The following is a 114,644-nucleotide window of genomic DNA, read 5'->3' on the forward strand; positions in this document are numbered from 1 at the left end:
GACATGCACGTTCATTTCGGCGGCGGCCCGGACCTCGTCGAGGAGAACAAGGCGCTGCTGCCGCTCTATGTCGCTCACGGCATCACCACCATCCGCGACTGTTCGGGCGACCTTCCCGACCAGGTCCTGTCCTGGCGCGGCGAGATCGCCGGCGGCACCCTGTTCGGCCCCCGCCTGCTGACATCCGGCGCCAAGATCGAGGGGATCAAGCCGGTGTGGAAAGGCACGATCGAAGTCGGCAGCAAGGCCGATGTCGATGCGGCGCTGACCCGGCTGCAGGACCGGGACAAAGTCGACTTCGTGAAGATCACTGACAGCACGCTGGACCCGCAACTGTTCCTCTATGCCGTCTCGCAGGCCAAGGCGCGCGGGCTGCGAAGCTCCGGCCATATCCCGATGGCGCTGACCGTCGGCCAGGCGGTCGATGCCGGGATCAGCTCGATCGAACACATCGACTATGCCTACAAGGCCGGTGTGAAGGACGAAGCGGCGATCGCCGCCGATTTCGCCGCGGGCCGCATCGACCGTGCCGAGGCCAATCGCCGGCTCGACAGCGGGTTCGACACGGCGACGGCCATGGCCTCCTATCGCAACTTCGCGCAGAAGGGCGTCTTCGTCACGCCCACGCTGAACGGCAGCCGCATCCTCGCCTGGCTCGATGCCGACGATCACGCGCACGATTCCTATCTCGCCTATATCGGCCCGAAGCTGCGCAAGACCTACGAATGGCGCATCGAACGCGCCGCAAAGGCCGATGCTGCCGCGGTCGAGGCGCGCCATGCGCATTTCCAGCGCATGGCGGCGGTGCTGCCGCTGCTGGAGAAGGCGGGCGTCACCGTGATCGCGGGCACCGATGCGGGCTTCCTCAATTCCTTCAACTATCCCGGCATCGGCCTGCACGACGAACTGAGCCTCTTCGTGAAGGAAGGCCTCACCCCGGCGCAGGCCCTGTCCGCCGCGACCCGCGCCGGTCCCGCCTGGTTCGGCCTGCTGGGCCGCTATGGCGCCGTTGCCCCCGGCAAGGCGGCCGATCTCGTCCTGCTGGACCGCGATCCGCTGAAGGACATCGCCGCCACCCGCGCGATCCGCGCCGTCATCATGAACGGCAAGCTCTATGACCGCACGGCGCTGGACGGGATGCTGACGGATACGAAGAACAAGGTCGCGGCCTGGAACATCGCCGACAAGGCCGGAGCCACGCAATGATAGAGCAGCTCTTCACCGGCGCCCTGCTCCCGGACGGCAGCCTGGCCGACCTGGCGGTTTCGGGCGGCCGCTTCGTGGCAATCGGCCCCGACCTTGTCGCCGACGATACGGCCGGACGCGTGGATCTGGGCGGACACCTGGTGCTGCCGGGCTTCGTCGACGGCCATATCCACCTCGACAAGAGCTTCTTCGGCGAACCGTGGCAACCCCACCGCCCCGCCGCCAGCCTGCGCGAACGGCTCGCGGTGGAGAAAGCCATGCTCGCCGACGTGCGCCCTGCCGCGGTCCGCGCCGACGTGCTGATCGGCCAGGCCGCCAGCCTGGGCACCGTGGCGATGCGCAGCCATGTCGATGTCGATGCCACGACCGGGCTCTCGCATCTGCACGCGGTCATGGCCGCTCGTGAGAAATGGCGCGGCCAGATGGACATCGAACTGGTGGCCTTCCCGCAGGCAGGCATCGTCACTTGCCCCGGCACGGCCGACATTCTCGACGCCGCCATCCGCGAAGGCGCGGAAGTGGTGGGCGGGATCGATCCCGAAGGAATGGACGGCGATTCCGAAGCTCATCTCGGCATCGTCTTCGGCCTTGCCGAGCGGCGCGGTGCCAAGATCGACATCCACCTGCACGAGGCCGGACTGCCGGGCGTTGAGCAATTGCACCGCATTGCCGCGCGCACCCGCGCACTGGGTCTCGGCGGCCGGGTGACGGTGAGCCATGCCTATGCCCTGGGCGACGTGGAGCTTCCGGTGCTCGACACGATCGCCTGTGCCCTGGCCGACGCCGGGGTGGCGATCATGACCAACGCACCGGGAGATCGCGCCTTTCCGCCCATTCTGCGCCTGCACGAACATGGCGTGCGGGTCTTTGCCGGGAACGACAATATCCGCGACGCCTGGTGGCCCTACGGCAATGGCGACATGCTCCAGCGGGCGATGCTCATAGGCTATCGCTCGGGCTTCTACCGGGACGAGGATCTTGCCGTGGCACTGGCCATGGCGACGACCGAGGCCGCCGTCTCGCTCGGCCTCGAAGGCCGGGGCCTGCAAGTGGGCGCAGAGGCCAGCTTCGTGGCGCTTCCGGCCGTGAGTGCGGCGGCCGCCGTGGCCGCCCCGCCCTCGGAACGCCGGGTCTTCCGTCACGGCAAACCGCTCGGCGCGCCGATCCGATAAAGGAAAGCCCCGCAGCGTTCGGTACGCTGCGGGGCCTTTCGTGACCGCGTCGGTCCGGCTTACCAGGTGAAGCCGATGGTCCCCTGCACGGTGCGACGGTTGCCGTACCAGCACCAGCTGTAAGCCGCGAAGCAGCTGGTCAGGTACTTCTTGTCGAAGATATTGGTGGCGTTCAGGCCGATGGTCACGCCGCCGAGATCCGGATTCAGCTTGCCCAGATTGTACCGGAGCAGGCCGTCGAACACGGTGTAGGACGGGGTGTAGATCGTGGTCGTGCCATCGAGGCTGCCGGCATAGACCTTGTCGACATGGCGAACCCCGCCGCCGATCGAGAAGCCTTCCAGCGAACCGGACTTCGGCGCCCAGGCCAGGTTGGCCGAGATGCCGCCCTTGCCGACAGTCGCCAGGCCCTTGCCGACGTTGTCCGTATTGACGTCTTCGAGGACCTTCACGTTCTGGGTGCTGAAGGCAACCCGGAAGTTGAAGTCGTAGGGCAACGAGCCGCTGGCCTCCACCTCGACGCCGCGCGAGCGGACCTCGCCCGACTGGAACGCGGTGAACGTCACGGGATCGGAAACCACCACATTGGTCTGGTTGATCTGGAACCAGGCACCGGTCAGCAGGATATCGGTGCCGGGAACCTGGTACTTGGCGCCCGCCTCGATCTGCTTGCCGACCGAAGGCTTGGCCAGTTCGCCGCTTTCCAGCACCGAGGACTGCGGTTCGAACGAGGTGGAGTAAGTGACGTAAGGCGACAGGCCGAGTTCGGTCTTGTAGAGCGCCGCCGCACGCCAGGTGAACTTGCGGTTGGTCTGCACCGAGCCGTTCTGCTCAAGACGCGCCCAGTCCTGCCGGCCGCCGAGCGTCACGTCCAGATTACCCACCGAGATGCGGTCCTGCGCGTAGATGCCTTGCTGGCGCTGGCGGGTGGCGGTGGTGGTCGGGTCGATGAAATCGCCGTTGGTGTCGACGCCGGGGACCTCATAGGGGTTCGCGGGCGTCGCCATCGTGCCGTAAACGGGATTGTAGGCGTCGATCGTCGTGGCGGTGCCGAACTTGGCCAGCTCGGTCGAATGGGCAACCTGGCGGTCCACACCGAACAGGACCGAGTGGTGCACCGAACCCGTGGTGAACTCTCCGGAAAGCTGGTTGTCGTAAGTCCAGTTGTTGAGCTGCTCGTTCGTCGCATAGGACGCGCGGTTGTAGACCGTGCTGTCCGTTTCGACCGGCGTTCCCGAGGTATAGACGATACCCAGACGGGTCTTCACATACTGATAGCGCCCAGACGAGCGGAAGGCCCAGCCATTGCCGAAATCGTGGCGGAAGATGAAGGTACCCGCGGCCTGCTCGCGCTTGAAGAAGTCGTCCGGCTCGCCGCCGTAGAACTTGGTCGAGATCTTGCCGTTGGCGTTGTCGAACAGGGTACCGCTGGCCGGGAACACGCCGTAGTTGCCGTTGAACGGATCGTGCGAGTAGGCGCCGAGCACCGTGAACGTGGTCGAGGTACCGGCGCCCAGCGTCACGGCCCCGGAAACGGTTTCGCGGCGGCGCTTGCCGTAGCGCTGCTGGGCATCGGCCCCGTTGGCGCTGCCGTAGAGACGCCAGAGCACGGTTTCGCCCACTTTGCCGCCCACGTCGCCATCGATGCGGTAATTGCTGTAATTGCCGTAGGTGCCGGACACGGCGCCGTAGAAATCGCGGTTGATCGGCAGCTTGCTCTGCTCGTTGACGAAGCCGCCCGGGCTGGAAGAACCGTAGAGCGCCGATGCCGGGCCCTTCACCACTTCGATGCGGTCCAGGCGCGACATGTCCACTTGCGGCGTCGCATAGCCCGAGCCGCTGGAGAACATCTTCAGGCCGTCGAGATAGACCGGCGCATCGAAGCCGCGCAGCTTGAACTGGTCGTAGACCTCGGCCGAGGAACCACGCGTTTCCGGCGTGACGCCGGCCACATAGCGCAAGGCCTGGTTGAGGTTCTGGATGCCCAGCTCGGCAATCGTGGACGCGTCGATCACCGACACCGACTGCGGCGTTTCCGCCAGCGGAACATCGCTCTTCGTGCCCGAGGAGGCCACGGTTGCGGAACGGTCACCCTTGACGACGATGGTGTCGTCGGAATCGGCCGCCGCAGCCTGTGCGGCAGCAGGGAGGAGGGAAATGGCCACCATGCCGGTGGCTGCTCCCAGGAGAAGGCGGCCGCGGACCGTCGTTCGAAACATAAACTGCCTTTCGATATCGATAATGAGTCGCGATCGCGCCACTAGTGATAATGCGACTGGCTCGCAAGATTGCTGAGGGATTGCTGGTTGATTAAACAACCTGTCCGGTCTTTGTGTGGGATATGCGCCACAACCAGAAAGGTGCGATTTACGCCGAACGGGCCGCCCCGCGGCCTCGATCACGACCTGCTCGGTTTATGGTAGCGTTACCATCAAGCGTGACCTAAGCTCCCCCGCAAAGGGAGAGAACCATTGCTGAAATCCGTTCGCGCTGCATTCCTGCTCGCCGCCGGCGCCTTGCCTTTGCTGGCGTCCCCCATGACGGCAGCACGCGCGGCAGAACCGGATCGCGGCGCCCGCTTCGACAACTTTGCCTACCAGGGCCGCAGCCAGGACGCCGTGGAGCCCGGCCCGGGAGAATATCGTAACCCGATCCTTCCCGGCTACTATCCCGATCCTTCGGTGACGCGCGTGGGCGACACCTACTACCTCGTCAATTCCTCCTTCGCACACTATCCCGGACTGCCGGTCTTCACCTCGTCCGACCTCGTGAACTGGCGCCAGATCGGCAACGCCATCGACCGCCCGGATCAATTCGACTTCGCGGGCCTGCGAAGCTCGCGCGGGATGTTCGCCCCGGACATCTCCTGGCATGCGGGCACATTCTACCTGCTGGGCACTTGCGTCGATTGCGGCGGCAATTTCGTGATGACCGCGAAGGACGCCAAAGGCCCCTGGTCGGCCCCGGTCTGGCTGTCGTTCGAAGGTATCGATCCCTCGCTCTACTGGGAGGGCGACCGCGCCTTCATCGTCAACAACCGGGCGCCGAGCGGGACTGCGCTCTACGAAGGGCACCGCGCGATCTGGGTTCAGGAATTCGACTGGCACGCCGGCAAGATGGTCGGCGCAGCGACGCAGATCGTCAACGGAGGCGTGGACCTGGCACGCAAACCGGTCTGGATCGAAGGGCCGCACCTGCTCCGCCGCGATGGCCAATACTACCTCATCGCCGCGGAAGGCGGCACCGGGGAGCAGCACAGCGAAGTCGTCTTCCGCTCCCGCAGCGTGCGCGGGCCGTTCGTGCCCTGGTCCGGCAATCCCATTCTCAGCCAGAGGTCGCTCGATCCCGCGCGTGCCAACCCGGTCACTTCCGCCGGGCATGCCAAGCTCGTCGAAACGCAGGACGGCAAGTGGTGGGCAACGTTCCTCGCGACCCGGCCCTATGAAGGCGATTACTACAACATCGGCCGCGAGACATTCCTGCTCCCCGTCACCTGGCAGGATGGCTGGCCGCGTATCCTGCCGGCCGACAAGGCCATCCCGCTGGTCGCGGCTCGGCCGGACCTGCCCGCCGGCGCCGCCGCACCGGCTGCCTCGGGAGACTACAGCTACCGCGACACGTTCGACGGCGACCGGCTGGGCATGGCCTGGATCGGCCTGCGCACGCCCCGCGCGCCGATCTACAAGCTGGAAAACGGCTCGCTGGTGCTGGAAGGCGCGACGCCGCTGGGCGACCTCTCCGCCGCCCCCGCCTTTGTGGGCAGGCGGCAGCAGCACCATGACGCCGCCATATCGGTGGACTTGCGCTACGCGCCAGCCGCCGATGGCGACCGCGCGGGGCTGGCCGCCGTCCAGTCCGACAAGGCCTACCTGTTCTTCGGCCTTCTCCGCAAACAGGGCACGACCCGCGTCGCCCTTCTCGTGCGCGATGGCGATGCGCCCGAGCGTGAGATCGCTTCGCAGCCCTTCGCAGGCACCGGGCCGGTCACGCTCTTCCTCCACTTCAAAGGCGCCAGCGTGGACATCTCCTATGCCGCGGACGGGCAGCGCGCCACATTGGCGCAGAACGTCGACGTGCGCTTTCTCAGCACCAAATCGGCAGGCGGCTTCGTAGGTACGGTGGTCGGCCCCTATGCCTGGCAAGCGCGAGCCGCTGCGGCGCGCTAGCCGCGGGGGTCGTTGCGCACTATAGAGACCGGCTCATGGCCGTAACGCGCGAAATCCGATGCTCAACCTGACGACCCTGCAACTGTTCATTCGCGTTGCGGAGCTGGGGAGCCTGTCGCGGGCGGCCGACGAGGCGAACCTCGCCATCGGCGCGATCAGCCGCCGGCTCACCCAGCTGGAGCAGGACCTCGGCGTGCAACTGCTGGTCCGCAACGGGCGCGGCGTGACGCCGACGGCGGCGGGGAATGCCCTGCTGGCCCATGCCCAGCGCATCATGCGCGACATCGGGCTGGCGGTGTCCGACCTTTCCGACTACGCCAACGGTCTGAAAGGCAGCGTCGACATTCTCGCCTGCACTTCGGCGATCACCCAGTTCCTGCCCGCCGACCTCGCCGCTTTCGGCCATGCCAACGACAAGATCCGCCTCAACATCCAGGAGGTCTACTCCGCAGAGATCGTCGGCCGCCTTCGCGCCGGCGAAGCGCAAGTGGGCGTCATCATGGAAGAGCCGGGAACCGTGGGTCTCGATACCTGGAAATACCGATGCGACCGGCTCACCGTGGTCGCCCCGCCGCACTTGCTGTTCGGCACCCATTCGGTTCGCTTCCACGATCTGGCCGAGCACGAATTCGTGCAAATGGGCTACGATACCGCCAATACCCGCCTCCTCGCCCGTGCTGCCGACGAGCAGGGCTGGTCCTTCCGCCTGCGCGCGGCCGTAGACAGCTATGACGCGGTCTGCCGCATGATCCAGGCCGGCTTCGGCATCGGCGTCCTGCCCAGCGAAGCCGCCAAGAACTTCATCGTGCCGATGGGTCTCAAACTGGTGGAACTCGACGAGAACTGGGCCGAGCGCCAGATGCTGATCGCCGCCAACGGCGCCAGCCTGTCCGGCCCGGCGCGACTGCTGATCGACTTCCTGGTGGAACGCTCCGCCGGCCGCTGAAGGCCGACGTTTCGCAATGGCCAAAGCAAATGCGGACCGCACGCTATCGCGCGCGATCCGCATTCCCGGTCAGGTCGCTCCTCCTCCCCGACGCGGTTATGACTTACTTGTTGGCAAGTGCCGCCTGCGCCGCCGCCAGGCGTGCGATCGGCACGCGGTAGGGCGAGGCCGAGACGTAATCGAGGCCGGTCTTTTCGCAGAAAGCGATGGAGGCCGGATCGCCGCCATGTTCACCGCAGATGCCCAGCTTGATATCGGGGCGCGTTCTGCGGCCACGTTCCGCGGCCAGTTCGATCAGTTCGCCGACGCCGTCCACGTCGAGGCTGACGAAAGGATCGCGGGCGAAGATGCCCTTGTCGACATAATGCGTCAGGAAGCGGCTGGCATCGTCACGGCTGATGCCGATGGTCGTCTGGGTGAGATCGTTGGTGCCGAACGAGAAGAATTCGCCCAGCTCCGCGATCTCGCCCGCCTTGAGCGCAGCGCGCGGCAGCTCGATCATCGTGCCCACGAGGTAGTCCACGGTGGCGCCACGCTCGCTGAAGACTTCGGCCGCAACGCGGTCGACAATGGCCTTCATCAGCTCCAGCTCCTTGCGGGTGGCGACCAGCGGGATCATCACTTCGGGGATCGGCGCCTCGCCGGTGTTCTCCTTGACGATGAGCGCCGCCTCGAAGATCGCGCGGGCCTGCATCTCGTAGATTTCCGGATAGGTCACGCCGAGGCGGCAGCCACGATGGCCGAGCATCGGGTTGACCTCGTGCAGCTCCGCAGCGCGGCGCTTGAGCGTGTCTACGCTGACGCCGGCGGCACGCGCCACGTCTTCGAATTCCGCCTCGGCATGGGGCAGGAATTCGTGAAGCGGCGGATCGAGCAGGCGGATCGTTACCGGCAGACCGGCCATGACCGTGAAGATCTCAGCGAAGTCGTCACGCTGTTCGGGCAGCAGCTTGGCCAGCGCGGCGCGGCGCTCGGCCTCGCCCTCGGCCAGGATCATCTCGCGCACGGCAGTGATGCGGGCGGCATCGAAGAACATGTGTTCGGTGCGGCAGAGCCCGACACCCTCGGCGCCGAATTCGCGCGCGGTGCGGCAATCCAGCGGCGTTTCCGCATTGGCGCGGACCTTGAGACGGCGAACCTTGTCGGCCCATTCCATCAGCGTGCCGAAGTCACCGGCGAGTTCCGGCTGCACGGTGGCCACTTCGCCGGCCATGACTTCGCCGGTGGCGCCGTCGATGGTGACGGTGTCGCCTTCCTTCAGAACGCGCCCGTCGATGCGCATGGTGCGAGCGACATTGTCGATCTGCAGGCTGCCGGCGCCCGAGACGCAGGGGCGGCCCATGCCGCGCGCCACGACGGCGGCGTGGCTGGTCATGCCGCCGCGTGCGGTCAGGATACCGCGCGCGGCATGCATGCCGTGGATGTCCTCGGGGCTGGTTTCCACGCGGACAAGGATCACGGCCTTGCCCTGCTCGGCCAGCTTTTCGGCGGTATCGGCATCGAGCACGATCGCGCCCGAAGCCGCGCCCGGCGATGCAGGCAAGCCCTTGGTGAGCACGTCACGCGGCGCATCGGGATCGAGCGTGGGGTGAAGCAGCTGGTCGAGCGCGGCGGGATCGACGCGGGCGACGGCCTCTTCCTCGCTGATGAGACCTTCGCGCGCCATGTCGACCGCGATCTTCAGCGCGGCCTTGGCGGTGCGCTTGCCCGAGCGGGTCTGGAGCATCCAGAGCTTGCCCTGCTGCACCGTGAACTCGATGTCCTGCATGTCGCGGTAGTGCTTTTCCAGCACTTCGAACACACCGGCGAGTTCGCCATAAGTCTCGGGCATGGCCTCTTCCATCGAGGCGGCCCGGGCACCGGCACGCTCGCGGGCGTCCTTGGTGAGGTACTGCGGCGTGCGGATGCCGGCAACGACGTCCTCGCCCTGGGCATTGATGAGATATTCGCCGTAGTACGCATTCTCGCCGGTGGCGGGGTCACGGGTGAAGGCGACGCCGGTGGCCGAGGTTTCGCCCATGTTGCCGAAGACCATGGCCTGCACGTTGACGGCCGTACCCCATTCGCCGGGGATGGAGTTCAGGCGGCGATAGACCTTGGCGCGGTCCGACTGCCAGGAACCGAACACGGCGCCGATCGCACCCCAGAGCTGGTCGTGCACGTCCTGCGGGAAAGGCTTGTCCCAGAGCTTCTCGACGATAGCCTTGTATTCCGCGACCAGGATCTTCCAGTCGGCAGCGGTCATCTCGGTGTCGAGGTCGTAGCCGCGGTCTTCCTTCGCGATGTCCAGCGCTTCCTCGAAGGCACCGTGATCGAGTTCGAGCACGACGTCCGAATACATCTGGATGAAACGGCGATAGCTGTCCCAGGCGAAACGCTCGTCGCCCGAGGTCTGGGCAAGGCCTTCGACCGTCTGGTCATTGAGGCCGAGGTTGAGCACGGTATCCATCATGCCCGGCATCGAGATGCGCGCGCCCGAACGCACGGAGACCAGCAGCGGATCGGCGATGTTGCCGAAGGTCTTGCCGGTCACCTGCTGGATATGGGCAATGCCCTCTGCCACTTCGGCCTTCACGCTTTCGGGATAGACGCCGCCGTCCGTGTAGTAGCGCGTGCACATCTCGGTGGTGATGGTGAAGCCCGGGGGAACCGGCAGGCCGATCGCAGCCATGCCGTCCAGATTGGCGCCCTTGCCGCCGAGGAGGTTCTTGTCGCCCTTGCCACCATCGTCGACGCCGCCACCGAAGCGATAGACGTAGCGCGTTTCAGTCAAAGCCGTCATGGATCGAAATACCTCGTTGCTGCCAGGAGCGTTATCGTGCCCGAACCGGGATTCGGCACTTTGCTGCGATGCAACGGTGTAGATGACGGGATTTTTCCGCGACGACCATCGATAAATGGCAAAGCCGGATTTCACAATTTGTGAAATCCGGCTGCACTCGCGCGCTTCAGCGGGTCGGCCTGGTTTCCGGCATTCTGAGGAATACCGGCAAGGCTCCGATGGCCACGATCGCGATCATCACGCCCGGCACTGCCTGCCAGCCCGTTGCCTTGACCAGCAATTGCGCCACGAATGGCGCAAGCCCGCCGAAGATCGCCGTCGCGGCCGTGGCACCCAGGGCCAGCCCCGAAAGACGCCCCTCACCGGGGAACTGCTCCGCCGTCGCTACCGCCCCCACAGCGCTCACTGCCCCGCCCAGCGCCGCCAGCAACAGCGCGCCGATCAGCGCGGCGCCGTAGGATCCTTCTCCCATTGCGGCGAAGGAGGCGGCGGGCAGCAGCACTGCCAGCGCGCCCACGCCCAGCAACACCGGTCGGCGCCCGATCCGGTCGGACAGCGCGCCGATGAACGGCGTGACCAGAATGACGAGGAAGGCCGCCGCCGTGGACAGCCACAAGGCCTCGCTCTCCGCCATCACACCGGATTCGGTGACGAATGCCGGGACATAAGTGATGCCGACGTAATATGTGATCGATCCCAGCGCGGAGATGGCGAACCCGCGCCCGATCGCAGCGCGGTGGCGGGTAAGGACGAGGCGCAGCGGTCGTTCGGGCACCGTGCGGTGGACCAACTGCCGCTCGAACTCGGGGGATTCCTCCAGCGTTGCACGGGCCAGCAGCACGGCTCCGGCCAGGCCGGCGCCGAACAGGAAGGGTATGCGCCAGCCCCAGGCGTCGAGCGCGGCCGGAGCCAGCGCATTGACGACCAGCGCTGACACGCCCGCCGCCAGCAGGCCGCCGAGTTCGCTGGCGGCGGCCGCCGAGGACGTCACCAGACCCCGCCGCCGGCGGTGAGCGCCTTCCATCAGATAGGCGACGACGCCGGTATATTCGCCGCCGACCGAGAAGGCCATGACGCAGCGCAGGCCGAGCAGCAACCAGCCCGAAGCCGCGCCGATGCTGGCATAAGTCGGCATCGCGGCGGTGGCGAGCATGGCCGCCGTCATCAGTGCCATGGACAGCAGCATCATGCGCCTGCGTCCATAGCGATCTCCGACATGGCCGAAAACCGCCGCGCCCAGCGGCCGCATGAGATAGGCCACGGCGAACCCGCCGAGCGTGACCGAAAGCGATCCTTCGCCGCCGCCGAAGAACACGCGCGACAGCACGGTCGCCAGATAGAGGTAAAGCGTGAAATCGTACCACTCGACGATGGTCGAGAATGCGGCGATCACCATCGAGCGCCTCGAAAGAGGCCCGCGTTCCTGCCCGTCGCGACCAGCGTCGGCCTTCATCCGCCCGTGCGGCCCGCGTGATTCCTCTTTAACATGAACCGCATGATAGCCAGACGGCCTCGCTTGGCAATTCGCTTCCACGGGGCTGGACTTGGACCGGTTCATCATCGATGAAACCTCTGGTTCAATGCTCTTATCATGGACAGGATCGATATTCGATGCGCCTCGACAAGTTCGATCTCAACCTGCTGATCGCGCTGGAACTGCTGCTGGAGGAGCAGAACGTCACGCGGGCGGCGCAGCGCCTCAACCTGACACAGTCGGCCATGAGCGCGGCACTCGCGCGGCTGCGGCTGGCGCTCAACGACGAACTGCTGGTGCCGCATGGCCGGCGGATGGTGGCGACGCCCCATGCCCTGGCGCTGGCGCCGCAAGTCTCCGAAGCGGTCCGCAGCCTTCGCGCGCTCATATCCGGGGCGACGGCCTTCGATCCGGCCACGTCCGACCGACGCTTCGAAATCGCCGCTTCCGACTACATCGCCACGATCCTGCTCAGTCCCCTGCTGCCCCAGCTCAAGACAGAAGCCCCGAACGTGGCGATCAACGTCGTGTTGCCCACCCGCCAGACGAGCGCGCTGCTGGAAGACGGCAAGCTCGACTTCCAGCTCACGCCGGAACAGTTCCTCAGCGCCGACCACCCCAGCGAACTGCTGTTCGAGGAGCGCCACGTCGTGGTGGGCTGGTCGGGGAACCCCGTCTTTTCCGGCGAGATGACCGAAGAGGCCTTCCATTCTTGCGGCCATGTGGCGGTAAGGATCACCGGCGTCCCCTCGTTCGCGGAGCGGCACCTGCTGGCGGCCGATGACCGGCGGCGCATAGAAGTGACGGCGCCATCGTTCTCGCTGGTGCCATGGCTGCTGCCCGGCACGCACTTGCTGGCTTTGATGCATGAGCGGCTCGCCCGGCTCTTTGCACCCTTGTTACCGCTCGAAATCCGACCCGCGCCGATCGCCATGCCGCCGATGCGGGAGATGATCCAGTATCACGCGGCCCGGGCGAGCGATGCGGGCATGATCTGGTTCAAGGATCGCCTCATGGCCGCGGCTCGTCAGGATCACGGCGGTCAGGCGGGGTAGTCGGCGCTACGCCGTCCGGGGCGGCAGATGGCCTTTGCCTGCCGGAGCGCCTCGGCAGCCCCCTGCGCTGCAAGCCAGCGCGAGCGATCGGCCTGCGCATCGGGCAGCGCCCGGTGGGCGGGCGGCCCCGTCCGCGCCGGGTCTGTATCTGCAAGAATTGCCTTCACAGCCTCCCGGGATTCCTCCGGTGAAAACGCTTCTCCCAGCAGAGTGCCCAGTTCCCGCGCGATCATCTCGGACGTCTTGCCCAGCCGAAGCTGATGCTTGGGGAAACCCACGCTGCGCAGCAGGGCATTCAGCCACTTGGCATCCCAGGACGGCGCACTGGCGAAGAGGTCGTGGCCGGTCAGCACCTCCACCATGCGGAGCGCCACCCGGTCATGCGGCTCCCCCTCGCGCGCAAGCTGGCTTCGGGAGATACCGTGGATGGCCTCGGCCTCCTCGTCCCAGTCCGTCCAGTCCGGGTGCGGCTGGATCAGATGGCTTTCGCAGCGCCCGTCTTCGAACACCCAGGCCACCTCGATCGGATAGCTGCGCTTCGCCAGCGAAGACGCTTCGAAATCGAGGAATACGCGCATGCCCGCTCAGCACGCCCCCGCAGGAACGCGCCGAGCCGGACCTTCGGAGCCGAAAGCGTCAGGGACCACCAACGTAGGACCCTCTCTCCACGATCACTTCGCCTTCGTCCTCGCCGTCCCAATAGTGAGCGCGCTCTGCTCCCACGCGGATCAGCACGAGGCCGGGCGTATCGACGCCGTCCTTGAACCAGCGATCGAGATCCTTGGTCCAGTGCGCGGCGAACTGGGCCTTGTCGCGGATCAGTTCGCCCTTGCCCTCCACGGCAATGAAGAATGGCCGCATGCCCAGGATCCCGGCCTTGCCCTGGAAGTTCAGGCCGACGCGGGGATCGTCGGCGATCTCGGATACCATCGCGGTATCCTCGGTGGTGAAGAACCAAGAATCGCCGTCATATTCCACATCGCGGTTGTTGCTCATCGGCCGCGCGGCGATCGTGCCGCCGGGGCCGTGGGTGGAGAGCATCGTGAAATCTATGTCCTTCATCTTCTCGGCAAGGTCGCTGAGGGTCTTGCTGGTCATTGCAGTTCTCCCATGAGGTTGCCGAAATCAACCCGCGATGGGCATCGATGCTCCCGAGGGAAAGACCAAGCGGGCAGGAGCGTCGCCAGCCGGAACCTTGCGGCGCTGAGGGCGCTCAGCGGTCCAGCAGTTCGCGCACTTTCGCGGCCAGCGCCTGCATGGTGAACGGCTTGGAGAGCAGTTCCACACCCTCGCCCAGCCGCCCTTCATGCATGATCGCGTCGTGAGGGTAGCCCGAGGTGTAGAGAACGCCGAGACCGGGCACGATCTCGTGGGCGGACTGGGCCAGTTCGCTGCCCGACATGCGCGGCATCACCACGTCCGTCACCAGCAGGTCCACGGGTCGATCGCGCCCGCGCAGCAGGTCGAGCGCGGCAAAGCCGTCGGCCGCCTCCAGCACGCGGTAGCCAAGATCGCAGAGCGCGCCCACGGCGTAGCGGCGCACGTCATCATCGTCCTCTACCACCAGGATCGTCTCGGAAGGGCGGCCGAAATCCTCGGCGGCGGGATGGTAGGCCTGATCCTCTACTGCGCTTGCATCGCCGCGCGGAAGGTGAAGCACCACCCGCGTACCGCTGCCCGGCTCCGAGGCGATATCGATGCCGCCGCCCGACTGCTTGGCGAATCCATAGACCATCGACAGGCCCAGCCCCGTGCCCTTGCCCACGTCCTTGGTGGTGAAGAACGGATCGAAGACTTTCGCCAGCGTCGCCTCGTCCATGCCAACACCGTTGTCGACCACTTCGATGGCCACATAATCGCCGGCGGGCATGTCCCCGCCCGTGCCGGAATGGACCGCGTTGCGGGCGGTGATCCGCAGCGAACCGCCCTCGGGCATGGCGTCGCGCGCATTGACCGCCAGGTTCAGGATGGCATTTTCAAGCTGGTGAGGATCGGCCTCGATCATCCACACGCCGGAATTCGCATCGATGGCGATGGCGATGGCCTCGGTGATCGTGCGCGAGAGCAGGTCCGACATGCCCTCCAGCAAGTCGCGCACGTTCACCGCGCGCGGGTCCAGAGGCTGGCGGCGCGAGAAGGCGAGCAGGCGGTGGGTCAGTGCGGCGGCGCGCTCGGCCCCCTTCATCGCCTGTTCCAGCGAGCGCCGCACGCGCGGATCGGCCGAAGGCGCCACCCGGCGAGAGGCCATGTCGATGCTGCCGATGATGATCGTCAGGAGGTTGTTGAAGTCGTGGGCGATGCCGCCGGTAAGCTGACCGACGGCCTCCATCTTCTGCGCCTGGCGCAGGGCCTCTTCGGCATGCTGGCGTTCCGCGACTTCGGCGGCGACGCGCTGTTCCAGCGTTTCCGCCAGTTCGCGCAGCGTGGCTTCCTGCCGCTTGGCGTTGGTTACGTCGTATATGACGCCCAGCAAACGATAACCCGTGCCGTCCGCCTCATACTGCACTTCGCCGCGCCGGGCGATCCAGCGCAGTTCGCCGTCGTCGCCCCTGCGGATGAGGAACTCGCCCGCCAGCGTGTCCGGAAGGGCGCCCTGCACGCCTTCGGGGATCAGCGCCAGTTCACCTTCGCTGACGACCGAATTGATCGTTCGCAGCGGTAGCCGGTCCGCCGGGTGCAGGCCCAGCAACACGCAGAATTCGGTGGAGACGGACACGGTCGCAAAGCCGTCGTTATATTCGAAAGTGCCCACCCCGCCCGCACTCTGCGCGATGCGCAGGCGTTCTTCGGTACGCTTGCGCTCGGTAACGTCGACCAGCAGGCCGGTGAAGCGCAACGGCTCGTCATCGGCATCGAGATGGCATTGCCCGCGCCCGTGCATCCACAGGACCTTGCCCGCCGGCGTGACGACGCGGAACTCCTTGGAAAACAGCGAGGCCCCGGCCAGCATGCCCGCCACCGCGATGCGGATGCGCGGGCGGTCTTCGGGATGGATCGAGCGGAAGAACGTGGCGGTGGGGAAACCGTCCCGGATCTGGTCGGTGGGGAGGCCGTAAAGCTCGGCGAAGCTGGCATCGAGGAACAAGCGTTCCCCGGCGATGTCCCAGTCCCAGGACCCGCTGGCCCCGGCCGCCGCAAGAACCGCGCGCAATTGCTCGTCGTTCAGTGCGCTGCCCGCGGCGCGCGCCATCCCGTTTCCGCCCTTGCCATCACCGGCGCCGCCGCCCGGTCCCCCGTCCGTGTCAGGCATCGTCGCCCACGACGCTCGCGATGAATTCGTCCAGCAGTTCCTTCAGCGTCGCCAGCGAGGGGATGTCCATCAGCATGGCGATATAGCCCCTGATGTCGCGCATGCGCACGGCGAAGTCGATGTAGAGGAACAACACGAGCCCTTCCTCGGCGCCGGACTCGTCCACCTCGAACAGGGTGGCACCATTGCCGCGAAGCACTTCCGGGATCGTCATCGTCAACGAACGTTTCAGCATGTTCGCCATCGTCGCCAGGCAGGAATTGAGTATGACGTTGCCCGTTTCGGCCAGGGCCTCATGCTCCATCTCTACCACTTCCTCGGCGCTGAGTTCGCCGCCGGTAACGGCGCGCACCAGTTCGAGGCTGTTCGTCTCGGGAAAGATCAGGAGCGCGCGGCCCGAGAAAGGCCCGCTGAAATCCTGCCGTACTGCGATCAGCTCGGCCACTTCGCGCTCGCTGATGAGGCGCGCGGCGCGCCGGTGGCTTACCACTTCGATGGAAGGGACGGAGAGCAGAACCTGCTCGCCGATCATCTTGCGCAGGCTGGAGGCGGCACGGCTCACCCCGATATTGACGATTTCCGTCAGCGCATCGCGTTCAAGCTCGGTAAGGGCAACCTGCTCCGGAATCATGCCCGCGTGGTTCTCAGCTTGAGCGCGGCACCCGAAAGGAAGCCCGAAAGACCATCGCTGGTCACGGGCTTGGCGATGAATGCCGCACCCACTTCGCGGGCGCGGGCGATGATCTCGTCCTGGATGTTGGCGGTGATGATCGCAATCGGCATCTCGGGCCGCATAGCGCGCAACTCGGCCGCAAGTTCCAGCCCGTCCGTCTCGCTCATGTTGAAATCGATCAGCGAGACGTCGACCGTCTCGTTTTCGATCACTTCCAGCGCCTCCCGCGCGCTGCCGGCTTCCACTTTGCTCCACTCCGGCTGGAGCTGGGCCAGGGCCTTGGATGCCACGATCCGCGCAAGCTTGCTGTCATCCACGATCATCACGGTAACCGACACGGACTGCTCCTCAATTTCTGCTGCTCATGGTGCTGCCCGCGAGGGCGATTTTCCCGACCTATAGGGCGCGAACCTGAAGGCGGGTATAACTTTCATTACAAAGCCGGCGGTTGCGGTGCGGCAAAGGACAGGCGCTGAAGCAGGGGATCGGCAAAGTCCCCCTCGATCCGCCGGGCGAACAGCGCCAGCAATTGCAACACCGCGAAATGCGCGCCTTCCATGGCCGAGACGTCCACGACGCGCTGCGGATCGTCCTGCAGCGCCAAAAGCAGCGGCTCCGCATCCTCGACCGGGCAGGCCCCGACCAGACGCACGATATCGCTTTCCATGACGATGCTCATGACAGCAGCTCCGGCAGATCAAGCACGAGCAGCACCCCGCCATCGGCATCGACGGCAGTGCCGCCGATGGCCGGCATCGCGGCGAGCAATCCGGAGCGCTCGCGCACGGCGGCATCCATTCGCTCGCCCACGGCGTCTACGCGCAGCGCGATCCGCTCGCCTGCCGCTCCGGTCACCACCAGCCTCGCCGCTTCGCCCCCCGGCGTGTCCTCGTGGCCCAGCAGCGCCGCCAGCGACAAGACCGGCACCGTGCGGTCGCGGATCACGCAGGCGCGGCCATGTCCAAGCTCCTGGATCTCGGCAGGGTCGATGCGCCGCGTCTCGTGGATCTGGTCCATGCGCAGCCCATAGCGCTCGCCGGCGACACGCACCGTAATTAGGCGCGTCAGGATTGCCGTGAGGGGCAGGCGGATGGCTATATCGGTGCCCTGGCCGAGCGTGCTCTCCACCTCGATCGAGCCCTGCATCCGCTCGACCGCGCGCTGCACGGCGTCCATGCCCACCCCCCGGCCCGACACGTCGGTAACCACTTGCGAGGTGGAGAAGCCCGGCGCAAAAATCAGTCGCAGGGCCTGGCGATCCGTCAGTGCTGCCGCGGCCGCCTCGTCCAGGAGGCCGCGAGCCACCGCCGCCTGCCGGATTACCGCGGCATCGATGCCCTTGCCGTCGTCCGAAAGCGCGACCGCGAGATGGTCTCCGCTGCGCTGGAAGCTCAAGCGGACGGTCCCGGTGGCAGGCTTGCCGGCCTCCGCGCGTCGCTCGGCGCTTTCGAGGCCATGGTCGATGGCGTTACGCACGAGATGGAGCAGCGGCTCGAAGATGGCGTCCGCCACCTGCTTGTCCACTTCCGCCCCCTCGCCGGCCAGTTCGAACCGGACGTCCTTGCCGAGCGAGGCGGCCAGTTCGCGCGCCAGACGCGGCAGGCGGCGCAGGACGGGCTGCAACGGCACCCGGCGCACTTCGGCCACCGTCGAGGAAAGCCGCCCCAGCGCGCGTGACAGCTCGCCCTGAACGCGGCGCAGCTCGGCAGCCAGCGCGCGGTCCGTCACCGCCGCGCGCTCTGCCGTCGCCTCCAGGGCATTGAGCGCCACCGCGAGTTGGCCCACTTCGGCAGCGAGAACGTCGAGCCGCAAGGCCGAGACGCGCAGCATGCCGCCGCCCTCGCCCGGGTCGGCCGGGGCCGCTTCCGCCGCGCCGGGTTCGCTCTCGCCCTGGCGCAGCCGCACTACCTCGACCTGATCGGGCACCATGCGAAAGGCCGCGCGTACATCGTCCGGCTCGGCGCTGGAGAGTCCCAGCAGATGCATCGCGCAGCGAAACGGCTCGAACTGCGCGAGGTCCGGCGCGTCCGGCGCCGGTTGCAGTTCCATCGCCAGCAGGCCCGGCACCGCCCGCACGACGGTCAGGGGGTCTTCGCCGCGAAAGAAGCAATCCGGATCGGGCCTGTAGCGGAAGGCGGACATGGCACCGGCTCCATCCGCCGCGGCAGCGCTGCGGACAATCGGCGCGGTCCAGTCCGGCAGTTCGCCGGTCGTTTCCGGCGCCGCCGCCGGGTGTTCCGCTTCATCCAGCGAGGCCGCAAGCGCAAGGCTGCGCGTCTCGGCATCCGCCGGCAGCCGGCCGTCGCGTTCCACATCGTCGATCCAGCGGTCGACCTGGTCCACCGTTGCCACGAAGCCGTCGAAGTCTTCCGCCGTCAGCACCGCATCGCCGCGCCGGGCCTGATCCAGGCGCGTCTCGGCACGGTGCAGCAGGCGCTCGGCGGGCGCCATTTCGAACAGGGCCACCGAGCCCTTCAGGGTGTGGACCGCGCGGAACAGGCTGTCGAGCACGTCGCGGCGTTCGGGCTGGCGCGCCAGGGCCACCAGATCGCCTTGCGCCTGCGCCACGAGATCCCGTCCCTCGATCAGGAACTGTTCGAGCAATTCGTCCATCATGAGCGACGATAGACGATCGCGTCGTCAAGGCGAACGAGATTGAAGCGATCGTCGATCCGGGTCATCGATTCGCTGTGACCCAGGCAAAGATAGCCGCCCCGGCGCAGCGCGCCATGCAAGTTGTCCGCCGCCACCTGCCTGCCTGCCTCGTCGAAATAGATCAGGAGATTGCGGCAGAGGATCACGTCGAACTGGCCCTGTGCGGCCATGGAACTGGCGTCGATCAGATTGGCGTAGGCAAAATGCACGGATTCGCGCAAGTCCGCGATCAGGCGGTAGTGCCGCTCGTCCCGCTCGAAATAGGCCGCTCGCAGTTCTTCGGGCATGCGGGCCACGGCGCGCTCGCCATAGTCGCCCTCGCGCGCGGCGGCGAGCGCGGCGGTGTCGATGTCGGAGCCGACGATCTCGATGTTATAGGCATCCACCAGCGGCCAGAATTCGAGCAGCCAGATCGCGATGGAGTAGGCTTCCTCGCCCGTTGCGCAGGGCATCGACCAGATACGGATGCGGTCGCCGGGAATGCGCGTGCGCGCCAGTTCCGGCAGGATCGTATTGGCGAGCGCCGCGAACTGGTGTTCCTCGCGGAAGAAATAGGTCTCGTTGATGGTGACGGCATTGATCAGTTGCTGCCGTTCCTCCGCGTCGGTCAGGAGGCGGGTGAAATAGGCGCGCACATCGGGCGATCCGGTGCGCCGGATCCGATCCACCAGTCGGCGCTCGATATAATAGGTCTTTTTCGGGCCGAAAGTCATGCCGGTCCAGCCGCGCAGCAAGTCGCTGATGCGCGCGATATCGGCATTCTCGACGCCCGAACCCGGCGAAAGGCCCGTTCCGGTTTCCGTCATGCGCCGGCCCAGTCGAGCAACTGGCCGGCGATGCGGTCCATCGGCAATATCAGGTCGGCGCCGTCCAGCGCGACCAGCGCCCCCGGCATGCCCCAGACGACGGCGCTGTCGGCGTCCTGCGCGATCGCACGGCCACCCTCGCGCCGCATGCGCGCCATGGCCTGCGCCCCGTCGTTGCCCATGCCGGTGAGCAGTACCCCCACCAGGGCCTCGGCGCCCAGCACATCGCATGCGGACTCGACGAGCCGGTCCGTGCTCGGGTGCCAGGGCAGGTCGGCGCGGGCGGGCGCGGCCAGCACGAAGGCCTCTCCCCGGCGGCGTGACAGGATCACGTCGGCATCGCCGCGGCCGATATAGACATGCCCCGGCAGCAGCGGCACGGCGCCGGTCACTTCGCTGACGGTCAGCGCGCATTGCCGGTCGAGCCGGCGGGCGAGCGGCCCGGTGAAGCTGGCCGGCATGTGCTGCGCGATGACGATGGGCCAGGGAAAATCCGCCGGCAGCGGCTGCAGCAAGGCATCGAGCGCGGGCGGGCCGCCTGTCGAGGAACCGACGATCACCGCGGAAATGCCGTCCAGCGGCTCGGCGCCCGGCAGCTGGGCCGGTTCCCTCCCGACAAGCTGCGTCTCAGCGGCATGCCCGGCCCTCATCGCAGAAGCGCGCGCATGAGCCCTTGCCCGCAGGCGGTCGGCCAGACGCACGAAGCGCGGCAGGCGCGCAGACGCCGCCGCGCGCACTTTTTCCACGAGCGGGTCGGCGATCCGGTCGATCTCCAGCGAGATCGGCCCCTCGGGTTTGGCCACGAAATCGACCGCGCCCAGCGACAGCGCCTCCAGCGTCTCGTCGGCGCCCTCCTGCGTCAGTGCCGAGACCATGACGACCGGACAGGGCCGCTCCACCATGATCCGGTCGAGACAGGCGAGCCCATCCATCTGCGGCATGTGCACGTCCATCGTCACCACATCGGGCGCGAAAGTGGAGAGCATGGCCAGCGCCTCGGCGCCATCGCGCGCGACTGCGATCTCGAACCCGCCGTCCTCGCGGAAAAGCTGGACCAGCAGTTTGCGCATCAGCGCGGAATCGTCGACGATCAGCAGCCGGATCGCGGTCAACGCACCGCCTCCAGCAGATCGCGCCCGGCCGCGTCGATCAGGGTCAGGGGCGAGACCAGCAGGGCGATGCGCTCTCCCGCGCCGGCACCATCGGCCAGGCGCACATAACCCTCGAAGATCGCGTCCGCCTCGCCGCCGGCCTCCGGATGCTCGATGGCCGCGTTCGTCAGCCTGATGAGGCCGTCCACGCGTTCGACCAGCAGGCCGACGACATCCCCGCCCTGCCGCGCGAGCACGAGGCGCCTGCCCTCCCGTTCCGCCACCGATCCGCCGCCGAGCCGCATGGAAACGTCGATCACCGGCACTGCAGACCCGCGCACATTGACCATGCCTGATAGCCAGCCCGGCGCATCGGGAATGGCCGAGAGAACCGGCACCCGCGCCACCCCTTCCACGGAGCCGAGCGGCATCGCCAGCCGGTTTCCACCCGCTCGCAAGGCAAGGTAGGCGCTCTCCGCCTCCACAGCCGCCGGGATCACATCCGGCAAGTCGGGAAGCGCCTCCATCCCGGCCACCGCCTCGGCATCGAGCAAGTGTTCGGCATCGAGCACGGAAATCAGGCGCTCGCCCGAACCGGGACGGCAGATCGCCTGGATCGAGGTCTCCGCATCTCCGCGCAGCAGCACGCCCGGCACCGGCTCCAGGCGCCCATGCTCGACATGAACGACATTGCGCACCCGTTCCGTCACCAGCCCCACCCGGCCCGCGCCGACGCGCACGACCACGACCTGCTCGCGCGCGGCAGGGACTTCGGCCTCGAAACCCAGCAGGCGGGCCAGCGAGAACAGTGGCAAAAGGCTGCCGCGATGTTCGATGGCCCCCAGCGCCGTTGCCGCCGCTCCGGGAACGACGGCAAGATCGGCGGGCTTCGTCAGCACTTCCTGCACCTGATCGGCGGGCAAGGCGAAGCGCTGGCCGGCCAGATCCATGACCAGAAGTGCCAGGCGCTCGTCCCGAACCGCTTCGCCGCGCTCCGCATGCAGCGGTGCATGGCGCGCAGCGCGTCGCTCCGGAGCCGGGAAACTGGCCACGAGCAGCGCATCGAGGTCCAGGTTCTCGCCATCCCCTCCAGCGCTCAGGCCGAGCACGGCATCCACCGCCAGCGCCACCGGCCGGGCGCCGTCCAGCAGCAAGGCCCGCGCGGGCGCCCCTTCGCCGGCCCCATTCCTGGCATCCCCGAGCGCGAGAACGGGCAGGATGTGCCCCCGAAAGTTGCCAAGGCCCAGCAACCTGGCGGCACCGAACGGCACCGGGGTCAGTCGCGGCAGAGCCGAGATTTCGCGAACCAGGCGGGCAGGCAGGGCCATTCGCCGACCGCCCGCCACGAAATTGAGAACCGTATCTTCGCTTTCGGCCGCCGCCCGCGCGGACACGGACCGATCAGGCGCCGCGGTCGAGCGAAACGGCCAGCGCCGCGATGTCCTCGATCGCCGCCGCCAGTTCCTCCGCGCCTTGCGCCTGCTGGCGGGCGGCAGCGCTGGCCTGCCGGGCTGCGCCTGCGGCGAGTTCGGCGGCCGAGGCGATCTGGTCGCTGCCGCTGCGGATCTCGCGCACGGCGTGCAGGATCGCCTGCGCTCCGCCGAGAATGGCGGCATTTCCGCGCCCGGTCTCGGAAAGGTTTTCGGCCATGACGGAGAAACGCTCGATCATCGCGCGGTTCCGCCCGCCTTCGGTCTCAGCGGCGCCCACGATCTGGTCGAGATCGCTGCGTACGAGGGTCAAGTGGTCCTGGATGGCGCGCACCGCGTCCTTGACGTCTTGCGCATTGGCTGCCGCCTCTCGCGCAAGCTTGCGAATATCGCCGGTCACGGTCGAGAAACCGGCGCCGGCACTGCCCGCTCGGGTCGCTTCCACCGCGCCGTTGACCGCGAGCATGTTGGTCTGGAGCGCGACCAGGGCCAGCCCGTCGCCGATCTTCTCGATCCGGCGGCCGGTGTCGCCGATCGTGCCGAGCGACGACAGCACCGCGCGGGTTTCCTCGACACTTTCGGTGACGCCGGACACCAGGGCCATCACCTGGGTGCTGCCCTGCTCGGTCGTGGCGATCACTGCGGCGATGCCCGTGCTGGCCTCTTCCGCGCGTTCCTGCGCGGATATGGCCGCCTTTTCGATCTGCACCATCGCCGCGCTGGCCTGCAAGGTAGCCGCGCCCTGGATCTGTGCGCCGCGCGAAATCTGCTCGATGGCCACGAGGATCTCGCCCGCCGCGCCGGACAGTTCCTGCACGGTGGCCGAAAGCTCTTCGGCGGCCGCCGCGATCTGCTCGGCCGCGCCGCTTTCCTGGCCCTGCCCGGCGCTCTCTCCGCCGACTTCGCCCGAAAGCCGGTCTGCCAGCACTGCCAGCGTCTCGGCGGTCTGCTGGCTCTGCTCCAGCGAGGCCGCCTGCTGCTCCACGGCCTGCCGCGCTTCTGCTGCTGCCGCCGATTGCTCCTCGGCCGCGGCGGCGATCTGCTCCGCGCCCTTCTCCGCCTCGGTGGCGGCACCGTCGGCCTCCATGGCGGCCAGCGCGATATCCTGCGCGCCCTTCCCGAGCGAGGACAGCCGCCCGCGCGCCTCTTGAAGATCGTTCACCAGCGCCCGCCCGCCATTGGCCTGACCGATGGCAACCGTGGCGGCACGGCGGATGCGCTCGGCCACCTGGCGGATTTCGGAGACGATGCTGTCACCCAGACTGCGGATTTCCGCGGCGTTCCGCTCCGAATCGTCGGCCAGTTCCCGCACTTCGTCGGCGATGATCGCGAAGCCCCTTCCCGCCTCGTCGGCGCGCGCCGCCTCGATAGCCGCGTTGAGCGCCAGCATCCCGGTCTGCTCCGAAAGGTCCGCCACCGTGCCGCCGATCGCGATGATCGACGCGGCCGTGGCCTCCAGCTTCTCGACAAGCTGGACCGATCCCAGCTGCCGTTCGCCATTCAGGACGATCGCGGCAACCGAAGCGTCGATCTGCGTCGCCGCTTCGGCAAAGCCCGACTGCACCAGTTCGATGTGCCGCTGCGCAGCACCCGCGCGCTCGCTGGATTCGCGGAAATTGCCCCGCAGGCTGGCGATCAGCCCGAGCGATTCCTGGGCCGCACCTGCCGCTTCTTCGGCCGAGACGGAAATGTGATCGGCGGCCCGCTGGAGTTCTCCCGCAGCGCTTGCCGCCTCGGTAAGCCCGCTGGCGAGTTCCTGCGTCGCCTCGTCCAGCCGTTCCAGCACGGTGACCGCGCGCCGCCCTCCACGGGCCGATGCCGCGGTCGTGCGCGGCACCGGCTGCTGGGTGACCGGATCGGTGCCGGAGCCCGTGGGGGCCGTCTTGCGGGCGGCCAGCGCGGATTTCTTGACTAGGGGCATGGAAGACCTCTCAGATGACCCGGCAGCGGATGGGCCACTCGTGATCCTCCCGGCATATGCGCAAACCATGGCCGCCATCAAGCTCCCAGCACCCAAGCACAGGCGCGAAAGGAGCGGACGAACAGGAACGCCGACCCGGCGGCGGGCGTTGGCGGGGAATATCCGCGAGCAGGAGCGACAGCGCCATGACGAAGGAATTCAAGAAAGGCGACAAGGTGGAGTGGGACACCAGCCAGGGCGCGACACACGGCACTGTCCAGAAGAAGCAGACCACCGAAACGCATATCAAGCGCCACAAGGTCGCCGCCACGCCGGACGACCCGCAATATATCGTCAAGAGCGACAAGTCGGGCAAGAAAGCGGCGCATAAGCCCGAGGAACTGCGGCGCAAGTCCTGAAGCCGGGTCTGCGCGAGGCTGACTTGAGACGGACCCGGGAGCAATTCGCCGTGCAGAGGCGTTGTGCCGGGCAGGAGAAGGAGCCTGCCCGATGTCGCCCGCGACCCATATCATGACCACCGCCCGCCGCGAAATCCTCACCCGTCCGGTTCTTTCGCTCGTTCAGTCCGCGCTGCCCGCACTGTCCGCCACGGAGAACGAGGCGATCGACGCAGGCAATACCTGGTGGGACGCCGCGCTGTTCACCGGCAATCCGGACTGGGAGCAATTGCTGGCGATCCCGCCAGCCACGCTGACCGAAGAAGAACGCGCCTTCATGGACGGCCCGGTCGACAGGCTCTGCGCCATGATCGACGACTGGCGCATGACCTGGGAAACCCGCGACCTGCCGCCCGAAGCCTGGGACTTCCTGAAGCGCGAGAAGTTCTTCGGCATCATCATCCCCAAGGAACACGGCGGCCTTGGTTTTTCCAACTTCGCGCATAGCGAAATCGTGCGCAAGATCGCCACGCGCTCGGTCTCCACTGCAGTGACGGCCATGGTGCCCAATTCGCTTGGGCCGGGCGAACTGATCCTGCGCTTCGGCACGAAAGAGCAGCAGGAGCACTGGCTGCCCCGCCTGGCCGAAGGGCGCGAAGTGCCGGCCTTCGGGCTTACCAGCCCCGAGGCCGGGTCCGACGCCGCCGCGATGACCGATGAGGGCGTGATCTGCCGGGGCCAATGGAACGGCGAGGACGTGCTGGGCATCCGCCTCAACTGGCACAAGCGCTACATCACGCTGGGGCCGGTGGCGACCATTCTCGGCCTGGCTTTCAAGCTGCGTGATCCCGACCATCTGCTGGGCCATCAGGACGATATCGGCATCACAGTCGCGCTCGTGCCCACGGAGCTGCCGGGCGTGACCATCGGCCGCCGCCACATCCCCTCCATGCAAACGTTCCAGAACGGTCCCAACGAAGGGCATGACGTGTTCATCCCGCTGGAAAACGTGATCGGCGGGCCGGAGCGCGTCGGCCAGGGCTGGAAGATGCTGATGAGCGCGCTGGCGGCCGGGCGCGGGATCTCGCTGCCTTCGCTCTCGGCGGCAGCAGGCGCTTTCGCGGCCCATACCACCGGCGCTTATGCCCGCGTCCGCTCGCAATTCAATCTGCCGATCGGCAAGTTCGAAGGCATTCAGGAGCGCCTCGCCCGCATCGCCGGCAACGCCTATCTGCTGGACGGCGCGCGGCGGCTTACGTGCGCCGGGCTGGACCAGGGCAACCACCCGGCGGTGATTTCCTCGATCCTCAAGCTCCACGCCACCGAGCGGATGCGCGTCGTCATCAACGATGCCATGGATGTGCACGGCGGCAAGGCGATCATAGAAGGACCGCGCAACTACCTCGGCAGCCAGTACCGCGCCATTCCGGTGGGCATCACGGTGGAAGGCGCCAATATCCTCACCCGCAGCCTGATGGTCTTCGGACAAGGCGCGATCCGCTCGCACCCCTACCTGCTGGAGGAAATCCGCGCCGTGGGCGATGCCAATCGCGGCCGGGCGCTGGCGAATTTCGACCAGGTGCTGTGGAAGCACATCGGCCATGCGCTGAAGACGGCGATCCGCGCCTTCGTGCGCGGCTGGAGCGGCGGCAGGTTCGCCCCCGCGCCCAGGGCAGGCAAGGCCACGCGCTATTACCGGCAGATGAGCCGCTATGCCGCCGCTTTCGCTTTCGCTTCGGACATTTCGTTCCTGACGCTCGGCGGCGAACTCAAGCGGCGCGAACTGCTCTCGGGCCGCCTGGGTGACGTGCTTTCCGAACTCTACCTGCTGTCCGGCGCGCTCAAGCGCTGGGAAGACGAAGGCCGGCAGGACGAAGACCTGCCGCTGCTGGCCTGGTGCATGGAAAGCGGCTTCGCTACTATCGAGCAGCGCTTTGCCGAGATCATCGCCAACTTCCCGGCCCGTCCGGTCGGCTGGATGCTGCGCCTGTTCATCCAGCCGTTCGGCCGCCGTCGCAACGGCCCGTCGGACCGCACGATCCGCCAGTGCGCGGACATCCTGCTGGAACCCTGCGCCGCGCGCGACCGGCTGGTGGAGAACGTCTATATCGGGGGGGCGGACGAGGCCGTCGGCCGCCTGACCGACGCTTTCCAGCAAACCGTGGCGACCCAGCCCGTCCACGACCGCCTGCGCAAGGCACGCATCCGCGATCTGGACAAGGCGCACGAACAGGGCCTCATCACCGATGGGGAACTGGAGAGCTTGCGCGCCGCCGATGCGGCCGTGGCGGAAGTGATCGCGGTGGACGACTTTGCGGCCGAAGACCTCGACCAGTCCGGCCACGAAACGGCCACCCCGCGCATTGCCGAGCCCGCCGAATGAGCCGCCCGGTCTATATCGTCGACGGTGCCCGCACCCCTTTCCTGAAGGCGCGCGGCGGCCCCGGTCCCTTCACGCCGGTCGATCTGGCCGTGCAATGCGGGCGGCCGCTGCTGCTGCGCCAGCCGTTCACGCCGACGGCCTTCGATCAGGTGATCCTGGGCTGCGTGAACGTCATCGCGGACGAGGCCAACCCGGCCCGCGTCGCCGCCCTGCGCCTTGGCTGCGGCCCGCAGACCACTGCCTTCACCGTGCAGATCAACTGCGGCTCCGGCATGCAGGCGATGGACACGGCCTATCGCTACATCGCCGACGGCGGCAGCGACCTGATCCTGGCAGGCGGAGCCGAAGCCTTGAGCCATGCCCCGCTGGTGCTGCGGCAGGACGCGGTGGAATGGCTGGCGGAAATGCAGGGCAACAAGGCCGGCCCGCTCGGCGCGCTCAAGGCCGCAAGCCACTTCCGGCCCGATTTCCTCAAGCCCATCGTCGGCCTCGAACGCGGGCTGACCGACCCGATCACCGATCTCGGCATGGGGCAGACCGCCGAAGTGCTCGCCCACCTCTTCTCGATCTCGCGCGAGGCGGCGGATCGTTATGCGGTAGAGAGCCACAAGCGGCTGGCGAAGGCGCAGGCGGAAGGTTGGCTGAAAGGCGAACTCGAACCCGCCTTCGCCCGCGACGGCACCGTCCACGACCACGACGACGGCGTCCGGCCGGACAGCGAGCCTGCCAAGCTGGCCAAGCTCAAGCCCGTGTTCGAGCGGCCCTACGGCAAAGTCACGGCCGGCAACAGCTCGCAGATCACTGACGGCGCCTGCTGGACCATTCTCGCCTCGGAAGCGGCGGTGGAGCGCCATGGCCTCAAGCCCCGCGCGCGTATCGTCGACAGCCAGTGGTCGGCGCTCGATCCCTCGATCATGGGCCTCGGTCCGGTGCTAGCCTCTACCGCACTGCTGAAACGCAACGAACTCTCGCTGGACAGCATCGACCTCTGGGAACTGAACGAGGCTTTCGCTGCGCAAGTGCTGGCCTGCCTGGCCGCCTGGCAGGACGAGGGCTTCTGCCGTGAGGTGCTCGGTCTGGACGGCGCGGCGGGCACTATCGATCCCGGGCGCATCAATGTCGACGGCGGGGCGATCTCGCTCGGCCATCCGGTCGGTGCCAGCGGCGCGCGCATCGCGCTCCATCTGGTGCAGGCGATGGAGCGGCTGGGCAGCGGCCGGGGTATCGCCACCGAATGCATCGGCGGGGGCCAGGGCGGCGCCATGCTGATCGAACGCGCATGAAGGAGGCCGCGATGAACGATCCCGTATGGACTTATCTGGCCGACCGCGACCTGACGCTCGGCCCCGTTCCCCACGACCACCCGGAAAGCACCGAAGGCTTCACGCACTGGAGCTTTGCGCGCGATGCCGATGGCGTGGCCTGGGCCGTGATCGACCAGCAGGGCACGGGCACCAACACCCTGTCGCAAGCGGTCCTGGAGGAATTCTCCCGCATCCTCGACCTTGTCGAGCAGCGTGCGCCCAAGGCGCTCGTCATCCGGTCGGCCAAGCGGGACGGCTTCCTTGCAGGCGCGGACATCGCGGAATTTCGCGGCGTCACTGACGAAGGCGCAATCCGTGCGAGGATCGCGGCGGCGCACGAGGTGGTCGACCGGCTGGCCGCGCTGACGATACCGACAATCGCTGTCATGCACGGCTACGCCATGGGCGGCGGGCTGGAACTGGCCCTCGCCTGCACGCAGCGCATTGCCGTGGAGGGCACGCGCTTCGGCTTTCCCGAAGTGCAGATCGGCCTCCACCCCGGCCTTGGCGGCACCGCGCGCTTCACGCACTTGTGCGATCCGATCGAGGCGATGAGCGCCATGCTCACCGGCAAGTCGATCCATGACCGGCAGGCCAGGCGCATGGGGCTGGTCGATGCCGTGGTGCCCGAGCGCCATGTCGCCGCCGCCATCGCAGCCGCTGTCGGCGGCGATCTGGAGCAGGCGCGACAGGGTCTGGTAGAACGGCTGAAGGACAGCGCCCCGGCACGCCGCATCGCCGCCCGGCAGATGCGCGCGCAGGCCGAGGGCCGCGCGCCGTCTGCGCATTATCCCGCGCCCTATGCGCTGATCGATCTCTGGGAGGAGCATGGCGGCGACCTGAATGCCATGAAGCAGGCGGAAATCGGCTCCTTCGCCAAGCTGATGCTGACCGATACGGCGCAGAACCTGATCCGCGTGTTCTTCCTGAGGCAGAGGCTGAAGGAACTGGCCGGCAAGACTTCCGGCATAGCGCAAGTGCACGTCATCGGCGCGGGCGCAATGGGCGGGGACATTGCCGCGTGGTGCGCGTGGAAGGGCCTGCGCACCAGCCTGTCCGACGTGAAGCCCGAGCCGATCGGCAAGGCCATCGGCCGCGCGGCCGCGCTCTACGAGAAGATCGCACATGGCGACCGGCTCAAGATCCGCGACGCGCTGGACCGGCTGATCCCCGATCCCGAAGGCCACGGCGTGACGAGCGCCGATCTGGTCATCGAGGCCGCGCCGGAGAAGGCAGATCTCAAGCGCAAGCTCTACGCCGATGCCGAGCCGCGCATGAAGGACGGCGCCATTCTGGCCACCAACACCTCCTCGATCCCGCTGGCCGAACTGCGCGAAGGGCTCCAGCGCCCCGAACGGCTGGTCGGCATTCACTTCTTCAATCCGGTCTCGCGGCTGGATCTGGTGGAAGTGGTGACTCATGACGGCACCGATGCGGATGTCGCGGCACAGGCCCGCGCTTTCGTTGGTCGCATCGGCAAGCTGCCCGCGCCCGCGAAGAGCGCGCCGGGCTTCATCGTCAACCGGGTGCTGACGCCCTACCTGGTCGAAGCGCTGACCCTGATGGACGAGGGGCTCGCCCCCGAAGTCATCGACAAGGCGGCGACGGATTTCGGCATGCCGGTGGGTCCGCTGGAACTGGCCGATCAGGTGGGGCTCGACATCGGGCTGGCCGTTGCCGAGATGCTGAAGCGCGAACTCGACTGGCCGATGCCCGATGCCCCGCCATGGCTGAAGGAAAAGGTGGAAGCCGGCGACCTCGGCAAGAAGACCGGCAAGGGCATCTACGTCTGGCGAGACGGCAAGGCGGTGAAGGGCCACGGTGCACGGCACGGAAGCGCCGCAGCGCCCGAAACCGATCTGGCGGACCGCCTGATCCTGCCGATGCTCAACACCGCCGTCGCCGTGCTGCGCGAGGGCGTGAACGACGATCCCGACGTGATCGACGCGGCGATGATCTTCGGCACCGGCTTCGCGCCGTTCCGCGGCGGCCCGCTGCACTATGCCAAAGAACGCGGCGTGAGTGACGTGGTCGCGGCGCTCACCGAACTTGCCGCCAAGCATGGGCCGCGCTTCGAACCGGACGCGGGGTGGGACGCGCTGAAGTGACCGCATATCTCACCGATCCGGAAGAGATCGCGGATCGCATCATTGCCCATACCGGCGGGCGGATCGTGCTGGGCCTGCCGTTGGGGCTGGGCAAGTCTCCCCATGTCGCCAATGCCCTGTTCGATCGTGCCCGGGGCGATCCATCGATACGGCTCGTGATCTTCACCGCGCTGACGCTGGAACCGCCCGCGCTGGGGTCGGACCTCGAACGCCGCTTTCTTGAGCCGGTGTTCGCACGCACGATGGGTGGCTATCCCGAATTTGCGTATGCCGCCACCCAGCGGGCGGGCGACCTGCCGCCCAACATCGAGGTGAACGAATTCTTCTTCCAGGCGGGCAGCCGGCTCACCAACGCCGTGGCCCAGCGCAGCTACATTTCGGCCAACTACACCCATGCCGTGCGCTGCCTGCTCGATCAGGGCGTGAACGTGATCGCGCAGATCGTCGCCCGCCGGGAGGACCGCTTCAGCCTCAGCTGCAACAGCGACATGACGCTGGACCTGCTCCGCCATCGGGATGCGGGCAAGGCCGACTTCCTGCTGGTCGGTCAGGTCAACGACGAGCTGCCGTTCATGCCCGGCCCGGCAGACCTTCCCGCCGATGCTTTCGCCATGATCCTCGACAGTGCGGATACGCGGTTTCCCCTGTTCGGGCCGCCCAAGCAGCCGGTCAGCCCGGCGCAGCACGCGATCGGGGTCCATGTCGCCTCGCTGGTGGCGGATGGCGGCTCGCTGCAGATCGGCATCGGCGAGATCGGCGATGCCGTGGCCCATTCGCTGATCCTGCGCCAGCACCAGCCAGACCGTTTCCGCAGCGCCATCGATACCTTGCTCGTGGCCGGGCAAGTGCGCCCGCCCGTGGAGATGGGTGCCTTCGAGCACGGCCTCTATGCGCCCACCGAGATGTTGGTCGACGGCTTCGTCGAACTGATCCGGGCCGATATCGTCAAGCGCGAAGTCGACGGCGCCGTGCTGCACGGCGGTTTCTTCGTCGGTCCCCGCGCTTTCTATGCAGCGCTGCGCGACATGGACGAAGCCACGCGCGGCCTCATCCATATGCGCGAAATCTCCTGGGTCAACGCGCTTTACGGCGACGAAGCGGCCAAGCGGGCCGCCCGAGTCGACGCCCGCTTCGTCAACAGCGCGATGATGGTGACGCTGCTCGGCGCTACGGTTTCCGACGGGCTGGAGGACGGCCGCGTCGTCAGCGGCGTGGGCGGGCAATACAACTTCGTCGCGCAGGCCATGGAACTGGACGGCGCGCGCTCGATCATCACCCTGCCCGCCACCCGGCTGCACGACGGGTCGCTGCAATCCAACATCGTCTGGAGCTACGGCCATGAGACGATTCCCCGCCACTTGCGCGACGTGGTGGTCACCGAATACGGCGTGGCCGACCTTCGCGGCATGAGCGACGAGCGGGTGATCCAGCGCCTGATCGCCGTGGCCGACAGCCGGTTTCAGGACGAACTTCTGGAGGCAGCGCAAAGCGCCGGAAAAATCGGAGCGGATTGGCGCATCCCGCAGGAATGGCGGTCCAACCTTCCGCAGCGCATCGCCGACGCCCTGCCAAGGGACGACTTTCCCGCCTATCCCTTCGGCACCGATTTCACGCCGGTCGAGCAGCGGCTCGTGCCCGCGCTGCAGCATCTGTCCGAAACCGGCGGTCGCCCCGGCGCGCTGGCAGCCATCGCAGCGCGCGGACTTGCTCGCACCGCGCCGACGCGGGAGGAGGAGGAAGCGCTCGAACGCCTCGATCTGCAAGCCCCGTCAGGCCTGCGTTCGCGAACCTACCGCACCTTGGTACTCGGGGCCCTGCGATCCGTGGAATGAACCAGGCAGATCGGTCGGGCCGTTTTCAGGGCTTTGGTTTCGGCGCCGTGCCCTGGACCTCTGGAAAACATTCCCGAGCCAGGTTCTTCCACATCGGTTCCACCGCGTCCTTCCAGTCCCCGAAACCATAGAGAACCAGCGTGCCGTCGTGCCGCGCCTCGAAGGACATCAAGGGGCTCGTCGGCGTATCGGTTTCCTTGGCGACGCGAAAATTCACCTTCCTGCCGGTTTCCACCGACAGATTTTCACTGACGCCGACATCATCGAACTCGGTTTCCACGCAGGCGGCAACCTCACCGATGGGCCGGTCGGAGTGCGCCTTTATGAACGAAGAAGCCGGAGGCATCGCTGCCAGAAGCAAGATAGCGGCGGGAAACATGGCGCGCTGATACCACGAGTGGACAGATGACCCAAGTACCGGCCCTTCACGGAAGCGCCGGAAAAACCTGGTCAGGCTGTCAGGACTCGCTGCCGAAGAAGTGGTCGATCACGTCGCGTGCCAGACGGGAAGGCTTGAGTGTGACGGCATCGAGGCAGCACCAGCTGGACTTCACTTCGGCCAGCACTTCCTCACCGCGCTTGATGATCGTTTCGTAGAACGCCCGCGCACCCTGGACCTTTTCCAGGAGCACCGTGGCAATCACGTCGTCCCCCAGGAAAGTGGGTTTGCGGTAAGTGATCTCGTGCTTGAGCGCGACCCACAGATGTTGGCCCACCACTTCGGTAGGCGCAAAGGCGCGCCAATGGTCAAGGACAGCGTCCTGCACCCACTTGAGGTAGCTGGCGTTGTTCACATGGCCCATGAAGTCGATGTCGTTTGCATCGACACCAATGCGGAAGTCGTGGGGAATCGCGGTGCTCACAGGAAGACTCTAGCAGAAGTGCGGCGCGCGCAGCAGACAAATATCATCCGCTTCGGATAAGCCCGAAGCATTGCGGTATCACGACAGAACGGAAACGCCCCGTCGCACCACCGATGGCAATCGTGGTTTCGGGCCGTTTCCGCTTGGAAACGGCCCGAAACTCTCGGTTAAAACCTTTTGTCCGCTCGCGAACTAGAGCGCCTTGGCCATGTTCAGGTGCGCCGTCACCGTAGGCACCAGTTCCTTCGCGAAAGCCTTGAGAGGCGCGGAATCGCCGTTCGCCGCGTAGTCCTTCAGCTTGTCGAGGGTCATCTGATGCGCATCGACTTGCGCCGAGGCATAGGCCTTGTCGAAATCGGCCCCGGTGAGATTCTTCAGCGCATCGAGCTTCTGATCCTGCGCGTCGCTGAGGCCGGCGTCCGGCGTGATCGCGGGCGACAGCTTGTCAGCCACGCCCTTCAGCTTGGCGGTGGACTGGGTGTGCGCGTCGATCATCTTTTCGGCGAAACGCTTCACTGCGGCCGACTGGCCCTTGGCCATGGCCAGCTTGGACGTCTCGATCTCGAAGGCGTCGCTGCTGGCGGCGGCATTGGCGAAGGCCTGCGCAGGGGTCTGCGTGGCCGTGCCCATCGGCATGTCCGCCCCCGGAATGGCGCCGGGAACCACTTCCGTTGCCGGTGCCGTGGCCACGTCATTCGTGGCGGGAGCCTCCTTCTTGCAGGCCGTGAGAGCCAGTGCTGCGAACGAGACGGCGTATAGTACCCGGTGCTTCATGGTGATTTCCTCTTCCTCACTATGCTCCATCGTGAACCAACCAGTCCGCCGCGCGTTCCCGGACAGACTGCTCTCGGTCGCAAGGATCGCGGAGCGTCCCGGCAAGGCAGGAGCAAGACTATGGGAATGCTAGGAAATATCTTCGACAAGGTCTTCCATCGCAACAAGGCGAAAGCCGCCCCCGCGCCTACGCAAAACGCCCCTGCGGCACCCGCCCCCACGCAGGCCGCAGCCGCGCCCGAAGCGGCGGAACCCGTGGACGTCGGCGCGGTGCTTGAGGAAATGGCATCGATGAAGGCGGACCATGGCGGCAATTACCAGACCTCCATCGTCGACCTGCTGAAACTGCTGGATCTCGATTCCAGCCTCTCCGCGCGGAAGGAACTCGCAGACGAACTGGGCGTCCATGCCGCTGCAGACGGTTCGGCAGAACAGAATATCGCCCTCCATCGCGCCGTGATGGACAGCCTTGCCAAGAATGGCGGCATCGTGCCCGACAGCCTTCGCCAATAAGTATCAGACATCGGTAGGTATCAAATGAGGACCGAGCGTAAATCCTGAAAAGTAACCTCGGTTAATGCGCCCTGCCAAAGCGGCGCTATGAGCGCACCCCGGTGGGGTGAAGCCGCGGTCTCGCGGTTTCGGACAGGTCGGCAGCGTGCGGCGCCTAGCGCCCGTTGCCGGCCTGTCTCTTCATGTGGATCGAGCGTGCCGCACTTATAGCTCGCTTTCGCTGCCCGCGTCGCGAGCACGGCGGATCTCGTGAAGGGCCGAGGTCTGTTCCTTCTCTCCTTCCACCACCAGGTCAGGGCGGCCGGCAAGCTCGCCCGCAAGGCGCTTGGCGTACCCCTTCATCACTTTGGCGGCGCCTTTCACTTCCTTTTTCCTATCGGTCATGCCCAATCTCCTGATCGCGCGGTTCAACCGGGGTAGGGCGAGGCCTTCAGCAGACCTGCAAGGTGCGCCGCATTGCCTGCCACCATCCTTGCCGTCTTGGTGACTTTTTCAGGTGTCTTGTCCAAGTCCTTGAAATCGGTGGATCCCATTGCCTCACCTACCCAGTAACAGGCCGCGACAGCCGGGATCGTCCAGCCCACGTCGTTAAGAGACTGGAACAGCTGGGCCGACGAGAAATGGGCGCCGTCTTCGTTACCGACGATCGCTGCCACCGCGACTTTGCCGTAGCTGGGCATGCGGCCCTCGTCGTCGGTCTCGTCGAGAAAAGCATCCATCCGTTCGAGCACGCGCTTGGCGACGCTGCCGATCTGGCCCATCCAGATGGGGCCGCCGAACACCAGAATGTCGTGCGCCAGGATCTTTTCCCGCAGGCCGGGCCATTCGTCACCTTCGCCCTCGTTCGAGGTCACGCCGGGTAGCACGTTGAGCCCAGCCACCCGCACGGTCTCCGTGATCTCGACATCGGTTTCGGCAAAGGCCTTCGCGAAAACCGCGATCATCGCGTCCGTGGAGGAAGGCTCGGCTGGATCGGACTTCAGCGTGCAATTGATGGCCAGGGCTTTGAGTGTCACGGGCAGGCGTCCTTCTTCCGATACATGTTTGCAGAACCAACGCGGGACCCGGCGTTTGGTTCGAGCGCAGGGCGCCCTGCCGGCAAGACCGATTGAAAACGAAAGCTGGGAACGGGGCCGCCTGCTCGCGCCTTTCTTCTGTCGAAGGAGAAGGATCATGGCCGAGTACGAACCCGACGATTCCCGCAATGTCACCGGAACCGCCGGCACGCCCGACGGACGCTGGACCAACCACGATGGCAAGCCGCCCGAAGGCGTTCCCCAGAAGGATCCGGCCCGCGCCCGGGAAGCGGAGCTTCACCCCGACAAGGAAGACGAGCGTCTCAATCCGGGCGCCGATACCGAAACGACCGGCGGCGTGGGCGGAGCGCGGCGAGGCTCTCACGGCTGACCTTTCAGCCGCGGCACGCCGCAGCAACCATTTGTAACGCCGCGTTCGCCGCTTTCGCTCGAACCCGGCGGCCCCTGACGCGTTGCCCCCGAACGAGTCAGGGGAAATGTCGTCTTGCGAAAATCGATTGCCGCACCGTCCGTTACCTTAGCGTCCGTTACCATGGCGACGCTGGTGCTGGCGGGCTGCAACGGGCATCAGTCGGCGCTGGCGCCGTTCGGGCTGGAAGCGCGCTCCACGCTCTGGCTGACGGCGGTGCTGGCGGCGGGAGGCAGTGTCATCGCGCTCGGAATGGCCGCGATCTACTTCGTCGCGGCGCGGGCTCCGGAAGGAAAGCTCACTCACCAGAGCGGCATGCGTCTCGTCCTCTGGCTCGGCGCAGTGGTTCCGACCGTGGTGCTGACCGCGCTGCTGGTCTGGGCGCTTCCGGCCATGCGCCCCCTTCCCACCGGCGACAGCGATTTGCACATCCGCGTAGAGGGCGAACAGTTCTGGTGGCGCGTCGCTTACGCGCGGAGCGATGACAACGGCCCGGGCGGCCGGACGGAGCCGCTGCTGCTCTCCGCCAACGAAGTGCGCCTCCCGGTCGGCCGGACGGTCGTGTTCGAACTCACCGCCACGGACGTCATCCATAGTTTCTGGATCCCCGGCCTTGCCGGCAAGATGGACATGATCCCCGGCCGCACCAACCGGCTGGTCGTCAAGGCCGAGAAGCCCGGCACCTATCGCGGGGTCTGCGCCGAGTTCTGCGGCCTCAGCCATGCGCTGATGGCCTTCGACGTCATCGCCATGGAACCGGCCGCCTTCGATGCCTGGCTGACCGCCGCCCGCATACCCCCGCGCCGCACGCAAGACCGCGGCGCCGCGCTGTTCGCGCGCGAAGGCTGCGGAAGTTGCCACGCCCTCGCCGGCACATCGGCCCAGGCCCGCATCGGCCCCGATCTCACCCGGTTCGGCGAGCGCCTGACGCTTGGCGCCGGGATTCTCGAACCGACGGACGCCCATACCGCCGCCTTCATCCGCGATCCCCATCGCTTCAAACCGGGCGCTCGCATGCCCGCCTATACCCATCTCACGCAGGAGGAAGCCCTGGCCCTTGCCCGCTGGCTGAAGCAGACCAAGGCGGAGAACGCGCGATGAGCCTGCACGACCAGGACGATCCCGCCCTCCGCGCCGCGCAGGAACAACGCCTGCGTGAAGTCTGGGCGCCGCCCAAAGGCCTTTTCCTGCGCTGGACGGACACCAACAACAACCAGGTCGGCAACTGGTACGTGCTCACGGCCTTCGCCTTCATGCTCTTCGCAGGCGTGCTGGCGCTCATCATGCGCACGCAGCTCGCGGTGCCCGACAACGACCTGGTGGGGCCGGGCACGTTCAACCAGTTGTTCACCCTGCACGGCTCGGTGATGATGTTCCTTTTCGCCGTGCCGATGTTCGAGGCGGTATCGATCATTCTCCTGCCGCAATTGCTGGGCGCGCGGGACCTGCCCTTCCCCAGGCTTTCCGCCTTCGGCTATTGGTCCTTCCTGATCGGCGGCGTGTTCGTTTCGGGATCGATCTTCTTCGACGCCGCGCCGGACGGCGGCTGGTTCATGTATCCGCCGCTGACCACCCGAACCGACCTTTCCGGTCTCGGCGCCGATATCTGGATGCTGGGGCTTTCCTTCATCGAAGTGTCGTCGGTCGCCGCTGCGGTCGAGCTGATCGTGGGCGTGCTCAAGTGCCGTCCGCCGGGCATGCGGCTCAACCTCATGCCGCTCTATGCCTGGTACATCCTGGTGGTAGCGGTGATGATCCTCTTCGCCTTCCCGCCGCTGATCGCCGGGGATGTGCTGTTCGAGATGGAGCGCCTGCTGGACTGGCCCTTCTTCGATGCCTCGCGCGGGGGCGATCCGCTGCTGTGGCAGCACTTGTTCTGGATCTTCGGCCATCCGGAAGTCTACATCGTCTTCCTGCCCTCCATCGCGCTTTTCGCCATGCTGGTGCCCACGTTCGCGCGGCGCCACCTGCTGGGCTATCCCTGGATCGTGCTGGCGGCAGTGGGCACCGCGTTCCTCTCGTTCGGGCTATGGGTCCACCACATGTTCGCGACGGGCCTGCCGAAGATCAGCCTCGGCTTCTTCTCGGCGGCGTCCGAAGCGGTGGCGATCCCGACGGCGGTGCAGATCTTCGTCTTCATCGTCACCCTCTGGGCGGGCCGCGTGGTCTGGTCCACGCCGCTGCTCTACGCCACCGGAAGCCTCGCGATCTTCGTGATCGGCGGGCTGACCGGGGTGATGGTCGCGCTGGCCCCGTTCGACTGGCAGGCGCACGACACCTACTTCGTGGTGGCCCACCTGCACTACGTGCTGATCGGCGGCACGCTGATGCCGCTCTTCGCCGGGCTCTATTACTATTGGCCGCTGGTGACCGGCAAGAAACTGTCCGACCGGCTGGGACGCACGGCATTCTGGCTGATCTTCGTGGGTGCCAACCTGTGCTTCTTCCCGATGCATCTTTCGGGGCTGGAGGGCATGCCGCGCCGTGTGTTCACGTATCCGGCCGACCTTGGCCTCGGCGGGCTGAACATGGCCTCCACGATCGGCTCCTTCGTGATCGCCGTCGGGGTTGCGGTGATCGTGCTCGACTTGTGCCGCTCGCCCTGGCGCCAGATGGCCCCGCGCAATCCCTGGCAGGCCGGAACGCTGGAATGGCTGGCCCATCCGCAGGACGAGAACTGGGGCATCCGCTCGATCCCGCTGATCGAGAGCCGCTATCCGATCTGGGATCAGGAAGACTTCGTGCGCAAGGTGGACGAAGGCCGCTATTTCCTGCCCGATGCCGAGGAAGGCCGGCGCGAGACGATCATCACCTCGGTGCTGGACGCGCGCCCGGTCTCGGTCATCCGCCTGGGCGCTCCCAGCTGGAAACCCATGCTCACCGCCCTGGCGCTGGGCGGCGTGTTCATCCTGACCACTTATCATCTCTACTGGCTGGCGCTGGTTTCGGGCGTGGCGACGCTGGCCATGGTGCTCTGGTGGCTCTGGACCGGAACGGCGGAAATTCCCGAAAAGCCCAGCAAGCCGATCGGGCACGGCATGGAGCTGCCGCTCTACATCTCGGGCGGAGCCTCTCCGGGCTGGTGGGCCATGTTCATCACGATGATGGCGGACGCCACGGCCTTCTCCGGATTGCTGTTCGGCTACTTCTTCTTCTGGACCCGGCATGCCGACTTTCCGCCGCCCGACATGGCCGCGGCGCCCGGCATCTTCTGGCCGATGATCGCGCTGATGCTGGCTCTTGCGGGCTGGGTCGCCACGGTCGCCGCGCGCGAGATCCACGCGCGGGGTGGCATCGGTGCGGGCCGATTGCTGCTGCTGTTCGGGTTGGCCACCAGCCTGGCGGGTGTCCCGGCCGGACTGGCGGGGCCCTGGCTCTCCGGCATGGATCCCGCCACACACAGCTACCCAGCAATCGTCTGGACGCTGGCGATCTGGACCTGCCTTCATGCCGCCGTCGCGGCGATCATGCAGGCCTATGTTCTCGCGCGGAGCCTGGCAGGGCGGATGACCCCGCATCACGACGCGGATATTCGCAACGTCACCGTCTACATGCACTTCTTCGCGCTCACCGCCGCCTGCGCCTATGCCACCATCGGCCTGTTCCCGGAGGTGGCATGAGCGAAGACCCGCGCGGCGACCGCAGGAAATGGCACGAGCGGCTGCAAGTCACGCTCTGGACCCTGATCGTGCCGCCCACGGTCTGGGCGGCCCATTTCCTGTTTTCCTACCTCTGGGCGGCGATATCCTGCGCCAAGCAAGGCACCTTCGCCCGTTTCCCGACGCTGTTCGTGGCCGGGACGGTGCTGGCCCTGGCGGCCATCGCCCTGTCTGGCTGGATCGCCCACCGGCAGGTCCGCATGCCCGGCAGCCCGCCGCCGCACCAGGACGGGACCGACATCGACCGGCTGCGTTTTCTGGCGAAGGCAACCCTGCTGCTGGCCGGACTGAGCTTCGTGGGCGTGCTTTTCACCGCGCTGCCGGTGGTGTTCATCGGAGACTGCCGGTGAAGCGGGCCGCGCTCCTGACCGGGTTCCTGCTCGTGCCGCTGGGCCTTGCCTGCGCGCACTTCGGCATGACCGGCCACATGACCGCGCATATGATCGCCGTGGCCGTGGCCGCGCCGCTACTGGCATTCGGCCTGGCCGAAACCGCTCTCGATCCTGCGCGCCGCTGGCCCCGCCTGGTGACGCCGATGGCGATGATGCTGGTGGAACTGGTCGCCGTCTGGGCGTGGCACTTGCCCGCCGTGCGCCGCGCCGCCGACGCCGCACCCTGGCTGGGCGCCGCGGAATACGCCAGTTTCCTGGGCGCAGGACTGCTGCTCTGGAGCGCCGCGATCCACACCCCCCAGCGCGCAGCCGGAATCGGTGCGCTTCTGCTGACATCGATGCACATGACGCTGCTGGGGGTGCTCATCGGCCTCGCCCCGCGCCCGCTTTACGGCTCGGGAATGCCCGGAATGCACGACCACGGCGCGCCGTTCGGCCTTGACCCTCTGGCCGACCAGCAGCTTGGCGGGGTCGCCATGCTGGTGATCGGCGGGGCAAGCTACTTCCTCGGCGGCATTGCCCTTCTTGCGGGACTGCTGAGAGCCAAGCCGGAACCTTCGAAATGACCGTGAAACTGACCTGGAAACGCCTGATCCTGGCGCTGCTCACCCTCTTCGCGCTGGGCATGGGATTCGCCTGGTCCGGCCTGTTCCCCATCGCCGCTTCCTCGGGGCATTGGGCGATCACCGACTGGTTCCTCCACTGGACCATGCAGAACTCCGCGCGCACTTACAGCGCGTTCCAGACGCCGGAACGCGTGCGCGACGACCGGGCCCTCGTCAGCGCGGCGGGCCATTTCCGGCAGTCCTGCGCGGTGTGCCACGGGGCGCCCGGCATGCCGCCATCGCCGGTCATGCAGTCCGCCACGCCGCCCGCACCGGACCTTGCGCGCGTGGTGGGCGAATATGGCGACAAGGAGCTGTTCTGGATCGTCCGTCACGGGGTGAAATTCACCGGCATGCCCGCCTGGCCGGCCGGCGACCGACCGGACGAAGTGCGCCGCATGGTGGGCTTCCTGCGCCGCCTGCCGAACATGACCCCGGCCGAGTACGAGGCTCTCACCGCGCCTACTCCGGGCAGCAACGCTGCCCTTGCCGGCTGCACGGGTTGCCACGGAACCGACGGTCTGGGGCGCGGCCAGGCCGATATCCCGGTGATCGCCGGGCAGAAGGAAAGCTATCTCCTCGCCGCCCTGCGCGACTTCGCCTCCGGAAAGCGCCACGGTGCGGTCATGCAGGTTGCAGCATCGGGCCTCTCGGACGCGGAGTTACGCCAGGCCGCCCGCCATTACGCACGGCAACCGGGGCTGCGCGACCAATCCCTCCCCGCCGCCCATGCCATCGTTTCGGATGGACTGCCCGCGCAGCAATTGCCTGCCTGCACCACCTGCCACGCGCCCGGAAAGGCGGCGCCCGCCCTCGGCGGCCAACGGGCGGACTACCTCGCCGCCAGATTGCGGCAATGGCGGGGCGAGGAAACCGTGATCGACGCACACAAGCCGCGCGACCCGATGGCCGTCATCGCCCGGCGCATTCCCGAGGCGCAAATCGATCCTCTCGCCAAGGCCCTGTCCGGGGACGCGACGGCGCGCTGACTACCCGGGATTCCTCCGCGCAGGGCAGCCAGCGGCACGCCTCATGCGTTCCCGAAACCAACAGGCTCCACTGAAAGGCAAAATCGGCATGACCGAAAGCGGAAACGACCCCCGGGAAGACGTGCTGGATTTCTGGTTCCGCGAACTCTCTCCCAAAGACTGGTTCGAGACCGCCGAGGCCCTGGACCCCGCGGTGCGTGCCCGTTTCGGCGCGCTTCACGCCCAGGCCGCAGAAGGCGCGCTGGCGGACTGGGCCGAGACCCCGCTCGGCCGGCTGGCGCTGATACTCGTGCTCGACCAGTTCTCTCGCCATATCCATCGCGGCACGGCGCTGGCCTTTGCCAGCGATCCGGCGGCGCAGCACCTCGCCGTCGAGGGCATAGCCGCCAGAATGGACGAAACCCTGGGCTTTGCGCAGCGCCAGTTCTTCTACATGCCGCTGATGCATGCCGAGGACCCCGTCCTCCAGGCCATGAGCGTCGAACGCTTCAAGGCCCTGCGCGACTATGCCGAAGAAGTGATGGGCTTCGCTTCGGGCCATAGTGCCGAAATTGCCGCTTTCGGGCGCTTTCCGGGGCGCAATCTCGCTCTTGGCCGAAATTCCAGTCCCACAGAGATCGAACATCTGAACAGCGGCGAGCCGGCATCCTGATCGCAGCGCAAGGCTCCCAACCCGCCCGCGCCCTGCCACTCAGTTCCGCAACATGATCCAATCGTCGTCGCCGCCCTTGTCCCGCAGGACATCGAGGGCCGTCTGGACGTGAATCGCCGCGAGATCCTGACCGCAGGCGTCGAGGCGGCCTATGGCCTCCTGCAGCAAGTGCGTAATGCTGCGCAGCTCAAGGACAAGCTGTTCCTGGTTGGTGAGTGCCATCAGACCGTTCCTCCCCCTCGGGCCTATCCCCCCTAGGTCCAAGAAGACAGGCTAAGCCAAGGAACGCTCCGAACCAAGTAGAATTACGAATGACTCCCATTGGATAGTCAAATATTCACCTTTCCGGTACTGCGCGCGGCCCGCCGCAAGTAATCGCGCATCAGCGCCTGCCCCTTGTCGGTAAGACAGGCATGGTTGCCGCCCGACGCGGCATCCGTACAGCGCGTCACCAGCCCTTTCGCTTCCAGCACGTTCTGCCAGCGCAGCACCGTATTGGCCGAGGAGGTGCCGAGCGGCGCCGCGGGTTTGCGGGACTGGCCGATGAAAAGGTCGAGCAGAATGTCCCAGGCCGGCTCCCCGAAGAAATCCGCGCCGAGCATTTCATCACGGATCCGGCGGCATCGATAGATATATTCGGCCAGGGGCAGCAGATCGGCATCGCCTTCCGCGGCCCCGTCACCCAGCCCTTCGCCACCTGGATGGCCACTTGGCCCGCCTGCGGACACATGCCCGGACAAGCCACTCTCCGGCGTCGGCCCAAGCCCGCCGAAACCCTCTTCCCCAAGTTTTCTACCCATCGCCCCCAGCTGTTAACGCCCCGCGACTCCTGCGCGCCCGCTGAAGCGCATGACTTAAGCGCTGGTCAGTGACAACGCTGTCAACGACGAAGACCGGCCGGACTTCAAAAAGTTAATCTAGGATAATTCCGGTCCACTATTGCTGCAGGTAACGGCTCGGCGGCACGCCCAGCACGCGTTTGAACATCGTGGAGAAATTCCCCGGCCCATCGTAACCGAGGTCGAGCGCGATGGCGGTGACGGAATCGCCGGCAGCCAGCCGCGGCAGGGCCACCGAGAGGCAGGCCTGCTGCCGCCATTCCGCGAAACTCATGCCTGTCTCCCGGCGGAACAGCCGGGTAAACCGGCGGCGGTTCATCGCCAGCGCATCGGACCATCGCTCGATCGTGTCTCCGGCGCGGGGGCTTTCCAGAAAGCGATGGCAGCGTTCCGCCAGCGCGGGGTTACGCGGAAAAGGCACGACGATGGGAATGACCGGCGCCTGGCAGATTTCGGCGACCAGCAGAGCCATGACCAGTCCGTCGCGGCCCTCCAGGTCGTATTCGGCCGGCACTTCGGACGCCGCCACCAGAAGCTGCCGCAGCAGCGGGGACACCGCGACCACCCGGCAAGTATCCGCCAGAGCCGCGCCCGCCGAAGGCGCCACCAGCACGCTGCGCGTCTGGACTTTGCCCACCATCCGCACCGAATGCGGCGTTCCGGCAGGGATCCACACCGCGCGCTCCGGCGGTGCGACCCAGGCGCCATCCGGCGTGCTCACGGCCACCACGCCGCGCGAGGCATAGAGGAACTGGCCGCGCCGATGGCTGTGCTCCGCCAGTTCGAACGAGGGCGGATAATCGTTGCCGATACCGACGACCGGCCGCGGCACGTCCTCGTAATCCGCCGGCTGGCGCTGCTGGATCTGATGTCCCACAATCATAATTGATTGACCCATATGCCGAAGCGGGACGATCTCAAAGCGAATAGGAGAGGCGCCACGAGCAAAGGACCGCGAAGGAGGCGGCAAAAATGGCCCAGAAATTGGCAGCAGGCGGGTCCGGCCCGGCAATGGACGATCGCGGACAGGCGGCCGTGAATGGAACCGTGTTCGGCGTGATCGTCGCCATCAGTTTCTGCCATCTTCTGAACGACATGATGCAGTCTCTGCTGCCCGCGATCTATCCTGCGCTGAAGGCCGACCTGGGCCTGAGTTTCGGCCAGATCGGCCTGGTGACACTGGCCTACCAGATCACCGCTTCGATCCTTCAGCCACTCGTGGGGCTCTATGCGGACAAGCGACCGACTCCGCTCGCCTTGCCCGGCGGCACGCTGTTCTCGCTGGCCGGACTGACCGTGCTGTCGGCCGCGCATAGCTATGGACTTGTGCTGGTCGGGGCATCGCTGCTGGGCATGGGGTCTTCCGTGTTCCATCCCGAATCCTCCCGCGTGGCCCGCATGGCCGCGGGCGGACGGCACGGACTCGCGCAGTCGTTGTTCCAGGTGGGTGGTAACGCCGGTCAGGCGCTAGGGCCATTGGCCGCCGCGCTGGTGGTGGTGCGTTGGGGACAGTCCAGCCTGGCCTTCTTCGCGCTGCTGGCACTGCTGTCCGGCGCCGTCCTGTGGAACGTGGCCGCCTGGTATCGCAGTCATGGCCTGGAACGGCTGGCGGCCGGCGGCAAGGCGAAGCTTTCCGCGGGCCTCCCCAAGGGCCACGCCGCGCGCGGCATCGCCATCCTGCTGGCGCTGATCTTCTCCAAATACGTCTACCTCGCCAGCCTGACGAGCTACTTCACGTTCTACCTGATCCACCGCTTCGGCCTCACCGTGCAGAACGCGCAGTTCCACCTCTTCGCCTTCCTGGCCGCCGTCGCGGTCGGCACGGTGATGGGCGGGCCGCTGGGCGACCGGTTCGGGCGCAAATACGTGATCTGGTTCTCGATCCTAGGCGCCCTGCCCTTCACGCTGCTGCTGCCCTATGCCAGCCTGTTCTGGACAGGCCCGCTGACCGTGGTGATCGGCCTGATCCTGGCTTCCGCCTTCCCGGCCATCGTCGTGTTCGCGCAGGAACTGGTGCCGGGGAAAGTCGGCATGATCTCGGGCCTGTTCTTCGGCTTCTCGTTCGGCATGGGCGGTCTGGGCGCGGCCGTGCTCGGCTGGCTGGCCGACCGCACGAGCATCGAGACGGTCTACCACGTCTGCGCCTTCCTCCCGGCGATCGGCCTGCTGACGGCATTCCTGCCGCGCGTGAACAAAGCCTAAACCGGCCTGGGCCGGGCCCTGGAGGGTCTGGCCTAGCGCCGGCGGGCGGCGGCGACGAGCGCGTAAGTCGTCACGCCGCACAGGCCCAGGGCGATGGCGAACCCCGCCCCCGCGCCCCACTTCGCGCCGAGCGGCCCGGCCAGGAAACCGCCCAGCGCCAGTCCGGCAAGGGGAAGGACGATGAGGGCGAGGCAGCCGATCGCAAACACAAGTCGTCTCCAGTTTCCTGCCGCAGGTCCGGGCGGTCCACAGCCCGCAGACAAGCGGCCTTCCGGCCTGAGCATCGGCCGCTGCATGCAATCCCGTCCGGCCCTTGGCAAGGCTCGGATAAGCCCGCGCGCGCCATGGTCGCCCGATAGTCTGCATCGGCACTAACAATAATCCGTGACGGAAGATTAAATCGCCAAGCTCTTGTTAGACCGCGAATTTCGCGGCGCGCGATTTGGCAACGGGTTGCAACGAAACGATAGTTTCTTTTCACCGGGCATCACCCGCAGTACGCTCCGGGCAAGATACGGAGCGAGGGAGCAAGTACCGGCCGGGACAACCCGGCCGAATTGCGGCGATTTTCGGCAGTATACCCAGATCATTCCGAACCGAACACTTGCGCGCGCCGCCGCGGCGTCGGCTACCTGTGCGCGGGATAAAGTCAAATCATCACCGAAAACAGAACAATATCGGTGGGAAAACAAAAAAGAAAAACACGATACCGGGAGGAGAGAACAGGCATGAATGCAGGGAAGCTGACGCGCGTCATGATCATGGGCGCCGTGCTGGGTGGCACTTCGACGGCGATGCCGGCACTGGCGCAAAGCCAGCCGACGATAAATCCCGGCGATATCATCGTTACGGCCCGCCGCACCGAAGAACGGCTTCAGGATGTGCCGATCTCGATGACGGTCTATGACGGCGCCACCATCGAAAAGCGCAATATCGTCGTGGCATCGGACCTGGCGACCTATACCCCCTCCCTTTCCGTCAACACGCGCTACGGCGCCGAGAAAGCCAGTTTCTCGCTGCGCGGTTTCAACCAGGATGCCTCGACGGCGCCCACCGTGGGCGTCTATTTCGCGGACGTCGTGGGCGTTCGCGCGCAGGGCGGCACGACCTCCGGCAATACCGTGGGCGCCGGCACCTTCACCGACCTGCAGAACGTGCAGGTGCTGAAAGGCCCGCAAGGCACGCTCTTCGGCCGCAACACCACCGGCGGTGCGATCCTGCTGGTTCCGACCAGGCCGACCGATCTGTTCGAAGGCCATATCGAAGGCACCATCGGCAATTACGACCAGCGCCGGATCCAGGCGGCACTCAACGTGCCGCTGGCGGAGACGTTCAAGGTACGCCTCGCGGTGGACCGCAACAAGCGCGACGGCTACATGAAAAACCGCTCCGGCATCGGGCCTGACGCCTACAACAATACCGACTACGTCTACGCCCGTCTCAGCGTGGTCGCCGACCTGACGCCCAATCTCGAGAATTACACGATCTTCCATTACAGCCGGTCGGATACGAACGGCTACGCCACCCATTACGAGAATTGCGATCGCGACGCAGCCAGTCCTTTGGCAGGCGGTCCGTTCACCCGCTACTTCACCGCAACGGCCGCCTGTGCCCAGATCGACCGGCAGGCCGCGCGCGGAGACGGCAGGCTCGACGTGGAAGTGAGCAATCCCGATCCGCGCTTCCTGCTGGAGACATGGCAGGTCATCAACACGACGACCTGGCAGGCCAGCGACACGATGACGGTGAAGAACATCGCCAGCTACGGCGAATTCCGGGAGGATTCGGCGTTCAATCTCTACAGCGACAACTTCCGCATCGCCGACACGCCGGTCACCCGCACATTCCAGTCGCTGGGCTACGTCACGGTGGGCGCGCCGTTCAACTACATCGCGCTCGACATCCAGCCCAATTATCACGCCGCGGCGGAATCCACCGCAACCGAGGAACTCCAGCTCCAGGGCCGCTCGGCCAATGGCAAGCTGAACTACGTGATCGGCGGCTACCTGGAATTCAGCCGGCCGATCGGATGGAACCAGCAGCGCACCGGCATCTATGGGAACTGCCCGGATGCCGGGAACCTCGGCTGCTCCGGCGTGCTGCCGCTGGGCCTGCCCGCTTCCAGCCTGGGCATCGCGCTGGTCTCTGAATCGCGCACGCGCTTCGATTTCGACAACCACGGCGCCTTCGCGCAGGCCACCTACAACTTTACCGATCAGTTCGCGCTAACCGGCGGCTTCCGTTACACGTTCGACAAGACGGTGGGGGTCTCCGAAAGCAACCGCTGGAACCTGGCGACGATACCGGGACTGGGCACGATCCCCGTCGGGCGCGTCTGCAACGACGTGCTCAATCACCCCACCGTCAACCTCCTCGCCAACGGCGGCGACACGACCGCCTGCAGCACGCGGATTTCCAACAAGTCCAACCGGCCGACCTGGCTGATCGACCTGGACTTCAAGCCGACGCCCGACATGCTGTTCTATGCCAAGTATGCGCGCGGCTATCGCCAGGGCGGCGTCAACTTCACCAACCCCGGCCTTGAAACATGGGATCCGGAGAAAGTGGACTCCTACGAACTGGGCGCCAAGCTGACCTTGCGCGGGTCCTTGCCCGGCTATTTCAACATTGCCGGTTTCTATAACGATTTCAGCGACCAACAGGTGTTCGGCGCCCTCATCGCCAAGCAGGGCAGCGGCCTGGCCGGCGGCGCTGCGATCATCAATGCGGGCAAGTCGAAGATCCAGGGCGTCGAAGTGGACACGGGCATTACCCTGTTCCAGCGGCTGCGGCTCTCGGCGGGCTACACTTACCTCGATACCGAGATCAAGGAACTGGTACCCCCCACGCTCAGCCCGGACAGCCCGTTCGAGCAGATCATCCCGCGCGGCCAGCCCGGCGATCCGCTCAGCTATTCGCCGAAGAACCGCCTGACACTATCGGCGGATCTCGACGTGCCGCTGGGCGAAAAGACAGGCTCGCTGTCCTTCGGCGGCAACTATACCTTTACCTCCAGCCAGGCGGTGGACGGCAACTTCTTCACCGCAGCCACGGCCGCGAACCCGCAGCGCGTCACGATCCCGGCCACCAACCTCTTCAACCTCAACGCCTCCTGGAGCGACGTGTTCGGCTCGGGCTTCGACATTGCCGCCTTCGCCACCAACCTCACCAACAAGCGCTTCAAGACCGCATCGGGCGGCGGCTACGAAAGCTCCGGCATCCTGGACTTCGCCTACGGCCCGCCGCGGATGTACGGGCTGCGGCTGAAGTTCAACTTCGGAAGCTGACGCCCCGCACGCCCCAATGCCAGTTCTCCGGCCATTCGCCCTGCGAAGCGCCGGAGACGGCTGGCATCTCGCCGCGAACTGGACCACAAGCGCGGCATGTCCCGGTCCCGGCTGAAAGTGTTCTTCGACGGCGGCTGCCGCCCCAACCCCGGCCCGATCGAGGCCGCCGCCGTCATCGGCGGCGCGGTGCATCTCTTCGAAGACCTGGGACAGGGCAGCAATGAGGATGCCGAATGGCGCGCGCTGAACCGCGCGCTGGAACTGGCGCAATCGCTGGGGCTGCAGGACATCGAGCTGGTTGGCGATGCGCTTCCCGTTATTCGCCAGGCCAACGAGGCGCTGAAGCGCGGCGAACCCCGCAACCGCCACGAGGCGGAATTTCTGGCCCTCGTCGCCAAGGCCCGACCCGCCCGCATTCGCTGGATCAAGCGCGAGCAGAACCTGGCGGGCATAGCCCTCGCCCGGCGCCATCCGCGTTGATGCCCGGGCGGGCGGGAAGCGGCTGATCCTATTCGATGGGCGTCAGGCCCAGCAGGTCTTCGACGGCCCGCGCCAGATTGTGCGTCGTATAGGGCTTCTGCACGACGATGCGCGAGCGATGCTCCTGCGGAAGCAGCGCCTGTTCGCCGTAGCCGGTTGCGAAGAAGAAAGGCACGCCCGCATCCGTCAGCCGGTCGGCCACGCCGAAGCTGGTCTGGTCGCCCAGGTTGATGTCGAGAATCGCGAGGTCCGGCATGCCGCCATCAAGCGCCCCATGCGCCCCTTCCGCGCTGGAAGCCGTATCGATCTCCGCGCCGAAACGGCCCAGGATGTCTTCCGCGTCGAGCGCGATGATCAGGCTGTCCTCGACGATCAACACCGACATGTCCGCCAGCAGATCGTGCGGGATCGGCATCTTCGACTGGGCCGGTCCATGCGAAATTCGGCGCGGGTTGGGCAGCTTGATCGTGGTGCCCTTGAAATTGCGCTGTTCGGAAAGGTGCCGTGCGGGAATGCGGAAGGTCGCCCGCACCCCGGCCGGATCGTAGACGATGTCCGCCGCGCCGCCCAGATCGTAGGGAACCGAACGCTTGATGATGGTCGTGCCGAAACCCTTGCGCGTGGGTTCCTTGACTGTCGGCCCCCCGCTTTCCGTCCAGGTCAGGATGAGGTCGTCGTTGTCGGCACGCTCCCAGGCGATCTGGACGATCCCCTCGCCCGAGAGGCTGCCGTATTTGGTGGAGTTCGTCACCAGTTCGTGAACCACCAGCGCCATGGAGGAATAGGCCTGCGGATTCAGCAGGATCGACGGCCCCTCGTAATGGATGGAGCTTTCCTTGTGCGCGGCGAAGGCGGCCGCTTCGGCATCGATCAGCGCCTGTAGCGGTGCCGGCCCCCAGTGATCGTCGGTAATCTGGTTGTGTGCGCGGGCGAGCGAATGGATGCGTCCATCGACCACCTCGACGAATTCCTTCACGGCATCCTCGTCAGGCTGGGACTGCCGCACCAGCCCCCGGATGACGCCGAGGATGTTGCGCACGCGGTGGTTCAGTTCCGCGATGAGCAGTTCCTGCCTGCCATTGGCCTGCTGCCGCTGCGCCGCGGCTTCATCGGCCAGGCGGAGCACCACTTCGATCAGCGTGGCGCGCAAGGTCTCGGCCACCCGCAGCTCGTGCTGCAGGAAAGGACGGGAGCGGCCTTCAACCTGCTCGTTCCATTCGGCGAAACTCTCGCGCGGCGTCAGGCGCGGGCCGTTCGGGCCATATTCGATCGGTTTGTGCGGATCTCCCGCCCAGCGCACGGACTGGCGCATTTCCGAGCGGAACAGCACGACGTAATCGCGCGGCGATCGCGAGATGGGAATGGCCAGCAGCCCGGCGGCGTCCCTGGCATAGCTTCCGGCCCCCTTGACCAGCGAGCCGATGTGATCGGTGGCAAAGACCTTGCCCGCCGCCGTGGCGTTGAGGGCGCGGACGATGGCGCGAAAGTCCTCGCTGGGCGGCACGGACCCGGAAAAGGCGTAGTTGCCATTGATCCACACGCCCACCCCATCGGCGGGGATCGCGCTCATCAGGATGTCGGCAAGCCAGTCGGGGTCCTTCAGCAGCGTTTCGTCCGACGCGACGGCGCTGAGGAGCTGGTCCGAGATATCGCGCGCGCGCCGCTCGTATTCGGCCATCTCCCGGCGCTCCCGGCTTTCCAGGCGCATGGAGAACATCTGGGCGAAAAGGTCGCTGACGGAGCGACGCTCGAACGTGGGCGAGATCGGCGAATAATGATGGCAGGCGAACAGCCCCCAAAGCTCGCCGTCCACGACGATGGAGATCGACAGCGAGGCCCTGACGCCCATGTTGCGCAGATATTCGATATGGATCGGCGAGACCGACCGCAGCACCGAAAGCGACAGGTCGAGCGGCTTACCTTCGGCATCCAGCTGGGGCACGATGGGAACCGGCACGGCATCGATATCGTGAATGACCCGCAGCAGGTTGCGCTTGTAGAGTTCGCGCGCCTGACGGGGAATGTCGCTGGCGGGATAGTGCAGTCCCTTGAAGGATCCGATACCGGCCTTGCAGGCCTCCGCCACCACTTCGCCGTCGCCGCCTGCCGCGAACTTGTAGACCATCACCCGGTCGTAGCCCAGCAGCGCGCGGACCTGGCGCGCGCCTTCCCGGTAGAAGGAGGCCAGGTCCGGCCGGGTGTCCAGCCGCGCCATCATCGCGCGTACCATGCCGCTGGAATCCCCGCTGGTCGGCACGCCGGGTTCGAATTCCAGGACGATCTGCCCTTGCGAGAGATGAAGCGCGAGGTCGTAGCACTGCCCGCCCTCGACCAGTCTCACGCCGAACATGCGCTCCACCGAATCCGGAGACACCAGATAGGCCATGCGGTTGCGCAAGTCATGGATCAGCGAGGCCGGGATGAAGCCGGAAAACGGCTGGCCGACAAGACTTTCAAGGGGAACGTCCAGCAGCGCCGCAATATTGGCGGAAACGCGCGAGATCACCCAGTCCGTGCTGAGAGCGATCAGGTAGCCGACGGGTTGGACGGCGCCCAGCAGGTGGATGGGTTCACGATCGCAGTTGGTCAGATCGACCGTCATACCAGTGTTCGTCACGTCGCCTCTTGATCTTCGACTGCCCGGTCGCGGCCCGGATGCGCCTTTGATTCCGCAATCCGGGTGCAACTCGCGAAACTCGGGCAAGTTGCTGGCTCTGCCGATTCATGCAATCGTTGCGACCGCGAAAAGTCCTGCCGCCGATTGCTGTCAGGCGCAAGCGAGAGACGCATGGCGCCTGCGAATTCGCGCCGCCGGTCAGGCGAGCGGATCGGGCGATGGTGTCGCATCGGGCTCGTCCCGGTCGGCCAAGGCCGCATCGACCATGGCGCTCCAGATCGCGCGGCAGCTGGCGCTTTCCAGAGCGAGATCCCCGGCCGCTTCCATGTGATCGTCGGGCTCGCGCAGGGCCAGGAGGGCGGCGGCAATGTCCGCTTTCAGCCGGTCCTGATCCGCCTCCGCCAGATCCTCCCAGCGCGCGGGTGCGGACTGTTGCTGCACCACGGCGCGTGCGGCTCGCTCGATGGGGGTCATGATAACGTGTTCCTCCTTAGGGCATGGGGCCGAAGGCGCAGGCCCGTCTCGAAAGAGACGGCAACCCTGCGCGTTCGGCCTGCACCATGCAAACGGAGAAACCGCCCCGTCGTTGCCTCAGGGCGTCGGCGAGACCGGCGCGGAGGGCTGCGGAGCGGCGATCTCCACCTCCACCCGGCGGTTCCTGGCGCGCCCTTCCTGGTCGTCGCTGCCATCGAGCTTGCGGTTGGGCGCGATGGGGCGCGCCTCTCCCAGCGCGACGACCGAAATGCGCGCTTTCGCCACTCCCTTGCTTTCGAGATAGTCGCGCGCCGCTTCCGCCCGCCTGCGCGAGGCGGCCAGGTTGTCGGCATCCGAACCGCGGGAGTCGCTGTGCCCCCAGATCGTGATCGCCCCGCCGGCCGCGAAAGCGGGCGTGGTCAGCAACCCGTCCAGCAGCGCACGCCCGGCCTCGTCGGGCCTGGCGCCCTTTGCCGGATAGGGCACGACGAGGTGGACCGTCTCGACCGGCGGTGCCTGGGTCGGCCCCACATCGACATCAGCGCGGATGATCGATTTCTTCGGCTCGTCCGCCGCAGGATCGGGTGCGGCGCTGGCGTCCGCGTCAGGAAGGGCGCTGTCGGGAACGACGCCATCGGGCGCTGCCCCCTGCGTGGCGCTATCGGTACTCTCTCCCTCGCTTCCGGTGCCCTGCTGGCAGCCGCCGAGGGCCGCCAGCAGGATCGCGGATGCGATCATGGGCGCGCTTTTCATGCTGTCGCCTCCTTGTTTTCAATCGTGTCGCGGGTGTTTTCGGGCTCGCCGTGGCGCGACGGGCCATAGGAAATGATCGTGTCGCCCGGTTGCGGGGTGGGCCGCGAGGCGTGCGTGAAGAACAGGATCCTGCCGTCCTTGCGCAGCAGGAACAGCATGTTCGCATCTTCCGGCAGCGCAGCCTGCGCATCGGCGAAGTCGAACTGCTCGCTAATGCGGGTCTTGCGGAAGGCCCAGCCCGCGCGTTCGTGCTCGGCGATTTCCGCCACGCCGATCCCGGAGGCGAACATCGCGCGGCCGCGCAAGGCTTCGGGCAAGCTGCGGTGGTCCTCGTCATCGCCCATCCCGCCGAGCTGATAAACCGAGTCCCGGCCGATGTCCGGGGCGAACTCGCTGCAGACGAGCGCATTGTAGGCTTCGTTGTCGGTCGTCGCGGCCAGGACCTGGAACTGCGTGAGGTCGAGCCGCTCGTCGGTCGATTCCGCCAGGATCTCTCCGTGGTAAGTGGCAATGCCGGCCTGCCGGGCGACGGAAAGGCGCTGCCAGCTGGTGTCCACGATCATCACCGGAACGTCGAGCTGACGCAGCTGGTTGGCCAGCGAGAGGCTCCACGAAGTGCTGCCCACGATCAGCAGCCCCTTCTTGCGCGCGCCCGTCACTTTCAGCCAGCGCGCCACGTAGCGGATGCTGAAACCATGCGCGAGGATAGTGGCCACGACCACCGAGAACGACAGCGTCACCAGGATGCTGCCGTCGCCGTAACCCAGCTGGTCGAGCCGGAGCGCGAAGAGGCCGGACATCGCCACGGCGACCACGCCGCGCGGCGCGATCCATGCCACCAACAGCCGCTCGTTCCAGGGGATCTTGCTGAAGGCCAGGCTCAGCAGCACCGTTGCCGGGCGAACCACGAACAGCAGCGCAAGCAGATAGGCGATGAAGCGCCACTCGAACTGGCGCAGCACTCCAAAGTCGAGCGAGGCGGACAGCAGCACGAAGACGCCCGAGATAAGGAGAACGGTGACGTTCTCCTTGAAGGGGTGAATGTCGCGCAGGGAATCCAGCCGCATGTTGGCGATGGCCACGCCCATCACCGTGACGGCGAGCAGACCGGTTTCCTGCTGGATCATGTTGGAGAGGACGAACGTGCCTATCACCGCCACCAGCAGGACGGGCGCCTTGAGATATTCCGGCACATGTCCGCGCGGGAAGGCCCAGGCGATGGCGCGGGCCACGGCATAGCCGATGAGCCCCGCCACGAGCGCGGCAGCCAGGAGGGCGGCCAGCACCGAAAGCAGCGTGCCGCCTTCGCCCGCCCGCCGCAGGTATTCGTAAGTGATGACGGCGCAGAGCGCGCCGAAGGGATCGTTGACGATCGCTTCCCACTTCAGGATCGCGCGCGGCCGCGGCGCGATGTTGCTCTGGCGCAGCAGGGGAATGACCACGGTGGGCCCGGTCACCACCAGAATGCCTGCGAACAGGATCGCGACCGGCCAGACCAGCCCCGCAACGTAGTAGCAGGCCACGGCGCCAAGCACCCAGCCCACGGGAATGCCTATCATCATCAGGCGCGTCACCGCGCCTTCGGTCTTTCTGAGTTCGCGGAAATTGAGGCTGAGGCCGCCTTCGAACAGGATCAGCGCCACCGCGACCGAGATCATCGGTTCCAGCAGGTCACCGAAAGTGTGTTCGGGAACGACGAGGCCGGTGACGGGACCTGCAAGGACACCGGCGGCGAGCATGAGGGCAATGGCCGGCCAACCGGTACGCCACGCGATCCATTGCGCGCCGATACCGAGGAAGCCGATCAGCGCGAAGACGAGGGCTTGCTGCTGCATGACGGGAGGCATAACCATCTCGGGCAGCCAAGGTAACCGGCGGGCACGAATTTTTTTCCCCAGCAAGCCCCTGAACGGATCGCTAGCCGGCCTCCGCCAGGTTTCGCTCCCGGATCAGCTGGACCAGGGCCCGCAGACCGGCCGGGGTATGGCGGTTGCCCGGATAATAGAGCGTGAGGCCCGGATAAGGCGGGCTCCAATCCTCCAGCACCGCCACCAGCCGGCCCTGCGCGACATGCTCCCTGACCGACCATTCGTTGAGATAGGCCAGCCCGATACCGGCCAGGACCGCTTCCTGCATCAGTGTCATCTCGTCCAGGACGAGGGCGCCGGGAACGTCGACTTCCACCGCCTCTCCCCGCCGCTCGAACTCCCATTTCCAGATCGCGCCGGTGGCCAGCCGCGCGCGGATGCAGCGGTGATGCAGCAGGTCCGCAGGCACTTGCGGCGTTCCCCATCGCGCGAGGTAACCCGGCGTGGCGACGACGATCATCCGCACCGGACCGCCGATGGGCACCGCGATCATGTCCTGCGGCACATGTTCCATCAGCCGGATGCCGGCGTCGAACCCTTGCTGCACGATGTCCACCAGCCGGCCTTCCGTCGCCAGCACCAGGTTCATGTCGGGGAAACGCGCCAGATATTCGAGGAAGATCGGGGTCAGGGTCATGCGGCCAGCCCCGGCGGATGTATTGATGCGCAGCGTGCCGGCGGGCGTGTCGCGGTGGCTGTTCACATCCTCGATGGCGCTGCCGATTTCCACGAGCGCAGGGGCGATGCGGGCAATGAATTGCGCCCCGGCATCCGTGGGCGAGACGCTGCGCGTCGTTCGGTTGAACAGCCGCACCCCCAGCCGCCGCTCCAGCGCCGCAACGCCGTGACTGAGCGCCGACGTCGACAGGCCCAATTCCTCGGCGGCAGCACGAAAACTGCCAAGACGCGCGATCATGACCACGCCTTCGAATTCGGCCAGGCCGCTCTTCATTATCCCTATTCCTTCATCAACCCATCCCGTTCTATCCTGCTTATCCAGATAATTCCACAGAACTACATCAGCCGGGTTCCCAGGAAAGGACCCAGTGACATGAAGACCATCGACACCATTTACATCGACGGGCAGTTCGTGACCCCGCACGGCACGGAATTGTTCGATCTCCACAATCCGGCCACCGCAGGCGTGATCGGGCAAGTTCGGCTCGGCGACGCGATCGACGCCCGCAAGGCGGTTGCTGCGGCACGGCGCGCTTTCCCGGCTATGGCGCGGACGAGCAAGGCCGAACGGTCCGCCATGCTGGAACGCCTGGCCGCAGCCCTGGAGACCCGCCGCGCCGAATTGCTCGATGCCGTGATCGAAGAATACGGCGCGCCGGTCTCACGCTCCGCCTGGATGGTGGACTACGCCGTGGGTGCCTTTCGCGAGGCGGCCAAGGCGCTGGAAGACTATGCTTTCGTGCGCCAGATGGGCACCGCCACGGTAACGATGGAACCGCTGGGCGTCGCCGCCATCATCACGCCCTGGAATGCCAATCCCGGGTTCATCGCTGCCCGGTTGGCCATGGTGATCGCGGCCGGGGCGACATGCGTGATCAAGCCCAGCGAAATGAGCGCACTGCAGACCCAGATCGTTACCGAAGCCTTGCATGAGGCACGGATCCCGGCGGGCGTCTTCAACATCGTCAATGGCCGGGGCGACGTGGTCGGTGCGGAACTCAGCGGCCACCCCGATATCGCGAAAGTCTCCTTCACCGGCTCCACGGTCACCGGCCGGGCGATCCTGCGCACCGCGGCCGAGACCTTCAAGCGAGTCACGCTGGAACTGGGCGGCAAGTCGCCGATGGTCGTGCTCGGCGATGCCGACTTCGACGCTGCCATCCCCTTCGCGCTCGCCGCCGGCTTCAACAACAGCGGCCAGGCCTGCATCGCGGGCACGCGCATTCTCGTCCCGGCGCACAGGCTGAAGGCGTTCGAGACCGGCATTCGGGAAGCCGTGGCGCATGTCCGGTCCGGTGATCCGCGCGATCCGGCAACGACGATCGGGCCCATGGTCAGCCAGCGCCAGTGGGACCGCGTGCAGTCCTACATTCGCAAGGGGCAGGAAGAAGGCGCGGTCCTGCTGGCCGGCGGCGAAGGCCGTCCCGAAGGCGCGGCCGAGGGCTGGTTCGTGAAGCCGACGATCTTCACCGGCGTGCGCAACGACATGACCATTGCCCGCGAGGAGATCTTCGGCCCCGTCCTTTCGATCATTCCCTACGAGGGCGACGAAGAGGCCGTCGCTATCGCCAACGACACCGACTACGGCCTTCACGCCTATGTCGCTGGCGGCGACCCGCAAAGGGCGCGCGCCGTGGCCGAGCGCATCCTGGCGGGCCGCGTCATCATCAACGGCGCGCCGATGGAAATGACCGCCCCGTTCGGCGGCTTCAAGCACTCGGGCCTCGGCCGGGACAACGGCGCCTTCGGCATCGAAGCCCTGCTGGAGGCCAAGGCCATCATGGGCTGAGCCCCCGGTTTCGCAGGGCTCCGCCTTGCGACGCCGCCCTACGACAGGGAAGCGAGCAGCGTTTCGGCCCGCCCAAGATCGCGATCCTGGGCGGGCCGTGACATATCGTGCCGGGCCTGCTCGACAAGCGCCCTGGCCTCATGGGCCTTGCCCTCCTGGACCAGCGTCGCCGCCAGATCGAGCGCGGCGCGCAGTTCCCACGCACGGGCGCCCTGATCGCGGGCGAGACTGCGCGCTTCCTCCAGCAATGCCCGCGCCGCGCCTGCCTCATCGGCGCTGGCCGCACCGACTATCGCGGCCTTGATCCGCAGCAGTTCCGGCAAGGCGATGCGCTCTTCATTGGCGGTGCAGCGGGCAATGGTGGCATCGACGACCTGCCGCGCATCCTGCAGCCGGCCCTCCGCGGCCAATCCGCGCGCCAGGGCGATCGAGAACGGCGTCGTCAACAGATCGTAGCGCGCCGCGCGCAGAAGCGAGAGGCTCTCCTGCAGCGCCAGAACGGCCGCGGCATGATCGCCCCGCTCCACGGCCACTTCGCCCCGGAAACCCCCGGCGGCCGCGATATAGGGGCCGAGCGCGTTGACTTGGGCGCTATCGGTGAAAGCCGCCAGCGTCTGGTCCACCAGCGCCATCTCGCCCATCCACAAGTAGACCGAGAAAGCCCATATGAGCGCGATGCAATGCGTTACCGGATGATCCAGCCCCGCCGCCTCGCGCACCGCCTGCTCTGCCAGAGCGCGCGCAGCCATGGGTTCGCCGGAGAGCCACAGGGTCCGCGCGAGGGCAATGGTGGACCGGTTGCGATGATCGAACCCGAAAGCGATCGTCCGGCTGCGCTCGGAAGGCGGACTGGCCGCCAGCGCGCGTTCCAGGTCGTGCCGGGCGCGGGTCTGGTCGCCTGCCAGGTGATGGGAGATCCCCGAAAGCGAATAGGCCACCGCCAGGGCCTCGGATTCTCCGATCGCCTCGGCAATCTCCACCGCCCGTTCGGCATGGCGCATGGCGACTTCGTATTCGCCGATGCGCTCGTGGAAGATGTGCAGGCGGGCCAGCGTGCAGAGCTGCCCCCAGCGATCGTCCAGCGCAGTGCCGATTTCCAGCGCGCGGGTGAGCGCCGCCCCTGCTTCGGGACTGTTGCCGCGGGTGAACATCAGCGCGATGCCCAGCGCGCTCTGCAATTCCAGTTCCATCGCACTGCCGCGCTGCTCCGGCTCCAGCGCCGCGATGGCGCGGGCCGCCCAGGTGCGGCACTCCACGAGGTGCGACAGATTGAGGAAGACCCGCAGGCTGGCGGCGGCCAGACGCACGGCGAGCTTCAGGTCTCCCTCCGGCCCGAAGCTCCAGTCCAGGGCGCTGCGGATATTGCCCAGTTGCGGCCGAAACGAGCGCGGGTCCTGGAAGGCGGCGGCATCCTGCGCCGCGATCGCTTCCAGTTCCGTCAGGAAGAACGCCGCATGACGCCGGGTGGTGGCCCGAAGCTCCTCCGGTCCGCGCCCGGCAAGCTTTTCCTTGGCATAGGCGCGGGTCATCTCCAGCAGGCGATAAGTCCCCGTGCCGCGCAGGCGATTGGGCGAAATGAGCGACTTGGCCGTGAGTTCGTCGAACGAGGCCGCCACTTCGTCCGAACCGAGCGCGGCATCGCTCACCACATAGATGGCGGCATCGATCGAGAAGGGGCCGACGAAGACGGAGAGCCGGTCCAGCACGGTTCGTTCGGCCGGGGAGAGCAAGTCGTAACTCCAGTCCAGCGCGGCGCGAAGGGTCTGCTGGCGCGGCTGCGCGGTGCGCCGCCCTGCCCATGCAAGGCTGAAACGCTCGCCGATCTGGCGGGCCGTAGCCGCCACCCCGTGAGCGGCGACGCGCACGGCCGCCAGTTCGATAGGCAGGGCCATGCCGTCCAGCCGGAGGCACATCCCGGCGATGAGGCGGGCATCCTCCGCGTCGATTTCCAGCGCACTGTCGGCCGCCCGCGCCCTTTCGCAGAACAACTGCACGGCGGGATAGGCCAGCAATTGCGCCCGCGTCATGCCATCCGGATCCTCGGGATAGTCCAGCGCGTCGAGGCGGTGGACATGTTCCCCCCTCACCCGCAACGGCTCCCGCGAGGTCGCGACGATCCGCACTTGCGGCGCGGCTTCGGTGATCCGCTCGACGATCTCTGCCGCCTGCTCCACGACATGCTCGCAATTGTCGAGCAGCAGCAGGAACGGCCGGTCACGCAAGTGGCCCAGGATCACCGCGGCGGGATCACCGCTATGCACGGATATGCCCATGGCCCCGGCGATCATCGGCGGCACGAGCGAGGGGTTCTCCAGCATGCCGAAGTCGACGAAGGCGGCATCGCCCGCGAAACGCGCCGTCAGCCGGTGGCCGATCTCGACCATGAGCGACGTCTTCCCCACGCCGGCCGGGCCGGCGATGGTGAATATCGGGGTATCGACCACGCGGTTCAGCAGGAGTTCCACATCGCGCTCACGGCCGATGAGGTGCGGCAGCGGCGGCGGGATATTGGTCGTGAAGCCTTCGGCCACCTTCGGTGTCGTGACGTCCGGCGGGGAACCGGCCTCCGCCGGTCTCTCGACCGGGGCGACGAAGGCGTAGCCGACGCCGACTTGCGTGGCGATGTAGCGCGCGCCGCCACCCTGATCGCCCTCGCCTGCCCCGCCGCCTTCGCCTGCCTTACCGCCTTCGCCTGCCTTACCGCCTTCGCCCAGAATCTTGCGCAGACCCGCCATGTGGAAGCGCAGGCTGCCGTCTTCCACCACCACATCGGGCCATACGCGCCGAAGCAGTTCGCGCTTGGACAGGACGCGGCCGGGCTGTTCGGCCAGGGCAACGAGCAAGTCGAACGAACGCCCGCCGATCTCCACCGGCTGTCCGTCACGCGTCAGCAGACGCGCGCCGGGAGAGAGGCAGAACGGCCCGAACACCATCTGCTCGCCGAACGCCGGGTTGTCCTGATCCGCCACGATATCGCCTGTCCTCTGGATCCCCGCCTGCCGCTATGTGTCGACGGGATCACACAAACCTGACTAGGCGTTTTCAGCAGTTTCCTTCCCAGATCAAGACACGGTGCGCAAAGGAGGGCGGGATTATCCAAATGTAACCGAATAGGCGCGGACGCCCGGCTGCGAGAATTCGATGCGAACCGTGCGATCGGTGACGGCGCCGTGCTGGCGGACGATCTGGTAGAGCCGGTCCTGCCGCAACTCGCCCCAGCCGGCCGCGTCGGTATCCGCGCCATGATCGGCGCCGGGGGCCGCGCCGTCGATGGTCACCCGGAAGCGCACGGGCTTTCCACCGGCAGGCGCGCCGAGCACGAAGTGGGCATCGCGGGCATGGAACCGAAAGCGAATGGAGCCGTCCGAACCGCCCGACACGGCGAATTCCGGCCCCACGCTCCAGTCGCCGGACAAGTCCCAGCGGTTCAGAGGCAGCGCCCGCGCGGGAACATAACGATGTGCGGCATCGCGCTCGAACCCGCCGGGCGAGGCGAAGGCGGCCGCCTTGGCATAGCCGAGATAGGCTTCCGGCGATCTCAGGTTGCGCCAGTCGGCTTCGACTTCGATGCCTTGCCCCGTGATCGAGGCCAGCGGCACGCCCGAAACGTCATGGCCAGCCTCGGTCAGGAGCTTGCGCAGCAGTTGCTCGGCCTGGTCGTAACCGCCTTCTCCCACGCGATAGGCGCGGACCTGGCCTTTCGCGTCGATGAAATAGAAGCCCGGCCAGCCCTCGTTCGCAAAGGCGCTCCAGATCACATAGTCGTTGTCCTGAAGGTTGGGATAGCCGATGCCCAGCGCGGCAACGGCGCTGCGGACTTTGGCGGGATCGTGCTCGAAGCCGAACTCCGGCGCATGGACGCCGACCACCTGCAATCCCTTGTCTCCATAGCGATCGCTCCAGGCACGCAGATAAGGCAGCGCCCGCAGCGAGTTGATGCAGGAGTAAGTCCAGAAATTCACCAGCACCACTTTGCCGCGCAGCGTCGGAGCGCCCTGCGGCGCCAGCCATGGCCGAGCCCGTTCCAGCAGGTCGATCGGCCCGATGCGGGAGGGAGTGGCTGCGGCGACGGCGTCGCCGTCCTGCAGCGGGCGGGCCAGCGCCTCGCGGCAGCAGAGCGCCGTCGTGCTTCCAGCGGTCATGAGGGCGGCGGCGATGAAGCCCAGCGAGCGGTTCGTTGTCATGGCGGATGGCTCCCTTGGATGGAGGCCGCGTTCTAGGCGCCGGTAAGGCAGTCCTGCACGCCAGCTTGCGTTAGCTGCGCGCAGTTTCGCCCGGGGCGGCGGCGCACAACAGGCGCTAACGCGGCATCACCGCAGCTAACGGGCATACCGCGACGATCCCTCTACTTTGTCCGCCACACGGCCCGGAGACCGGCCAAGGAGAAGAGAGATGATCGCAGACAATCTGACATCGCGCCGGAATTTCGTGGCCGGGGCGGGAACGGCCGCGGTGGCCCTGGCCGCCCTGCCCGGCACGGCCCGCGCGCTGGCATCGGACGATGCGCTCGGGGCGGCCGCCATGCCCGGAAAGGCCGGTAGCGTCCGCCCGTTCCGGGTCACGGTGCCTGCGGAGCGGATCGCGGCCATGAAGCGCCGTATCGCCGAAACCCGCTGGGCCGATCCCCAGCCCGTGGAGGACGACAGCCAGGGCGTGCGCCGCCAGACGTTGCAGCCACTCATGGCCTACTGGGGCGGCGCCTACGACTGGCGGCAGGTGGAGGCCCGCCTCAATGCCCTGCCGATGTTCATGACCGAAATCGACGGGCTGGACATCCACTTCATCCATGTGCGCTCCCGCCATGAGCACGCCATGCCGATGATCCTCACCCATGGCTGGCCCGGCTCCGTCCTGGAATTCCTGAACGTCATCGCTCCGTTGACCGACCCGACCGCCCATGGCGGCACGGCCGAGGATGCCTTCCACCTCGTCATCCCCTCGATCCCGGGCTTCGGGTTTTCGGCCAGGCCGACCACGCCGGGTTGGGGATCGGACCGGATCGGCCGCGCCTGGTCCACGCTGATGCTGCGGCTCGGTTACGACCGCTATGTCAGCCAGGGCGGCGATTGCGGATCGGTGATCTCTCAGCGTATGGCGCTTCAGCATGTGCCGGGCCTGCTGGGCATCCATCTCAACATGCCCGCCGTGGTCCCGGCCGACATCGCCCGGACCCTGGCAGCGGGAGATCCCGCACCCGGCCAGCTCTCGGCCAAGGAACGCCGGGCTTTCGAGCAGCTCCAGGCCTTCTATCGCGATAACTCGGCCTATGCCGCGATGATGAACACCCGGCCGCAGACCATCGGCTATTCGCTGGTGGATTCGCCCGTGGGCATGGCCGCCTGGATGTACGAGAAGATCGCCCAGTGGACCGACAGCGGGGGGCAGCCGGAGCGCGTCCTGGGCCGCGAGGCGATACTCGACGACATCTCGCTCTACTGGCTGACCGAAACCGGGGCTTCGGCCGCGCGGATCTATTGGGAAGACCATTCGAACAACTTCAACGCGCGCGGCATCATCGACCTGCCCGTGGCCGTCAGCGTCTTCCCGGGCGAGATCTTTCGCGCGCCTAAAAGCTGGGCCGAGCGCTGCTACCGCAACCTGTTCTACTTCAACGAGACAGAAACCGGCGGCCATTTCGCCGCCTGGGAGCAGCCGGCGCTCTTCGCCCGGGAACTGCGCGCTGCCTTCCGCTCCCTGCGCTGACGAACCCCTCAATTAAAAGGAGAATACCCATGTCCGACATCAAGACGCTCTATACCGCCGAAGTCCATGTCACCGGCGGCCGCGAAGGCAAGGCCCGCAGTTCCGACGGGCGCCTCGACATCGCGCTGTCCACCCCCGGCACGGCAGGCCAGGGCACCAATCCGGAGCAGCTCTTTGCCGCCGGCTGGTCGGCCTGTTTCGAGGGCGCGATGGGCATTGCCGCCGCGACCAGGGGCGTGACGCTCCCGAGCGACCTTTCCATCGATGCCCATGTCGAACTCCGCCACGGCCCGGACGGCTATGCGCTGGCAGCAAGGCTCGACGTCCATGTGCCCGGGCTCGAGCCGGACCTCGCGCGCCAGATCATCGAAGCGGCGCATCGCACCTGCCCTTACTCCAAGGCGGTGAAGGGCAACATCGACACCGTCGTGGCCCTGGCCTGACCCTGTAACGGAGATTTCCATCATGAAGACTGTCCTTGCCGGCGCACTGGCCCTGGCTGCAGGCGCGCTCGTTCCCTATGCCGCGGCAGAGGCGCAGACGCGCACGCCGACACCGAAACCGACGATCGTGTTGGTCCACGGCGCCTTTGCGGATTCCTCCAGCTGGAACGGCGTCATTTCCGTGCTCCAGCACGACGGATATGCCGTGGTTGCCGCGCCTGACAACTTGCGCGGGGTCCGTGCGGACGCCGCTGTCGTTTCGGACGTGGTGAAAAGCATTGCCGGACCCGTGGTGCTGGTCGGCCATTCCTACGGAGGCTCGGTCATCTCCGAGGCGGCCGATGGACTGCCGAGCATCAAGGGGCTGGTCTACGTCTCCGCCTTCGCGCCGGACACGGGCGAGACCGCATTGGGTCTGACCGGCAAGTTTCCCGGCAGTACGCTCGCTCCGGCACTGGCGCCGCCCGTCCCGATCGCGGGCGGCGGCAAGGATCTCTACATCCTTCAGGCCCGTTTCCGCGACCAGTTCGCGGCCGACGTGCCAGCAGCGGAGGCACGCCTGATGGCGGCCGGACAGCGCCCGGTGGCCGAGGCCGCGCTCTCCGAACCCTCGACCGCGCCGGCCTGGAAGCATGTGCCTTCGTGGTTCGTCTATGGCGATGCCGACCGGAACATTCCGCCGGCCGCCCTGCACTACATGGCCGAGCGCGCGCAGTCGCGGCAGACGGTGGTCGTGAAGGGCGGCTCGCATGTCGTCATGGTGTCGCACCCGGCCGAAGTCGCGGCGCTGATCGAGCGGGCCGCCATGGCCAAATAGGACGGCAACGCCGGTGCGGGCGATAGCGTCCCGCACCGGCGTCATGGCCAGCGACTGGCGGCAAGCGGGCGATCGATGTCGCCCGCTTCAGCGTGCGTAGTCGGTGAAGACCCGGTCCGCATCCGGTTCGCCCGCGTCAAGCCTGGCATGGCAGGCCGCGCAGGAGCGTGTCAGTGCCTCGTCGGGGTCAGGCCTTCCGTCCTCGAACTGGCCGTAGCCCCATCCGCCGCTGGCCGCATAGCGCCGCGCATCCTTGACGCTGACCTGGACGTTAGTGGCCGCCCCCGCCACGAAGGACTGCGGAGCGGGAAACACCGCATCGTTCCGGGGCGACGATTCGAAGCGCCAGGCCAGCCGCACGATCACCGCGCCATCGGGGAACGGCCGCGTTCCCGCGCGATAGGCGCGCAAGGCGATCTCGTTGCCCAGGATCGCACGGATGTCGTTGTTCTTGCCCGCCTCGTGCGCGACGCTGATGAGCTTCCAGTCGCGGTAGCCCTCCGGCAACCTCACGCCGTAGACAGGAGCCGCTTCCCTCTGCCGGTCCTGGGCCGCCACCATGGTGGACAGGCCCAGGACCGCCGCAGCCAGCGCGAGGCAGCAGGCACCGGGACGCAGCGTCATGCCAGCTTCCCCGCATCGAGCACGGCCTTGGCGAAGGCCTCGGGCGCCTCCTGCGGCAGGTTATGGCCGATCCCGCCGGTGATGAGGCGATGCTCGTAGGGGCCGGAGAACTTCGCGCGGTAAGCGCCAGGTTCCGGGTGCGGCGCGCCGTTGGCATCGCCCTCCATGGTGATCGCGGGAACGATGATCGCAGGCGCCGATGCAAGCTGCGCCTCGGCAGCGTCGTACTGCGCCTCGCCCTGCGCCAGGCCGAGCCGCCACCGGTAGTTGTGAATGACGATATCGACGTGGTCCGGATTGGCGAAGGACGCGGCCGAGCGCGCGTACGTCTCGTCGTCGAAAGCCCAGCGGGGCGAGGCCTGCTGCCAGATGAGGCGGTTGAAGGCTTTGGTGTCGGCCGCATAGCCGGCGCGGCCGCGCTCGGTGGCGAAGTAGAACTGATACCACCATTGCAGTTCGGCCTTGGGCGGCAAGGGCTTGGCATTCCCCGCCTGGCTGCCGATCAGGTAGCCGCTGACCGATACCAGCGCCTTGCACCGCTGTGGCCAGAGCGCCGCCATTATGTCCGCCGTGCGGGCGCCCCAGTCGAACCCGGCGACGATGGCCTGCCGTATCCCGAGCGCATCCATCAAGGCAATGCCGTCTGCCGCCAGCGCGGCCTGCTGGCCATTGCGCGGGCTGGCCGCCGACCGGAAGGTGGTCGTGCCGAAGCCGCGCAAGTGGGGAACGATGACGCGGTGCCCCTGCGCGGCCAGGATCGGGGCGACCTGGGCGAAGCTGTGGATGTCGTATGGCCAACCGTGGAACAGCAGCACGGGCTGCCCGGAAGACGGGCCCATTTCCACGTAGCCGATGTCGAGCGTGCCGGCAGCGATCTGCCGCACCGGCTCAAGGGCAATGGATGCCTGCCGCACGGGCGCGGCCGCCATGGCGCTTTTCGGCCCGAGACCAGCCACCATGGCCGCTGCCAGCGCCGCGGCGCCGGCGATGAATTCGCGCCGCCGGGAAGGGGTAAGAATGGGCGTTTCGTTGAGCATGACGACCTCCTTGTCTGCCAGGAAGTCATAAACGGGCCGCGCCGATCCGGCTTGTTAATTGGCGTGAGGTTCTGTGAGCGCAGCGGAAAACGACTTCATTTCATCGCCCTGAACCGGAGCCACCCTTTCCGAAGGCCGAGCCGCCGCGTGCGATGGTTTCAATCCAGCGCAGGCGGCGGCCAGGAAGTGTCAGGGCCGGACAGGCGCCACGCGCCAGACGGTGTTCGAAAGATCGTCGGCCACCAGCAGCGCTCCGCCCACCGGATCGTAGGCGACGCCCACCGGCCGGCCGCGGGCATGACCGTCCTTGATGAAGCCGGTCAGGAAGTCCTGCGGCTTGCCGGAGGGGCGGCCATTGGCGAAGGGCACCCAGACCACCTTGTAGCCGGAGAGGTCCTGCCGGTTCCAGCTGCCGTGCTCACCGACGAAGGCCCCTTGCGCGAAGTTGCCGCCGAGGCCCGTTCCCGTGACGAAGGACAGCCCCAGCGCGGCGACATGGGATCCCAGCGCATAGTCGGGACGGATCGCCGCACGCACCATGGCAGGCTTCTGCGGATGGACGCGGGGGTCCACGTTCTGCCCCCAGTAGCTATAGGGCCAGCCGTAGAAGCCCCCGTCGCGCACGGAAGTGAGATAGTCCGGCACCAGTTGCGGGCCCAGTTCGTCGCGCTCGTTGGCCACTGTCCAGAGCTGGGCATTGGCGGGATTGATGGCCATCGCCGTGGGATTGCGCACGCCGGAAGCATAAGTCCGGTGCGCGCCCGTCTGCCGGTCGATTTCCCAGATCTGCGCCCGGTCCTGCTCCACGTCGAGGCCGCGCTCGCCGATATTGCTGTTGGAGCCGATGCCGACATAGAGCTTCGAGCCATCGGCCGAGGCCGTCATCGCCTTGGTCCAGTGATGGTTGATGCGCGAAGGCAGCTTCACGAGTTCCACGCCCGGACCTTCCGCGCGGGTCATGCCGTCGCGATAGGGGAAGCGGATCACCGCATCCTGATCCGCCACGTAGATGTTCCCGTCGGCATAGGCGAGGCCGTAGGGCGCGTTGAGCCCGGTCGCGAATTCGGTGCGCAAGTCCGGCTTGCCGTCGCCATTGGTGTCGCGCAGCAAGGTCACGCGGTTGCCGCCCTTCACCGAGGTCTTGCCCATGGACTTGATGTAGCCGGCGATCACGTCTTTGGGCCGCACGGTCGGCGCGTCCTGGCCGCCCATGCCTTCCGCCACGAGGATGTCGCCATTGGGCAGCACCAGGATCTGGCGCGGCACCTTGAGCCCGGTGGCGATGGCGGTGACGGCAAAGCCGGCCGGCGCCCTGGGCGCTTCACCGTTCCAGCCCGCCGGAGTGGCGATGTTCATGGGCGGCAACAGGGTCTGCCGCTGCTTCGGCAGGTCCGGCTGCGCGCCGGTCTGGTCGAGATCGGGATTGCTGCTGCCGCAAGCCGCGAGCGCCAGCGCCGATGCGCCGATGGCGATATGGCGAAAGATCATCGGCCTGCCTCCACTGCCAGAACGCGGCCTTGCGAATGGCCCACCCAGCCCGCGGCCAGCGCGAGGATCGTGCTCAGAACCGAGAGCACCACGCCCATCGTTCCCACCGAAGCCCAACCGTCATGGCTGTGCTGGAAGGCGTTGAACAGCCCCGCGATCCACGCGAGCGCCAGCAGCACCGTCACCACGCCGTTATGGCGCCGCTCCACCCGCTCCCGCGCGGCCCAGGTGGCGATGGCGCTCCAGAGCAGTGCAAACCCGCCGAACAGCAGCGCGCCGGTAATCAGCCAGGCGGAGAAGTTGGTCCACTGGATCTGCGCGGTCTTCACGTAAGTCACGTCGGACAGGAGCGCGCTGGGGAACAGCGCGACTGGAAAGGCCATCAACAGCGCGTGAAGCGGATGAAGCGACCGGCGAAGCGGACGGATAGGCCGGACGGCCGGCTGCGCACTGAGCAAGGTGGATCTCCCGATGGGAAGGGATAAGTATCGCTCCTGCAAATGCCCGGTATGCCGTTTTGTTTCGTCGCAGGGCGTCGGTCCTGCTCATGGCACGAGGCTGGTCACCTCCAGCCGCTGGCCGGCATAGCTGGCGAAGCCGCCACTGCGCGGCTGGCCCTGCCCGTCGCGCGAGAAGTCGATCGCGCTGGGCCGCGCGCCCGAAAGCGACCCGAAAGTCACTTTCAGCTTCATCTCACCGGGCTTCGGACCGGCTAGAACGATGTCGGCCTCATAGGTCGATGCACCGGCGGGATGGACATGCGTGGTCTCGCGGCCGTTGTAGACGGCGGCGCCATCGTCGCTGAAATCGACATAGGTCTTGGAGATCGTCGCCGCTGTCCGTTCATAGGCGATGTACCCGGAGGTCCGGCCATAGACCTTCACGTTCACCGCCTTCGCCTGATCGGCCAGTTTCGGAACTTCGGTCATATCGGAAGACGCATAGGTCATCCGTTCGGGCGTCGCGCGCGCCTTCACCGCGGGGCCGGGCCGGTATTCGGGCAGCCACACCATGCGGATGCGCTTCGTGGAGCTGCCCCTGCGGTTCTCGATCCACATTCCCCTTTTGCCATCCGGATTCCAGGACAGCGGCGAGTTGAACACCCAGCCCGCCTCGGCGCCCAGGTCCTTGCCGAGGTAGCCGTCCTGTCGCTGCGAGGCGGCGATATCGATGAGCGCCGGACCTACGCTGCCCTCACGCGAACTGCGCACGCCGGTAACGGCATAAGTATAGGCGAACATGCTCAGCCCCATGTTGAGCGCGGCGGGATAGGGCCGCGGCATCAGGCCCAGGATGGCCGGGTCGGTCTGCGCCGAAAACCGCGTCGTCATCGTCAGCCCCAGGCGTTCGTCGGGCGAGAAGATGGTGGTTTCGGTATAGCCAGGCGTATCGGTGACGGCCTGAAGGCCGCCGCTCGCCAGGTCCAGCGTGACCGAGTCCGGCAAGTCGCGCCTGATCGCCCCCACCAGCGAGAGCGCCGTGCCGCCTTGCACGAACTGCTTCACTTCGCCGCCGCGGACAGGCTGCGGGATCACCCCATCGGCATGGCGCGGGTCCGCGGCGAAAGGTTCGCGCGTGCTGACGATGCGCGGCGCGGTGATCCGGTAGCTGTCGCCTTGCCGCTGCAAGGCGCCCGTGAACACGGCCGCGGAGAAATTCGCGAAGAGCGTCGTCCAGGCGACGTGCCGATTGTCTGGAGCGATCACCATTTCCGACCAGCGATGGGCGATATGATCGCCGTCCGCGACTTCGGACGGGTAGAGCACCGGGATCAACCGGGCCTTTTCGCAAGTCTCCAGCGGGGTCGCGCATTCGATCACGAAGTCGCCGAGGAATATCCGGCGATCGTCGGGAAAGACCATGAAGCGAAGGCCGTTGTCCTTCGGGCGTTCGGGGATCCGTCCCGCGAAGAACGGCCGAAGGGCGCTGCCGTCGTCGTTCATTGTCGCCAGCGTCAGGTCCCGCTCGTCCCCGCCGGCATGGCTTTGATAGGCGACGAGGACTTTGCCGGAGGGCGTGTATGTCGCCGAAATCAGCTGCTCGCCCTGGGCAAAAGGAACGGTGGCCAGATCGGCCCGGCCGATGGGAGCGGGATTTTGCGGCTCTGCCGCGGCATCGGCAGCGATGAGGAATATCGCGCTGCCCAGCAGCAATACGCGTGATGCGACAGCCATTGTTTCATTCTCCAGTCGGCGCGGTGGCTGCGCCTGCCCCATGATCGTCATGAATTGTGCCCGCGTTTTCGAGCATGGCGTGGCAGAGGCTTCGCAAATGGCGGTTCGCTGGCAAGAACGATTGCGTTAGCGGGTCGAACCCCTTGCAAATCCTGCGCTTTTCAGCCGCTTTTCCCGTTCGCGGTTCGCGAATGGGAAACCTGTTTGCGTGAATTGGCCAACCGGACCCAACGGAGTGGCTGGTCCTGCTGCCTATCTCAACTCGATTTCCGCTGCGTATGGCGCGGGTTTATGCGGGGGCCTGCGAGGCGCCAGCATCGACTGCCGCCTTGGCGGGCGGATGGGGAAGGTGTTAGAGGCCCGCGCCATTCACCCGGAAACACGAAAGACACGGCTTTGACGATCCAACCCGCCGCCGCCTTCAAGGACAATCTCCAGCAGCTGCCGCCGATCGACGGCATTCAGCGCATCGACCTGCTCGACGAAACCGGCACGGTCGTCGCCGGCATCGAGAACCAGCCGGGCAAACAAGGCTCCCTGGCCGTCTACAACTACCTGCAGCAGTCCTTCGGTGCGCTCGATGCGGCTGCGGCCGAGCATGGCCTGGCTATTTTCGCCGAACACACCCCCGACGCGCGCAGCCGCCCCGGCGCCCATCCGAATGTCGACCTCCTGCTCGACATCGCCGCGGGCGGTACTCCCCTGCGTATCGAGGTGATCTCCGCCGCCGGCTGATGGCAGGGCGCACCCTCGGCCACATGCGAAAACGGCCTCCCCCGCCATGGCGGGGAAGGCCGTTGAAATCCGCCCGAAAGGGCTCCTATCGCATCAGAAGCTGACGCCCAGCGTACCGAAGACCTGGCGCGGTGCCGAGGAGTGGAACACGAGGATGGTTCCGTTGACATCGTCCGGTGCGAAGACGCTGTTGTCGAAGTTCGACGCATAGCGCTTGTTGGTCAGATTGGTCACGTTCAGCGAGAGCTTCGCGCCCTTCAGCGGTCCGAAGTCGCCAAAGTCGTAGACAAGGCCGAGGTCCACGGTGACATAGCCGCCGAAGCTCTGGTCGTTGGTATAGGTATAGTACCGGCGACCGGTATACTTGCCCTGTACCGAAGCGGAGAAACCGTCCTGCTTCACCGACAGGACGCTCGCCAGCATTTCCTTGGGCGTATCGACCTGCTGCTTGCCCGCGGTCGCCTTGATGACGCAAGTCGCGCCGGTGCACCAGTTCAGATCGTCGTCATACGTGGACTTGTTGTACGAGGCCGAGTTGTACCAGTTCAGCCAGGGCAGCGGCTTCCACAGCACACCCAGTTCCACGCCCTTGCTGGTGACGCTGCCGGCATTGTGGAACGAGTTGCCGCAGCCCGGATTCTGCTGCTGGTTGGTCGGGCAGGGATTGTACTGGAGCAGGCGGTTGTCGAACTTCACCCAATAGCCGCTGAGCGCGACCTGCAACTGGCTGCTGACGAAGCGATAGCCGCCTTCGACGCTCTTCGAGGTCTCGGGCTTCAGGGTCTTGCCCTGCGCGTTCCACACGGTCTGCGAGACGGACTGCGGGCCCAGCTTGAAGCCGCCCTGGAACATGGCCATGTTCTCGGCATAGCTGGCGAAGAGTTCGTGCTGCGGGGCGACCTGCCAGTGCAGGCCGATTTCGGGCAGGAAGAAGTCCTTGGCCGTCAGCGAGCCGGTGGCGAACTGGCTGGAGGCCGGCGGCGGGGTCTTGGCGATGCCGTCCTGCGCCTCGGCGTCCGAGCGGGAGTACGTGCCCTTGAAGCCGAAGTCGACGGTGAGCGCGTCATCCAGCAGCTTGATCGTGTCCTGAACGTAGAACTGGCGGGTCTTCCACTTCGTTTCCTGCACCCACTGCGCCGTATCCGGCTGGCCCTCCAGGAACTGCCCGATGTCGAACGGGCCGGTCACGTTGGTCCAGATGTAGCGCGCGGCGCTGCTCTTGTTTTCCTCGATCCAGAAGCCGGCCTGGAACTGGTTGAAGCCCACGTCCCAGCTCAGGCTGCCGAGCCCGCCGGTACGATTGATGGTATAGCGCGTGTCGCGGATCTGCACCGGCACGTCATCGGCAGTGGTCGCCGTGCCCTGCTTGGACCAGCCGACGATCCAGTTGTTGCCGGCGCCCTTGTCGGTATGGTGATAGACCTGGACGCGGGCCTTGATCGCCTTGGTGATGTCGAAATCGCCGGCGAGGTAGAACAAGTTGTCATTGCGCAGGATCTGACCGTTAGTGAAGGTCACGTCCGAGTTCTTCTGCGGTGAAGGCGCGGCAACGCACTTGGTGGGCGCGGTCGGTCCCGTCACCGAGCAGTAGGCGCGGTCGAGGTACGATTGCCAGTCAGGCGCATAGCCGCCCCAGTCCCAGCCGAGCCGACCCTGCATTTCCTTGGAGAGATAGGCATCGTCGGCCTGGTTGGTGCGCGAAATGTCGGCAAAGGCAGTGATCGTGCCGCCGGTGAAGGCGTACTTCGCCTTGCCGTTGAACTGCTTGCCAGTCGACTTGTTATAGGCGCGCTGGTTCACGAACAGGTCCTGTTCGCTGTAGTGGCCGGAGACATAGGCCGAAAACCCGCCATGCTCGCCGGTGTCGAAGCGCGCGAAAGTGCGCAGGGTATCTTCGCTGCCGACCGTCTGGCTGACCGTCAGTCCGATGTCCTGGTGCGGATCGCTGCTGAAATAGGTCAGCGCGCCGCCAAGGTTGCTGGTCGAAGGGATGCCAAGGCCGGCGATGCCCGTCGCCAGGTCGGCCCGGCCGAGGTTCTCGGAAATCAACGCGCGGCTGATCGAAAGGCCGTTGTAGTTGTTGTAGGCGCCGTCGCCCAGCGGCATGCCGTCCAGCGTATAGCCCAGGTGGGTGGTGCTGAAACCGCGCACCTGCAGCGAAAGGGACTGCTCGTTGACGCCCAGCGCGTCGATCGACTGCGCGCTCACGCCCGGCAGGAAGTTCAGCGCCTTCTGCACGCTGGTACCCGGCGGCAGGGCTTCAAGGTTGGAGGGCAGCAGGGTCGAGACCGAGCGGGTCTGGCCGCTGCCGATCACGACGATATCCCCGAATTCGCTGCCATCCGCGTCACTGGGCGCGGTATCCTGCGCCTGGGCCATTCCGGGCGCGAATACTGTAAAGCCGGCAGCAACCGCCAACGTGACAACGGACTTGTTCAACACTTATACCCCCCTTGGATGCGAAAGCGCCGCGACGAGTTCACGGCGCCGGCAACTTTCCGGAGCGGGCCTATTTCACGGATTGGTGACGGTTTCGCTACAATGCGGAAATAAATCAGTAAAACTTCCCGAGCGTCGTCAGCGCGGTCGAAAAACGACCATGTCTGTTCGGAGGTGCGGGCGCAGGTGCCGGCGCCGACTTGGGAAAGCCCTTGATCGCCGCCCGCAGGCCATTACACGACAGGCGATGAAAGCACCGGAAGCGCGATCCCCAGGCGGCGAGCCCACTATCGACGATGTCGCCGCCGCCGCGGGCGTTTCGATCCGCACGGTGTCCCGCGTCCTCAACAAGTCGCCCAAGGTCAACGAGAACACCCGCAAGACGATCGAGGACATCATCGACCGGCTCAACTTCAAGCCGAGCCGGGGCGCCAGGGCATTGGCCATGCGCCGCTCGTTCCTGATCGGGCTGGTGCATAACGACCAGAACGCGCTGGTGCTCGATTCCATCCAGCGCGGGATCGCCAGAGTGGCATCGCCGAACGGCTACGAACTGGTGGTCCACGCCTGCCCCGATAAGGATGACGCCGTCATCGACGACGTCCTGGCCTTCATCGACAGGTCGAGAGTAGACGGCATCATCCTCTTGCCGCCGGTCTCGGGCGTACCGGGCCTGCCCGAAGCGCTGGACACCTGCCCCGTCACTGCCGTCGCGCTGTCATCTATCCCGATCGAGGGATTTGCAGGCGTGGTCCTCAGCGAGGAACGACAGGCCGGTGCCGAAGTGGCGCGCCATCTGCTCGGCCTGGGCCACCGCGCCCTGGGCCTCGTCAACGGGCCGGAAGGGGTCGCCTCCGCGCAGGAAAGGCGCACGGGCTTCCTGGGCGAAATCGCGAACCAGGCGGGGATCTCGCTGGCAGAGACCTCGGGAGACTACAGCTTCGCCTCGGGCGTCCTCGCGGCGGAAGATCTGCTGAGCCGGGAGCCGCGCCCCACCGCCATCTTCGCGGCCAATGACATCATGGCCGCAGGGGTCATGAAAGTGGCCGCGACGCGCCGGATCGCGGTGCCCGACCAGCTCTCCATCGTCGGTTTCGACGGCAGCATCCTCACGCGCATGCTGACCCCTGCCCTCACCTCGGTCCTGCGCCCTTTCGGTGAAATGGCCGCCGGCGCCGCCGGGCAACTGATCGCGCGGATTGAGGGCAAGACGGCAGCACCGACCATGCCCCATGCGCTGGAACTCGTGCCTGCCGAGTCCACGGGGCCCGCCCCGGCCTGACGCCGAAAGGGCCGCCCCTTTCAGTGGACGCAAGCAGGGTCGAGACGTCCCGCCGCCAATCCTGCGAGGCCGGCCTCCACCGCGCCGACGAAGCGGGGGTCCGCGCCGAGTTCGCCGAAAACCTCGCGCATCGCCAGCACCGCCCGCCAGTCTTCGGCGCGCTGGAGCAGCGGACCCGACAACGGATCGGTGATCGCCCGGCCCTCACGCGCGGCGGCGGCCAGGAAGCGCAGCCAGGCGGCGATGGGCAGCGCCAGCCGCGCGACCGGGCGGCCCGCTGCAAGAGCGGCGCGCACCGTGTCCAGCAGGCGATAGGGCAGCTTCTGCGATCCGTCCCAGGCGATCTGGGAAAGCAGGTGGCGGATCGCGGGATTGGCGAAGCGGGCCAGAATGTCCGAGATATAGGCCTGCAGGTCCAGCCCTGCCGGGGCGGAGACCGATGGCGCGATATCTTCGCGCATCAGGCGCTCGGCAAATGCGGCGAGTTCCCGGTCGGCCATGGCTTCGGCCACCGTTTCCAGTCCGCGCCCCAGGCCGATATAGGCCAGCGAGGAATGGGCGCCGTTAAGCAGGCGCAACTTGGCGGTTTCGAAGGGGCGAACGTCTCCGGTGAAAGTCACCCCCGCCAGGTCGAGCGCGGGGCGCTCCCCAGCGAAACGCTCCTCGATCACCCACTGCGTGAAGCGCTCGCGCTGGATGGGCCAGGCGTCCTCCTGCCCTATCGCTGCGGCGACACGCCTGCGCAGGGCGTCGTCAGTGGCGGGCGTGATGGAATCGACCATGGCATTCGGGAACGCCGCATGATCGGCGATCCAGCGCGCGGTCTCGGGGTCGACCGCCTCCGCCAGCGCCAGGGTCGCGGCTTCCAGCTTGCGGCCATTGTCCGAGAGATTGTCGCAGCAGAGCACGGTCACGCCGGGCAGCCCTGCAAGACGGCGGCCCTGAAGCCCGCGCACCAGCCAGCCGGTGAAGGATGACGGCGTCCAGTCTCCGGACCGCGCGGCTTCGAGGTCCGCGGCGATGGCAAGGCTGGCGAAATCGAGCGTGCCGTCCGCGGCGAGGCAGTAGCCCTTTTCGGTCACGGTCGCGCTGACGATGCGCGTATCGGCATGGACCAGGGCCGCCAGGATCGCAGCGGGATCTTCGCGCGTGAGCACCCGGTTGATCGCGCCGATCACGCGGTAGTCGGTCTCCGCATCGAGGCGCGCCAGGGTGTAGAGCCCATCCTGCGGGTTCAGCGCATCGGCAACGCCGCGCGAATGGAGGCTGACCCCGGTCAGTCCCCAGCGAGGGTCTTGAGCCAGCAGCGTATCGAATGCAGCCGCCTGATGGGCGCGGTGGAAGGCGCCCGGCCCGAAGTGGACGACGCCCGGCCGCACGGCCGCGCGGTCGTACCGCGGCGCCGCGACCGAGCCCGGCAGCGCGGCCAGCGAGGCTTGCGAAAGGCGGGTCACGCCAGCTCCACCACGCGCGACGCCGGGGCCTCCAGGCCATAGGCCTTGCGCACGAGACCCAGGGTCAGTTCCTGCGCCAGCTCTGCCGCTTCCCAATCCGCCAGGCGATGCTCAGAAACCAGCCGCGCCAGGAAGCCGCAGTCGATGCGGCGCGCCACGTCGTGCCGTGCCGGGATCGACAGGAACGCGCGGGTATCGTCGTTGAACCCTACCGTATTGTAGAAGCCTGCGGTCTCCGTGGTCATTTCGCGGAAGCGGCGCATGCCCTCCGGGCTATCGTGGAACCACCAGGCCGGGCCAAGACGCAAAGCGGGGTAATGGCCCGCGAGCGGCGCCAGTTCCCGCGCGTAAGTCGTTTCGTCCAAGGTAAAGAGAATGACGGTAAGGCCGGGCTCGTTGCCGAACAGGTCGAGCATCGGGCGCAGTGCCTCGACATATTCGGTGCCGCGCGGAATGTCCGCCCCCTTGTCTCGGCCGTGGCTGGCGAAGAGACGCGCGTTGTGGTTGCGTGTGGCGCCGGGGTGGATCTGCATGGTCATGCCGTCCTCCAGGCTCATCCGCGCCATCTCGGTGAGCATCTGCGCCCGGAACAGCTCGGCTTCCGCGGCATCGGCCTTGCCGCCCATGACTTTGGCGAACAGCGCCTCGCACGCCGCAGCGGAGAGGTCGGCGGTGCGCGCGCTGAGGAAACCGTGGTCCGTCGCCGTGGCGCCCATCTCCCGGAAATCGGCGCGGCGCTTGCGGTGTGCGGCGAGGTAGCCCTGCCAGCTCCCCACGTCCTCGCCCGAGAGCTGTGCGAACCGGGCAAGGTCGCGCGCGAAGGAATCGTGCTCGGGATCGATCACCGAATCCGGGCGATAGGTAGTGACCACATTGCCCTTCCAGCCCGAAGCGCGGATCGCCTTGTGGTGCTTCAGATCGTCGCCCGCGCCTTCGGTGGTGGCGAGCAGTTCGATGTTGAACCGCTCGAGCAGCGCGCGCGGCCGGAATGCGGGCGAGGCCAGCGCCTCTGCTATCGTGTCGTAGTAATGGTCCGCCGAACCGGCATCCAGCGTGACCGCGATGCCGAAGACTTCGGCAAAGACATGGTCCAGCCACATGCTGGAAGGCGTCCCTCGGAACAAGTGCCAGTTCGCTGCGAACAGACGCCAGGCCTCGCGCGGATCGGTATCGGGCAGAAGCCCGCCCTTGCGCGGCACGGCCAGCGCATCGAGGTCGATCCCCTGCGAATAGAGCATGCGGAACAGGTAGTGGTCGGGGGCCAGCAGAAGCTCGGTCGCATTGGTCCAGGCGGCATCGGAAGCGAACCACGCGGGATCGGTGTGCCCGTGCGGGCTGACGATCGGCAACCCCGCCACTTGCGCATAGAGTTCGCGCGCAATGGCCCGCGTGTCGGGATCGGCGGGGAACAGGCGGTCGGGGTGAAGCGAAAGCTGCGGCATCCGGAATCTCCTTGGCTGCCGTCCGAATATCGAGTTGTGCCAGCGCTGGCAATGGCGTATCGTCGGGCCATGATCGAGACTCTTGCCCCCTCCGTCGATGCCGTTCGAATTGCTCAGGAAGACGATGTCGCCGTCGCCCTGCACCCGCTCGATGCGGGCCGGGAAATCCGCCTGCCGGGCCTTCATGTCACCTTGCGCGATCCCATTCCCGCGGGCCACAAGTTCGCCGTCGCGCCGATCGCCGCCGGCGCAGCCGTCCACCGTTACCGCGCCCCGATCGGCCTGGCCACGCGCGACATCGCGGTGGGAGAGCACGTCCACTCGCACAATCTGAGCACGGCCCTGGCAGGTGAGAAAGCCTATGCCTTTGCCGGCCCCGGCCCTGCCGCAGCAGGCGCAAGCACGAACGCGGAGCGCACCTTCCGCGGCTATCGGCGTACCGACGGCAGCGTCGGCACGCGCAACGAACTCTGGATCCTGCCCACGGTGGGCTGCGTCGGCCGGCTGGGCGAGCGACTGGCCGCGCAGGCCAATGCCGGAATGGTAGCGGGCCCGGAGGGGGCAGAGGGCGTCCACGCCTTCAACCATCCCTTCGGCTGCTCCCAGCTTGGCGCGGACCTGGACGGCACTGCCGCGATCCTCGCCTCGCTGGCGCTCAACCCCAATGCCGGCGGCGTGCTGCTGCTCGGGCTGGGCTGCGAATCGAACCAGCTCGATGCATTGCTGGAACGCATTCCCGAAGCGCGCCGTTCGCGCTTGCGGGTGCTGCGCGCCCAGTCCGAAACGGACGAGTTCTCCGCCGGTCAGGCCCTGATTGCCGAGCTTCTGGCCGAGATGGCAGGCGACAGCCGTGAAGACGTGCCCCTATCGGCGCTGCGCCTGGGCGTGAAATGCGGCGGTTCCGATGCCATGAGCGGTTTGACCGCCAACCCGCTGATCGGCCTGATGGCCGATGCCGTCACCCAGGCCGGCGGCGCCGCGATCCTGACGGAGATTCCCGAAGTCTTCGGCGCCGAGAACCTGCTGCTCGAACGCGCCACCAGCCAGGAAGTGTTCGACAGCCTCTCCGCGCTGGTGAACGGGTTCAAGCGCTACTTCCTCGATCACGGCGAACCGGTCTCGGAAAACCCCAGCCCCGGCAATATCGCCGGCGGGATTACCACGCTGGAGGAAAAGTCGCTGGGCGCCGTGCAGAAGGGCGGCCTCGCCCCCGTGCGCGACGTGATCGGTTATGGCGAGCGTATTTCGCCGCTGCGGGCGCAAGGCGGCCTGACGGTGCTGGAAGGTCCGGGCAACGACGCCGTGTCCACCACTGCGCTGGCGGCGGCGGGCGCAACGATCACGCTGTTCTCGACCGGCCGCGGTACACCGCTGGGCAGCCCGGTGCCGACGATGAAGATCGCCTCCAACCACGATCTTGCCGCGCGCAAGCCCGGCTGGATCGATTTCGACGCCGGCATCGCTCTGGAACAGGGCATGGAAACGGCGGCAGAGGCCCTGCTCGACCGGATCCTCGCGGTGGCCAGCGGCGAACCTGCGCGCAACGAAAGCAACGACGAGCGGGCCATCGGCATCTGGAAACGCGGCGTCACGCTTTAGCGCCCACGCCGGGGATCACAAAGGCTTGCCGCAAGCCTCCATCGGCAGCGAAAACTGCGGATTGGCCAGGAAGCTGTGGTCGGTAAGGCTCTCCAGGAAGGCGATGAGCGGCGGCATGTCCGCGCTCTGGACGGCTTGTCCGTGCGCCGCGATCGCATCGGCCAGCGACGCCGCCGAACCGTCGTGGAGGTAAGGAGCCGTCACGGCAACATTGCGCAGACCGGGCGTGCGGAAGCGACCCAGGTCGTCCGGAGAGGCGGATATCTCCGCAAGCCCGGGATCGGCCCCGACCGGACCGATCCTGTGGAACTTCGCGTCCGTGAGATCGGCCCCCGCATGGCACCCTGCGCAGTCGCGCCTGAAAGTGGTCAGCCCCTGCCGCGCCTGGCCTGAAAGCGCGTCTTTCTCCCCGCTCTCGAAACGATCCCAGGCGCTGCCTCGGGAAACCAGCGTCCGTTCGAAAGCGGCCAGCGCCCTCACCACGTCGGCATAGTCGATCCGCCCCCGGGATTGCGGAAAGGCCTTGCGGAACAAGCTGCGATAGCAGGGATCGCGGCCGAGCCGCCGGGACAGTTCCGCTTCCTGCCCCTTCATCGCCATCTCGACCGGGTGCTCGCCCAGGATCGGCACCGAGGCCTGCGCCTCCAGCGTGGCCTGCCGCGGATCGGCCCAGGTCAGCGGCGAAAGCCAGGCGAGGTTCTGGAGCGCGGGCACATTGCGCCGCCCCGGATCGTCCAGCGCTCCGGCATGGGTGCGATTTCCGTCCGCGAATGCGTGGTGCTGCTCGTGACAGGTCGCGCAGGACATCGTGCCGTTGATCGAAAGGTCGGCATCGTAGAACAGGCGCCGCCCCAGTTCGACTTTGACCGCGCTCATCGGATTGTCGGCGGGGATCGGGGGTGCGTCCGCGCCCCAATTCCACGCGCCGCGCTCCCCGGCCAGGGCGCCCGAAACGGCCGTGGCCAGCAGCAGGAGGCCGATCAGCCCGTAACGCATCGCAGCCTCAGGACGGGCGAGCGACGGGTGACGGACAGGATGCGCAAGTCATGAAATTCGGTCCGATGTCCGTTCCCTCTTCGCATGCCGCGATCGCCAATCCTCATCGTCTAACCCCGGCGTCATTATGCTTTACGGCGCGGCAAAGCTATATACGACCGGATATAGCGAATCGCCGGGACGGCGACAGGTCAAAAAAATGGGGGTTTCCTTGATACGTTCCGCTTCCGCGCTTGCGGTTACTTTTTCCTGCGCCCTTTCCTTGTCGGTCTCGGTGCCTGTTCTGGCGCAGACGAGCACGACTTCAGGTCGGGACGATGCCTTTACGCTGGGCCAGATCATCGTCACTGCGCCGACGGAATCGACGCCGACGATATCCTCCACCACGCTTGACGCCGATGCCATGCGGCTGTTCCAGCGCAACAGCCTGGACGATGCGGTCAACCTCATGCCCGGCCTGTCCTCGTCGAACAGCGGCGGATCGCGCAATGAGCGCCTTATCAACGTGCGCGGTTTCGACCGCTACCAGGTGCCGCTCTCCATCGACGGCATCCGCGTCTACCTGCCGGCAGACGGCAGGCTCGACTATGGACGCTTCCTCACCGGCGACATTGCGCAAGTACAGGTGGCCAAGGGCTATGCTTCCGTTCTGGACGGGCCCGGCGCAATGGGCGGGGCGATCAACCTGGTGACGCGAAAGCCCTCTCAGCCGATCGAGGCCGAGGCACGCGGCACGCTGAACCTGGGGCGCGAGGCCGAATATGCAGGTTACAACGTGTTCGCCCTGCTCGGCACGCGGCAGGACAAGTGGTACGCGCAGGCCAGCTACACCCGCAACTTCACCGATCACTGGGACCTGCCCGGCAGCTATGAGCCCAGCGCCGGATCGGCGGAAGACGGCGGCCACCGCGATTTCTCGCGCACCGAGGATTGGCGCGTCAATGCCAAGCTGGGCTTCACGCCCAATGCCACTGACGAATATTCGCTGAGCTATACCCGTCAGGAAGGCGCCAAGAACGCGCCGCTGCACATCACCGACAGTTCCGCATCCCAGCGCAACTGGTCGTGGCCCTACTGGAACATCGACAGCATCTACTTCCTCTCCACCACGGCGCTGGGCGATCTGGCGACGCTGAAGACACGCGTCTACCGCAACAGCTTCGACAACCTGCTGCGCGCTTTCGACGATGCCAGCCAGACCACCCAGACGCGCCCGCGCGCCTTCAACAGCTATTACGCCGACAAGGCCTGGGGCGGATCGGCCCAGCTCGATGTGGACGTGAGCGAGGCCGACCGCTTCAGCGTGGCCGCGCATTACCGCCGCGACAAGCATGTCGAATGGCAGGAGAGCTTCGCAAACGGTATCGGCACGACCGAGCCGAAGCAGACCAGCATCGAGGAAACCTACAGCATCGCGGCCGAAAACCGCCTTGCCTTCAACCCCGCGCTGGCCCTCACCGCCGGCGTCAGCTTCGACTGGCGCAATCTTACCCGGGCGGAAGACTACGCCAGCAACGCGCTGATCGAATATCCGCTGCACAATGGCCAGGCGCTCAATGGGCAGGCACAGCTGGTATGGACACCGGACTCGGCCACCAGCCTCCATGCCGGCATCTCCTCGCGCGCCCGCTTCCCGACGATTTTCGAACGCTTCAGTTCGCGCTTCGGCGGAGCGACCTCCAGCCCCGACCTCAAGGCCGAGCGCGCCACCAATTACGAGATCGGCGGAGCACGCGACTTCGGCCCGCTCCACGCCGAGGCCGCTGTATTCTACTCGCACCTGAGCGATGTGATCGTAGCCTTCCCGACCATCTTCAACCAGCAGCCCGTAACCCAGAGCCGCAACCTCGGCAGCGGCAACTATTACGGCGGCGAGATCGCGCTGACCGCGACGCTTGGCGACACCCTCAGCCTCGGCGGCAACTACACGTACACGCACCGCGATATCGACGATCCGACGAACACCGCCTTCCAGCCCACCGGCGTGCCTACGCACAAGGCATTCGTCTGGGCCGACTGGGCGCCTCTGGACGGCCTGCACATCCTGCCCAATGCCGATATCGCCTCGGACCGCTGGACGGTGAACACCGCCGGCACGCGCTATTACCGCACGGGCGCCTATTTCCAGGCCAATATTTCCGTGAACTACGAGGTCTACCGCGGTGTCGTGATCGGCGCCGGCGCGCGCAATCTGTTCGACGATTACTACGTGCTCACCGATGGCTTCCCCGAACCCGGCCGCAGCTTCTTCCTGAGCTTCGCCTACAAGTATTGACGCCGCCGAACGCTCCAGCCGGTAACGGTCCGGCTGGAGCAGGCGTTTATGCCCGTGCCTGCGTCGAGCAGCGGGCGCGGTGGGAAAGGAAAGCGCGCGCCCAATAGGAAAGCCTGCGACCGGCACAGTGCTTCCTGCCTGTTACGCCGTACCCAGGCTGCGATTGACAGGAACGAATGCCCTGCATGGGTGGACAGGCCGGGCGAAGCGCTTCAATAGGGCCGGGCTCCCCGCCCTCTCCCATTCGCTCATCAGAGAGTCTCGCACCGTGATCAAACCGAGCCGCCTGCTGCCTCGCCGACTTCGCGTGGTCCTGCGCCGTCACGGTCCGGAAGCGCTGGTCTGGCGCAGGCGCGTGGCGATCGTGGGCGGGGCCGTGCTGGTCGGTCTGGTGGCGCTGGTCTTCGCGGACATGGCGGACAAAGCCAACGCCTTGTTCCACATGTTCGCAGCCCGCTGGTGGTGGGGGCCTCTGCTGGCGACGCCTGCAGGCTTTGCCGCCATCGCCTGGATCACGCTGCGTTTCGCGCCTCTGGCCAAGGGCTCGGGCATTCCCCAGGTGATGGCCGCGACCAAGAACCCGGAGGCGGCGCTGTCCACCCTGGTGTCTGCCCGCGCCGCCATTGCCAAGTTCTTCCTGACCGTGGGCGCGCTTCTCGTGGGCGCCTCGGTCGGCCGCGAGGGTCCGACCGTGCAGATCGCCGCAGCCATCATGGGCAGGATGCACCGCATGCTGCGCGTGCCCTTGCGGTCTTCGGTCTATATCGCAGGCGGCGCGGCGGGCGTTGCCGCTGCCTTCAACACGCCGCTTGCCGGTGTGGCTTTCGCCATCGAGGAACTGGCCGCAGCTTACGAGCAGCGCATGACGCTGCTGGTCATGGCCGCCGTGCTGATCGCTGGCATGGTCAGCCTGGGACTGGCGGGAGACTACATCTACTTCGGCGCCATGCGCCAGACGCTGGGCTTTCAGCAGGCGCTGATCGCCACCCCGGTCGCGGGCATCCTGGGCGGGATCGCCGGCGGCGTGTTCTCCCGGCTGATGCTGGGAGCCGGAACCACGACCATGCGCCCGATGGGGTGGCTGCGCGCACGTCCGGTGCTGTTCGCCGCGATCTGCGGCGCCATCGTCGCCGCGCTCGGCGTGTCGACCGGCCTGACCTGGGGCACCGGCTACGATACTGCAAACGGCATCATCGCCGGCCAGGACGTGCCCGTCTGGTTCGGCGCGGCCAAGTTCGTGACGACACTGGCGACGGCCGTCTCCGGCGTGCCGGGCGGCATCTTCGCGCCTTCGCTCTCCATCGGTGCCGGGATCGGCGAGCTTCTGCGCGGAATCTTTCCGGGCTATTCGCCGGGCGCGATCGTCCTGCTGGGCATGGTCGCCTATTTCACCGGTGTCGTGCGCGCGCCGCTCACGGCCGTGATCATCATCTCGGAAACGACCGCCAGCCGCGGCCTGATGATGCCGCTTCTCGCCTCTGCGCTGATCGGCGATTTCGCCGCCCAGTTCGTCTGCAAGGAAAAGCTCTATCACGGGCTCTCCCAGCGGTTCCTCCAACGCGCCGCCTGAGAGCGATCCGATGGAAGCGCGACAGTTCGAGATCGACGGAAGCGTCATCACGGACATTCCCGCCTTCTATGCCGAGATCAACAGGGTCTTCATGGCCGGGGAATCCTGGCTTCTGGCAGACAGCCTCGATGCCCTGAACGACCTGCTCTACGGCGGCTACGGCGCGATGCAGGGGGCCGAAAAAGTCACCTTGCGCTGGAAGGACATGGCAGCGACACGCGCGGCCCTCGGGCCGGAATGCACCCATGCCTTCCTGAGCGGAAGGCTGTGCCAGCGAACGATGTTCAATGGCTCAACAATAGCCGGGCAGCTGACGGCCCTGGAGCAAGGCCGCGGCACGACTTACTTCGACATCGTGATGGAAGTGTTCGCCGACCATCCCAATATCGAAATCGTGCCCGCTTGAGCGAGCGGCCGGCTGCCGGCGTTTCTCTTCGGCCCAGCTTTCCGGCCTAGCTTTCCGGCCTAACTTTCCGGATCGTACATGAACTCGCGCAGTTCCTGCGCGCAGCGGCAGGCGGCAGCGATCCTGGCCGCCCATCGCTCAGCCTCCTCGCGGCTGGGCAATTCCAGAACGGTAAACCCGCCGTCCAACCGGCTGCCGGGATAGATCCGCGAAGATACGCCTCCCTCGCCGGAAACCAGCACGGGGGGAACGCCCTCCTCTATTCCGCCGCCGAAAACATAGACTCCCGCCGCCTTGGCCGCGGCGATGACCGCATGGGATTCCCTGGCGGCCACCGCGAGTTCGTCCGGCGTCAGCACCATGGCCTCGCTCGGGAAGGAGATGAGGTACTTGGTCATGCCTGGGAATATGTCTCCGACGACCCTGCCCGGCAAGCGCGCGATCGGGCCATCGGCGGGAATGGTCGGCTGAAGCCCCCGGCACCAGGCCGGGGGCTTTCACGGCCTAGCGGCAGACGCGCACGCTGCGATGATGGCGCCATACGGTGCGGCAATGGCTGGCGTGGCGATAGGAGTGACGATACGAATGGCGGCGGCGGACGTCATGACGGCGCGGCGCAGGACGATAGCGGCGGTCGTCGCGGCGGGCATGGTCGCGGCGGGCATCGTGATGGTGTTCGACACGGTCGTGACGGTCGTAATGATGCTGAGCGCTCGCCGGCGAAGCCAGGCCAAGGCTCCCTGCAATCAGTGCCACGGCGAGGGATAACTTCGGAATCCGCATGTACTTCTCCTTGATGTCCAAAGGGAAAACGCGGCTAGGGCAGTTTCGCTGCCAAGGCTCATGCTCTGCGGCGGGAAGACCGTCAGGCGGGACGTAGTCTGGCGGAAGGACGGCAACAGGCAGTGCGCGCCCGCGCCTATCGGCACGCCCTGCGGGCCTCACGGCAGGCCCGCAGGGCGCCGCCTGGATCAGGAATGGAGGTCCTCGAACCAGTCCAACCGCTTCATGATCCACTTCTCCGCTTCCAGTACGGCGAAAAGCAGCACCCCGAGCAGGACGATGATCACGCCGTCGAACAGCGACACGGACCGCGTATCGAACACCTCGTGCATTACCGGCAGGTAGGTAAAGGCGAACTGCGCCAGCACCACCGCGCCGACCGACAGCAGCACGGACGGCGTTCCCAGCGCGCCGCGCAGGGTCAGCGACCGCATGTGCAGGTAGCGCACGTTGAAGAGGTAGAAGATCTCCCCCACCACCAGCATGTTGACCACCAGCGTGCGCGCCGTCTCGACATCCTCACCCCGGGCCAGGGCGCCGAAGAACACCAGCAGCATCAGGCCGGTGACCAGCAGGGAGACGAACACGATCCGCCACAGCAGGAACGGTGAGAGCAGGGAGGCGTCGGCCCGGCGCGGCGGGCGCTGCATCACTTCGGTTTCAGGCGGCTCGAAGGCAAGCACGAGGCCCAGCGTGATCGTGGTGACAAGGTTGATCCATAGGATCTGCGTCGCCGTCATCGGCAGGGTGAAGCCGGCCAGGATCGCCAGCACCATCAGCATGGCCTCGCCGCCGTTGGTCGGCAGGGTCCAGGCGATGACCTTGCGCAAATTGTCGTAGACCGTGCGCCCCTCGTTCACGGCCGCGACGATGGAGGCGAAATTGTCGTCCAGCAGGACCATCTGCGACGCCTCGCGCGCGGCTTCGGTGCCGGTGAGGCCCATGGCGGTGCCGACATCGGCCTGCCGAGCGACGGCGCATCGTTCACGCCGTCTCCGGTCATCGCCACGATGGCGCCCCGCGCCTGCAGCGCCCGCACGATGCGCAGCTTGTGCTCCGGGCTGGCCCGCGCGAAGACGCTGACGCCGCCCACTACCTCCATGAGTTCGGCATCGCTCAGCCGCTCCAGTTCCGCGCCGGACATCGCCACCGGATCGTCCGCGAGATCGAGCTGGCGGGCGATGGCGCGCGCGGTCTCGACATGGTCTCCGGTGATCATCTTCACCGCAATGCCGGCGCTGCGGCACTCAGCGATGGCGCGGCGCGCCTCTTCGCGCGGCGGATCGATGAAGCCCATGAGCCCGAGCATCGTCAGCCCCTGAAGATCCTCGAAGCGCAGCCGGTCCCGGGCGCTCGGCAACGTTAGCATGGCGAAGCCCAGCAAGCGCTCGCCCTGGGCCGCCGCGCGGGCAGCCAGCCGGTCCCATCGGGACGGATCGGCCTGCCCGCCCGCCAGAGCCAGCACAGCCTCGGGCGCGCCCTTCACGAAGACCACATGATCGCCGCCCGGCCCGCGGTGAAGCGTCGCCATGTAGCGATAGTCGGCATCGAAGGGGATCTCATCCAGCCGGGGCCATTCGGCGGCCACCCGGGCAGGGTCCATCCCCGCTTTCGTCCCCAGCGCAAGCAATGCGCCTTCCATCGGATCGCCCGTCACGCTCCACACGCCGGACTCCTCGCGCAGACTGGCATCGTTGCACAACATGCCGCAGCGGATGATCGCCGCCGCATCGCCGCCATCGACTTGCCCCCCAGCGGGGGCGTCCAGCGGATCGGCCGCGATCATGCCCTGCGGCGCATAGCCGGAACCGGACACCTCCAGCGCACTCGAAGCGGTGAAGACGTGGCGCACGGTCATCTCGTTGCGCGTGAGTGTGCCGGTCTTGTCGGTGCAGATGACCGAGGTGGCGCCCAGCGTTTCCACGGCGGGCAACTTGCGGATCACTGCCTTGCGCGCAGCCATCCGCCGCACGCCGATGGCCAGGGTGATGGTGATGACGGCAGGCAGACCTTCCGGAATGGCGCCGGCGGCCACCGCCACGATCGAGATCAGCGCATCGTCCCAGGCGAAGCCGCGCACCAGGACCGCGAAGATGAACAGCAGCACCGACGCGCCCAGGATGGTGAAAGTAAGCTGATGCGAGAAGCGGTTGATCTGCCGGATCAGCGGCGTCACCAGCACCGGCACCGCCTGAAGCATGCCGCTGATACGCCCGATCTCGGTCGCGCTGCCCGTGCCGACGACCAGGCCGGTGGCCTGCCCCTTGGCCACCAGCGTACCGGAAAAGGCCATCGAGGCGCGGTCGCCCAGCGGCGCGTCGACGGGAACGGCCCCTTCCCCTTTTTCCGCCGCGACGGATTCGCCGGTGAGCGCGGCTTCCTCGATGGCGAGACCTCGCGCCTTGAGCAGGCGCAAGTCGGCAGGGACGCGGTCTCCCGGCTCCAGCAGCACGATGTCTCCCGGCACGAGATCCGCCACATCGACCGAGGTTCGCTCTCCCCCTCGCAGCGCGACGGCGTGGGGAGACAGCAACGCGCGCATGCCGTTCAGCGATTCCTCCGCCCGGCCCTCCTGCACGAAGCCGACGATGGCATTGACCACCACCACCAGCATGATGACCGATGCATCCACCGGATGCCCCAGCAGGAACGCCGCCAGTCCTGCCGCGATCAGGAAATAGATCAGAGGATTGTGAAACTGCATGAGGAAGCGCCGTAAGGGATGCACGCGCGCGGTTTCGGGGAGGCTATTGGGTCCATATTGCAGCAAACGCGCTGCCGCCTGCTCGTACGACAGACCCTCTGGCGCGACGCCGAGTTCGTCCAGCACTTGCCGGCCGTCCAGGGCATACCACGGGGCCTCGGCCACAGGGCTTAAGGGATTGGCGACGGACCGGTTCATGCTGTCCCCTTTTCGAAACCCTGGCGATCCTGCCGCTGGCTGCCGCGATCAAGGTGCTGACAAGGTAATAGGAAGGCTGTCCGTAAAACAGACCGAGATTACATGAAGATGATGCGGGACAATCTTGCATTGCACAATCACCGAAGTGCAAGATGATAATTCCAATAATCCGATCGAAACGCAGCCAATGGAATGGAACGAGCAGTTCTCGATGCTGCGCGGAAGCGACCGGATTACGCATTCCGGTGAGGCAACAACCTGCAGGAATGAGGAGATACTGGCCGCGATTCCAGCCGAACTCCCGGTGAGGTTCGGTTTGGAACGCGGCGGTCCGCGCGTTCATCCGCATTGCAGGCACCGGAAGGGTCGCCGCGCGTTCAGCATCCATGACCGAGACGATCGAAAACCTGCAGCGCAAGATGGAGGAAGCGGCCAGCGCCTTGGACTTCGAGGAAGCGAAGCGCTGCCGGGACAAGATCAGCCTCCTGCGCGGCGGCGCCGGCGCGGAAGAGGTCGAGCGCGCCGATCTGTCGGGATTGCAACGCCAGCGTCCCGGCGCGATGGGGCTCGGAACCAACCAGCAACGCAGCACGCCGCCCGCCGGCTGGAAACCGCCGCCCCGACCCGATCCGATGACGTCCGGCCGCACTCCACGCGGCAAACCGCGGGGGAAATGATGGGCGACGCGCGCGCGGCAGCTCTGGCCTTGCTCGCATCCCGTGAACCGGGGGCCACGGTATGCCCAAGCGAAGTCGCCCGCGCGATAGCGCCCGGCGACACCTGGCGGGAGGCCATGCCCGAGGTCCATGCCGCCGTCGATTGCCTGCTGCTGGAGGGACGCGTGGGATTAAGCTGGAAAGGCCGTCCGTTATCGGCCCGGACCGGCCCCTATCGCATCCGCCGCCTGCCTCCGAACTGAACCGGATCGTGCGCCATAGACCGGTTCATCGGAACGAAAAGGTCCGCCGCCCGAGGCGCCCCGCCGGTCCAGCGCCCTAGAGCAGTTTGTCCAGCGTCAGCGGCAAGTCGCGCACGCGCTTGCCGGTGGCGTTGTAGACAGCATTCGCCACTGCCGCCGCCGTGCCGGTGATCCCGATCTCGCCGATGCCCCTTGCGCCCATCGGCGCATGGGGGTCCGGAATGTCGGTCCAGATCACGTCGATCTCGGGCACGTCCATGTGCACGGGCACATGATATTCGGAGAGGCTGGGGTTCATCACCCGGCCCTTGCGCTCATCGAACTGCGCTTCTTCCATCAGGGCCAGCCCCAGCCCCATGATGATGCCGCCGCGGAATTGGCTGGTGGCCGTCTTCGGATTGAGGATGCGCCCACAATCGAACGAGCCCAGGAACCGGCTGACGCGCGGCTCGCCGGTGACCGTGTTGACGCGAACCTCGCAGAACATCGCCGCGTGGCTGTGCATCGACCAGTGCATGGTTTCCAGCGGCGGCGGCCCTTCGGCCTCCACGCTTACCGACGGCTGCTGCGCGCGTGACAGGATCGAGGCATAGCTCTCGTGCCGCGCGGTCTCGTCGGCCTTGCACAGCCCCTGGTCGCGGCTGATCACGTCATCCGGCTTGAGACCGGCGAGGGGGGAATCATTGCCCGCCAGCTTGAGCAGTTGCTTCACGAGTTCGCGATGAGCGGCACCCACGGAGGCGCCGATAGCGGCGGTCTGCTGCGATCCGCCCGCCAGCACCACGCCCGGCAGAGTGGAATCGCCGTAATTGAAGCGCACGGCCTCGATAGGCAGGCCCAGCCTTTCGGCGGCGACCTGGGTCTGCGCCGTGGCGGTACCCATGCCCATCTCGTGCGCGGCGATATCGACCACCGCCTGCCCGTCCTGCATCAGGGTGATCCGGGCCGCGCCGCCGCCCATGCGGTAATAGGGGTAAGTCCCGGTGGCGCATCCCATGCCGACCAGCCACTCTCCCTCGCGGCGCATGCCGGGGCGCGGGTCGCGGCGATCCCAGCCGAAGCGCTCCGCGCCCGTGCGCCAGGCCTCGACGATATGGCGCGAGGAGAACGGCAGGCCGGAACTCGGGTCTTTTTCGGGCTCGTTGCGGATGCGCAGTTCCACAGGGTCGATGTTCAGCGCCTCGGCCAGTTCGTCCATGGCGCTTTCCAGGGCGAACGTTCCCACCGACTCCCCGGGCGCTCGCATGAAGGTGTTGGCGAGCATGTCGAGTTCCACCACCTGCACGTCCAGCTTGAGCGTCTCGGAAGCATAGGCGCTGCGGGTGGGCAGGATGAAGGGTTCCGGCATGGCGTTGCTGGCGGTTTTGACGGTCACGCCGGTATGGACAAGCGCCTTCAGGTGACCCTCGCGATCCGCGCCGAGCGCCACCCGTTGCTCCGTCGGCGAGCGCCCGCCCACCACCCGGTAAACGCCCTCGCGCGAGAGGACGAGGCGCACCGGACGACTGCACAGCTTCGCGGCGAGCGCGGCCAGCACCTGATGCTGCCAGAGACACTTGCCCCCGAAGCCGCCGCCCACGAAGGGCGAGGTGACGATGACCTTGTCCTCCGGCATGTCGAACATCTGGCCGATGGACCAGGCGGTATGGGCCACCAGCTGCGACGCGTCATGAATACGCAGCACATCGCCCTGCCACGCCACGGTCACCCCGTGCAGTTCGATGGCATTGTGGTTGTGGCGCGGCGTCGTGTAGAGCGCGTCCACTTTCACTTCGGCCGCGGCAAGCGCCGCTTCGGCATCGCCGCGCTCGTCATGAAGCGGTTGGCCCATGAACAGGGCCGGCTTGGTGCCTTGTTCGCGCGCCTCGTCCAGCGAGGTCAGGGCCGGAGCCGCCTCGAAGGTCACGCGGACCAGCGATGCGGCGTGGTCGGCCTGCTCCTGCGTTTCCGCCATCACGACGGCGACCGGTTCGCCGTTCCAGTTGACCTCGCTTTCCTGCATGATCGGCAGATTGTCGCCATTGGCGGCCTTTGGCGCCGACATGAAGACAGGGGGCGGAGCAAGGCGAGGGGCATTGTGGTGGTCCATCACTGCCACCACGCCGGGCGCCGTCTCTGCGTGGGAAGTGTCCATCGCCGCAATACGCCCCTTGGCGATCGTGCTGAACACCAGTGAGGCGTAGACCATGCCCTCCAGCGGAAACTCCGCCGCGAACGTGGCCCGGCCGGCCACCTTGAGGGGACCGTCGATACGCGACAGCGGCTTGCCGACATGGCCGTAACGCTCGCGGATCAAAGGATCGGGCTCGCCTCCGGGGATCCAGCTGTCCGGCGCGAGGGCGACCGCTTTCGCCATGACGCCCTGAACCGCGCCCTGCAGCGCCTGCTTGGCGTCGCTCGCGATGCTCATGCGATCTCTCCTGACAGGTCTTCGAGCACGGCGACGAGCGTGCGCCGTGCCAGATCGATCTTGAAGCCATTGCCCGAAAGCGCCTGCGCGGAAGCCAGTTCCGCCTCGGCAGCGGCAGCGAAACTGGTGGCCGACAGCGGACCGCCGCGCAGCAGGGCCTCGACTCGCTCGGCCCGCCACGGTTTGTGCGCCACACCGCCCAGTGCGATGCGCACGTCGCGCACTTGCCCGCCCTCGATATCGAGCGCCGCCGCCACGGAAACCAGCGCGAAGGCATAGCTCGAACGGTCCCGCACCTTGCGGTAGGTGGAGCGCGCGGCGAATGGCATCGGCGGTATCTCAATTGCGGTGATGAGTTCGCCCGGCTGGAGCATGGTATCGACGTCCGGCAACTCGCCCGGGAGACGGTGCAACGCCGTGAAGGCAAGGCGCCGTTCGCCGCCGTTTCCGCGCAGATGGACCACGGCGTCGAGCGCCGCCAGCGCGACGCACATGTCGGAAGGGTGGACGGCGACGCAAGCGGACGAGGCGCCCAGAATGGCGTGATTGCGGTTGAAGCCGCCCACCGCGTCGCAGCCTTCTCCCGGATGGCGCTTGTTGCAGCGCGATCCGGCCTCGTCGTAGAAATAGGAACAGCGGGTACGCTGCAGGATGTTGCCCCCGACAGTCGCCATGTTGCGGATCTGCCCGCTCGCGCCGGCCAGGATGGCGCGCGCCAGCATCGGGTAGCGCAGACGGACCGCACGGTGCTCGGCCAGCGTCGTGTTACGCACGGCAGCACCGATCAGCAGCCCGCCACCGGGCAGCTCGTCGATCCCACCCGGCAGCCCGGTCACGTCGACGAGGCTTTCGGGCGTCTCGATGTTCTCGCGCATCAGGTCGACGAGGTTGGTGCCGCCGCCCAGATACCGGGCGCCCGCCGCGCCGCCCTTGAGAACCGCCGACGCCGCATCGGTGGCCCGCATATACGTGAACGGGGTCATTCCGCAGCCTCCGCCATGGTTTCCGCCCCGTAAGTCTCGGCGATGGCCTCGACGATGCCGTTGTAGGCGCCGCAGCGGCACAAGTTGCCGCTCATGCGTTCGCGCAGTTCCTCGTGGCTGAGCAGGATGTCCTCGCCCCCCAGATCGACCGTGACATGGCTTGGCACGCCGCGCGCAATCTCGGCAGCCATGCCCACGGCGGAGCAGATCTGGCCGGGCGTGCAGTATCCGCACTGAAAGCCGTCATGTTCCACGAAGGCCTGCTGCAGGGGGTGCAACCGGCCGGGCTGGCCCAGCCCCTCGATCGTCGTGATCGAGCGCCCCTCATATTGCACGGCCAGAGAGAGGCACGAGAGTATCCGCTCCCCGTCGGCCAGCACGGTGCAGGCTCCGCAGGCGCCCTGGTCGCAGCCTTTCTTGGTGCCGGAAAGTCCGCAAGTCTCGCGCAGGAAGTCCAGCAGAGATACCCGCGCATCGTGCGGAGCGTCCTGGGCAGCGCCGTTTACAAGTATCGTCATGGTGATCGGCCTCTCGAGGGGCAGCATTTTTGAGGCGCGGGAAGACCGCGCTTTCAGATCAACTCGATCCCGGTCGATTGGTGCCCGCCGCCAAGTGCATGACGTGAGGAAAACCGCGAAAAACAGCCGGGCCGCATCCGGGGCGAGACCAATGCGGCGTTTTGCGCGGCAGACCGCCGCAAATGGTCCGGCACTAATGCGGAGCCGCCGAGTTGTTCCTTCGGCACGACCGGCCGGGACGGCGGGTTTGCAGGGCCGGAGGAGCGCTCGGGATCATGAAGAAAACCTATCATGGCAGCTGCCACTGCAAGGCGGTCACTTTCGAAGCGGACATCGATCTCGAACTGGGGACCGGCAAGTGCAACTGCACGTTCTGCTGGAAACAGCGCATGTGGAACGCCGGCCATCTCGCCCCCGGCGATTTCCGCCTGCTGAGCGGAGACGGGAAACTGGCGGACTACGGCAAGTCGGGCGACTGGGGCGAAGGTCATCACCGCTTCTGCTCGGTCTGCGGGATCGCGACCCACGGTCACGGCCATATCGAGGCGATGGGCGGAGACTTCGTCACCGTGCATCTTGCCGCGCTGGACGATCTGCCGGTCGAGGACCTGGTCTCCGCCCCCCTTGCCTACATGGACGGCCTGCATGACGACTGGCAGCATCCCCCTGCCGAAACCCGGCACCTCTGACGGACATGGCAGCCTTGCCCCGCCCGCCCTGCCGCCCTCGCCCTTGCTGAATTTGCCCGAGGCATCATGACCGCCCTGCCCACCACCGATTGCGACAGCGGCCAGGCCGTGGCGCGCAAAGGCAAGACCGTCGCCCATCCGCGCTGGACGATTGCGGCGACGATGCTGGCATCCAGCCTGGCCTTCATCGACGGCTCGGTGACCAATGTCGCCCTGCCCGCCATCGGCCAGGAACTCAGCGGAGACGCCGCCAGCCTGCCCTGGGTCATCAACGCCTATCTCCTGCCGCTCTCGGCGCTGCTGCTGCTGGGCGGCGCCGCGGGCGATCATTTCGGGCGCAAGCGGGCCCTGGTGACGGGCATCGTGCTGTTCACGCTTGCCTCGATCGCTTGTGCCCTTGCCCAGGACCTGGCGATGCTGCTGGCCGCGCGCGCGGCGCAGGGCATCGGTGCGGCCATCCTCATGCCAAACAGCCTCGGCATCCTGGGCAGTTCGTTCGAGGGCGAGGCCCGGGGGCGCGCCGTCGGCACTTGGGCAGCGGCAGGCGCCATCGCCAGCGCCGTCGGCCCGCCGCTCGGCGGCTGGCTGGTGGACAGCGTCGGCTGGCGCGCGATATTCTACCTCAACATACCAGTGGCCGCCGCAGCGATCCTGGTGGCCTGGCGCTATGTGGAGGAGAGCGAAAAGGGCCGGGAACCGCTCGACTGGACGGGCGCACTGCTGGCGACCGCCGCCCTCGGCGCGATCACCTGGGCGCTGACCTTGTGGTCCAGCCATCACGCGGCATCGACCGGAACCTGGATTGGGTTGGGGGCGGGTATCCTGCTGCTGGCCCTGTTCATCATGACGGAACGCCGCCTGGGCGAGCGCGCGATGATGCCGCTGGCCCTGTTCGCCTCCCGCCCCTTCGTGGGCCTGACCCTGCTGACCCTGCTGCTCTACGGCGCGCTGGGCGGCTTGCTGATGCTACTGCCCTACCTGCTGATCGTCGGCGGACACTATAGCCCGACCCAGGCCGGCTTTGCGCTCCTGCCGTTCTCGATAGTGATCGGCACCGTCTCGCGCCTTGCCGGGCGCCTGACCGAGCGCATCGGCCCGCGCTGGCCGCTCACTCTTGGCCCCATCGTCACCGGCGCCGGCTTCGCGCTGATGATGCGCGCAGATCCCACGGCCAGCTACTGGACCAGCATCCTGCCCGGCATCGCCGTGATTGCGCTGGGCATGGCCGGCGCGGTGGCACCGCTGACCACTGCCGTGCTTTCCTCGGTGGACGAGCGCCATACCGGCACCGCCTCGGGCTTCAACAGCGCGATTGCCCGCACCGGCGGGCTCGTCGCCACCGCAGTGGCCGGCGCGGTCATCGCCGTCTCCGCGGCGGAACTCACTGCGGCATTCCAAACCGCCGCGATCGTCGCAGCCGTTCTTGCAGTGGCATCGGGTCTCGTCGCCCTGTTCACACTCGAAAGCGGCACCCCGGCCGCCGCCCCCGCCGCGCCGTGAGCCACGTCTGGAGCTTTACCTCTCGACGGTCACGCGCAGATATGTCGCAGGTATCACCGTCTGCCCGGCCGTGCCCCGGTTTTCGGCCTCGAAGAGCGCCTCCAGCTCCGCCTGCAACGCGTCCCGCCGGCCGTCTCGCCCCGCCGCATCGAAAGCGTTCATGGTCGGTCCGTAGTAGTCGCGGAAGACGGCGAGGAACGCCGCAGCCGTTCCGGGATAGCGAAAGGTATAGGTCGCCCTTTCGCAGGCGATCCGCTCCGGTGCGATGCCCGCGGCACCGAAGCGTTCGCGCACGAGGTCTTCCTGGCCCCAGCTCACCGGGCTGACGAAACCCTCGGGCGGCGGCGGCATGAAAGCGGCGCATGTCTTCAGCACCATGGCAACCAGCGTCGGATCGCCGGGTATCCAGTTGCCCATGACGATCCTTCCGCCGCGCCGGCAGACGCGAACCATCTCGGCGGCGACATCATGCGGACGCGGCGCGAACATCGCGCCGAAGATGCTGACGACCAGATCGAAACCGGCATCGCCCAGCCCGGTCAGCGCGCTGGCGTCGCCCTCCTCGAAGCGCAAGTTCGCCAGCCCTTCCGCGCGCGCCCGGGCATTGCCAGCGGCAACGAGTTTGGAGGCGATGTCCACGCCCAGCACATGCGCGCCGCGCCGCGCCGCCGGAACCGCCGTCGTGCCGTCGCCGCAGCCAAGATCGAGCACCTCCATGCCCGGCCGAGGCGCGATCCAGTCGACCAGTTCCTCACCGCTTTCCCGCATGGTTGCGGCCAGACGGGTGAAATCGCCTTTCTCCCACAGGGCCTTGTTCGCATTCTGCGGCTTCGCGCTATTGTCCTCCTGCATCCCAGCTCTCCACGGTCGGGCCGATCCTCGGCTTGTGCGCGGAGAATATCACCTATCCCTGACGGTAAACTTCGTCTTTTCGGGGTAAGGGTGACGGGCGGCGGTGCTCGGAACGGCGCGGACCATCGTTGCATATATAGCCACGATTATGACCGTATGATCGGATCATTGGCGCATTATCGAATTGTCCGCAAATTCATATTGCTAACTACGCCACAAACCCGCACTCTTCGCATGGAGCCAAGAGGCCCGGGGAGAGGGAGGAATACGCCGCAAATGACAGACCTGCCCAAGCCGTCCCGCCGCGATCTGCTGGCGGGCGCCACCCTGCTGTCGGGCGCGCTCGCAGCGCCGCACGCGCTTGCCCAGGCGGCCACTTCGGCAACCGAGATCCTCGGCTTCTCGAAGGACACCCGCGAACCCGATCTCATCCTTCCCCTCTGGCCGGAACGCCGGATGCCCGGAGGCCCGGTGCCGCAAGTGACGGAATCCGTGGACGACCAGTGGGACAATGCCGGCCTTCGCTACCGCGTGGCCGAACATGTCACCCGGCCCACCCTGTCCTATTTCGCCGCCGCCAACCCGACCGGGGCGGCCGTGCTGATCGTGCCGGGCGGCGGCTATTCCCGCGTCGGCATCGACCGCGAAGGGTACGAATCCGCGCGCTGGATGAATGCGCAGGGCGTGGCGGCATTCGTGCTGCGTTACCGGCTTCCAGCGGACCGCTGGGGCGGCAAGGCGCTGGTGGCACTTCAGGACGCGCAGCGCGCCATGCGGCTGATCCGCGCGGGCGGTCCTGGGCGGTGGAGCGTCGATCCCAAGCGGATCACCGTGATGGGCGGCTCCGCGGGCGGGCACCTCGCGCTCAGCCTCTGCGTCAAGGTCTACGACCGCACCTACCCGGTGCTGGACGAGGCCGACCACCTGCTCACCCGGCCGGATGGGGCGATCCTGCTCTATCCCGTGGTCACGCTCGGGGCCGGCGCCCATGTCGGCTCGCGGCTCGCCCTGCTCGGCCCAGACCCTTCGCCCGAGGACATTGCCCAGTGGTCGTTCGACGGCAAGCTGCCGGGGATCACGCCGCCGATCTTCCTGGTCCATGCCGTGCATGACCGCGTCGTGCCGGTCGATCACTCGCTCGCGCTGTTCGCGTCCGTGCGCGCATCGGGCGGGGCGATCGACATGCACTTGTTCGAGGACGGCGCCCATGGCCTGGGCCTGCGCGCAGACCCATCCTGGCCGATTGCCCGCTGGCCCGATCTCGCACGCCAGTGGCAGGTCCGGAACGGCCTTTCCTGAGCCGCCCCGTTCAGTCCGCCTGATCGGGGGAGCGCAGTGCCGAGCGCGGCTGGCTGCGCAGCGAAAGCCAGGCCACCAGTGCCGCCAGCGGGTGCAGCATGCCCATGAGCAGAAACACCTGGTCATAGTGCCCTGACTGCGCCAGCCGTCCGACGAGCTGGGTAGAGAAGATGCCGCCCAGTCCGCTGCCCGCCGCGACGATGCCGAACACCGTGGCCACGACGCGCGTGGGGTACAGATCGACCACCAGGGTGCTCAGGTTGATCTGGAACACGAGGTGCGCGAAAGCCACGGCCGCGGCGATTGCGAAAGTCAGCGGGATGGCCGGCCCGGTCGAGATAGCCATGCCCACCGGCGCCAGCACCGCCGCCGCCGCCAGGCCGATGAGCCGGCTGCGCGCCGGGTCGATCCCGCGCCGGATCAGCCTGCCGGAGAAGACGCCGCCGCCGATGCTGCCAAGGTCTGCCGCCAGATAGACGATCCAGGCCGTCGCGGCGATCGTGGCCAGGTTCAGCCCGCGCTCGTCGGACAGGTATTTCGGGAACCAGAACAAGTAGAAGTACCATACCGGATCGGCCAGCATCCGCGACAGCGCAAATCCCCAGAGCGGACGTTCGCGCAAGATCGCGCGCCAGGGCGTCGGCTCGGCGGTCACGGTGGGGCCGGCCTTGCCGCGCGGATAGATCGCCAGCCAGGCCGCGAGCCACACGAAGCCCAGCGCCCCCGTCACCACGAAAGCCGCGCGCCAGCCCTGGGTCAGGGCCAGCCAGCCGATCAGCGGCGGGGCGATCGTCGCGCCGACCATGGCGCCGGCAGTATAGGTACCGAAGGCGAAGCCCCGCTCCTGCGGCGGAAAGTGCTCGGAAATCGCTTTCGGCCCGGCGGTGTAGTTGCCGGCCTCGCCAAGCCCCAGCATGGCGCGGGCGCCGCCCAGCGCTCCGGCGCTGCGGACCAGACCCGTCGCCATGTTGGCCAGCGACCACCAGCCCACGAACAGCGCCAGTGCCAGCCGCGTCCCCAGTCGGTCGGTGAGCCAGCCCGCAAACAGGTAGGCGATGGTATAGGCGATCAGGAAGAACTGGACGACCTGGGCATAGCCGATATCGTCCATGCCGAGGTCCTTCTGGACCATCGGCGCAAGGATCGAGAGCGTCTGTCGGTCCACGTAGTTGAGAACCGTGGAAGCGAAGAGCAGCGCCAGTATCGCCCAGCGCATGCGGCCGGGCGCGGCGGGGGCAGCGGCCTCGGCACCCGCGCTCGGCGCGGGAGCGGCCGAAGCGGAGGCGGCCTGAACGGGTGAGGCCATGTCAGCCTCCGATCTCGGGCGCGGCCTCGCGAAGCGCCGCGACGAGCGGCTCGGTAGCGGCTTCCGGAATCCACCCCGACAAAGCCAGGCCCGCATGGGCCGGATCGCCGGTGGAAACCGCCACGACATGATGATCGCGCTCGTCGGCAACGTGAACGCGGGCGTAGCCCAGCTCGCGCACTTCGGCGAGCTTGGCGATCAACTGCTCGATCCCATCCGGGAACATCGGAATCTCGCGGTCCCGGTAGATATCGCGCACTTCGTCGTCGTCGTGCTCGGACAGGAGAACGATGCCGATGCCGCTGGTCGTCGCGGGCAGCAGGCCGATGCGCCCCAGCCCCGCCGAGGCCTCGATGCCCGGCGGCGCGTGGAACAGATAGCTCACGCTGTCTCCCCACAGCACGCCCAGCGCCACGGTGTGGCCGAAGCGGCGCAGCCCCTCCAGGACCGGCAGTGCGCGGCGGATCAGGCCGGAGGCGAAGAGGCTCTGCGCCGCCAGGACGTGCATGCCCGCCCCGGCGGTATATTTGCGATTGGCGGTCTGCCGCGCGATGCCCAGGTAGGCCAGCGTCTTGAGCAGGCGATTGATCTTGGTGGGATCGGCATCCAGCCGCCGCGCCAGTTCGCGGCAACCGACCGGCTCCGGCGATGTCGCAAGCGCCTGGAGCGTGGCAATGCCATCGATCAGGCTCTGGTTCGGCTGGGCATTGAGTTTAGCGCGCACAACATGGTCCTATGCACCAAGGTTCGATCGTTGCCAATCGGAGCGCCGTCACGCGACGTGCTCCGCCAGCTCGTGGAATTTCGCATTGGGCCGCACGCCAAGGCCCGGCCCGGTCGGCAGGCGATAGCCATCCGGTCCGTGGGTCATATCGGTATCGAGCACCGCCAGGTTCCGTTCGAAAACGGAGTGCTGCCATTCATGCTTCCACAGACCCGGCAGGGTGGCGGAGGCATGGAGGCTGGCCGCCAGGAAAATGCCGGCGCCGATGGTGGCATGGGGCGCCACCGCCACGCCGTGGGCCTCGGCCAAGGCAGCGATGCGCAGGAACTGCGTCAGGCCGGTGTGCCCCATCTCCGGCTGGACATAGGCGATCGGGCCGAACGCCAGGCGATTGGCGAATTCATAGGCGGTGTACCACTCCTCGCCGGCCGCCACCGGAACCGGGCTCTCCGCCGCCAGCCGCGCCAGCCCCGGCATGTCCTCGGGCTTGAGCGGAGCCTCCACGAAGCCCGGGCGCAAGGGTGCGAGCCGGGCGATCAGGGCGCGCGCCTCTTCCGGCGAGAATTTCCAGTGCAGGTCGATCAGCACTTCCGCATCGGGACCGAGCGCGCCGCGCAGGGCGGCCATTTCCTCGACCACGCCTTCGTGGCTGACGACGGCGGCGAACTTGAACGCCGTCATTCCCCGCGATTGCCAGTCGCGGGCCAGGGCGATCCGCTCGTCCAGCGTGGCGGCAGGCAGGCCCGAGAGGTAGCTGGGGATCGCGCCGTGCACTGCCGGCCCGATCAGTTCGCGCACGGAAAGTCCGCGGTGCTTGCCGGTCAGATCCCACAAGGCAATGTCGATCGCCGCCAGCGCGTCGCCGTGAAAACCGCCCGTGCATCCGCGCACGCGCATGAGATCGTAGAGGCGATCCCACGTTTCGGCCGGGTCTAAAACCACGCCGTCCATGAGCACGGGTGCAAGCAGATCGTTGACGATCTCGCATGTCGCGCGCGGCGCGCAGATGCCGTAGGTTTCCCCCCAGCCCACATTGCCTTCGCCGTCTGTCACGCGCACGACGATGGAGCGATCCACCGTCGGGTAGATCGTCCCATTGCCCCTCCGCACCAGGTAGCCGCGCGCATTGACCCGCTCCCCCGGCCCCAGCGGCCCGAGATTGGGCGTGTCGCGGGGGACCGTGACGATGAAGGTGTCGACCGCCGCGATCCGCATCGTCACGCTGCTCCTTGCACCATGCCGGGCGGCAGCAGATCGCCAAGGCGCGCCAGCAAGGCATCGAGTTCCCGGCGGTCGTAGCGATCGAGTTCCGGGCCGGGCGCGCGAACGTAAGTGCTGTCGATCAGGCCACGGCGCTGGAGTACCGCCTTTGTCAGACGCCAGCGGAAATTCGCCTGCATGCTGAGCAGGGGCAAGGTCCGCTCGAACAGATCGCGCGCGTCCTGCTCGCGCCCTTCGTCGAACGCGGCCAGCATGCGAACGTGGAGTTCGGTGACTTCGCAGGCGGGCATCGTCCCCCGCGCGCCGCGCACGAGTTCGTCGATCACGTAGCGCGCACCGGCACCGCCGAACACGGCGTCGAGCGAGCCGCCCGCCAGTTCGCTGAGGCAGGTGATGCGCTGCCCCGAAGGCGCGGCCTCTTCCTTGACATAGCGGATGCCCGGAACCTCGTGCGCCAGTTGCGCGACTTGCTCCAGCGGCATGCCTATCCCCATTGGCGGCGGCGCGTTCTGCACCATGATCGCAATTCCCGAACCCGCATGGGCCGCCTCGAAGAAGCGCTTCATCCCTTCGAAATCGGCAGCATAGGCCTTGGGCGTCAGGATCATGGCCGCCTGCGCGCCGGCCCGGGCGCCGGCTTCGGCATAAGCGATCACCTCGTCCGTATTTTCGGTGCTGCCCCCCACCACGAAGGGAATGCGGCCATCCAGCCATTCGCCGATCCGCGCTGTCAGGTGCAGGCGTTCGTCACGGTCCAGCATGTCGTATTCGCTGGCAAGGCCGGGGAAGACCACGCCCTGCGCACCGGCTTCGACGATATAGTCGAGCACGCGGCGCGTGCCGGCCTCGTCGATGGCGCCGCTTTCCGTGAAGATCGTCGGCAGGATCGGCAGGACCCCCTTCAGTTCGATCACATAACCCTCCCGATGTTTCTGTTGCTATATGTGCGGTACACCCACTCATTTATAGATGTCAATGCGCTTGCACGACTAGTAATGTTGCTTTATTAGCGATTACAGAGACAGGGCGGTGACACGACCGAAAACCTGCCGACAACGAAGAAAATGGAGGGGTGAACGATGAAGGAGCATGTGATTCGCAGCCTGCTGGCGTCGAGCGCGCTGGTTTCGGCAGCCTGCTGCACACCGGCATTCGCGCAGGCGCAAACGAGCGGTGAAGCCGCCGCACCGGCCACCGGTTCCAATCCGCCGATTTCCGACGAGGCTGCGCAGGAAATCATCGTTACCGGCATTCGCCAGAGCCTGGGCGCAGCGCGCGATCTCAAGCGCGATTCCATGCAGTTCGTCGATGCCATCGTGGCCGACGACATCGGCAAGCTGCCCGACCGCAACGTGGCGGAATCGCTGGCCCGCGTCTCCGGCGTCCAGGTGGACCGGGGCATCGGCGAAGGCTCCAACATTTCCGTGCGCGGCCTGCGCCAGAACGTCTATCTGTTCAACGGCCGCGAGATATTCGACGCCACCGGCCGCGGCGGCACCGGGCTGGACCAGCTGGGCAGCTCCACTTACGGCCTGCTCGCGCTGGTGCCTTCCGAACTTATCTCCCGCCTGCAAGTCACCAAGCTGGCCGGCTCGGACGAGATCGCCGGCGCGCTGGGCGGTATCGTCGATATCGAGACCCGCATGCCGCTGGACGGGCCGAACCAGATCGCCGCCCGCGGCGGCATCAGCTACGACGACCTCACCGAAAAGCCGAGCTACGAGATGTTCGGCCTGGCCTCGCACAAGTTCGCGGACGACATGCTGGGCGTCCTCGTCTCCGCCTCCTACGGCCGCCGCCGCCTTTCGCAGCAGGGCCTCGACACGTTTGCAGGCTATACCCGCTTCACCGATGCAGCCGGCGCCACGCACTTCGGGCTTTCCGATGCGCGGCCCGAGGAAATCGACGAGACGCGCAGCAAGTTCGGCCTCGACGGCGTGATCCAGTGGCGCCCCTCGCCGGGCATCGAACTGACGCTGGACAGCTTCTATTCCAAGCTGGTTTCCGACCGCGAACGCTACTGGCTCTCGTTCAACCCGTTGGTGGGCCTCACCAATGCGACGTATTCGCCGGACAACGTGCTGATCTCCGGCCGGTCCACCGCGCCGGTCCTGACCAACACCGAATATGCCAAGACCAAGGCCGATACCTGGTCTACCGCGCTGCACGGCGACTTCGAGGTGACGGACACGATCCACACCAGCGCCGAAGTTTCGTACAACCGCTCCACCTCCAGCTACGACCAGAACTACTTGCGCCTGCAGCCGGTCGCCGGGATCACGCCGACGATCGACTTCGATCTCTCCAGCGGCGACCTGGGCGCCTATTCGATCAACGGCATCGACCTGACCGATCCTGCCCAGCTTCGCTTCACGATCCTGTTCGACAACCTCTACCGCGCCCGCACCGAGGCCACGGCGCTGCGCAACGACTGGGACTTCAAGCTGGGCGACGGCTTCCTCGACAAGCTGCGCGTCGGCGCGCGCTACCAGCGGCTCGACACCCGCGCCAACCCTTCGCTGGCGGACATTCGCCCGGCCGGCGGCATCCCGGCAACCCAGCTGGGCGATTACGTCCGCCTGCGTTCCAATCCGGACTTCGCCAGCGGCGACTTCGCCGGCCTGCCGCGATCCTATCTCGTCGCCACCGACCTCATCACGGGCGGATGCAGCAGCTGGACGGACTTCCCGCAAGTCTCCCAGGCCGCCGCCTGCCTCAACCCGACCGCCACGACGACGTCGCAGGCCGGAACTTACGAGATCAAGGAGAACTTCTACGAAGGCTACGGCAAGCTGGAATTCGCCACCCAGGGCGGGTTCAGCCTGAGCGGCAACATCGGCCTGCGCTATCTGCATCGGGGGCTGACCTCGATCGGCAATCTGATCAGCAGCACCGGCGCGGCCACGCCCACCAGTTTCCGCCGCAGCGACAACGAATGGCTGCCTTCCGCAACCGTGAAGGCCGACATCGCCGACGGGCTGGTGCTGCGCCTGGGCGCAGCCAAAGTCCTGGCCTTCCCCAATACCGCGGACCTCAACAACGGCCTGACCCTGTTCAACACGGCGGTCTTCGTGGACGGGGTGCAGATCACGCCCGGCACCGGCAACGGCGGCGCGCCGGATCTCGATCCCTACAAGGCCTACCAGTTCGACGGATCGCTGGAATACTACTTCGGCCGCCAGGCGATGGCCTCGCTGGGTCTGTTCTACAAGGACGTCTCGACCTTCATCGTCTCGGAACAGAGCGCGGAAGTCTACGGCGGCGTGAACTACCTCATCAACCGCCGCGTCAACGGCGACGGCGCCAAAGTGAAGGGACTGGAGGCACTGGTGCAGTTGCCGTTCTACTTCCTGCCGGATCCGTTCGACGGCTTCGGCCTGATGGCGACGTACTCCTACATCGACTCCACCACACCGATCCGCGACGTGGTGGGCCGCACCCTGGCCTTCCCGGGACTTTCCAAGAACAACGTCAATCTCGTGGGCTATTACGAGAAGGGGCCGGTCAGCCTGCGCGTCGCCTACAACTGGCGCGATGCCTACCTCGTCAGCCTCTCGGCTGCCGGAACCGGCATCTACAACGACAATTACACCGACCTTTCGGCGACGTTCCGGTACGACATCACGCCCAGCGTCTCGCTCAATTTGGAGGCCAACAACATCCTCAACGAGCACCAGCGCACGTATGACGGCACGCAGGACGCCTTGCGCACCAACCTGTTCTTCGGGCGTATGTACAAGGCCAGCGTCAGCATGAAGTTCTGACGGACGCGAACGGCCGAAAGGGAAGCCGAGTGGAAGAAAGCGAACTGAACGGCCGGGTAGCGCTCGTCACCGGCGCGGCCAGCGGGATCGGCGCGGCGATTGCCCGGCGGTTCCGCGCTGCCGGAGCCAGGGTTGCGGGGATGGACCTGCAACCCGCGAAAGAGGCCGACCTGCCGCTGCTGGCGGACTTGCGCTCCAATGCGGCCGTGGCAGCGGCCGTGCAGCGCATGGAGGAGCAGCTCGGCCGGGCGGATATCCTCGTTCACGCGGCTGCGGCATCGGTTCCGGGCGGCGCCCTGGATACCGATCCTGCCGCTTATGCCGATATCTACGACGTCAACGTCATCGGCGCCGTGCGGCTGCTGCGCGGTGTCGTTCCCGGCATGCGCGACCGGCGCAAGGGATCGGTGCTCCTGCTTTCCTCGATCAACGCGCGCTTCGCCACGCCCAGCCTTGCCGCATATGCCGCATCCAAGGCCGCACTCGAAAGCCTGACGCGCACAGTCGCGCTGGAGCTTGCGCCCGAAGGCATCCGCGTCAACGCCATTGCCCCGGCCTCGATCGACACCCCGCTCCTGCGCAGTTCGTTCGAAAGCCAGACGGACCCGATCCGGGCGCGCGAAGACAATGTTCTGCGCCACCCGCTCGGGCGGCTGGGCATGGCCGAGGACGTGGCCGAACTGGCCCTGTTCCTGGCCTCAGACCGCGCCGGATGGATCACCGGCGCCATACACCCCATCGATGGAGGCGCCGGTGTCACACGCCGCTAAGACCGAATCCGAAGCCGATATCGTCGGCATAAACTGGGGAAGCACCAACTTCCGCGCCTATCGCATCGCGCCGGATGGTTCCGCGATCGACGAATATGCCGCGCCCACCGGCGTCGCCGCGCTCGACCGTGACGGCATGGCGGAGGCCGTGGCCGGGCTGGTGGCGCGCTGGCCGGACCATGGGCCGATCTATGCGTCCGGGATGATCGGATCGAACATCGGCTGGGCCGAGGCCCCTTACGCGCTGGCACCTGCCGGACTGGGCGAAGTCGCCTCCGCCTGCGTGCCGGTCGAGATCGGCGGCACGCCGCTGCGGATCGTTCCCGGCATTGCCTGTCGCCGGGCCTTCGACGACGCGCCCGACGTGATGCGCGGCGAGGAAGTGGAGCTTCTGGGACTTCTCGCCATGGGGCAGGCGCAGGGGATCGCGGCCCTGCCCGGCACTCATACCAAGTGGGTGCGGATCGAGGACGGCCGCATCGCGGACTTCTTCACCGCCATGTCGGGGGAAATCTTCGACCGCCTCACGCTCCAGGGCCTGCTCGCCTCGGTCGTCGAGGGCGAGGCGGTGGAAGGCGATGCGTTCCACGCGGGCGTTGCGGCCGGAAAGTCGCGGAGCCGCGGTCTTGCCACCCAACTTTTCGGCGTGCGCGCAAAAGTGGTTCGCGGCGACCTGCAGCGCAGCGAGAGCGCGTCCTACTTGCGCGGACTGCTGATCGGCTCGGAGCTGGCGGACGCGCTGGATGTCAGCGCGGACTTCGGCAAGGCACAGATCCCCTTGATCGGCAACGGCCCGCTGTCGCGTCTCTACGCGGCCGCGCTGGCGTCGATCGGGCTGGAATCCCGCTTCATCCCCTCGGGCGAGGCCTGCCTGAAAGGATTTCGCGCCATCCATGATGCGCGGCACAGGGATTGATAGCCGGAGGGGCGGCGGAACACGCTGCTCCCGATCGGCTGGGGCATTGCCCGATCGGCTGGGGCATTCACCGCCAAGGCATCTGAATGCCGCGGCGTATACCTGCAGTGCCAATGGCCAGCCCGCGGGGCCGGCCAGGCACTCAGGTCAAACCGGATAGCGTCAGTCGGCCAGGGCCAGCTTGGCGGCAGGCGCAGTCGATGCATCCGCGCGGCGGGTTTCGATCTGGCTGCGAATGTCGGCCACGACGGCGGCGCGGCAGTCCTGAGCCTTGCGCTCGGCGGCGAGGTGAACGCTGGCCATCTTTTCACCGCATACCGTGCGCGCGGCCTTGTCCATGCGAATGGCGAGGCGCTGCTGCCCGTCTGCCGTGGCGAGATCGAGACCCTTGATTTCGAGAACCGTCTGGTCCTTCGCGAACGGATTTTCGCCGGTAGCTGCAGTGGCCGACGTGGCAAAAGCCAGCGACGCCAGCGCAAGAACGCCAATCTTCATCATCTTCTCCCAAGCAGACACAAGGAGTCACACGGTGGCGACCACCGCACTCATAGCGCCCGATCAAAGAAATGACAATCGATCAGCTCATTTATTCACTCCAACCGTCAATTTTTGTTCAGCGTATTACTAGCACTGCTAGTTCAGTAATACTTCCAAGCATTCCGATCGGCAGTTTAACCTGCCGGGTATCCCTGCTGTCGCTCTCCGCCCCGAGGGTGGTGACGGCAATGTTCCGCGCACCGGGCGCCGACCAGGCCCGCACCGTCTCGACCGGAAGCAGCACTTTCCACGAGCGCCGGCCTTCCGTCTCTACCGGATGCCCGTTGATCAGGACTTGCGCCTGCGGATCGCTGCGTGCGCCCGAGACGAGCAGGCAGTCCGCATCCGCGCAGGAAACCAGTTTCGCTCCGGGGTGCTGGGCAGCCTGGGCCGAAGGCGCGCAAGTCATGGCGGCCGCCAGAACCCCGGGAGCCAGAACCCCGAGAGCCAGTCCGCCGAGAGGCCTGCGCCCCGCGGCCCGAACCTCTACGGCGCGATGGGAAGCACGCCGCCTCATCGGCTGGTCCGGCGCTGCGCGTTACCGCCCGCAGCGCCCCGGATCGCCCCGGCCCGCGCCTCCATGCCTTCGCGAAGGAACCGCAGGACCGCCGAAGCGGCGATGCGCAGCGGGCCTGCCTGCCGGGAGTGCTTGCTGGGAAGATCGTTCCTGACGCTCATCTACCGCCTTCACCTTGTGTCTGGTGAAAAGACTGCAGTGCCGGAGGTCATCACGGCAGGGGTAAAATCCCGATGCCGCCCATAGATCGGATCTATGATCGAGGCTGGGCGCGCAGACGGCGAAACACTTCGTCGATGAACAGCTGGGTCGCCGTGTCGCGTTCCGGCTCGGAGCGGGCGAGCAGGAAGATGTCGTAAGCCGGTTCGATATCAGCATGGAGCAGCGGCCAGAGCGCGCCCCGCTCCACTTCCGCGCGCACGGCGGGCATGGGCAGGAAACCCATGCCCACGCCGCACAGGATCAGTCGCCGCGCCTCGTTCATGTCGTCGGCCAGGCCGGTCACCCGCGTGCCCAGCCGGTAACGGCGGCGCAGATGCGTGATGACCTCGATCTCGTCACTGCCCATGAGCACGAAAGCCTCGTGCTCCAGTTCGCGCGGCTGAGTGATGCGGTAACCGAACAGCGGATGATTGCGGGCGCAGTAGAGTTGCTGGCGTTCGACGAACAGCGGCTCGTAGACCAGGCTGCCGCGCACGCTGTTGTCATAGCCGATGCCCACTTCCACCTCGCCCGCCTCCAGCGCCTCCAGCACCTGCCGCCAGGCGGAGACGCGGATTTCGATGCGGATGTCCGGATTGCGCCGGTGGAAGCTCGCGATCGCTTCGTCGAATTCGGGAGAGACGATGGCGGACACGATCTGGATCCGCACCACCCCCTCGACCCGCCTGGTGGCCTGGGCCACCTGGTGCGGCATCATCCGCGCCGATTCGAGCATGTCCTCGCACAGGATCATCATCGCCTTGCCGGCGGCGGTCATCTCCACGCCATTGGCGGAGCGATGCAGCAAGGTGGCGCCGACATGGTCTTCCAGCCGCTTGAGCGCCGCGCTGACGCTGGGCTGCTGCTTGCCAAGCTGGCGCGCCGCCGCGCCGATTCCCCCTGCCCGCACGATATCGACGAAAGTGCGCATCAGGTTCCAGTCCACCCGGCTGGCGAACTTCCTGTCAGTCAACGGCGTAGGTTCGCTCATGCGTCATCTGTCCCATCGGCGCCGGTACCGCAGCGATCAAACAGAACCGGACGGATCGGGCGACCGGAAGCGGAAGCGAACGCAGTCCGGCCGCTCCCGACGCTATCTATCTGTTCTTCTTCAATTCCGACTTCGGCCACCAGGTCAGCGTATGCTCGTCGTGCGCCGTCGTCCACACGCCTGACGGCGTAAAGCGCAGCGCGCCGCTGCCGGCCGGCTTGCCAAAGCGCGATTCCACGGCGCCGGTCCCGGCATCGATGGTCGCAAACACCTGGTCGTCGGTGGTGCGCAGCCAGATCCTGCCGCTGCCAGCGTCGATATCGCCCCACTTGAGGTTCTCCCCGACTTTCGTGCGGCCGGTAACCGTCACGGTCTGGGGATCGATGCGGGCCAGCGTGCCATCGCCTTGTTCCTGGACCCAGACCCCCCCCTCGCCCGCAATCAGGAAGCCCGGTTCCGCACCGAGCGGAGCGCGCCCGGTGACGGTATTTGTGGCCGGATCGATGCGCTGGACCGAGCGCTCCGCCGCGCTGACCGCCCAGACCGCATCGAAGCCGAACGCAAGGTACCAGGTCCCGCGATCGACCTTTACCGAGGCAATGACCTCGTTGGTCGCCGGATCGATGCGCGAGACGACGCCCTTGTCATCGCTGGCCACCCAGATCGAGCCGGCGCCGGCAACGACGTTCAGCTCGCCCTGCGGATTGGCGATGCCCGTGGAGATCGTGGCGAGCACTTTGGCCGAACGGATATCGATGCGTTTCACGGCCAGTTCGTGGCAGTCCGCCAGCCAGAGCGAGCCATAAGCCACCGTCATCGCCCCGCAGGCGCGGCTCACCGGCACTTCCGCGAGCTTGCCCTTGCGGGACCACTGCTCCACTCTGGTGCGGTTGGTGATCCAGACCGTCTTGCCGTCCACCGCCAGGAAGTCCGCGAAGCCCGGCACGGCGATGACCTGCTCCGCATGGACCTGGCCAATGCCTGCCACCGCGGCGCCGGCCATGGCAGCGCCGGTCAGAGCCGCCATCGAAATCCACTTGCGCATGCTAACCCCCTGTTTCTCGTACCGGTGTTTGCTCGTACCGGCTTGTGTCGAGCCGCCCCTCAGGCGGCGCGTGCCACGAAGGCGCGCCAGCCGCCCAGGCTGGTGATGTCCTCGGCGCCGTCCAGGGCGCGGGGCTCGGCCACGAAGCCCTTGACGCTGCTGCCGTCGGCCAGGGTAACCGTGCCGATGGCCAGCGGCGCCGGAACGTCGACGACGAAGCTCCCGAACTCGGCGACACCCAGTTCGTAGACTTCGACCTTGATCGGTGCGCCATCCGCGCTGTGGACGAGCGCGGGCTTGGGCGGCACGCTGTCCGCCATGGCGTAGAGCCGGTAGTTGGGCGCGGTCTCGAAAGCCCCCACGAATTCGGCATCGCGCGAGGTGAGCTGCCAGTGCAGCGGCATGTCCTTGAGATGGGCGCCGACGACGGCGAGCTTAACGGTCTGCATCTTTCCCTCCAGATCGAGTGGTGGCGTTGACGGAAGCGCGGCGGCCGAAAGATAGGCATCGGCAGCATCGAACAGGGCACGGTCGCTGTCGGCAGGGCCGATCAGGGTGATCCCGAAGCCGGTGGCATTGGCGCGGATCCCGGCGGGCACGGCCAGTGCGGCCATGTCCAGCAGGTTCACGAAATTGGTGTAGAGCCCGAGGTTGCTGTTGAGCGCCACCGGCGCCGCCAGCATCTCGGCCACGCGGTACGTGGTGCCGGTGGTGGGGAAGGCCAGCATGTCCAGCTCGTTCCACAGGAGATCGGCATGGCGCTTGAGATCGGCCATGCGGTAGATCCCGTTCCACAGCTCGGTAGCGGCGATAGCCGCACCCGGCTCCACCACCGCGCGGACGGTCGGGTCCACGGCGAGCGGGTTGGAGGCCAGGATCCCGGCCATGGCCGCCGTGCGCTCGGCAACCCAGGGGCCGCCGTAAAGGAGTTGCGCCGCCTCCAGCAAGGGCGCGAGGTCGATCTCGACGATTTCGCCCAGCGCGGCGAGGTGGGTCAGGGCCTGGTCGTAGAGATACTCGGATTCGCCGTCGCCGAACCACACGCGCTGCTCGCGCCGCGGAACGCCGATGCGGCGCAGGGCGAGCGGGCGGTCGGCCAGTGGCCTGGAGTAAGGATCGGCCGGGTCGAAGCCTGCCACCACCCCGTCCACCAGCCGCGCATCGGCCGTGCCGTCGGTGAAGACCGTGATGCAGTCGATGGAACGGCAGGCGGGTACCAGCCCGCGCGTGCTCCAGCGGCCCTTGGTGGGCTTGAAGCCGATCAGGTGGTTGAAGGCGGCCGGCACGCGGCCGGACCCGGCCGTATCGGTGCCGAGCGCGAAGGCGACCAGTCCCGCCGCCACCGCGATCGAGGAACCGGAACTCGATCCGCCGCTGACATAGGCCAGGTTCGAGGCATTGCGCGGAATGCCGTAAGGGCTGCGCGTTCCATTGAGGCCGGTGGCGAACTGGTCGAGGTTGGTCTTGCCCAGGCAGATCGCCCCGGCCGCCAGCAGGCGCGCGACCGCATCGGCATCGCTTTCGGGCTCGTAGGCGAAAGCGGGACAGGCCGCCGTCGTCTCCAGCCCGGAAACGTCGATATTGTCCTTCACCGCGAAGGGGACGCCCGCCAGCGGCAGGTCTTCCCCGGCCGCCACCCGGGCATCCACGGCGCGGGCGGCAGCCAGGACGTCCTCACGGCTGGCCCGGCTGATCCAGATCTGCGGCTGCACTGCGTCGTAGGCCTCGATGCGCGCCAAGGCATCCTGCGCCACGGCGAGCGCCGAGGTCGCCCCGCCCCGAACGGCGGCGGCGATGTCCTGCACCCCGAGACGGCCAGCTGCGGTTGCGGTTGCGGCTGCGGTCGGGGCGGTGATGGCGGGCCCGCTCATGCGCTGCGCCTCAGGGCCAGCATCGGCGCGCCGGGCTGAAGCGACTGCCCTTCGCGCATGTAGAGTGCCGCCACCGTTCCCGCGCCGGGGCTTTCGACCGGACATTCCATTTTCATCGCCTCGATCACGGCGATCCTGTCGCCTGCCTCAACTCTGTCGCCCGCTGCCACGAGCAGCCGGGTGACGCTGCCGCCGTAAGGCGCCTCCACGAGGTCCGCGCCGTCGGGCGGGACGATCGCGGCTTCCACCGGGACTTCCACTTCGGCGGCCGCTTCCGCCTGGTCGAATTCCCCCCGGCGCTGCCAGTCCTCGCGCTCATCGTCGAAGGCGGCCTGCCTGCGGGCCTCGAATTCGGCGATCCCTTCCGCATTGTCCGCCAGGAAGGCGCGGTAGTCGGCCAGCCGGAACTCGGAAGGCTCGATCGTGATCGACCGGCGCCCGGCAGGAAACTCGCGGCGCCATTCGGCCAGTTCCTCGGCGCTGACGGGATAGAAGCGGATCTGGTCGAAGAAGCGCAGCAGCCAGGGCTTGCCCTCGGTGAAGGCATCGGTCTGGCGGTAGGTGTTCCAGACCTGGGTGGTGCGTCCGAACAGCTGGTAGCCGCCCGGCCCCTCCATGCCGTAGATGCACATGTAGGCGCCGCCGATACCCACCACGTTGGGCGGCGTCCAGGTCCGGGCGGGATTGTACTTGGTGGTGACCAGCCGGTGGCGCGGATCGACCGGCGTGGCGACGGGTGCGCCCAGATAGACGTCCCCCAACCCCATGACGAGGTAGTTGGCCTCGAAGATCAGGTTCTCCACCGAGGCCTGGTCGGGCATGCCGTTGATGCGGCGGATGAACTCGATGTTGTCCGGGCACCAGGGCGCATCGTCGCGCACGGTGGCCATGTACTTCTCGATGGTCTCGATCGTCGCCGGATCGCGCCAGCTCAGCGGCAGGTGGACGACGCGCGAGGGGATCGTGAAGTCCTCCAGGTCGCCCAGCCGCTCTTCCGCCGCGATCAGCGTGGCGAGTGCCGCGCGCTGGTCCATCGCGGCACCGTCGAAATGGAGCTGGAGCGAGCGGATGCCCGGCACGATGTCGATGATGCCGGGAAGCGCCAGGCGCTCCAGTTCCGTCATCAGGGCATGGACGCGGATGCGCAGTTCGATGTCGAGCACGATCGGGCCGTATTCGACCAGGATGTTGCGATCGCCCTGCTGGCGATAGACGGTGCGCGGACGGCCCGGACCCTCGGGAATTTCGCCGAGGATGGGGGAGAGCGTCTCCACCGGCCGCACCGGGGAAGCGGCGGGCACGGCGCCCGTCGCCACGAAGTCGCGCTGCATCGCATCCGCCGCCGCCGCATCGTCGATGGTGACGGGGGCGAAGCGCAGCTTGTCGCCCGGCGCGAGCTGGCCGATCTTCCAGCGGTCGGCCGCGATCACGACGAAGGGACAGACGAACCCGCCGAGCGAGGGACCGTCCGGACCGAGGATGATCGGCATGTCGCCGGTGAAGTCCACCGCGCCGATCGCGTAGGGATTGTCGTGGATGTTGGAGGGGTGAAGCCCCGCCTCCCCGCCGTCGGTGCGCGCCCAGCGGGGTTTCGGACCGATCAGGCGCACGCCGGTGCGGTTGGAGTTGTAGTGGACCTTCCACTCGGCGGCGAGGAAGGTTTCGACGTCCTCACCCGTGAAGAAGTCCGGCGCGCCGTGCGGGCCGTAGAGCACGCGCAGCGTCCATTCGCTGCCGATCTCGGGCAGCGGCACCGAAGGGAGCGCGGCGCCGACATCGTCGCTGCCCAGGTGCAAGGTGTCGCCCGCCAGCAGGCGGCGCGCGGCATGGCCGCCGAACTGGCCAAGCTCGAACGTGCTGCGGCTGCCCAGATAGGGCGCGATGTCCAGACCCCCGGCGAAGAGGATATATCCGCGCAGGCCCGCCGTGGAGGCGCGGCCGAGCGCCAGCGTCTGGCCCGCGGCGACATCGACCGGCACGCCGCGCGCTACCGGCTTGCCGTCCAGCGTGGCGCCGAAGTCCGCGCCGGTCAGGCAGATGCGGGCCGGTGCGACGAAGGACAGGGTCGGCCCGGTGACCGTGGCTTCCAGCCCGGCAGTGCCTTCGGGATTGCCGAGCAGCCGGTTGCCGAGCCGGAAGGACTGGTCGTCCATCGGCCCCGATGGGGGGACGCCAACGGCCCAGAACTTCTGCCGGCCCGGCCAGTCCTGCACCGTGGTCGCGGTGCCGCCGCTGACCACGCGGAACGCGCGCGGCTGGTAGGTGATCGTGTCGAGCACACGGGTCGAGACTTCGCCGCTGACGAAGGGCGCGGAGCGCACCACTTCGCGCAGCCAGCGCAAGTTGGTTTCTATGCCGTCGGCGCGGCTGCCGTCCAGTGCCCGCTGCGCGGCTTCCACCGCCTCGGCGCGGCTTGGCGCGTGAACGATCAGCTTGGCCAGCATCGGGTCGTACCAGGCGCTGACCGTGCTTCCGGCCGTGCACCAGGTCTCGGTGCGGATGTCGTCGGGAAACTCAAGACACGTCAGCGTGCCCGAAGTGGGCCGATAGTCCAGCGAAGGATCCTCGGCATAGAGCCGCATCTGCACCGCATGGCCCTGCGGCACCGGTGTGCCGGCGTCGAGGAAGGCATAGTCGCCGCCAGCGCCGCGCACCATCCACTCGACCAGGTCGATGCCCATGACCGCCTCGGTCACGCCGTGCTCCACCTGGAGGCGGGTGTTCATCTCCAGGAAGAAGAACTGCTCCCGGTCGGCGTCGTAGAGATATTCCACGGTACCAGCCGAGCGATAGGCCGCGGCTTCGCCCAGGCGGATGGCCGAGGCGATCAGTTCGGCGCGAACATGCTGGGGCAGCAGCGGTGCCGGGGCTTCCTCGACCACTTTCTGGTTGCGGCGCTGCAACGAGCAGTCGCGTTCGCCCAGTGCCATGACGCGCCCCTGCCCGTCCCCGAAGAGCTGGACCTCGATGTGGCGCGCGCGGCGGATGTAGCGTTCCAGGAAGACGCTGGCATCGCCGAAATTGCTGAGGCCCTGCCGCGCGACCGCGTCGAAAGCCTCGCGCAGGGCCGCTTCGTCCTCGCAGACGCGCATGCCGATGCCGCCGCCCCCGGCCGTGGCCTTGAGCATGACCGGGTAGCCGATCTGCGCAGCGGCCTCCACGGCCTCTTCCTCGCCCGTCAGCAGGCCGGTGCCCGGTGCCAGCGGCACTTCGTGTGCCGCCGCCAGCGCGCGGGCGCTGTGCTTGAGGCCGAAAGTGCGGATGTTCTGCGTGGTCGGGCCGATGAACACGATCCCCGCCGCCGCGCAGGCCTCGGCGAATTCCACCTTCTCCGCCAGGAAGCCGTAGCCCGGATGGATCGCCCCTGCCCCGGTCCGCCGGGCGGCGTCGAGGATTGCCGGGATGTTCAGGTAGCTTTCCGAGGGCTTGGCCCCGCCGATGCAGACGGCCTCGTCCGCCATGGTGACGTGGCTGGAACCCTCGTCCGCTTCCGAGTAGACGGCGACAGAACGAAGGCCCATGCCGCGCAGGGTGCGGATGATGCGGGTGGCGATCGCGCCCCGGTTGGCGATCAGGACCGTATCGAAGCTCATGCGGCGACGATCATGCGAACGGGCGTAGGATTGAAGCCGTTGCAGGGGTTGTTGACCTGCGGGCAGTTGGACACGACCACGATCACGTCCATTTCCGCGCGCAGGTCAACGGTCAGGCCCGGCGCGGATATTCCGTCGACGATGCCCAGCGACCCGTCCGGCTCTACCGGTACGTTCATGAAGAAGTTGATATTGGAGACGATGTCCCGCTTGCCCCGGCCTTCGGTGAGGTTGGCTTCCAGGAAATTCTCGACACAGGCATGCTCGGCCTTGGTGTGGTGGCCGTAGCGCAGTGTGTTGGATTCGCAGGAACAGGCCCCGCCGATGGTGTCGTGGTA

98 protein-coding genes (2 of these 98 running past the window's edge) are annotated in these 114,644 nt (G+C 66.9%); 39 read left to right on the forward strand and 59 right to left on the reverse strand.

The annotated features are described in order from the left end of the window. Positions 1-1,206: the 3' portion of an amidohydrolase family protein gene (locus AC1VV3_RS18620; RefSeq protein ID WP_431567686.1), read on the forward strand. The gene continues 270 nt to the left of window position 1, outside the view; 1,206 of the gene's 1,476 nt are visible here — the last part of the coding sequence; its start codon lies off the left edge, out of view; its stop codon occupies positions 1,204-1,206. Continuing rightward, the gene (locus tag AC1VV3_RS18625) at positions 1,203-2,378 is read left to right on the forward strand and encodes an amidohydrolase family protein (protein ID WP_431567687.1); all 1,176 of its coding nucleotides are present in this window, start codon (positions 1,203-1,205) and stop codon (positions 2,376-2,378) included. Before AC1VV3_RS18620 ends, AC1VV3_RS18625 begins: the two co-directional genes overlap by 4 nt. Positions 2,379-2,437: 59 nt before the next feature. Here the strand turns inward: AC1VV3_RS18625 and AC1VV3_RS18630 are convergent, their stop codons facing one another. Further along, positions 2,438-4,546 carry a TonB-dependent siderophore receptor gene (locus tag AC1VV3_RS18630; protein WP_431567688.1) on the reverse strand — a complete coding sequence of 703 codons (2,109 nt, stop codon included), beginning with the start codon at positions 4,544-4,546 and terminating at the stop codon, positions 2,438-2,440. Between the two features lie 303 nt (positions 4,547-4,849). Between AC1VV3_RS18630 and AC1VV3_RS18635 the strand changes: the two genes are divergently transcribed. Continuing rightward, entirely contained in the window at positions 4,850-6,544 is a 1,695-nt protein-coding gene (locus tag AC1VV3_RS18635) for a glycoside hydrolase family 43 protein (RefSeq protein WP_431567689.1), read from the forward strand. A gap of 58 nt (positions 6,545-6,602) precedes the next feature. Beyond that, positions 6,603-7,490 carry a LysR family transcriptional regulator gene (locus AC1VV3_RS18640; protein WP_132265937.1) on the forward strand — a complete coding sequence of 296 codons (888 nt, stop codon included), beginning with the start codon at positions 6,603-6,605 and terminating at the stop codon, positions 7,488-7,490. Positions 7,491-7,593: 103 nt separating this feature from the next. On the opposite strand, the gene ppdK is transcribed toward AC1VV3_RS18640, so the two are convergent. Together ppdK and AC1VV3_RS18650 are read right to left on the reverse strand one after the other, a co-directional pair. Further along, positions 7,594-10,272 carry a pyruvate, phosphate dikinase gene (ppdK, locus tag AC1VV3_RS18645; RefSeq protein WP_134095639.1) on the reverse strand — a complete coding sequence of 893 codons (2,679 nt, stop codon included), beginning with the start codon at positions 10,270-10,272 and terminating at the stop codon, positions 7,594-7,596. Between the two features lie 166 nt (positions 10,273-10,438). Then, positions 10,439-11,725 carry an MFS transporter gene (locus AC1VV3_RS18650; RefSeq protein ID WP_431567690.1) on the reverse strand — a complete coding sequence of 429 codons (1,287 nt, stop codon included), beginning with the start codon at positions 11,723-11,725 and terminating at the stop codon, positions 10,439-10,441. A gap of 158 nt (positions 11,726-11,883) precedes the next feature. Here AC1VV3_RS18650 and AC1VV3_RS18655 point away from each other — a divergent pair, with 158 nt between their 5' ends. Next, positions 11,884-12,801: a LysR family transcriptional regulator gene (locus AC1VV3_RS18655; protein WP_134095640.1), complete on the forward strand. Its 918-nt coding sequence runs from the start codon at positions 11,884-11,886 to the stop codon at positions 12,799-12,801. Here the strand turns inward: AC1VV3_RS18655 and AC1VV3_RS18660 are convergent. From AC1VV3_RS18660 to AC1VV3_RS18710, 11 genes are all read right to left on the reverse strand, one after another. Continuing rightward, entirely contained in the window at positions 12,789-13,379 is a 591-nt protein-coding gene (locus AC1VV3_RS18660; protein ID WP_431567691.1) for a 3'-5' exonuclease, read from the reverse strand. The genes AC1VV3_RS18655 and AC1VV3_RS18660 overlap by 13 nt on opposite strands. Before the next feature lie 58 nt (positions 13,380-13,437). Then, entirely contained in the window at positions 13,438-13,899 is a 462-nt protein-coding gene (locus tag AC1VV3_RS18665) for a pyridoxamine 5'-phosphate oxidase family protein (protein ID WP_132265943.1), read from the reverse strand. A gap of 115 nt (positions 13,900-14,014) precedes the next feature. After that, positions 14,015-16,051 (reverse strand): hybrid sensor histidine kinase/response regulator, encoded by a 2,037-nt coding sequence (locus AC1VV3_RS18670; protein WP_431567692.1) that lies wholly within the window; start codon positions 16,049-16,051, stop codon positions 14,015-14,017. Then, the gene (locus tag AC1VV3_RS18675) at positions 16,044-16,682 is read right to left on the reverse strand and encodes a chemotaxis protein CheX (RefSeq protein WP_431567693.1); all 639 of its coding nucleotides are present in this window, start codon (positions 16,680-16,682) and stop codon (positions 16,044-16,046) included. Before AC1VV3_RS18675 ends, AC1VV3_RS18670 begins: the two co-directional genes overlap by 8 nt. Then, the gene (locus tag AC1VV3_RS18680; protein WP_132265947.1) at positions 16,679-17,062 is read right to left on the reverse strand and encodes a response regulator; all 384 of its coding nucleotides are present in this window, start codon (positions 17,060-17,062) and stop codon (positions 16,679-16,681) included. The genes AC1VV3_RS18675 and AC1VV3_RS18680 overlap by 4 nt, the downstream gene beginning before the upstream one ends. A gap of 95 nt (positions 17,063-17,157) precedes the next feature. Then, positions 17,158-17,403, reverse strand: a complete 246-nt coding sequence (locus AC1VV3_RS18685) for a hypothetical protein (protein ID WP_431567694.1) — start codon at positions 17,401-17,403, stop codon at positions 17,158-17,160. After that, positions 17,400-19,337: a chemotaxis protein CheA gene (locus tag AC1VV3_RS18690; RefSeq protein ID WP_431567695.1), complete on the reverse strand. Its 1,938-nt coding sequence runs from the start codon at positions 19,335-19,337 to the stop codon at positions 17,400-17,402. The genes AC1VV3_RS18685 and AC1VV3_RS18690 overlap by 4 nt, the downstream gene beginning before the upstream one ends. Next, positions 19,337-20,185, reverse strand: a complete 849-nt coding sequence (locus AC1VV3_RS18695) for a CheR family methyltransferase (protein WP_431567696.1) — start codon at positions 20,183-20,185, stop codon at positions 19,337-19,339. The genes AC1VV3_RS18690 and AC1VV3_RS18695 overlap by 1 nt, the downstream gene beginning before the upstream one ends. Continuing rightward, positions 20,182-21,297, reverse strand: coding sequence for a chemotaxis-specific protein-glutamate methyltransferase CheB (cheB, locus tag AC1VV3_RS18700; RefSeq protein ID WP_431567697.1), 1,116 nt, complete (start codon positions 21,295-21,297; stop codon positions 20,182-20,184). The genes AC1VV3_RS18695 and cheB overlap by 4 nt, the downstream gene beginning before the upstream one ends. Further along, positions 21,294-22,670 carry a chemotaxis protein CheW gene (locus tag AC1VV3_RS18705; RefSeq protein ID WP_431567698.1) on the reverse strand — a complete coding sequence of 459 codons (1,377 nt, stop codon included), beginning with the start codon at positions 22,668-22,670 and terminating at the stop codon, positions 21,294-21,296. The genes cheB and AC1VV3_RS18705 overlap by 4 nt, the downstream gene beginning before the upstream one ends. Positions 22,671-22,677: 7 nt before the next feature. Then, the gene (locus AC1VV3_RS18710; RefSeq protein WP_431567699.1) at positions 22,678-24,627 is read right to left on the reverse strand and encodes a methyl-accepting chemotaxis protein; all 1,950 of its coding nucleotides are present in this window, start codon (positions 24,625-24,627) and stop codon (positions 22,678-22,680) included. Between the two features lie 185 nt (positions 24,628-24,812). On the opposite strand from AC1VV3_RS18710, the gene AC1VV3_RS18715 reads away from it, so the two are divergent. The 5 genes from AC1VV3_RS18715 (at position 24,813) to AC1VV3_RS18735 (ending at position 32,631) form a co-directional block, all read left to right on the forward strand. Further along, positions 24,813-25,025, forward strand: a complete 213-nt coding sequence (locus AC1VV3_RS18715) for a hypervirulence associated TUDOR domain-containing protein (protein ID WP_132265955.1) — start codon at positions 24,813-24,815, stop codon at positions 25,023-25,025. Positions 25,026-25,116: 91 nt separating this feature from the next. After that, a complete protein-coding gene (locus AC1VV3_RS18720) occupies positions 25,117-27,387 on the forward strand; it encodes an acyl-CoA dehydrogenase (protein WP_465127067.1) in 2,271 nt (756 codons plus the stop codon). Beyond that, entirely contained in the window at positions 27,384-28,670 is a 1,287-nt protein-coding gene (locus AC1VV3_RS18725) for an acetyl-CoA C-acetyltransferase (RefSeq protein WP_431567701.1), read from the forward strand. The genes AC1VV3_RS18720 and AC1VV3_RS18725 overlap by 4 nt, the downstream gene beginning before the upstream one ends. Before the next feature lie 11 nt (positions 28,671-28,681). After that, positions 28,682-30,799 (forward strand): 3-hydroxyacyl-CoA dehydrogenase NAD-binding domain-containing protein, encoded by a 2,118-nt coding sequence (locus AC1VV3_RS18730; RefSeq protein ID WP_482962104.1) that lies wholly within the window; start codon positions 28,682-28,684, stop codon positions 30,797-30,799. Then, positions 30,796-32,631, forward strand: coding sequence for an acetyl-CoA hydrolase/transferase C-terminal domain-containing protein (locus tag AC1VV3_RS18735; protein ID WP_431567703.1), 1,836 nt, complete (start codon positions 30,796-30,798; stop codon positions 32,629-32,631). Before AC1VV3_RS18730 ends, AC1VV3_RS18735 begins: the two co-directional genes overlap by 4 nt. A gap of 25 nt (positions 32,632-32,656) precedes the next feature. On the opposite strand, the gene AC1VV3_RS18740 is transcribed toward AC1VV3_RS18735, so the two are convergent. The 3 genes from AC1VV3_RS18740 to AC1VV3_RS18750 all read right to left on the reverse strand — a co-directional run bounded on the left by AC1VV3_RS18740 (position 32,657) and on the right by AC1VV3_RS18750 (position 34,268). Further along, the gene (locus AC1VV3_RS18740; RefSeq protein ID WP_431567704.1) at positions 32,657-33,010 is read right to left on the reverse strand and encodes a hypothetical protein; all 354 of its coding nucleotides are present in this window, start codon (positions 33,008-33,010) and stop codon (positions 32,657-32,659) included. 79 nt (positions 33,011-33,089) lie between these two features. Next, the gene (locus tag AC1VV3_RS18745; protein ID WP_132265961.1) at positions 33,090-33,494 is read right to left on the reverse strand and encodes an acyl-CoA thioesterase; all 405 of its coding nucleotides are present in this window, start codon (positions 33,492-33,494) and stop codon (positions 33,090-33,092) included. A gap of 192 nt (positions 33,495-33,686) precedes the next feature. Further along, on the reverse strand, positions 33,687-34,268 hold the full coding sequence (locus AC1VV3_RS18750) for a DUF4142 domain-containing protein (RefSeq protein WP_132265963.1): 582 nt from the start codon (positions 34,266-34,268) through the stop codon (positions 33,687-33,689). A gap of 120 nt (positions 34,269-34,388) precedes the next feature. On the opposite strand from AC1VV3_RS18750, the gene AC1VV3_RS18755 reads away from it, so the two are divergent. After that, the gene (locus tag AC1VV3_RS18755) at positions 34,389-34,781 is read left to right on the forward strand and encodes a DUF3597 family protein (RefSeq protein WP_431567202.1); all 393 of its coding nucleotides are present in this window, start codon (positions 34,389-34,391) and stop codon (positions 34,779-34,781) included. Positions 34,782-34,985: 204 nt separating this feature from the next. Here AC1VV3_RS18755 and AC1VV3_RS18760 read toward each other — a convergent pair whose 3' ends face one another. Beyond that, the gene (locus AC1VV3_RS18760) at positions 34,986-35,165 is read right to left on the reverse strand and encodes a hypothetical protein (RefSeq protein WP_431567201.1); all 180 of its coding nucleotides are present in this window, start codon (positions 35,163-35,165) and stop codon (positions 34,986-34,988) included. 23 nt (positions 35,166-35,188) lie between these two features. Then, positions 35,189-35,797, reverse strand: a complete 609-nt coding sequence (locus AC1VV3_RS18765) for a flavodoxin family protein (protein ID WP_431567200.1) — start codon at positions 35,795-35,797, stop codon at positions 35,189-35,191. 157 nt (positions 35,798-35,954) lie between these two features. Here AC1VV3_RS18765 and AC1VV3_RS18770 point away from each other — a divergent pair, with 157 nt between their 5' ends. The 7 genes from AC1VV3_RS18770 to AC1VV3_RS18800 all read left to right on the forward strand — a co-directional run bounded on the left by AC1VV3_RS18770 (position 35,955) and on the right by AC1VV3_RS18800 (position 42,524). Beyond that, positions 35,955-36,188, forward strand: a complete 234-nt coding sequence (locus tag AC1VV3_RS18770; protein ID WP_431567199.1) for a hypothetical protein — start codon at positions 35,955-35,957, stop codon at positions 36,186-36,188. A gap of 162 nt (positions 36,189-36,350) precedes the next feature. Beyond that, positions 36,351-37,328, forward strand: a complete 978-nt coding sequence (coxB, locus tag AC1VV3_RS18775) for a cytochrome c oxidase subunit II (protein WP_431567198.1) — start codon at positions 36,351-36,353, stop codon at positions 37,326-37,328. Further along, on the forward strand, positions 37,325-39,847 hold the full coding sequence (gene ctaD, locus AC1VV3_RS18780) for a cytochrome c oxidase subunit I (protein WP_465127068.1): 2,523 nt from the start codon (positions 37,325-37,327) through the stop codon (positions 39,845-39,847). Before coxB ends, ctaD begins: the two co-directional genes overlap by 4 nt. After that, positions 39,844-40,236, forward strand: a complete 393-nt coding sequence (locus tag AC1VV3_RS18785) for a hypothetical protein (protein ID WP_431567196.1) — start codon at positions 39,844-39,846, stop codon at positions 40,234-40,236. The genes ctaD and AC1VV3_RS18785 overlap by 4 nt, the downstream gene beginning before the upstream one ends. Further along, on the forward strand, positions 40,233-40,844 hold the full coding sequence (locus AC1VV3_RS18790; RefSeq protein WP_431567195.1) for a cytochrome c oxidase assembly protein: 612 nt from the start codon (positions 40,233-40,235) through the stop codon (positions 40,842-40,844). The genes AC1VV3_RS18785 and AC1VV3_RS18790 overlap by 4 nt, the downstream gene beginning before the upstream one ends. Further along, positions 40,841-41,872 (forward strand): c-type cytochrome, encoded by a 1,032-nt coding sequence (locus AC1VV3_RS18795; RefSeq protein WP_431567194.1) that lies wholly within the window; start codon positions 40,841-40,843, stop codon positions 41,870-41,872. The genes AC1VV3_RS18790 and AC1VV3_RS18795 overlap by 4 nt, the downstream gene beginning before the upstream one ends. Positions 41,873-41,960: 88 nt before the next feature. Then, positions 41,961-42,524 carry a DUF924 family protein gene (locus AC1VV3_RS18800; RefSeq protein ID WP_431567193.1) on the forward strand — a complete coding sequence of 188 codons (564 nt, stop codon included), beginning with the start codon at positions 41,961-41,963 and terminating at the stop codon, positions 42,522-42,524. A 39-nt stretch (positions 42,525-42,563) separates the two neighbouring features. Here AC1VV3_RS18800 and AC1VV3_RS18805 read toward each other — a convergent pair whose 3' ends face one another. From AC1VV3_RS18805 to AC1VV3_RS18815, 3 genes are all read right to left on the reverse strand, one after another. Then, positions 42,564-42,746 carry a hypothetical protein gene (locus AC1VV3_RS18805; protein WP_132265977.1) on the reverse strand — a complete coding sequence of 61 codons (183 nt, stop codon included), beginning with the start codon at positions 42,744-42,746 and terminating at the stop codon, positions 42,564-42,566. 107 nt (positions 42,747-42,853) lie between these two features. Beyond that, positions 42,854-43,252, reverse strand: a complete 399-nt coding sequence (locus AC1VV3_RS18810; protein ID WP_482962105.1) for a winged helix DNA-binding protein — start codon at positions 43,250-43,252, stop codon at positions 42,854-42,856. Positions 43,253-43,460: 208 nt separating this feature from the next. Beyond that, positions 43,461-44,246: an AraC family transcriptional regulator gene (locus tag AC1VV3_RS18815; protein ID WP_243841187.1), complete on the reverse strand. Its 786-nt coding sequence runs from the start codon at positions 44,244-44,246 to the stop codon at positions 43,461-43,463. Between the two features lie 128 nt (positions 44,247-44,374). On the opposite strand from AC1VV3_RS18815, the gene AC1VV3_RS18820 reads away from it, so the two are divergent. Further along, complete coding sequence (locus AC1VV3_RS18820) at positions 44,375-45,565, forward strand: MFS transporter (RefSeq protein WP_134095736.1); 1,191 nt, start codon at positions 44,375-44,377, stop codon at positions 45,563-45,565. Between the two features lie 32 nt (positions 45,566-45,597). Here AC1VV3_RS18820 and AC1VV3_RS18825 read toward each other — a convergent pair whose 3' ends face one another. After that, positions 45,598-45,774 carry a hypothetical protein gene (locus AC1VV3_RS18825; RefSeq protein ID WP_165921397.1) on the reverse strand — a complete coding sequence of 59 codons (177 nt, stop codon included), beginning with the start codon at positions 45,772-45,774 and terminating at the stop codon, positions 45,598-45,600. Positions 45,775-46,293: 519 nt separating this feature from the next. On the opposite strand from AC1VV3_RS18825, the gene AC1VV3_RS18830 reads away from it, so the two are divergent. Beyond that, entirely contained in the window at positions 46,294-48,852 is a 2,559-nt protein-coding gene (locus tag AC1VV3_RS18830) for a TonB-dependent receptor (protein WP_431567191.1), read from the forward strand. A gap of 96 nt (positions 48,853-48,948) precedes the next feature. Further along, complete coding sequence (locus AC1VV3_RS18835) at positions 48,949-49,332, forward strand: ribonuclease HI (RefSeq protein WP_431567190.1); 384 nt, start codon at positions 48,949-48,951, stop codon at positions 49,330-49,332. A gap of 28 nt (positions 49,333-49,360) precedes the next feature. On the opposite strand, the gene AC1VV3_RS18840 is transcribed toward AC1VV3_RS18835, so the two are convergent. From AC1VV3_RS18840 to AC1VV3_RS18860, 5 genes are all read right to left on the reverse strand, one after another. Then, positions 49,361-51,934: an HWE histidine kinase domain-containing protein gene (locus AC1VV3_RS18840; RefSeq protein ID WP_482963161.1), complete on the reverse strand. Its 2,574-nt coding sequence runs from the start codon at positions 51,932-51,934 to the stop codon at positions 49,361-49,363. Positions 51,935-52,147: 213 nt separating this feature from the next. Beyond that, on the reverse strand, positions 52,148-52,423 hold the full coding sequence (locus AC1VV3_RS18845) for a hypothetical protein (RefSeq protein WP_431567189.1): 276 nt from the start codon (positions 52,421-52,423) through the stop codon (positions 52,148-52,150). Positions 52,424-52,540: 117 nt separating this feature from the next. After that, a complete protein-coding gene (locus AC1VV3_RS18850) occupies positions 52,541-53,176 on the reverse strand; it encodes an OmpA family protein (RefSeq protein WP_482962106.1) in 636 nt (211 codons plus the stop codon). Next, on the reverse strand, positions 53,173-55,011 hold the full coding sequence (locus tag AC1VV3_RS18855) for a cation:proton antiporter (RefSeq protein WP_132265984.1): 1,839 nt from the start codon (positions 55,009-55,011) through the stop codon (positions 53,173-53,175). The genes AC1VV3_RS18850 and AC1VV3_RS18855 overlap by 4 nt, the downstream gene beginning before the upstream one ends. An 82-nt stretch (positions 55,012-55,093) precedes the next feature. Continuing rightward, a complete protein-coding gene (locus AC1VV3_RS18860) occupies positions 55,094-55,996 on the reverse strand; it encodes a LysR family transcriptional regulator (RefSeq protein ID WP_482962107.1) in 903 nt (300 codons plus the stop codon). 99 nt (positions 55,997-56,095) lie between these two features. Between AC1VV3_RS18860 and AC1VV3_RS18865 the strand changes: the two genes are divergently transcribed. After that, on the forward strand, positions 56,096-57,511 hold the full coding sequence (locus AC1VV3_RS18865; RefSeq protein ID WP_482962108.1) for an aldehyde dehydrogenase family protein: 1,416 nt from the start codon (positions 56,096-56,098) through the stop codon (positions 57,509-57,511). A gap of 38 nt (positions 57,512-57,549) precedes the next feature. On the opposite strand, the gene AC1VV3_RS18870 is transcribed toward AC1VV3_RS18865, so the two are convergent. Further along, a complete protein-coding gene (locus tag AC1VV3_RS18870) occupies positions 57,550-60,480 on the reverse strand; it encodes an ATP-binding protein (protein ID WP_482962109.1) in 2,931 nt (976 codons plus the stop codon). Between the two features lie 123 nt (positions 60,481-60,603). After that, on the reverse strand, positions 60,604-61,695 hold the full coding sequence (locus AC1VV3_RS18875; RefSeq protein WP_482962110.1) for a redoxin domain-containing protein: 1,092 nt from the start codon (positions 61,693-61,695) through the stop codon (positions 60,604-60,606). Positions 61,696-61,903: 208 nt separating this feature from the next. Here AC1VV3_RS18875 and AC1VV3_RS18880 point away from each other — a divergent pair, with 208 nt between their 5' ends. The 3 genes from AC1VV3_RS18880 to AC1VV3_RS18890 are packed head-to-tail and all read left to right on the forward strand — an operon-like array spanning position 61,904 to position 64,474. Next, the gene (locus AC1VV3_RS18880; RefSeq protein WP_482962111.1) at positions 61,904-63,214 is read left to right on the forward strand and encodes an epoxide hydrolase family protein; all 1,311 of its coding nucleotides are present in this window, start codon (positions 61,904-61,906) and stop codon (positions 63,212-63,214) included. Positions 63,215-63,243: 29 nt separating this feature from the next. Next, a complete protein-coding gene (locus AC1VV3_RS18885; RefSeq protein WP_132265994.1) occupies positions 63,244-63,657 on the forward strand; it encodes an organic hydroperoxide resistance protein in 414 nt (137 codons plus the stop codon). A 22-nt stretch (positions 63,658-63,679) separates the two neighbouring features. Next, a complete protein-coding gene (locus AC1VV3_RS18890; protein ID WP_482962112.1) occupies positions 63,680-64,474 on the forward strand; it encodes an alpha/beta fold hydrolase in 795 nt (264 codons plus the stop codon). A gap of 87 nt (positions 64,475-64,561) precedes the next feature. On the opposite strand, the gene AC1VV3_RS18895 is transcribed toward AC1VV3_RS18890, so the two are convergent. The 5 genes from AC1VV3_RS18895 to AC1VV3_RS18915 all read right to left on the reverse strand — a co-directional run bounded on the left by AC1VV3_RS18895 (position 64,562) and on the right by AC1VV3_RS18915 (position 69,797). Beyond that, the gene (locus AC1VV3_RS18895) at positions 64,562-65,098 is read right to left on the reverse strand and encodes a cytochrome P460 family protein (RefSeq protein ID WP_482962113.1); all 537 of its coding nucleotides are present in this window, start codon (positions 65,096-65,098) and stop codon (positions 64,562-64,564) included. After that, on the reverse strand, positions 65,095-66,135 hold the full coding sequence (locus AC1VV3_RS18900; RefSeq protein WP_482962114.1) for an alpha/beta fold hydrolase: 1,041 nt from the start codon (positions 66,133-66,135) through the stop codon (positions 65,095-65,097). The genes AC1VV3_RS18895 and AC1VV3_RS18900 overlap by 4 nt, the downstream gene beginning before the upstream one ends. 189 nt (positions 66,136-66,324) lie before the next feature. Next, complete coding sequence (locus AC1VV3_RS18905) at positions 66,325-67,623, reverse strand: PQQ-dependent sugar dehydrogenase (protein WP_431567180.1); 1,299 nt, start codon at positions 67,621-67,623, stop codon at positions 66,325-66,327. Then, the gene (locus tag AC1VV3_RS18910) at positions 67,620-68,006 is read right to left on the reverse strand and encodes a DUF2231 domain-containing protein (protein WP_482962115.1); all 387 of its coding nucleotides are present in this window, start codon (positions 68,004-68,006) and stop codon (positions 67,620-67,622) included. Before AC1VV3_RS18910 ends, AC1VV3_RS18905 begins: the two co-directional genes overlap by 4 nt. A gap of 162 nt (positions 68,007-68,168) precedes the next feature. Further along, entirely contained in the window at positions 68,169-69,797 is a 1,629-nt protein-coding gene (locus AC1VV3_RS18915) for a hypothetical protein (RefSeq protein WP_482962116.1), read from the reverse strand. 396 nt (positions 69,798-70,193) lie between these two features. Between AC1VV3_RS18915 and AC1VV3_RS18920 the strand changes: the two genes are divergently transcribed. Then, positions 70,194-70,532 (forward strand): DUF2322 family protein, encoded by a 339-nt coding sequence (locus AC1VV3_RS18920; RefSeq protein WP_482962117.1) that lies wholly within the window; start codon positions 70,194-70,196, stop codon positions 70,530-70,532. Between the two features lie 93 nt (positions 70,533-70,625). Here AC1VV3_RS18920 and AC1VV3_RS18925 read toward each other — a convergent pair whose 3' ends face one another. Beyond that, entirely contained in the window at positions 70,626-72,974 is a 2,349-nt protein-coding gene (locus AC1VV3_RS18925) for a TonB-dependent receptor (protein ID WP_482962118.1), read from the reverse strand. A gap of 244 nt (positions 72,975-73,218) precedes the next feature. On the opposite strand from AC1VV3_RS18925, the gene AC1VV3_RS18930 reads away from it, so the two are divergent. After that, positions 73,219-74,253, forward strand: coding sequence for a LacI family DNA-binding transcriptional regulator (locus AC1VV3_RS18930; RefSeq protein WP_482962119.1), 1,035 nt, complete (start codon positions 73,219-73,221; stop codon positions 74,251-74,253). A gap of 20 nt (positions 74,254-74,273) precedes the next feature. Here the strand turns inward: AC1VV3_RS18930 and AC1VV3_RS18935 are convergent, their stop codons facing one another. Both AC1VV3_RS18935 and uxaC read right to left on the reverse strand, forming a co-directional pair. Next, positions 74,274-75,707: a mannitol dehydrogenase family protein gene (locus AC1VV3_RS18935; RefSeq protein WP_482962120.1), complete on the reverse strand. Its 1,434-nt coding sequence runs from the start codon at positions 75,705-75,707 to the stop codon at positions 74,274-74,276. After that, positions 75,704-77,149, reverse strand: a complete 1,446-nt coding sequence (gene uxaC / locus AC1VV3_RS18940; protein WP_482962121.1) for a glucuronate isomerase — start codon at positions 77,147-77,149, stop codon at positions 75,704-75,706. Before uxaC ends, AC1VV3_RS18935 begins: the two co-directional genes overlap by 4 nt. A gap of 69 nt (positions 77,150-77,218) precedes the next feature. Here uxaC and AC1VV3_RS18945 point away from each other — a divergent pair, with 69 nt between their 5' ends. Continuing rightward, positions 77,219-78,748: a UxaA family hydrolase gene (locus tag AC1VV3_RS18945; RefSeq protein WP_482962122.1), complete on the forward strand. Its 1,530-nt coding sequence runs from the start codon at positions 77,219-77,221 to the stop codon at positions 78,746-78,748. 15 nt (positions 78,749-78,763) lie between these two features. Here the strand turns inward: AC1VV3_RS18945 and AC1VV3_RS18950 are convergent, their stop codons facing one another. Beyond that, positions 78,764-79,744, reverse strand: a complete 981-nt coding sequence (locus AC1VV3_RS18950; RefSeq protein WP_482962123.1) for a cytochrome c peroxidase — start codon at positions 79,742-79,744, stop codon at positions 78,764-78,766. 274 nt (positions 79,745-80,018) lie between these two features. Between AC1VV3_RS18950 and AC1VV3_RS18955 the strand changes: the two genes are divergently transcribed. The 3 genes from AC1VV3_RS18955 to AC1VV3_RS18965 all read left to right on the forward strand — a co-directional run bounded on the left by AC1VV3_RS18955 (position 80,019) and on the right by AC1VV3_RS18965 (position 83,995). Beyond that, a complete protein-coding gene (locus AC1VV3_RS18955; RefSeq protein WP_482962124.1) occupies positions 80,019-82,019 on the forward strand; it encodes a TonB-dependent receptor plug domain-containing protein in 2,001 nt (666 codons plus the stop codon). Between the two features lie 268 nt (positions 82,020-82,287). Then, complete coding sequence (locus tag AC1VV3_RS18960; RefSeq protein WP_431567169.1) at positions 82,288-83,589, forward strand: chloride channel protein; 1,302 nt, start codon at positions 82,288-82,290, stop codon at positions 83,587-83,589. A 10-nt stretch (positions 83,590-83,599) separates the two neighbouring features. After that, the gene (locus AC1VV3_RS18965; RefSeq protein WP_482962125.1) at positions 83,600-83,995 is read left to right on the forward strand and encodes a barstar family protein; all 396 of its coding nucleotides are present in this window, start codon (positions 83,600-83,602) and stop codon (positions 83,993-83,995) included. A gap of 59 nt (positions 83,996-84,054) precedes the next feature. Here AC1VV3_RS18965 and AC1VV3_RS18970 read toward each other — a convergent pair whose 3' ends face one another. From AC1VV3_RS18970 to AC1VV3_RS18985, 4 genes are all read right to left on the reverse strand, one after another. Beyond that, complete coding sequence (locus AC1VV3_RS18970; protein WP_482962126.1) at positions 84,055-84,393, reverse strand: transcription initiation protein; 339 nt, start codon at positions 84,391-84,393, stop codon at positions 84,055-84,057. Between the two features lie 106 nt (positions 84,394-84,499). Beyond that, entirely contained in the window at positions 84,500-84,778 is a 279-nt protein-coding gene (locus tag AC1VV3_RS18975; RefSeq protein WP_482962127.1) for a hypothetical protein, read from the reverse strand. A 188-nt stretch (positions 84,779-84,966) separates the two neighbouring features. Then, positions 84,967-85,722, reverse strand: coding sequence for a cation transporting ATPase C-terminal domain-containing protein (locus AC1VV3_RS18980; protein ID WP_482962128.1), 756 nt, complete (start codon positions 85,720-85,722; stop codon positions 84,967-84,969). Further along, positions 85,635-87,680: a cation-translocating P-type ATPase gene (locus AC1VV3_RS18985; protein ID WP_482962129.1), complete on the reverse strand. Its 2,046-nt coding sequence runs from the start codon at positions 87,678-87,680 to the stop codon at positions 85,635-85,637. Before AC1VV3_RS18985 ends, AC1VV3_RS18980 begins: the two co-directional genes overlap by 88 nt. A gap of 386 nt (positions 87,681-88,066) precedes the next feature. Between AC1VV3_RS18985 and AC1VV3_RS18990 the strand changes: the two genes are divergently transcribed. Both AC1VV3_RS18990 and AC1VV3_RS18995 read left to right on the forward strand, forming a co-directional pair. Beyond that, positions 88,067-88,357, forward strand: a complete 291-nt coding sequence (locus tag AC1VV3_RS18990; protein ID WP_132266028.1) for a UvrB/UvrC motif-containing protein — start codon at positions 88,067-88,069, stop codon at positions 88,355-88,357. Beyond that, positions 88,357-88,599 carry a DUF3253 domain-containing protein gene (locus AC1VV3_RS18995; RefSeq protein WP_132266030.1) on the forward strand — a complete coding sequence of 81 codons (243 nt, stop codon included), beginning with the start codon at positions 88,357-88,359 and terminating at the stop codon, positions 88,597-88,599. The genes AC1VV3_RS18990 and AC1VV3_RS18995 overlap by 1 nt, the downstream gene beginning before the upstream one ends. A 76-nt stretch (positions 88,600-88,675) precedes the next feature. Here the strand turns inward: AC1VV3_RS18995 and AC1VV3_RS19000 are convergent, their stop codons facing one another. The 3 genes from AC1VV3_RS19000 to AC1VV3_RS19010 are packed head-to-tail and all read right to left on the reverse strand — an operon-like array spanning position 88,676 to position 92,510. Beyond that, the gene (locus AC1VV3_RS19000) at positions 88,676-91,009 is read right to left on the reverse strand and encodes a xanthine dehydrogenase family protein molybdopterin-binding subunit (protein ID WP_482962130.1); all 2,334 of its coding nucleotides are present in this window, start codon (positions 91,007-91,009) and stop codon (positions 88,676-88,678) included. Further along, a complete protein-coding gene (locus AC1VV3_RS19005; protein WP_482962131.1) occupies positions 91,006-91,992 on the reverse strand; it encodes an FAD binding domain-containing protein in 987 nt (328 codons plus the stop codon). Before AC1VV3_RS19005 ends, AC1VV3_RS19000 begins: the two co-directional genes overlap by 4 nt. Next, the gene (locus tag AC1VV3_RS19010) at positions 91,989-92,510 is read right to left on the reverse strand and encodes a 2Fe-2S iron-sulfur cluster-binding protein (protein WP_482962132.1); all 522 of its coding nucleotides are present in this window, start codon (positions 92,508-92,510) and stop codon (positions 91,989-91,991) included. The genes AC1VV3_RS19005 and AC1VV3_RS19010 overlap by 4 nt, the downstream gene beginning before the upstream one ends. 275 nt (positions 92,511-92,785) lie before the next feature. Here AC1VV3_RS19010 and AC1VV3_RS19015 point away from each other — a divergent pair, with 275 nt between their 5' ends. After that, the gene (locus AC1VV3_RS19015; protein WP_482962133.1) at positions 92,786-93,199 is read left to right on the forward strand and encodes a GFA family protein; all 414 of its coding nucleotides are present in this window, start codon (positions 92,786-92,788) and stop codon (positions 93,197-93,199) included. Between the two features lie 66 nt (positions 93,200-93,265). After that, complete coding sequence (locus AC1VV3_RS19020) at positions 93,266-94,699, forward strand: MFS transporter (protein WP_482962134.1); 1,434 nt, start codon at positions 93,266-93,268, stop codon at positions 94,697-94,699. A gap of 15 nt (positions 94,700-94,714) precedes the next feature. On the opposite strand, the gene AC1VV3_RS19025 is transcribed toward AC1VV3_RS19020, so the two are convergent. Continuing rightward, positions 94,715-95,551, reverse strand: a complete 837-nt coding sequence (locus tag AC1VV3_RS19025) for a class I SAM-dependent methyltransferase (protein ID WP_482962135.1) — start codon at positions 95,549-95,551, stop codon at positions 94,715-94,717. 276 nt (positions 95,552-95,827) lie between these two features. Here AC1VV3_RS19025 and AC1VV3_RS19030 point away from each other — a divergent pair, with 276 nt between their 5' ends. Then, positions 95,828-96,850 (forward strand): alpha/beta hydrolase, encoded by a 1,023-nt coding sequence (locus AC1VV3_RS19030; RefSeq protein WP_482962136.1) that lies wholly within the window; start codon positions 95,828-95,830, stop codon positions 96,848-96,850. 10 nt (positions 96,851-96,860) lie between these two features. Here the strand turns inward: AC1VV3_RS19030 and AC1VV3_RS19035 are convergent, their stop codons facing one another. From AC1VV3_RS19035 to AC1VV3_RS19050, 4 genes are read right to left on the reverse strand one after another with little or no spacing between them, the layout of a single operon-like run. After that, positions 96,861-98,156, reverse strand: a complete 1,296-nt coding sequence (locus AC1VV3_RS19035; RefSeq protein WP_482962137.1) for an MFS transporter — start codon at positions 98,154-98,156, stop codon at positions 96,861-96,863. A gap of 1 nt (position 98,157) precedes the next feature. Beyond that, entirely contained in the window at positions 98,158-98,880 is a 723-nt protein-coding gene (locus tag AC1VV3_RS19040) for an IclR family transcriptional regulator (RefSeq protein ID WP_134095688.1), read from the reverse strand. A 48-nt stretch (positions 98,881-98,928) separates the two neighbouring features. Then, positions 98,929-100,095, reverse strand: a complete 1,167-nt coding sequence (locus tag AC1VV3_RS19045; protein WP_482963162.1) for a mandelate racemase/muconate lactonizing enzyme family protein — start codon at positions 100,093-100,095, stop codon at positions 98,929-98,931. A 2-nt stretch (positions 100,096-100,097) separates the two neighbouring features. Continuing rightward, positions 100,098-101,015: a dihydrodipicolinate synthase family protein gene (locus tag AC1VV3_RS19050; RefSeq protein ID WP_482962138.1), complete on the reverse strand. Its 918-nt coding sequence runs from the start codon at positions 101,013-101,015 to the stop codon at positions 100,098-100,100. 165 nt (positions 101,016-101,180) lie between these two features. On the opposite strand from AC1VV3_RS19050, the gene AC1VV3_RS19055 reads away from it, so the two are divergent. Genes AC1VV3_RS19055 through AC1VV3_RS19065 form a run of 3 tightly spaced genes read left to right on the forward strand, consistent with a single transcriptional unit; the run spans position 101,181 to position 105,551 of the window. Further along, positions 101,181-103,865: a TonB-dependent receptor gene (locus AC1VV3_RS19055; RefSeq protein WP_482962139.1), complete on the forward strand. Its 2,685-nt coding sequence runs from the start codon at positions 101,181-101,183 to the stop codon at positions 103,863-103,865. Between the two features lie 29 nt (positions 103,866-103,894). Next, positions 103,895-104,635: an SDR family NAD(P)-dependent oxidoreductase gene (locus tag AC1VV3_RS19060; RefSeq protein WP_482962140.1), complete on the forward strand. Its 741-nt coding sequence runs from the start codon at positions 103,895-103,897 to the stop codon at positions 104,633-104,635. After that, positions 104,619-105,551, forward strand: coding sequence for a 2-dehydro-3-deoxygalactonokinase (locus tag AC1VV3_RS19065; protein WP_482962141.1), 933 nt, complete (start codon positions 104,619-104,621; stop codon positions 105,549-105,551). The genes AC1VV3_RS19060 and AC1VV3_RS19065 overlap by 17 nt, the downstream gene beginning before the upstream one ends. A gap of 162 nt (positions 105,552-105,713) precedes the next feature. On the opposite strand, the gene AC1VV3_RS19070 is transcribed toward AC1VV3_RS19065, so the two are convergent. From AC1VV3_RS19070 to AC1VV3_RS19105, 8 genes are all read right to left on the reverse strand, one after another. Next, positions 105,714-106,046, reverse strand: coding sequence for a UrcA family protein (locus AC1VV3_RS19070; protein ID WP_482962142.1), 333 nt, complete (start codon positions 106,044-106,046; stop codon positions 105,714-105,716). Positions 106,047-106,164: 118 nt separating this feature from the next. Continuing rightward, the gene (locus tag AC1VV3_RS19075) at positions 106,165-106,497 is read right to left on the reverse strand and encodes a hypothetical protein (protein ID WP_482962143.1); all 333 of its coding nucleotides are present in this window, start codon (positions 106,495-106,497) and stop codon (positions 106,165-106,167) included. A gap of 104 nt (positions 106,498-106,601) precedes the next feature. Further along, positions 106,602-106,766 carry a hypothetical protein gene (locus AC1VV3_RS19080; protein WP_166675341.1) on the reverse strand — a complete coding sequence of 55 codons (165 nt, stop codon included), beginning with the start codon at positions 106,764-106,766 and terminating at the stop codon, positions 106,602-106,604. Between the two features lie 92 nt (positions 106,767-106,858). After that, positions 106,859-107,797, reverse strand: coding sequence for a LysR family transcriptional regulator (locus AC1VV3_RS19085; RefSeq protein ID WP_132266057.1), 939 nt, complete (start codon positions 107,795-107,797; stop codon positions 106,859-106,861). Positions 107,798-107,903: 106 nt separating this feature from the next. Continuing rightward, complete coding sequence (locus tag AC1VV3_RS19090; RefSeq protein WP_482962144.1) at positions 107,904-108,842, reverse strand: Vgb family protein; 939 nt, start codon at positions 108,840-108,842, stop codon at positions 107,904-107,906. Between the two features lie 59 nt (positions 108,843-108,901). Next, positions 108,902-110,713, reverse strand: coding sequence for an allophanate hydrolase (gene atzF, locus AC1VV3_RS19095; protein WP_482962145.1), 1,812 nt, complete (start codon positions 110,711-110,713; stop codon positions 108,902-108,904). Beyond that, entirely contained in the window at positions 110,710-114,306 is a 3,597-nt protein-coding gene (gene uca / locus AC1VV3_RS19100; RefSeq protein ID WP_482962146.1) for an urea carboxylase, read from the reverse strand. The genes atzF and uca overlap by 4 nt, the downstream gene beginning before the upstream one ends. Continuing rightward, on the reverse strand, positions 114,303-114,644 hold the 3' portion of the coding sequence (locus AC1VV3_RS19105) for an urea amidolyase associated protein UAAP2 (protein WP_482962147.1). Its footprint extends 294 nt past the window's final position; 342 of the gene's 636 nt are visible here — the last part of the coding sequence; the start codon falls outside the window, past its right edge; the stop codon is at positions 114,303-114,305. The genes uca and AC1VV3_RS19105 overlap by 4 nt, the downstream gene beginning before the upstream one ends.

The organism is Novosphingobium sp. BL-S-34 (genome assembly GCF_056857015.1).

Coding starts and splice junctions, on each gene's coding strand:
- AC1VV3_RS18625 (WP_431567687.1), top strand. CDS start 1,203: ATGATAGAGCAGCTCTTCACCGGCGCCCTGCTCCCGGACGGCAGCCTG.
- AC1VV3_RS18630 (WP_431567688.1), bottom strand. CDS start 4,546: ATGGTGGCCATTTCCCTCCTCCCTGCTGCCGCACAGGCTGCGGCGGCC.
- AC1VV3_RS18640 (WP_132265937.1), top strand. CDS start 6,603: ATGCTCAACCTGACGACCCTGCAACTGTTCATTCGCGTTGCGGAGCTG.
- ppdK (WP_134095639.1), bottom strand. CDS start 10,272: ATGACGGCTTTGACTGAAACGCGCTACGTCTATCGCTTCGGTGGCGGC.
- AC1VV3_RS18650 (WP_431567690.1), bottom strand. CDS start 11,725: ATGAAGGCCGACGCTGGTCGCGACGGGCAGGAACGCGGGCCTCTTTCG.
- AC1VV3_RS18655 (WP_134095640.1), top strand. CDS start 11,884: ATGCGCCTCGACAAGTTCGATCTCAACCTGCTGATCGCGCTGGAACTG.
- AC1VV3_RS18660 (WP_431567691.1), bottom strand. CDS start 13,379: ATGCGCGTATTCCTCGATTTCGAAGCGTCTTCGCTGGCGAAGCGCAGC.
- AC1VV3_RS18665 (WP_132265943.1), bottom strand. CDS start 13,899: ATGACCAGCAAGACCCTCAGCGACCTTGCCGAGAAGATGAAGGACATA.
- AC1VV3_RS18670 (WP_431567692.1), bottom strand. CDS start 16,051: ATGCCTGACACGGACGGGGGACCGGGCGGCGGCGCCGGTGATGGCAAG.
- AC1VV3_RS18675 (WP_431567693.1), bottom strand. CDS start 16,682: ATGATTCCGGAGCAGGTTGCCCTTACCGAGCTTGAACGCGATGCGCTG.
- AC1VV3_RS18685 (WP_431567694.1), bottom strand. CDS start 17,403: ATGAGCATCGTCATGGAAAGCGATATCGTGCGTCTGGTCGGGGCCTGC.
- AC1VV3_RS18690 (WP_431567695.1), bottom strand. CDS start 19,337: ATGGACGAATTGCTCGAACAGTTCCTGATCGAGGGACGGGATCTCGTG.
- AC1VV3_RS18695 (WP_431567696.1), bottom strand. CDS start 20,185: ATGACGGAAACCGGAACGGGCCTTTCGCCGGGTTCGGGCGTCGAGAAT.
- AC1VV3_RS18710 (WP_431567699.1), bottom strand. CDS start 24,627: ATGCCCCTAGTCAAGAAATCCGCGCTGGCCGCCCGCAAGACGGCCCCC.
- AC1VV3_RS18715 (WP_132265955.1), top strand. CDS start 24,813: ATGACGAAGGAATTCAAGAAAGGCGACAAGGTGGAGTGGGACACCAGC.
- AC1VV3_RS18720 (WP_465127067.1), top strand. CDS start 25,117: ATGTCGCCCGCGACCCATATCATGACCACCGCCCGCCGCGAAATCCTC.
- AC1VV3_RS18725 (WP_431567701.1), top strand. CDS start 27,384: ATGAGCCGCCCGGTCTATATCGTCGACGGTGCCCGCACCCCTTTCCTG.
- AC1VV3_RS18730 (WP_482962104.1), top strand. CDS start 28,682: ATGAACGATCCCGTATGGACTTATCTGGCCGACCGCGACCTGACGCTC.
- AC1VV3_RS18740 (WP_431567704.1), bottom strand. CDS start 33,010: ATGTTTCCCGCCGCTATCTTGCTTCTGGCAGCGATGCCTCCGGCTTCT.
- AC1VV3_RS18750 (WP_132265963.1), bottom strand. CDS start 34,268: ATGAAGCACCGGGTACTATACGCCGTCTCGTTCGCAGCACTGGCTCTC.
- AC1VV3_RS18755 (WP_431567202.1), top strand. CDS start 34,389: ATGGGAATGCTAGGAAATATCTTCGACAAGGTCTTCCATCGCAACAAG.
- AC1VV3_RS18760 (WP_431567201.1), bottom strand. CDS start 35,165: ATGACCGATAGGAAAAAGGAAGTGAAAGGCGCCGCCAAAGTGATGAAG.
- AC1VV3_RS18770 (WP_431567199.1), top strand. CDS start 35,955: ATGGCCGAGTACGAACCCGACGATTCCCGCAATGTCACCGGAACCGCC.
- coxB (WP_431567198.1), top strand. CDS start 36,351: ATGGCGACGCTGGTGCTGGCGGGCTGCAACGGGCATCAGTCGGCGCTG.
- ctaD (WP_465127068.1), top strand. CDS start 37,325: ATGAGCCTGCACGACCAGGACGATCCCGCCCTCCGCGCCGCGCAGGAA.
- AC1VV3_RS18785 (WP_431567196.1), top strand. CDS start 39,844: ATGAGCGAAGACCCGCGCGGCGACCGCAGGAAATGGCACGAGCGGCTG.
- AC1VV3_RS18795 (WP_431567194.1), top strand. CDS start 40,841: ATGACCGTGAAACTGACCTGGAAACGCCTGATCCTGGCGCTGCTCACC.
- AC1VV3_RS18800 (WP_431567193.1), top strand. CDS start 41,961: ATGACCGAAAGCGGAAACGACCCCCGGGAAGACGTGCTGGATTTCTGG.
- AC1VV3_RS18805 (WP_132265977.1), bottom strand. CDS start 42,746: ATGGCACTCACCAACCAGGAACAGCTTGTCCTTGAGCTGCGCAGCATT.
- AC1VV3_RS18815 (WP_243841187.1), bottom strand. CDS start 44,246: ATGATTGTGGGACATCAGATCCAGCAGCGCCAGCCGGCGGATTACGAG.
- AC1VV3_RS18820 (WP_134095736.1), top strand. CDS start 44,375: ATGGACGATCGCGGACAGGCGGCCGTGAATGGAACCGTGTTCGGCGTG.
- AC1VV3_RS18830 (WP_431567191.1), top strand. CDS start 46,294: ATGAATGCAGGGAAGCTGACGCGCGTCATGATCATGGGCGCCGTGCTG.
- AC1VV3_RS18835 (WP_431567190.1), top strand. CDS start 48,949: ATGTCCCGGTCCCGGCTGAAAGTGTTCTTCGACGGCGGCTGCCGCCCC.
- AC1VV3_RS18840 (WP_482963161.1), bottom strand. CDS start 51,934: ATGACGGTCGATCTGACCAACTGCGATCGTGAACCCATCCACCTGCTG.
- AC1VV3_RS18845 (WP_431567189.1), bottom strand. CDS start 52,423: ATGACCCCCATCGAGCGAGCCGCACGCGCCGTGGTGCAGCAACAGTCC.
- AC1VV3_RS18850 (WP_482962106.1), bottom strand. CDS start 53,176: ATGAAAAGCGCGCCCATGATCGCATCCGCGATCCTGCTGGCGGCCCTC.
- AC1VV3_RS18855 (WP_132265984.1), bottom strand. CDS start 55,011: ATGCAGCAGCAAGCCCTCGTCTTCGCGCTGATCGGCTTCCTCGGTATC.
- AC1VV3_RS18860 (WP_482962107.1), bottom strand. CDS start 55,996: ATGAAGAGCGGCCTGGCCGAATTCGAAGGCGTGGTCATGATCGCGCGT.
- AC1VV3_RS18865 (WP_482962108.1), top strand. CDS start 56,096: ATGAAGACCATCGACACCATTTACATCGACGGGCAGTTCGTGACCCCG.
- AC1VV3_RS18875 (WP_482962110.1), bottom strand. CDS start 61,695: ATGACAACGAACCGCTCGCTGGGCTTCATCGCCGCCGCCCTCATGACC.
- AC1VV3_RS18880 (WP_482962111.1), top strand. CDS start 61,904: ATGATCGCAGACAATCTGACATCGCGCCGGAATTTCGTGGCCGGGGCG.
- AC1VV3_RS18885 (WP_132265994.1), top strand. CDS start 63,244: ATGTCCGACATCAAGACGCTCTATACCGCCGAAGTCCATGTCACCGGC.
- AC1VV3_RS18890 (WP_482962112.1), top strand. CDS start 63,680: ATGAAGACTGTCCTTGCCGGCGCACTGGCCCTGGCTGCAGGCGCGCTC.
- AC1VV3_RS18895 (WP_482962113.1), bottom strand. CDS start 65,098: ATGACGCTGCGTCCCGGTGCCTGCTGCCTCGCGCTGGCTGCGGCGGTC.
- AC1VV3_RS18900 (WP_482962114.1), bottom strand. CDS start 66,135: ATGCTCAACGAAACGCCCATTCTTACCCCTTCCCGGCGGCGCGAATTC.
- AC1VV3_RS18905 (WP_431567180.1), bottom strand. CDS start 67,623: ATGATCTTTCGCCATATCGCCATCGGCGCATCGGCGCTGGCGCTCGCG.
- AC1VV3_RS18910 (WP_482962115.1), bottom strand. CDS start 68,006: ATGGCCTTTCCAGTCGCGCTGTTCCCCAGCGCGCTCCTGTCCGACGTG.
- AC1VV3_RS18915 (WP_482962116.1), bottom strand. CDS start 69,797: ATGGCTGTCGCATCACGCGTATTGCTGCTGGGCAGCGCGATATTCCTC.
- AC1VV3_RS18930 (WP_482962119.1), top strand. CDS start 73,219: ATGAAAGCACCGGAAGCGCGATCCCCAGGCGGCGAGCCCACTATCGAC.
- uxaC (WP_482962121.1), bottom strand. CDS start 77,149: ATGCCGCAGCTTTCGCTTCACCCCGACCGCCTGTTCCCCGCCGATCCC.
- AC1VV3_RS18945 (WP_482962122.1), top strand. CDS start 77,219: ATGATCGAGACTCTTGCCCCCTCCGTCGATGCCGTTCGAATTGCTCAG.
- AC1VV3_RS18950 (WP_482962123.1), bottom strand. CDS start 79,744: ATGCGTTACGGGCTGATCGGCCTCCTGCTGCTGGCCACGGCCGTTTCG.
- AC1VV3_RS18965 (WP_482962125.1), top strand. CDS start 83,600: ATGGAAGCGCGACAGTTCGAGATCGACGGAAGCGTCATCACGGACATT.
- AC1VV3_RS18970 (WP_482962126.1), bottom strand. CDS start 84,393: ATGACCAAGTACCTCATCTCCTTCCCGAGCGAGGCCATGGTGCTGACG.
- AC1VV3_RS18975 (WP_482962127.1), bottom strand. CDS start 84,778: ATGCGGATTCCGAAGTTATCCCTCGCCGTGGCACTGATTGCAGGGAGC.
- AC1VV3_RS18980 (WP_482962128.1), bottom strand. CDS start 85,722: ATGGGCCTCACCGGCACCGAAGCCGCGCGCGAGGCGTCGCAGATGGTC.
- AC1VV3_RS18985 (WP_482962129.1), bottom strand. CDS start 87,680: ATGAACCGGTCCGTCGCCAATCCCTTAAGCCCTGTGGCCGAGGCCCCG.
- AC1VV3_RS18990 (WP_132266028.1), top strand. CDS start 88,067: ATGACCGAGACGATCGAAAACCTGCAGCGCAAGATGGAGGAAGCGGCC.
- AC1VV3_RS18995 (WP_132266030.1), top strand. CDS start 88,357: ATGGGCGACGCGCGCGCGGCAGCTCTGGCCTTGCTCGCATCCCGTGAA.
- AC1VV3_RS19000 (WP_482962130.1), bottom strand. CDS start 91,009: ATGAGCATCGCGAGCGACGCCAAGCAGGCGCTGCAGGGCGCGGTTCAG.
- AC1VV3_RS19005 (WP_482962131.1), bottom strand. CDS start 91,992: ATGACCCCGTTCACGTATATGCGGGCCACCGATGCGGCGTCGGCGGTT.
- AC1VV3_RS19010 (WP_482962132.1), bottom strand. CDS start 92,510: ATGACGATACTTGTAAACGGCGCTGCCCAGGACGCTCCGCACGATGCG.
- AC1VV3_RS19015 (WP_482962133.1), top strand. CDS start 92,786: ATGAAGAAAACCTATCATGGCAGCTGCCACTGCAAGGCGGTCACTTTC.
- AC1VV3_RS19020 (WP_482962134.1), top strand. CDS start 93,266: ATGACCGCCCTGCCCACCACCGATTGCGACAGCGGCCAGGCCGTGGCG.
- AC1VV3_RS19025 (WP_482962135.1), bottom strand. CDS start 95,551: ATGCAGGAGGACAATAGCGCGAAGCCGCAGAATGCGAACAAGGCCCTG.
- AC1VV3_RS19030 (WP_482962136.1), top strand. CDS start 95,828: ATGACAGACCTGCCCAAGCCGTCCCGCCGCGATCTGCTGGCGGGCGCC.
- AC1VV3_RS19035 (WP_482962137.1), bottom strand. CDS start 98,156: ATGGCCTCACCCGTTCAGGCCGCCTCCGCTTCGGCCGCTCCCGCGCCG.
- AC1VV3_RS19045 (WP_482963162.1), bottom strand. CDS start 100,095: ATGCGGATCGCGGCGGTCGACACCTTCATCGTCACGGTCCCCCGCGAC.
- AC1VV3_RS19055 (WP_482962139.1), top strand. CDS start 101,181: ATGAAGGAGCATGTGATTCGCAGCCTGCTGGCGTCGAGCGCGCTGGTT.
- AC1VV3_RS19070 (WP_482962142.1), bottom strand. CDS start 106,046: ATGAAGATTGGCGTTCTTGCGCTGGCGTCGCTGGCTTTTGCCACGTCG.
- AC1VV3_RS19075 (WP_482962143.1), bottom strand. CDS start 106,497: ATGACTTGCGCGCCTTCGGCCCAGGCTGCCCAGCACCCCGGAGCGAAA.
- AC1VV3_RS19080 (WP_166675341.1), bottom strand. CDS start 106,766: ATGAGCGTCAGGAACGATCTTCCCAGCAAGCACTCCCGGCAGGCAGGC.
- AC1VV3_RS19085 (WP_132266057.1), bottom strand. CDS start 107,797: ATGAGCGAACCTACGCCGTTGACTGACAGGAAGTTCGCCAGCCGGGTG.
- AC1VV3_RS19090 (WP_482962144.1), bottom strand. CDS start 108,842: ATGCGCAAGTGGATTTCGATGGCGGCTCTGACCGGCGCTGCCATGGCC.
- atzF (WP_482962145.1), bottom strand. CDS start 110,713: ATGAGCGGGCCCGCCATCACCGCCCCGACCGCAGCCGCAACCGCAACC.
- uca (WP_482962146.1), bottom strand. CDS start 114,306: ATGAGCTTCGATACGGTCCTGATCGCCAACCGGGGCGCGATCGCCACC.